Source organism: Streptomyces albofaciens JCM 4342 (assembly GCF_008634025.1).
GTDB classification, from domain to species: Bacteria; Actinomycetota; Actinomycetes; order Streptomycetales; family Streptomycetaceae; genus Streptomyces; species Streptomyces albofaciens.
Window position 1 is genome coordinate 2359726 of the sequence record NZ_PDCM01000002.1, and the last position, 115343, is coordinate 2475068.

Genomic DNA, 115343 nt, shown 5'->3' on the forward strand with positions numbered 1-115343 from the left:
ACCCGGCCCCCGGCGGTCTGCGGCGCACCGAGGAGCGCCGCGGTTTCGGCCGGGTGCCGACCGTCGCGACCTCCTTGATCTGTTCGCCGGTGCGCCGGAAGAGGTGCTGGAAGATCGAGCCACCGGTGGTGGCCACGACACTCACCACACCCGCGCCGATGATGGTCCCGTACACGCCGAGCTGCCCGGCGAGAAACGCGGCGACAGCGGCCGCGAGGGCACTGCCCGCGACCTGAGCCACGCTCAGGTCGAGCCGTTTCTCCTTGTTTTTTGTGTCGGTATCGCTTTTGTTGTCCATCTCCAGCCTTTGATCGCCCCTTCGATCCATCCTGCACGGACAAGTGACCTATGTGCGAAGCCGGTAGTTCCGATTCTGCGGATTCTGTGAACCTCGCCACCCGTCACGCGGTGTAGAGAGATCGACAAGGCGACCAACTCCCTTGGCGCAGGTGAACTTCGGCGGCGCGGCGGTCCACCTCAGTGGCCCGAATGGAGTACTGTGGCGAGCCCTGGCCCCGGAATCCCGTCCGGCTGCCCGCATACGGGGGAAGGGGCCGGCAGGTGGCACTCACCCCCGGGTGCCGCCACCGGGCACGGGTGACTGGGAGCAGGAACAGGACATGGTCACTGAGCGTTGCGAACAGGTAACCGTGTCATAACGGCGTTTCTGGGCCAAGCCTCGACACGCCGGGTAACTCGGCAATGTTGTGGCAGGCTGCACCCGGGCAGGCCACACTCGACTAGCGGAAGCAGCGACGCACGTGACGTCGGCAGGCACCACCCGGGAGGTCCCCATGCCCGAACTGCGTGTCGTGGCCGTCTCCAACGACGGCACACGGCTGGTGCTCAAAGCTGCGGACAGCACCGAGTACACGCTTCCGATCGACGAACGGCTGCGCGCCGCGGTCCGCAACGACCGCGCACGGCTCGGCCAGATCGAGATCGAGGTCGAGAGCCACCTGCGTCCGCGGGACATCCAGGCGCGTATACGGGCCGGTGCGTCCGCCGAGGAGGTCGCCCAGCTCGCGGGCATCCCGGTCGACCGGGTGCGCCGCTTCGAGGGCCCGGTGCTCGCCGAGCGCGCGTTCATGGCCGAGCGGGCCCGCAAGACGCCCGTACGCCGCCCCGGGGAGAACACCGGCCCGCAGCTCGGCGAAGCCGTCGCGGAGCGGCTGCTGCTGCGCGGCGCCGACAAGGACTCGGTGCAGTGGGACTCCTGGCGGCGCGACGACGGCACCTGGGAAGTGCTGCTGGTCTACCGCGTCGCGGCCGAGCCGCACTCGGCAAGCTGGACGTACGACCCGCCCCGGCGGCTCGTCCAGGCCGTCGACGACGAGGCGCGGGCGCTGATCGGCGAGACCGACGACACCCCGGAGCCCAGCTTCCCCTTCGTGCCGCGGATCGCGCGGCTGCCGCGCGACCGGCCGCTGGACCGCGCCCTGGACCGCCAGTCGCAGGACCGCGACCGCGACCGTACGGGCGGCGAGGACGACGAGCAGGTGCGGGCCGCGGACGGTCCGGGCGAGCGCGACTCGCTCACCAGCCTCCTGGAGGCGGTGCCCAGCTTCCGGGGCGACATGGTCGTACCGGAGACGCCGAAGGTGCCGCAGCAGGAGGAGGCGTCCGAGGACGAGGAGCTGGAGGAGCCGGCCGCCCCGGCGGCGAGCGCGGGCGCGGGATCCGCCTATGCCGACGTGCTCATGCCACGGGCGGTGGCCGGTCACCGCGACCGTCTGACGGGCACCACCGACCGCCAGGCCGAGGCCGACGGCGTCCGGCCGGGCCGCCGGGCGGCCGTGCCGAGCTGGGACGAGATCGTCTTCGGGACGCGGCGCAAGAAACCGGAATAAGACCGTCCGGCCGGGCGGCGGAGCCCGGCCGGGACGTCTTCGTGAGGTGTCAGCCCGGCTGGGCCCCGGTGGCCACCGGGCGGGTCGGGTCCGCCGACCATTCGCTCCACGACCCCACGTACAGCGCCGCGGGCACCCCCGCGATGGCGAGGGCCAGCACCTCCTGCGCGGCGGAGACACCCGAACCGCAGTAGACGCCGACCTCGGCGTCCGGGGTGGCCCCGAGGGCGGAGAACCGGTCGGCCAGCTCCGCGGACGGCCGGAACGTACCGTCGGCGGTGAGGTTATCGGTCGTCGGCGCGGACAGCGCGCCCGGGATGTGCCCGGCGACGCGGTCGATGGGCTCCACCTCGCCGCGGTAGCGCTCACCGGCCCGCGCGTCCAGGAGGACACCCCGCCGGGCCAGGGCCGCCGCCTCGTCCGCCGTCAGCAGCGGCAGCGCGCCGGGCACCGCGGCGAAGTCGCCGGGCTCCGGGGACGGTACGTCGGTGCTGAGCGCGCCGCCGGACGCGGTCCAGGCGGCCAGGCCGCCGTCCAGGACGCGTACCGAGGGGTGCCCGGTGTAGCGCAGCATCCACCAGGCGCGCGCCGCCGACCAGCCTCCCCCGGAGCTTCGCCCGGGAGGTGCTTCCAGACCGCCGTCGTACACGACGACCGGGCGGTTCCCGGAGACCCCGGCGCGGCGCATGGTCTCGGCGAAGGCGTCCAGGTCCGGGAGCGGGTGGCGGCCGGCCGGGCCCGCGGGGCCCGCGAGCTCGGCGTCCATGTCCACGTAGACCGCGCCGGGTACGTGCCCGGCCTCGTACTCGGGGCGGCCGGGCGGGCCGCCGAGCCGGTAGCGGACGTCGAGGAGGACCGGCGGCGTCCCGGACGCCAGTTCCTCCGCCAGCTCGGCTGCGGTGATGAGGGGATTCATGCGGGTCATCCTCGCGCAAGGGCGGGCCCGCGCTGAAGGCGGTGTCCGGGCCGGGCGCGGCCGGAACCGCCGGGCTGCCCGCGCGTCCCCGGACGGCAACGTCGCCGAAACGGATGTGAAACATCAAATCGGGCATGTTCCCACGGGAACGCGCCGAAGACGGCGCGGCCGGGGCCCGCACCGGATGAGGGGTGCGAGCATCTGCACGGGACGGCGCACTCGCGCCGGGTCCCCGCACGGCCACCACCCCGATGGTCCGAGGAGAGAGTGACGATGACGACGGAGGCAACGACTCGGCGGACGCCCGGCGCGCCTTGCTGGGTGAGTCTCATGGTGCACGACCTGGCCGCGACCGAGCAGTTCTACGGCGCGCTGTTCGGCTGGGAGTTCAAACCGGGGCCGCAGCACTTCGGTCCGTACGTCCGGGCGTATCTGCAGGGGCGGGAGGTGGCCGGGATCGGGGAACTGGCACCCGAACGTCAGCTTCGGGTCGCCTGGACCACGTATCTCGCGAGTGACGACGCGGACGCGGCGGCCGAGCAGATCCGCTGCTGCGGCGGCACGGTCGCGGTCGGGCCGCTGGACGCGGACGACGAGGCCGGGCGGATGGCGATCGCCTCCGACCCGCAGGGCGCAATCTTCGGGCTGTGGCAAGGCAAGGAGATGGTGGGCGCGGCGCTGGTCGGGGTGCCCGGCACGCCGGTGTGGAACGAGCTGGTGACCCGGGAGACGGATGTCGCCGCCTTCTACCGCGCCGTGTTCGGCTACGAGACCCTCCCGGAAGCGGCGGCCGGTCCCGACTACCTGACGCTGCATCTGAAGGACCGGCCGGTGGCGGGCATCCACGGGGTGGGCGACGCGCTGCCGCGCGAGCCGGGGCCGCACTGGGTGACATACTTCGCCACCGCGGACCTCGATGCCGCGGTGCGTCGGGTGGTGGAGCTGGGCGGCCAGGAGGTCCGGGCGGCCCGGGACAGCGCGTACGGGCGGGTGGCGATGGTGGCCGACCCGGAGGGGGCGGAGTTCGCCCTCCTCCAGCGGAAGGACTGAGCGGGCGTATACGGGGCGGGCCCCGGCGCGCCCCGTGCCCCGGCCCCGGGGGCCGCGCTACTTGGCCGTGTCGACCGGCAGCACGTCCGGGGAGAGCGCCGCCGCGTGGGCCGAGGCGGCGGTCTGGCGGCGCCGGTGATGGCGGCGGCAGAGCACCTCGTATCCGACCTCGGCGGGGGCGCTGTGCACGTCGCCGATGACGACCTGCGCGCCCTCGACGACCATCTGGCCGTCGAGGGTGCGGGCGTTGTGCGTGGCGCGGGCGCCGCACCAGCACAGGGCCTCGACCTGGAGCACCTCTATCCGGTCGGCCAGTTCCACCAGGCGCTGCGAGCCGGGGAAGAGCTTGCTGCGGAAGTCGGTGCTGATGCCGAAGGCGAAGACGTCCAGCTCCAGGTCGTCGACGACGCGCGCGAGCTGGTCGATCTGGTCCGGGGCGAGGAACTGCGCCTCGTCGGCGATGACGTAGTCGACCCGGCCGCCGGAGCTGAGCGTGCCGACGATGTGGGCGTAGAAGTCGGTGTCGTCGGTGGCCTCGACGGCCTCGGTGACCAGGCCGAGGCGGGAGGAGAGCTTGCCGCGGCCGGCCCGGTCGTCGCGCGCGTAGATCATGCCTTGCAGGCCGCGGGCCGAGCGGTTGTGCTCGATCTGCAGAGCGAGGGTGCTCTTTCCGCAGTCCATCGTTCCGGAGAAGAACACCAGCTCGGGCATGGGAGAACGCGGGCCTTTCGGGCTCGTACGGGTGGGGGGACGGGCGGGGCACGCGGCGGCGCGCCCCGCCGTGCGGCGGGGTGGGGGCGGGCCCGGGGCCCGTGGGGTCAGGTGCGTACTTCGAGGAGCGGGACGAGTTGTTCGGCGGGGGTCATCGAGCCGTGCATGCCGACCATCGCGGACTCGCGCGGCTCGGTCTCGCTCGCCACGATCACCATGTCGGCGTGCGCGGCGGCGACGACGTCACCGATCCGGGCCCGGACCCGGTCGTCGACCCGGGGGCCGAACCACCCGGCGGCGATGGCCTCGTCACGGCCCGCCACCCACATGTGTTCCCCGACCACTTCCCGCCATACCGCGAGCACGTCACCGGCCGCGCCGGGATGGGCGTACACATGCCGCGCCCGTCCCTCGCCGCCCAGCAGCCGCACTCCGGCGCGCAGTTCCCAGTCCTCGTCGAAGTCGATACGGGACTCCGGGCCGAACGGAATGTCGATCATGCCGTGGTCGGCGGTGATGTACAGGGCGGAGCGGGGTGGCAGCTGCTCGGCGAGGCGCTGGGCGAGGCGGTCGACGTACATCAGCTGGCCGCGCCAGGCGTCGGAGTCGACGCCGTAGCGGTGCCCGGCGCCGTCCACCTCGGCGTAGTAGGTGTAGACCAGCGACCGGTCGCCGGCGGCGAGCTGCTCGGCCGCCAGGTCCATGCGCTCCTCGCCGGCCAGCCGGCCGTGGAAGGTGCCGCCGCTCAGCGCGACCTCGGTGAGCGGGGTGCGCTCGAAGTTCGGTGAGGAGACCTGGCAGGTGTGGATGCCGGCGGCGTGCGCCTGCTGGAAGACGGTCGGGTACGGCTGCCAGGTGTGCGGGTCGGTCCACGGGTACCAGCGCAGCTGGTTCATCAGCTCGCCGGTGTCCGGGTTCAGGCAGGTGTAGCCGGCCAGGCCGTGGGCGCCCGGCGGCAGACCGGTGCCGACCGAGGCCAGGGAGGCGGCGGTGGTGGCCGGGAAGCCCGCGGTGATCGGGCGGCCGGTGCGGTTGAACGAGCTGTCCAGAAGGGACGTCAGGAACGGTGCCTCGTCCGGGTGGTCGCGCAGCAGCTGCCAGCCGAGGCCGTCGACGAGGAAGACGCAGACGCGGTCGGCCGGGTCCAGGTCCATGCCGGGCGCGTCCGCCTCCGGGGCGCCGGGCCGGGTCAGGCCCTGGCCGGCGGTGACGGTGGGCAGCAGGTCGGCGAGCGAGCCGGTGCCGTACGCGGGCACCGGGGCGCCGGCCAGGTCGAGGGGTTCCGGTTCCGGCCAGGCGGGGACGGCGTGTGCCATCAGCGGGTGGTGGCCGCGGTGGCCTCGGACAGGGCCTGGGCGAAGGCGAGGGTCTGCCGGACGGTGTCCGGGCCGTCGCCGGCCTCGCTGACCCGCAGCGACAGGTCGTCGGCGGTCGAGGAGCCTGTGTAGCCGTGGTCGGCCTCGCAGTTGGGGTCGCCGCAGGTGGCGGGCTCCAGGTCCAGGCGGGCGACGGCGCCCCAGCCGATGGTCAGGACGACCTCGCGGGGCAGCCGGCCCGGGGTGTACGACTCGGGGTTGGCGACCACCCGGCTGAGCACGACGGACGAGATCCGGCCCAGCTTGACCGACTCGGTGGAGGTGGTGGCGTACGGCGAGGGGGAGGTGTCGTCGGCGGACTGCTCGTCGGTGTGGCTGACGATGAAGCGGGTGCCCGTCAGGACCAGGACCGTGACGTGGCGGCGGACCTCGTTGGCGTCGAAGGTCGTCTCCTGGTGGACCAAGTACGACACCACCGGCTCGCCGCCGACCGCGGCCTGCACCGCCTCGGCCACCAGGGCCGGGTAATAGCCGCTGCGCTCGATCGCCGCGCGCAGCCCTTGGGTCGTCGTACCGGTCTTAGCCATGCGGCCATCTTACGGGGCGTACCGGCCGGGGCGGGTCCGTGCGCCGGTGTCCGGGCCGCGACCCGGTGTCCGGGGACCGGGCGCGGGGTCCGGGCGGCGGCCGTCAGTAGGCGGGCATGCGGCGGGGGCCCAGGTCGGTGGTGGCCGGCGGGCGGGCCAGGCGGACCGTGGCGTCCAGGACGGCGAGGCCGTGCGGCGCGACGACGACCGGTTCCAGGTCCACGCCGACGACCTCGGGGTGGTCGTCGACCAGCCGGGAGACCCGCAGCAGCAGGTCCTCCAGGGCCGCGGTGTCCACCGGCTGGCTGCCGCGCCAGCCGAACAGCAGCGGGGCCGTGCGGATGGAGCGTATCTGCTCGGCGACGTCGCGGTCGGTGGCCGGGATGAGGCGGTGCGCGGTGTCGCCGAGGAGCTGCGAGGGGGCGCCGGCCAGGCCGAAGGAGAGGACGGCGCCGGCGGCCGGGTCGATGGCGGCGCGGATGACCGTGTCGACGCCGCGCGGCACCATCGACTGGACGACCGGGCGCAGCTCCGCCGGCTTGCCGAGGAAGTCGGTCAGCTCCGCGTAGGCGCGGCGCAGCTCGGCCTCGCCGGGCAGGTCGAGGCGGACGCCGCCGAGGTCGGGGCGGTGCCGCAGGTGGGGCGCGGTGGTCTTCAGGGCGACGGGGTAGCCCAGGCGGGCGGCGGCCCGTACGGCGGTGTCGGGGTCGGGGGCCGGGTGGGCGGGGTGGACGTGGATGCCGTAGCGGGCCAGGAGGGCGTGGGCGTCGTCGGCGGGGAGCGGGACGGAGCGGGTGATGTCGGCGTGCCGCGCGAGCTCGTCGAGGAGCCGGTCGATGTCTTCGCCCGCGGCGGCTTCCTCGATGTCCTCGTACTCCGGGACGCGGCCCGGGTCGGCGGCGTCCCGGCGCCACTTGGCGTACCGCACGGCCTGGGCGAGGGAGCGGACGGCGCGCTCGGCGGCGGGGTAGACCGGTATCAGCGGGGCGGGCGGGGTGCCGTCGGGCGTGTCGGACGGGGGCTGCGGCGCGTTGCCGGGGGCGGCTGGGGGTCCGGCGCTCGGCGGCGGGGCGGCGAGCGCGTCGGCGAGGGCGTCCATGGCCAGGTGGACGACGGTCACCGGCTTGGCGGGCGACGCCGACGAGATGGCTTCGCGCAGCGCCGCCGCGAGGTCGGCGCCCTCGCCCGGGGAGGCGACGCCTTCCTCCCCCACCCAGGGGATGGCCGTGACGACGACGGCGTCGCAGAGGCCGTTGGCGAGGGCGGCGGACAGGGCCTGGCAGAAGTCCGCCGGGGTGGCCGCGGCGGCGAGGACGTGGGGGCGCAGCGGGCGCAGGCCTTCGGTGAGGCAGGCGTCGTACGTCAGCAGGGCGAGCGCCTCGGAGTTGCCGAGGATGGCGACGCGGGGGCCGCCCGGCAGGGGCTGGGAGGCCAGCAGCAGCCCGGCGTCGGCCATCTCCGTGACCGTGTCCACGCGGATCACGCCGGCCTGGCGCATCAGGGCGGAGACCGTGCTGTCGGGGATGCGGACCGTGGGGACGGTGTGGCCGAGCGGGGCGGTGCCGGTGTGGCGGGCGCCCTTGGCGACGACGACGGGCTTGACGGCGGAGGTCCGGCGGGCCAGGCGCATGAACTTGCGCGGGTCGCCGATCGACTCCAGGTAGAGGATCGCGACGTCGGTGGCGGGGTCGTCGTACCAGTACTGGAGCAGGTCGTTGCCGGAGAGGTCGGCGCGGTTGCCGGCGGACAGGAAGGTGGAGATGCCGGCGATCGAGCCGTCGCCGGGGCCGCGCCGGTGCAGGCCGCTGAGCAGCGCGATGCCGATGGCGCCGGACTGGGTGAACAGGCCGATGCGCCCGGCGCCGGGCAGCTGCGGGGCGAGCGAGGCGTTCAGCCGGACCTCGGGGGCGGTGTTGATCAGCCCGAAGGCGTTCGGGCCGATCAGGCGCATGCCGTACGAGCGGGCCTGGCGCAGCAGGGCGCGCTGCCGCTCGCGGCCCTCGGGCCCGGACTCGGCGTATCCGGACGAGAGGATCACCAGGCCGCGCACGCCGTGCTCGCCGCAGTCCCGGACCACGTCGGGGACCGCGGCGGCGGGCACCGCGAGCACCGCGAGATCGACGGGCTCGGGGATCTCGGACACCGAGCGGTGGCCGGGCACGCCCTCGGGGTCGAGGCGGGTGCCGCCCTCGGGGAAGGCGTGGTTGACCGCGTACACCCGGCCCGTGAAGCCGGAGTTGAGGAGGTTGCGCAGGACGGAGCGCCCGACGCCGCCGGGGGCGCGGCCGGTGCCGACGACGGCGACCGAGCCGGGGGCGAGCAGACGCTGCACGGAGCGGGCCTCGGCGCGCTGCTCGCGGCCGCGCATGACGGCCATGGACTGCTCGGTGGGCTCCAGGTCGAACTCCAGGCGCACCACACCGTCCTCGAAGGTGCGCTGCTGGGTGTACCCGGCGTCCGTGAAGACCTTGATCATTTTGGTGTTGGCGGGCAGCACCTCGGCGGCGAACCGGCGGATGCCGCGCTCGCGGGCGACCGCGGCGATGTGCTCCAGGAGCGCGGAGGCCACGCCGCGGCCCTGGTGGGCGTCCTGCACCAGGAAGGCGACCTCGGCCTGGTCGGCGCCGGGCTCCTTGGCGGGGCGGCCGCGCTCGTCGATGCGGTCGTAGCGGACGGTGGCGATGAACTCGCCGCCGACGGTGGCGGCCAGGCCGACCCGGTCCACGTAGTCGTGGTGGGTGAAGCGGTGCACGTCGCGGTCGGACAGGCGCGGGTAGGGCGCGAAGAAGCGGTAGTACTTCGACTCGTCCGAGACCTGTTCGTAGAAGGAGACCAGGCGCTCGGCGTCGTCGGGGGCGATGGGGCGGATGCGCGCGGTGCCGCCGTCGCGCAGCACGACATCGGCTTCCCAGTGGGCCGGGTAGACGCTGGCGCTGTCCGACGTGCTGTGCATGGGGCACAGCGTACGGCCCGGCACCGACAACCGGCTCGGCGTGCGCCGCCGCGGCGGCCGGGACGGGCGGGGACGCGGCCCCCGGTTCCGGATGGCGGACGCTTCGGCCGTATGCCCGCGACCAGCCGGTAGCGTGCCGACGGCCGGTGGCGCACCCCGCCGCGGGCTGCCGGAGCACTCCCGGCATCATGAGACACTGGTCTAGACAACTTCGACGACTTGAAGGGCAACACCATGGCTGAGCGCCGCGTCAATGTCGGTTGGGCCGAGGGTCTGCACGCCCGCCCCGCCTCGATCTTCGTTCGTGCTGCCACCGCCTCCGGCGTCCCGGTGACGATCGCCAAGGCCGACGGCAACCCGGTCAACGCCGCCTCCATGCTGGCCGTGCTGGGCCTGGGCGCCCAGGGTGGCGAGGAGATCGTGCTGGCCTCCGACGCCGAGGGCGCCGACGCCGCGCTCGACCGTCTCGCCAAGCTGGTCGCCGAGGGCCTTGAGGAGCTCCCGGAGACCGTCTGAACCGCTTCGCGGACCGATGTGCGCGCGGCCCCGCCGCGGTGACCGGGTGGACCGGCGCCGGGCGGGGTCGTTGCTTTTCCGGTTCGCGCGCTCGACACGGCCTCTTCCAGCCCGTTCGGTACGGTTTTTCCCGCGCGTTCGGCACGGCTTCTTCCCGCGCGTTCGGCACGGCCACGGAACTGCCTTACCGGAAGCCGTACGCCGCGATCGGGCGGGCCCGCCCGGATAATTCCGTACGGCAATTCAACGCGGCACGCGATATCCGGCCCAGGCCCGCGCTTTTCTCCCGCGCGTACGCCGCTGTCGCCCTTTTCGGCAATCCGCGTACCACTCTTGTATACGGCCGATGTGTTAATTCCGGTCGCGCGCCGTGTTGACGGGCTGTTTCGGAGTCCTCACGGCCGGGGCGGGAACAGCGGCCCGCAGCGTGTACGCCTCGCGCGAGCGCTCGACATGCGCCGCCATCAGAGCGCGCGCCCGCTCCGCGTCGCCGCGGCTCACCGCGTCCAGCACCGCGCCGTACTCCTCCCAGGAGCGCTCCTCGCGGGCCGGGGGCTCGACCGCGTACATCCAGTCGATCTTGCGCCGGAGCTGGGTGAGGAGCGCCGCCAGGCTCGCGCTGCCGGACGCCTGGGCGAGCGTCTCGTGGAACCAGCCGTCCAGTTGGCGCAGCTCGGCACGCTGTCCGTGCCGGGCGCGCTCGCGCCCCAGCCGGACGATGCCGCGCAGCACCTTCAGGTGCGCGGCGGTGCGGCGGGCGGCGGCGCGGGCGGCGCCCAGCGGCTCCAGCAGGCCGCGGATGTCCAGCAGGTCGGCCGCCTCCCGCTCGGTGGGCGCGGCCACGCAGGCGCCCGCGTGGTGCCGGATGGTGACGAAACCCTCGGACTGGAGCGTGCGCAGCGCCTCGCGCACGGGAACGCGGGAGACCCCGTACCGGCCGGCCAGGAGTTCCTCGATCAGCCGGCTGCCGGGCGCCAGGGCGCCGGATACGATGTCGTCGCGGATCGCCGTGCACACCGCGTGCGCGGAAATATGGCCTCGCATCCGTCCGTGCCTCCGCCGTCATTCCCGGGAAACATTCACCAGCGCCGCCGCGCGGCGGCATTCGACGTGACTCTATTCGACGGGGCCGGGATTTCCGACGGCCGTGGCGCATTCATGGATATTTTTTGGCCAGTCGGCGGACCGGGCGGGAATCCGGGCCGGCGGACGGGATTCCCGGAAACGCCCGTGCCCCGGCCGCGGGGCCGGGGCACGGGTGGGGACGGGGGTGCGCGTCAGACGTTGACGCCGTGCGAGCGCAGGTAGGCGACCGGGTCCATGTCGGAGCCGTACTCGGCCGAGGTGCGGGCCTCGAAGTGCAGGTGCGGTCCGGTGGTGTTGCCGGTGTTGCCCGACAGGGCGATCTGCTGGCCCGGCGTGACGGTCTGGCCGACCGAGACGCTGATGGACGACAGGTGGCCGTACTGGGTGTAGGTGCCGTCGTTCATCTTGATGACGACGTTGTTCCCGTACGCGCCGCCCCAGCCGGCCTCGACGACGGTGCCGGAGCCCACGGCGTGGACGGTGGTCCCGGAGTCGGCGTGGAAGTCAATGCCGGTGTGGCTGCCGGAGGACCACAGGCCGCTGGACGCCTTGTAGCTGGTGGAGACGTAGGAGCCGTCGATGGGGGCGACGTACGTCAGCAGGCGCTTGCGCTCGGCCTCGCGGGCGGCGCGCTCCTCGGCCTCCCGCTTCTTCTTCGCCTCGGCCTCGGCCTTGCGCTTGGCCTCCGCGGCCTGCTGACGCGCCTCGGCCTCGGCCCTGGCCTGCGCGGCGGCCGCGTCGGCGGCCTCCTGCTGCGCGTCGGCCTGCGCCTCGATCTGCTCGGCGAGCTCGTCACCGAGGACGACGGCCTGGTGGAAGCCGGTGTCGTGGGTGTTCGCGTCGTCCGGGTTGCCGGCCGCCAGCGCCGGGGAGGCGACGGTGGCGACGACGCCGGAGGCGGCGAGCGTGGCTATGCCGGCCAGGTTGCGGGTCGCCCGAGCGCTGCGGCTCGGAGCACGGTGCTTCCCGGTGCCACGGGTGAACGCCATGGGCTGGCTGTGTCCTTTCCTTCCCTCTCGCCTACCGGGTTAGCTGACGGGTTCGGAGCAGGAAGGTCTCCTACGGGCCCCTCCGGGAAGGCGCCCGATTCACCCCGGGGGACTTGGGTCCCCGGCTCCCCTGGCTCGCGCCGTACGGGGACTCGGCGATGACTGTCCGTGCCGCGGTTGCGGCGGTGATCCTGCGAACAGCCGGATCGACGCTAAACGGGGCCACTTTCGAACGGCAAACAGAACCCCGCTTTTGTGCCGTACGCCACACGGCCATCACGCAACCACCCCCCTCAATTGGGACATAAAGAAGATCCAGTGGCACTCGCGCACCACTGGATCCCTTCATGACGCCGCGTCACCCGAACGGGTCACGGCCCGTCGGCCGCCGGGGCCGGGGACCGGGGACCGGAGGCCGGGGGCCGGGGACCGGGGACCGGGCGACGCCCGTGACGGGCCGTCAGCCCTTGACCACCGTCACCTCGCCGATGCCGAGCGCCCTGACGGGCTCCTCGATCTCGGCCGCGTCGCCCACCAGGACGGTCACCAGCCGGTCCACCGGGAAGGCGTTGACGGCCGCGGCGGTGGCCTCGACCGTGCCGGTCTGCGCCAGCCGTACGTACAGCTGCGCCTGGTAGTCGTCCGGGAGCTGCTGCTCGACCTGGTCGGCGAGGGTTCCGGCGACGGCCGCCGCGGTCTCGTACTTCAGGGGCGCGACACCGACCAGGTTCTGTACGGCCACGTCCCGCTCGGCGTCCGTCAGGCCCTCCGCCGCGAGGGTGCGCAGCACCTTCCACAGGTCCTCCAGCGCCGGGCCGGTGGAGCCGGTGTCCACCGAGCCGCTGATGGCGAGCATCGCGGCGCCGTCGCCGTCGGCCGAGGAGCGCAGCACCTGGCCGAAGGCGCGCACCCCGTAGGTGTAGCCCTTCTCCTCGCGCAGCACCCGGTCCAGGCGGGAGGTGAGGGTGCCGCCGAGGCAGTACGTGCCGAGGACCTGGGCGGGCCAGACGCGGTCGTGCCGGTCCGGGCCGATGCGGCCGATGAGCAGCTGGGTCTGTACGGCGCCGGGGCGGTCGACGATCACGACGCGGCCGGTGTCGTCGGCGGTGATCGGGCTGGCCTTGACCGGCTCGGCGGGCGAACCCGTCCAGGCGCCGAGGGTCTCCGCCAGAGCCGCGTCCACGTCGACGCCGGCGAAGTCGCCGACGATGACGGCGGTGGCCGTGGCGGGGCGCACATGCGCCTCGTAGAAGGCGCGGACGGCCGCCGCGTCGATGCGGGAGACGGTCTCCTCGGTGCCCTGGCGGGGCCGCGACATCCGGGAGTCGGCCGGGAACAGCTCCTTGGACAGGGCCATCGCGGCGCGCCGGGCCGGGTTGGCCAGCTCGTGCGGGATCTCGTCGAGGCGGTTGCGCACCAGGCGCTCGACCTCGCCGTCCGGGAAGGCGGGGGCGCGCAGGGCGTCGGCGAGCAGGCCGAGCGCCTTGTCCAGCCGGGAGGCCGGGACCTCCAGGGAGACGCGGACGCCGGGGTGGTCGGCGTGCGAGTCCAGGGTGGCGCCGCAGCGCTCCAGCTCGGCGGCGAACTGCTCGGCGTCGTGCTTGTCGGTGCCCTCGGACAGGGCCCGCGCCATGATCGTGGCGACCCCGTCCAGGCCCTCGGGCTCGGCCTCCAGGGGCGCGACGATGTCGATCTCGACGGCGACGACCTGCTGGCCGGGGCGGTGGCTGCGCAGGACCGTCAGGCCGTTGGGCAGCTGCGCGCGCTCGGGGGCGGGGAACGCCCACGGCTTGGGCTCGCCGCCGGCCGGCTGCGGGTGGAAGGTCATCGTGGTGCTGACGGCGTCGCTCACTGGGCCGCCTCCTCGTCGTTGTCCTCGGCGGCGGTCGGCTCGGTCGGCTCGTACACGAGGACCGCGCGGTTGTCGGGGCGCAGCCGGGCCTGGGCGACCTCCTGCACCTCCTGCGGGGTGATGTCCAGGACGCGCCGCACGGCGGTCAGGGCCAGCTGCGGGTCGCCGAACAGGACCGCGTAACGGCACAGTTCGTCGGCGCGCCCGGCGGCCGTGGCGAGCCGGTCCAGCCACTCGCGCTCCAACTGGGCCTGCGCGCGCTCCATCTCCTCGGGGCTCGGGCCCTCGGCGGCGAAGCGGGCCAGCTCCTCGTCCACGGCGCTCTCGATCTCCGGCACCTCGACGCCGCCGGAGGTCTTCACGTCCAGCCAGCCGAGCGAGGGGGCCCCGGCCAGCCGCAGCAGGCCGAAGCCCGCGGCCACGGCCGTGCGGTCGCGGCGCACCAGCCGGTTGTACAGGCGCGAGGACTCGCCGCCGCCGAGCACCGTCAGCGCCAGGTCGGCGGCGTCGGCCTCGCGGGTGCCGTCCTGCGGGAGGCGGTAGGCGGCCATCAGGGCGCGGGAGGGTACGTCCTCCTCGACAACCTCGCGCAGCTCCTTGCCGATGACGTCCGGGAGCGTGCCGTCGCGCGGCGGCTGCTTGCCCTCGTGGCCGGGGATGGAGCCGAAGTACTTCTCCACCCAGGCGAGGGTCTGCTCGGGGTCGATGTCGCCGACGACCGACAGGACCGCGTTGTTGGGCGCGTAGTACGTACGGAAGAAGGCCCGCGCGTCCTCCAGGGAGGCGGCGTCCAGGTCGGCCATCGAACCGATGGGCGTGTGGTGGTACGGGTGGCCCTCCGGGTACGCCATGGCCGTCAGCTTTTCGAAGGCCGTGCCATAGGGGACGTTGTCGTAGCGCTGGCGGCGCTCGTTCTTGACGACGTCGCGCTGGTTCTCCAGGGACTCCTCGTCCAGCGCCGTCAGCAGGGAGCCCATGCGGTCGGCCTCCAGCCACAGCGCGAGCTCCAGCTGGTGGGCGGGCATGGTCTCGAAGTAGTTGGTGCGCTCGAAGCTGGTCGTGCCGTTCAGGGAGCCGCCGGCGCCCTGGACCAGTTCGAAGTGGCCGTTGCCGGCGACCTGGGCGGATCCCTGGAACATCAGGTGCTCGAAGAGGTGGGCCAGGCCCGTGCGGCCCTTGACCTCGTGCCGGGAGCCGACGTCGTACCAGAGGCAGACCGCGGCCACCGGAGTCAGGTGATCTTCGGAGAGCACCACGCGCAGGCCATTGGCCAGCCGGTGCTCGGTCGCTGTCAGGCCGCCGGAGCCGGCTTGTTCTGTGGCCGTGTGACCCATGGGCATGTACGTCCCTTCGATCCGCTTGCGAGGAAGTTCTGTCACTGTATGCAAGCGCGTCGGGCTATGGCGAAGTTCCCGTCCGGGCTGCCTCGTACGAGCGGACTTCGCGGCGGCCTCGTCCGGCGGCCCGGGGAGGGTCGCGGTCGGCGTTGTCAGTGGGGCGGGCCACAATGGTCCGCACACGCCCCGACGTGATCCAGCATCGGCAAGCAGCAGGACGCAAGCGAAGGAGCCGCAGCCGCGATGGCCCGCCGTAGCACGAAGACCCCGCCGCCGGACGACTTCGAGGAGAGGATCCTCGATATCGACGTCGTCGACGAGATGCAGGGCTCCTTCCTTGAGTACGCGTACTCGGTCATCTACTCCCGCGCCCTCCCGGACGCCCGCGACGGCCTCAAGCCCGTGCACCGCCGCATCCTCTACCAGATGAACGAGATGGGGCTGCGCCCCGAGCGCAGCTACGTCAAGTGCGCCCGCGTCGTCGGCGAGGTGATGGGCAAGCTCCACCCGCACGGCGACGCGTCCATCTACGACGCCCTGGTGCGGATGGCGCAGCCCTTCTCCATGCGGCTGCCCCTGGTCGACGGCCACGGCAACTTCGGCTCGCTCGGCAACGACGACCCGCCCGCCGCCATGCGGTACACCGAGTGCAAGATGGCCTCGGCCACGTCCCTGATGACCGAGTCCATCGACGAGGACACGGTCGACTTCGCGCCGAACTACGACGGCCAGGAGCAGGAGCCGGTCGCTCTCCCGGCCGCGTACCCGAACCTGCTGGTCAACGGCGCGTCCGGGATCGCCGTCGGCATGGCGACGAACATGCCGCCGCACAACCTCGGCGAGGTGATCGCCGCGGCCCGCCACCTGATCAAGCACCCGAACGCGGACCTTGAGACGCTGATGCGGTTCGTGCCCGGCCCGGACCTGCCGACCGGCGGCCGGATCGTGGGCCTGGGCGGCATCCGGGACGCGTACGAGACCGGCCGCGGCACGTTCAAGATCCGCGCCACCGTCTCGATCGAGAACGTCACCGCCCGCCGCAAGGGCCTGGTCGTCACGGAGCTGCCGTTCGCGGTCGGCCCCGAGAAGGTCATCTCCAAGATCAAGGACCTGGTGGGCGCGAAGAAGCTCCAGGGCATCGCGGACGTCAAGGACCTCACCGACCGCGAGCACGGCCTGCGCCTGGTCATCGAGATCAAGAACGGCTTCAACCCGGAGGCCGTCCTGGAGCAGCTGTACAAGCTCACGGCCATGGAGGAGTCCTTCGGCATCAACAACGTCGCGCTGGTCGACGGCCAGCCGCTGACGCTGGGCCTGAAGGAGCTGCTGGAGGTCTACGTCGACCACCGCTTCGACGTGGTGCGCCGCCGCAGCGAGTTCCGGCGCGGCAAGAAGCGCGACCGCCTCCACCTGGTCGAGGGCCTGCTGACGGCCCTGGTCGACATCGACGAGGTCATCCGCCTGATCCGCTCCAGCGAGAACAGCGCGCAGGCCAAGGAGCGGCTGATCGACCGCTTCGCGCTCAGCGACGTCCAGACGCAGTACATCCTCGACACCCCGCTGCGCCGGCTGACCAAGTTCGACCGCATCGAGCTGGAATCCGAGCGCGACACCCTGAACGCCGACATCGAGAAGCTCACGAAGATCCTCGATTCGGACGCCGAGCTGCGCAAGCTGGTCTCCGGCGAGCTGGCCGCGGTGGCCAAGAAGTACGGCACGGACCGGCGGACGGTCCTGCTGGAATCGGCGGGCGCCACGGCGGCGGCCGTGCCGCTGGAGGTCGCCGACGACCCGTGCCGGGTGCTGCTGTCCTCGACGGGGCTGCTGGCCCGTACGGCCAACGGCGAGGTGAACTTCGACGCGGAGGCCAAGCGCGTCAAGCACGACGTGATCGTCTCGGCGGTGCCGGCCACCACGCGCGGCGAGGTGGGCGCGGTGACGTCCGCGGGCCGGCTGCTGCGCCTCCAGGTGGTCGACCTGCCGCAGCTGCCGGACACCGTCGCCGCGCCGAACCTGTCCGGTGGCGCGCCGGTCTCGGAATTCCTCTCCCTCCAGGAGGGCGAGGAACTGATCTGCCTGATGACGCTCGACGAGTCCTCGCCGGGCCTGGCGCTCGGCACCCAGCAGGGCATCGTCAAGCGCGTGGTGCCGGACTACCCCTCCAACAAGGAGGAGTTGGAGGTCATCACCCTCAAGGAGGGCGACCGCATCGTGGGCGCCGCGGAGCTGCGTACGGGCGAGGAGGACCTGGTCTTCATCACCGACGAGGCGCAGCTGCTGCGCTATCCGGCGGGGCAGGTGCGGCCGCAGGGCCGGCCCGCGGGCGGCATGACGGGCATCAAGCTGGGCCCGGACGCGAAGGTCATCTTCTTCTCGGCCGTCGACCCGGCCGCCGACGCCATGGTCTTCACGGTCTCCGGCTCGCACGGCACGCTCGACGACTCGGTCTCGACGGCCAAGCTCACGCCGTTCGACCAGTACCCGCGCAAGGGCCGGGCGACCGGTGGCGTGCGCTGCCAGCGGTTCCTCAAGGGCGAGGACTGCCTGTCGCTGGCCTGGGCCGGCTCCGCACCGGTACGGGCCGCGGACGCCAAGGGCTCCCCGGTCCCCCTGCCGGACCCGGACCCGCGGCGCGACGGCTCGGGCGTACCGCTGACGAAGCCGGTCACGGCGCTGGCGGGGCCGGTGTGACGGGCGAGGTGGAGTGAGGGCGGGGGCCCGGCGGCGGCGTGGCCGGGCCGGGCCCCCGCCCTGTGTGGGAGAGCGCTGTCCCGCTGTGCGGGATCGCACGTGCCGCGCGGGCTACAGCTCGTCGTATTCCTCCGGCCGCCCCGGGGCGAAGTCCGCGGGCCCATCGGGGTCCCCGGGTCCTCCTGGCTCGGGGTCCCCGGGCTCCCCCGGCTCGGGGCCCCCGGGCTCGCCCCCGGACGGTACGTACCGCAGCACCCCCCACATGCTCTCCGGCCCGGCGCGCTCCGGCCCGGTCTCCCGGCAGTCCGCCAGCTCCTTGCGCAGCGCCGCCGCGTCGACGCCGCTGCCGATCATGACGAGCTGGGTGCGCCGCTCCTCGTCCGGCTGCCACGGCGACGGGTAGAAGCGCAGGAAGTCGCCGACCGCGTGGACGGCGAACTTCTGCCGGTTCTCCGGTACGTCGAAGTGGACGAAGCCCTTGATCCGGTAGAGCCCGGCGGGCCTGCTGTCGAGGAAGGCCATCAGCCGGCGCGGGTTCATCGGCGCGTCCGAGACGAACTCCACGCTCTCGTAGGCGGCGTGGAGGTGCTGCCCGTGCCCGTGGCCGCACCCGTGCTCGCGGCACTCCGGCCCGTCGCAGACATGCTCCCCGGTCGCCTCCCCGCCCGCCGCGGCCTCCGCGTCCGCCTCCGCCCGGATCAGATCCTCGAAGGAGAGCTGGCGCACCGCCTCGTCCGCCTCGTCGCGCGGCTTGCGGTCGAAGAACAGCTCCGGGTCGATCCGCCCGTACGCGGCCGGCACGACCGGCGTCCCCGGGCTCAGCTCGGCGAGCGTGTCCAGGAGGGCACGCTGCTCCGCCGCCCCGATCCGGTCGGCCTTGTTCAGGACCACGAGGTCGGCGACGGCCACATGCCGGTCGATCTCCGGGTGCCGGGCCCGGGTGGCGGCGAACTCGGCCGCGTCCACGACCTCGGTGAGCCCGCCGTAGACGATCCGGTCGTTCTCGCTGGCCAGGATCATGCGGATGAGTTCCTGGGGCTCGGCCAGCCCGCTGGCCTCGATGACGATGACGTCGATACGGGCCGCCGGGCGGGCCAGGCGCTCCAGGTACTCGTCCAGTTCGCTGGTGTCGACCGCGCAGCACAGGCAGCCGTTGCCCAGCGAGACCATCGAGTCGACCTGTCCCGCCACCGTCATGGCGTCGATCTCGATGGAGCCGAAGTCGTTGACGACCGCGCCCACGCGGCTCCCGCCGCTGCGGCCCAGCAGGTGGTTGAGCAGGGTCGTCTTGCCGGAGCCGAGGAATCCGGCGAGCACGATGACCGGGATCTGTCGCGGGGCCTGCGGGGCCAAGGGGGCGCCTCCATCGTCGTACGTCGGTGCGGCGGCGCGCCGGCGGTCCGGTGCGCCGTCAGTTCAGCGCGGCGGGCACCGGCTGCGGCGGGGGCGGACCCACATAGCGGGCCGCCGGACGGATGATCTTCGAGTCGTCCGCCTGCTCCAGGATATTGGCGCTCCACCCGATCACCCGCGCGGCGCAGAAGGTGGGGGTGAACATCTCCCGGGGCAGGCCGCACAGCTCCATCACCACGCCCGCGTAGAACTCGACGTTGGTGTGCAGTTCCCGGCCGGGCTTCAGTTCGGCGAGAAGCGCCTCGACGCGCTCCTCCACCCGCACCGCGAAGTCCACGAGCGGCCCGCCGAAGCCGCGCGCGATGTCCCGCAGCATCCGCGAGCGGGGGTCCTCGGTGCGGTAGACGGGGTGCCCGAAGCCCATGATCCGCTCGCCCGAGCGGACGCGTTCGCGGATCCAGGGGTCGATGCGGTCCGGGCTGCCGATGGCGTCGAGGGCGTCCAGGGCCCGGCTGGGCGCACCGCCGTGCAACGGTCCGGAGAGCGCGCCGACCGCACCGGCCAGGCAGGCCGCGAGGTCGGCGCCGGTGGAGGCGATGACGCGGGCGGTGAAGGTCGAGGCGTTGAAGCCGTGGTCGACGGTGGAGATCAGGTAGCGCTCGATGGCGCTCGCGCGCTCGGGGTCCGGTTCCTCGCCGGTGAGCATGTAGAGGTAGTTGGCCGCGTACGGAAGATCATCGCGCGGCTCGACCGGTGTCAGGCCCCGGCCGAGGCGGTGGAGCGCGGTGAGGATGGTGGGCACCGCAGCGCTCGCGGTGAGGGCGTCCGCGCCGCGCTGCTTGGCGTCGATGTCGTACAGGGGCCGGAAGCCCGCGGCGGCACCGAGCAGGGAGAGCGCGGTGCGCAGGCCGGCGAGCGGACCGCTGCGGGCGCCCGCGCGGGCGATGCCGGGGAGGGCGTCGCGTACGGCTTCGGGCAGGTGGCGCAGGGGCACGGTCTCCGCCAGGAAGGCGGCGCGCTGCTCCGCGTCCGGCAGGGAACCGCGGAGCATCAGGTGCCAGACGTCCTCGAAGGTACGGCTCTGCGCGAGCTCCACGGCGGAGTACTGGCGGTAGTGGTAGAAGCCCTCCCCGCCCCGTACGTCGCCCAGTTCGGTCTCGGTGACGATCACGCCCGCGAGGCCGCGGGGGACGTCGACGGTGGGGTGTGGCTCGGTGATGGACATGGGGTGCGGCGCCTTTCTGCTTTTGGGGCTCGGTGTGTTGGGGCTGTTCCGTCTGTTAGGGCTGTTCCGGCTGCTGGTGCTGTCCCGTCTATTGGGGCTGTTCCGGCTGTTGGTGCCGTTCCGTCTGTTGGGGCTGTCCCGGCTGTTGGTGCCGTTCCGGCTGTTGGGGCTGTCCCGGCTGTTGTTGCTGCTTCGGTGGCTCTTTCTGCGCTTCCGGTTCCGCGCTCCCGGGTCCGGCTCTCGGCTCCAGCTCTCGGTTTCCGGCTTCCGGCTCCGGTCCCGTTGGCCGGCGAGGCCGTTCCGGGCATCTCCGTATTGATGTGACTGTCCATGCTTGACTCAATGGCTGTCAATATTGATTGAATCAATGCATAGGTCGACGCGAATCGATACGGTGGGAGCCATGGCGGACCAGAAAACACAGGGTGACGACGGGGCCGAGCAGCGGCTGAGCACCCGGGAGGCGGCCGAGCGGCTCGGCGTGAAGCCGGAGACGGTGTACGCGTACGTCAGCCGCGGCCAGCTGACCAGCCGACGCAACCCCGGGGGACGCGGCAGCACCTTCGACGCCGCGGAGGTGGACGCGCTCGCCCGGCGCGGCGGCCGCCGCGAACCGGCCGCTCACGGCGGCGACCTGGCGATCCGTACCGGCATCACCCTCATCGACCAGGACCACTGCTACTTCCGCGGCGTGGACACGTCCGAGCTGGCGGCCCGTTACGGCTATGAAGAGGTCGCCGACTGGCTCTGGACGGGCGTGCTGCGCCCCGGTGTCCGCTTCTCCGCCCCTGAGGACGCGCTCGCCGCCGCGCGCCGGGCCGTCGGCGCGCTGCCCGCGCACAGCGGCCCGATGGACCGGCTGCGCGTCGCGGTGGTGGCGGCGGCCTCCGCCGACCCGCTGCGTTTCGACCTGTCCGAGGACGCCGTCCTGGGTACGGCGCGCGCGCTGATCCCCGTCCTCGTGGACGCGCTGCCACACCTGGGCACCCCGGACGCCCACACATCCGCCCCGGACGCCCACACATCGGCCCCGGACGCCCGCACATCGGCCCCGCTCCCCCACCGCCTGTGGTCGCGCCTCACCCTGGAACGCCCCGACGCCCCGTCACTTCGCGCACTGGACGCGGCACTCACCCTCCTGATCGACCACGACCTCGCCGCCTCCACCCTGGCCGCCCGGGTGGCCGCCTCCGCGCGGGCGCATCCGTACGCCGTTGTGTCGGCCGGATTCGGCGCGCTGGACGGCCCCCTGCACGGCGCCGCGAGCGGGCTCGCGCACCGCATGCTGCTGGAAGTGCTGGAGCGGGGCAGCGCGGCGGCCGTGGTCGCGGACCACCTGCGCGCCGGCCGACGGGTGCCCGGCCTCGGCCACCGCGTCTACCAGGGCGAAGATCCGCGCGCTCGCGCCCTGTTCCGCCTCCTGGAGGACGTGCCGCAGGCCGGACCGGCGCTGGGCGCGGCCCGCGAAGTCGCCGCCACTGCCGCCCGCCACACCACCCTGCACGCCAACGTCGACCTCGCGCTGGCCGTACTGACCGTCTCGGCCGGCATGACTCCCGAAGCCGGGGAAACGGTCTTCGCGGTGGCCCGCACGGCCGGCTGGATCGCCCACGCGCTGGAGGAGTACGAGGAACGCCCGCTGCGCATGCGCCCGAGCGGCCACTACCAAGGACCGCGGCCGCCTCAGCCGATGCCGATGCCGCTGCCGATGCCGATGCCGATGCCGATGCCGATGCCGTGAGCAGGGTAGGGCCGGGATGGGGGTGGGTGGCGGGACAAGGGCGCCAAGTCAGGGGGGTCTCGCGACAGGTTAGGCTTACCTATGTGAGCACGTGCGCGACCGCTTCCCGCGATGCCGCCGAGCCCGTCGCAGGCACCTCGGCAACCGCCCGGACCTGGCTGCTCGTCGAACAGACCGGCCCCTGGGGCACCGAAGCGCTGACCGAGAGCCACCTCGACCCCCGCGTCGGGCGCGCCCTGGAAGCGGCCGCGGACGGCACCGGCGTACGCGTCGCCCTCATCCGCCGACCGGGCCGCCACGCCGACTGCCACGGTTCCACCGCCCGTCGCGCCTTCGTCGCGCACACCGCGCCGGGCCGCTCCTGGATGCGGACCGCCGCGATCACCGATCCCGAAGCGCTGCTGTCCCTCGACTTCGCACGCCTGGGTGCGGGCGAACACGACGGGCTCTGGGCGCCGTACGCCGGAGAACCGCTGGTCTTCGTCTGCACCAACGGCAAGCGTGACCGCTGCTGCGCCCTTCTCGGCCGGCCGCTGGCCGCCGAGTTGGCCGTCAGCGGAACCGAGGCGTGGGAGGTCACCCACATCGGCGGCCACCGCTTCTCCCCCACCCTCTTCGTGCTCCCCTACGGCTACGCCTACGGACGGGCCTCCGCCCCGCTGGTCAAGGACGCCGTGGAGTCGGCGCGCTCGGGACGCATCCTCCTCGACCACTGCCGGGGCCGCTCCGCCTGGGAACGCCCGGCACAGGCCGCCGACCTCGCCGTACGGGAACTGATACGCGAGGACCGGGCGGACGCGCTCGATGTCGTACGCACGGAAGCGGTACCGCCCTCCGGCGCCGACCGGGGAGAGGCGGGCGCGGGGCCGGAAGGCCCGAACGGTAAGCGCGCAGCCGACAAGGGCACAGCCCCGGCAACCGCCCCCGACCCTCCCGATTCACCTGCCTCCCCGGCGTGGGTCGTCACACTCGCGCACCGGGACGGCCGGTCCTGGCAGGTCACGGTGGAACAGCGCGCCGATGGCGCGCCCGCGCCGGCCAGTTGCGGATCCCCGCTCGGGCGTCCGGCCCGCATGGCCGTGGTATCCGTACGGGCCCTCCCCCACCAGTGCTTGACGCTCAGTCGGCGTTCGTGAACGATTCCGAACCGTGACGACGAGTACCGACCACAACGAACGTGCCTATGAACGCCGTTGAGCAAGGTTCTCCGGCCCGCCGTCCGCTCGCCTTGATCACCGGCGTGGGGCGCACCGTCGGTATCGGCGCGGGCATCGCCCGCCGGCTGGCCGCTTCGGGATGGGACATCGCCTTCACCTACTGGGCCCCCTATGACGACCGTATGAGCTGGGGCAGAGAGCCCGGCGCGACCGAAGTGATCAGCCAGGCCCTCGTCGACCAGGGTGCGTCCACCCTCGCGATCGAGGCGGACCTCGCCGACCCCGCTGCCTCGGCACGCGTCTTCGACGAGGTCGAACAGCGGATGGGCGGTGTCACCGCGCTGGTGATGTGCCACTGCGAGTCCGTCGACTCCGGGCTGCTCGACACGACCGTCGAGAGTTTCGACCGGCACTTCGCCGTCAACGCGCGCGCCACCTGGCTGCTCATCCGCGAGTTCGGACGCCGTTTCGCCGCGGAACGGGGAACCGGCCGCATCATCAGCCTCACCAGTGACCACACTGTCGGCAACCTGCCCTACGGGGCGAGCAAGGGAGCCTTGGACCGCATCACCCTGGCCGCCGCTCATGAACTCGCCCACCTCGGCGTGACCGCCAACGTGATCAATCCCGGCCCGGTCGACACCGGTTGGATGCCCGAGGAGGTCCGCGAGTACTGCATCCGCAACAGTCCGCTCGGCCGGCTGGGCACTCCGCAGGACACCGCGCACCTGGTGGACTTCCTGTGCTCCAGGAAGGGCGAGTGGATCAACGGTCAGCTGCTGACGAGCAACGGTGGCCTCACGTAGGCGCCGCAGACGGCAGTGGCTCCTCGGACACCCCCGGCCCCCACTCCCCCGCCGTAAATCAGCGGCACGGCCACCGCCTGAGTACGGCCTGCCGAGCGCCGGACCGGCGCTCCAGTCCCACCACCTCATCGATCCACCCCCTGAAGAGATCCTCACGGACGGAAGCCCCGCCGTCACGATGTGAGACTAAGCAGTCACTCTCGGCTCCCGAAACCCCTGTGGACAACCGCCGCACCCCTTGTCCACAGGGCTTGCCGAGCGCCGGTCGCCGTGCTGCCTCTCCGGACCCCGACCAAGCCCCGAACCGTGCTCTCACCTGCCCGGTCTCAGCCTTCGCTTACTGTTCGTTCGTATGGGTGCCAAGGACGAGATCAACGCGCGGCCGGGCGCGGGCCGGGCCGCCGGTGGCGGGCCCCGCGCCGCGCTGTCGCGCCTGCGCGCCCGTCTGGGCTGGCCGCGCCGGGTCTTCGCGCAGGTGCTGCTGATGCAGCTGGCCATCGCCACCGGCGTCACCGCGCTCGCCACCGGTCTCTTCCTCGCCCCGCTCGGTGCGCAGCTCGACGACCAGGCGATGCGCCGCGCTCTGGCCATTGCCCAGACCACCGCCGCCGAGTCCCGCCTCGACGACGCGCTGGAGAGCTCCCGGCCCGGGCGCACCGGGCCCGTGCAGAACGAGGCGGAGCGGATCCGCCGGGCGACCGGGGCGGAGTACGTCGTGATCATGGACGTACACGGAGTGCGCTGGTCCCACACCGACCCGGGCCAGATCGGGCGGCATGTCTCCACCGACCCCGGCGACGTCCTGGCGGGCCATGAGGTCATGGAGATCGACGAGGGCACCCTCGGCCGTTCCGCGCGCGGCAAGGTCCCGCTGCGGGACGACCAGGGGCGGATCGTCGGCGCCGTGTCGGTCGGCATCGCCTACGAGAACGTGCAGCAACTCCTGCTGGCCACCGTGCCGCAGCTGCTCGCGTACGCGGGCGGGGCGCTCGCCGTCGGCGCGCTGGCCGCCTATCTGGTCGCCCGGCGGCTCCAGCGCCGCACCCATGACCTGGCCTTCTCCGACATCTCCGCGCTGCTCGCCGAGCGGGAGGCGATGCTGCACGGCATCCGGGAGGGGTTCGTGGCGCTCGACCGGCACGGTCGCATCCGGCTGCTGAACGACGAGGCGCAGCGGCTGCTCGACCTGCGCGCCGAGGACACCGGCCGGCCGCTGGAGGAAGCGCTGCCGCCCGGCCGTACCGCGGAGGTCCTGTCCGGCCGGGTGCGCGGCGCCGACCTGCTCACCGTCAGCGGACAGCGCGTCCTGGTGGCCAACCGGATGCCGACCGACGACGGCGGGGCCGTGGTGACGCTGCGGGACCGTACCGAGCTGGAGCGGCTGGGCCGCGAGCTGGACGGCACCCGCGGTCTCATCGACGCGCTGCGCGCCCAGGACCATGAGCACGCCAACCGCCTCCACACGCTGCTCGGCCTCCTGGAGCTGGGACTGCACGAGGAGGCCGTGGAGTTCGTGACCCAGGCCGTGGGCGTCCACCGGGCGACCGCCGAGCAGGTCACCGAGCGGGTGCACGATCCGCTGCTGGCGTCCCTCCTGGTCGGCAAGGCGACCGTCGCCACCGAGCGCGGCGTCTCGCTGGGCATCGCGCCCGACAGCCGCCTGCCGGATCGCGTGGTGGACCCGCGCGGCCTGGTCACCGTCCTGGGCAACCTGGTCGACAACGCCCTGGACGCCACGGCCGGCCGCCCGGGAGCGCGCGTCGAGGTGGAGCTTCGCGCCGAGGGGCGCACCGCCGTGGTGCGCGTCCGCGACAACGGGCCAGGGGTGCCCGCACCCCGGCGGGCGGAGATCTTCACCGAGGGCTGGACGACCAAGGAGCCCCCGGCCCACGGGCAGCGCGGCATCGGTCTGGCACTCGTACGCCGTCTGGCCGAGCGGTACGGAGGTACCGCCGAAGTGGGCGACCGCCCCGGAGGAGGCGCGGAATTCACCGTCACCCTCCCGGACGCGCTGTCCGACGCGCTCTCCACCGGCCCGGAAGCCGCCGATGCCACCCACGCCGCAGGAGTCACGGACGACACAGGAGCCCCCCGATGATCGACGTACTGGTCGTGGACGACGACACCCGGGTCGCCGAGATCAACGCCGCGTACGTCGCGAAGGTCCCGGGCTTCCGCGTCAGCCGCCTCGCCCACTCCGCCGCCGAGGCACTGGCCGCCCTGGAGACGGCGCCCGTCGATCTCGTCCTGCTGGACCACTACCTCCCCGACGAGACCGGCCTCCAGCTCGTGTCCCGGCTGCGGCAGCGCGGCGTCCAGACCGACGTGATCATGGTGACCGCGGCCCGTGACATCGCGACCGTCCAGGCCGCCATGCGCCAGGGCGCGCTGCAGTACCTGGTCAAGCCGTTCACGTTCGCGGGGCTTCGGCACAAGCTGGAGGGATACGCGGCGCTCCACCGCGCCTTCGAGGGCGGCGGCCAGGCCGAACAGTCCGAGGTCGACCGGATCTTCGGGGCGCTGGGGTCCGCCGGCGCCGGGCCCGCCGAGCTGCCCAAGGGACATTCGACGGCGACCGCCGACCGCGTACGGTCCGTCCTGCGCACGGCCGACGCACCGCTGTCCGCCCAGGACGTGGCCCGCCAGGCGGGGCTCAGCCGGCAGACCGCGCAGCGCTACCTCAAGCTCCTCGAACGCGCCGGGCGGGTCCGTCTCAGCCTCAGATACGGCGAGACCGGGCGCCCCGAGCACCGCTACCTCTGGGTCTGACCCGATCTGGGACTGACCCACTCAGGGCCTGACCCACTCAGGGCCTGCCCCGATCAGGTTCCGACCCGATCAGGTGATGGACGATTCGGGCGGTTGTGCGAGACCGTTGCGGTAGGCGTAGTGGATCGCCTGGGCCCGGTCCCGCAGCCCGGCCTTGGCGAAGAGGTTGTTGATGTGGGTCTTCACGGTCGCGTTCGAGACGTGCAGCGTCCGGGCGATCTCCGGGTTGGACAGTCCCTCGGCGACCAGCCGCAGCACCTCCACCTCGCGTGCGGTCAGGCCGTCCGGGGCCGCGGACGGTGTCACCGCGGCGGCGGGCCGTTTGGTCTCGGCGAACCGCTCCAGCAGCCGCCGCTGCACCTTCGGCGACAGTCCCGCCTCGCCCGACAGGACGTCCTCGACGGCCCGTACGATCTCGTCGCCGTCCGCGTCCTTGGTCAGGTAGCCGCGGGCGCCGGCCTCCAGCGCGGGGAAGAGGTGGTCGTCGTCGGCGTAGGTCGTCAGCACCACGACCTCGGTGCCCGGGTGTTCCGTACGGATGCGCCGGGTGGCCTCGACGCCGTCGCAGCGGGGCATCCTGAGGTCCATCAGGACGACGTCGGGGGCCAGTTCGGCGGTGAGCCGTACGGCCTCCTCGCCGTCCCCGGCCGAACCGACGACCTCGATGCCCGGCAACAGCCCCAGCAGCATCACGATTCCCTCGCGCACCACGGTCTGGTCGTCCGCGACCACCACCCGCGCCGTCATGCCGGCACCCGCAACCGCACCACGAAACCCTCCTCTTCGGGGCCGGAGACCAGCGTTCCGCCGAGGAGTTCGGCGCGCTCCCGCATCCCCAGCAGACCGTACCCGGAACCGGTCGAGCCGAGATCATCCGGGGCACCCGGCCCGCCGCCGCGCGGCTTCCTGCGCGCCCCGGAGTTCCGCACCTCCAGCTCGACTTCGCTCTCCGTGTAGTCGAGGCGTACGGTCACCCGCGCGCCCGGCGCGTGCTTCCGTACGTTCGTGAGCGCCTCCTGCGCCACCCTGCGCAGCGCCAGAGCGGCCTCGGGGGAAAGCTGGCGCCGCTCCCCCGTCACCTCCAGGCGGGCGCCCTCGGCAGCCGTCAGGTTGTGCAGGTAGTCCTCCGTCGGAGCCATCTCGCCGCGCAGTGCCGACAGGGCCTGCCGCGTGCCGTCCAGCCCCTCCCTCGCCATGCCGCGCGCGGCCACCACCCGCTCCAGGATCTGCTGCCGCTCCGCCTCCAGGTCGTCGCTGCGCTGGATCAGCAGCCGCGCCGCTTCCAAGTGCACCAACTGCGCACTCAGACTGTGCGCCAGTACGTCATGGATCTCGCGGGCGATACGGCTCCGCTCGGCCAGCGCCGCCGTCTCGGCCTCGGCCTTGCGGGCGGCCCGCTCCTGGGTCAGCAGCCGCTGGGCGTTCCCCCGCGCCTCCGAGTCCAGCCGCAGCACGTACCCGGCCAGTCCGAGCCCGATGACGGTCGTCGCGGTCGACAGCCAGTCGTCGGGGCTGCGCAGGGTGTACGCACCGAGGGACACGGCCATGGCCGGCAGCGCGGCCGCCAGCGGCAGCCGCTCCATCGAGATGACGGCGGTGGCGCCCCACACCACGGCGGCCGGCGCCCTCGCGCCCTCCAGGTGGAACCAGAGAGCGCCGGCCTCCAGCAGGGCCAGCAGCCCGAGCGCGGGCCACAGCCGGTGCTGGAGCGTCGTACGGAAGAAGCCCCACAGAGCCAGGCCGCACAGCGCGACCGTGGCCAGCCCCAGGGCCACGCCCGCACCCCGGAACTCCCGGTTCGACAGGGCGCTCCACAGCAGGGCGGCCATCACCAGGACGCGGATGCCCCGGCCGATCCAGAGCCGGGTCGTGCTGAACCCGGCTCGGGACAGTGCCTCCCGCAAGGGCCAGCTCGTCCAGATACTCAGCGGCACAAACGATCCTTCCGGCGTGGGGCTCCCGGGGCCCGGCCGCCGGTGCGTGCGGCCGGAGCGCGGGCACGTGGCCTCAGCCACTGGCAGCGACACGGTACGACGGCCGCTGCGTTTGTGCCCGCCAGGCCATGGTGCCCGTCCGGGCCAGCAGCGTGGCGGCCACGGTCAGCATCGTGGCCTGGCTGCCCAGGTGGATCCCGGCCAGCAACCCCACTCCGTACAGACCGAACCGCAGGGCCGCGCCGAGTACCCAGGCGACCGCGGTCGCCGGACGGCCCGCCGCCCAAAGCGCGCCGTCCTCACCGGTCCAAACGCGCATCGTCCACGCCCAGGCCGCGCCGGTGAGCAGTCCGAGGACGACCCCGAGGACCAGCAGGACGACGGACCCGACGGGGTGCGCGCTGTCGAGCAGGCCCGGTTCGCGCACCGCCAGCACCGCGAGGATGCCGGGGAGCAGCCACCAGCGCCGGCCGTCCGTCTCCAGCCGCTGCGGTTTCAGCTGCCGTACGACCACCAGCGCGATGATCGCGACGATGACGAGAACGTTGAGCGAGCCGCTCATGACCTGGGCCTCCGTGGCACGGGAACAACAACGGTCCCGACGCTACGGAGCGCGGCCCACCGCCCGGATCGGCGCACGGGTGGGTCCCGGGTGGAAACGGCGGCGGGCGCCTCTCCACCCGTGGGTGGACAGGCGCCCGTACCGGCGTGTGCCGCGCTTCTTCCCGTCAGGTGTCGATGCGCGAGCGGTCGAGGGTGGCGGCGGAGCTGGTGATGAATTCGCGGCGGGGGGCGACTTCATTGCCCATGAGCAGGTCGAAGACCTTCTCGGCGGCTTCCAGCTCGCCGATGTTGATCCGGCGCAGGGTGCGGTGGCGGGGATCCATGGTGGTCTCGGCCAGCTGGTCGGCGTCCATCTCGCCCAGACCCTTGTAGCGCTGGATGCTGTCCTTGTAGCGGATGTTCTTGCGCTGCAGCTCCAGCAGGGTCTGGCGCAGCTCGTTGTCGGAGTAGGTGTACACGTACTTGTCCTGGCCCTTCTTGGGCTGGATCAGCTCGACGCGGTGCAGCGGCGGCACGGCGGAGAAGACCCGGCCCTGTTCGACCATGGGGCGCATGTAGCGCTGGAAGAGGGTCAGCAGCAGGGTGCGGATGTGGGCGCCGTCGACATCGGCGTCCGCCAGGAAGATGACCTTGCCGTAGCGGGCCGCGTCGATGTCGAAGGTACGGCCCGAGCCGGCCCCTATCACCTGGATGATCGCCCCGCACTCGGCGTTCTTGAGCATGTCGGAGACCGAGGCCTTCTGCACGTTCAGGATCTTGCCGCGGATCGGCAGCAGGGCCTGGAACTCCGAATTGCGCGCCAGTTTGGCGGTGCCCAGCGCCGAGTCGCCCTCGACGATGAACAGCTCGCTGCGCTCGACGTCGTCGCTGCGGCAGTCGGCCAGCTTCGCCGGCAGCGAGGACGACTCCAGCGCCGTCTTGCGGCGCTGCGCCTCCTTGTGCTGCCGCGCCGCGATCCGGGTACGGGCCGCCGCCACGACCTTGTCCAGCACCGCCCGGGCCTGCTGCTTGGCGTCCCGCTTGGTGGAGGTCAGGAACGCCTTGAGCTCCTTGGCGACAACCTGGGCGACGATGCGGGAGGCGGCCGAGGTGCCCAGCACCTCCTTGGTCTGCCCCTCGAACTGCGGCTCCGCCAGGCGCACGGTGACGACCGCGGTCAGGCCCTCCATGGCGTCGTCCTTGACGACATCGTCCTCGGCCACCCGCAGCAGCTTGGCCGCGCGCAGCGCCTCGTTGACCGTCTTGGTCACCGAGCGCTCGAAGCCGGAGACGTGGGTGCCGCCCTTGGGGGTGGCGATGATGTTGACGAAGGAGCGGACGGTGGTGTCGTAGCCGGTGCCCCAGCGCAGCGCGACGTCCACGCCCAGTTCCCGGGTGACCTCGGTGGGCGTCATGTGTCCGCGCTCGTCGAGGACCGGCACGGTCTCCTTGAAGGTGCCCTGCCCGGACAGGCGCAGCACGTCGCACACGGCCTTGTCCTGGGCCAGGTACTCGCAGAACTCGCTGATGCCGCCGTCGTAGCGGAAGGTCTCCTCCACCGGGCCCTCGCCCTCCAGGCCGCGCTCGTCGCGCACGACGAGGGTCAGGCCGGGCACCAGGAAGGCGGTCTGGCGGGCGCGGGCGTGCAGCGTCTCCAGGGAGAGCTTGGCGTCCTTGAGGAAGATCTGGCGATCCGCCCAGTACCGCACTCGCGTACCCGTACGGGTCTTGGGGATGCGCTTGCCCTTGAGCAGGCCGTTGGCCGGATCGAAGGGGGCGTCGGGGCCGGACTCGGTGAAGATGCCGGGCACGCCGCGCCGGAAGCTGATCGAATGGGTCTTGCTGTTGCGGTCCACCTCGACGTCCAGCCGGGCGGACAGGGCGTTGACCACGGAGGCGCCGACGCCGTGCAGACCGCCGGAGGCGGCGTACGAGCCGCCGCCGAACTTGCCGCCGGCGTGCAGCTTGGTCATCACGACCTCGACGCCGGACAGGCCGGTCTTGGGCTCCACGTCCACCGGGATGCCGCGGCCGTTGTCGCGGACCTCCACCGAGCCGTCGTCGTGGAGGATCACCTCGATACGGTCACAGTAGCCGCCCAGGGCCTCGTCGACGGAGTTGTCGATGATCTCCCACAGGCAGTGCATCAGACCGCGGCTGTCCGTCGAGCCGATGTACATGCCCGGGCGCTTGCGGACGGCTTCCAGTCCTTCCAGGACGAGCAGGTGCCGCGCGGTGTAGTTGGAACCGTCCCGGTCTGCCCCGGTCAGCACTGCGGTGGACGGCACGGACATCTCGGCGGTCACGCGGTTCGCTCCTCGCTGAATTACTGGCGGCCCGCATTCCGCGGACCCGGTCGTGGCGGTGTCGCCGGTCAGAGCGTACCGAGGCCCGGTAGAGCCGAAGTGACGCCACCCGTGACGACGGCCATGGTAGTAGACTTTCGCTCACGTGTTCGATCCCTCGAAGGGGTGAGAGCGCGGTGACGCGCACATCACGTTCCCTTCGAGGCATGAACCATTTAGGCTCCGGGCACGTCCTCTTGAACAACCGGCAAGCCAGCCGGGAGGACAAAGCCCAGCAACCAACGTGAATCAGACCACCACGCAATACGGCTCATTCGCCGCCACCCGGCAACACCCGGCGTCCTTGGAAAAATTTTTTCAGGGAATAGGCACGAGCGGGAACGTTTTCGGCCTGGTTGGATGTTGACCCTGGTACGACAGCTCGTCGAGCTAGAGAAGAGGCGACGTGACTACTGTTCTGACCCCCGCGAGCCCGCTGACGGCCGCTGACCGCTGCGACCGCTGCGGCGCCCAGGCATACCTGCGCGTCGTTCTGATGTCCGGCGGCGAACTGCTCTTCTGCGCCCACCACGGCCGCAAGTTCGAGCCAGAACTCAAGAAGATCGCCGCGGAAATACAGGACGAGACGGAGCGGCTGACCGCCTCTCCCGCGTCTGCTTCCGATGAGGAACGCTGACACATCGCATCCGACGACGAGCGACAGCGGCCTAGGGCCGTGTGGCGGGCGGCTTCCCGGAACCACCGGGAGGCCGCCCGCACTCGTCTGCCCCCGCGGCCCCGGCAGTGACGGGACGGGACACACCCTTGGGCGCCGCCTGTGGCGTCCTGAGGCCCCGCGACCGGCCACCCCGGCTTCCCGCCCGGCCCGCCCGCGCCACGGCGCTCAGCCGCCACCATGGGCGGCCACATGCTTCATCATCGCCGAGATGCGCGTATAGACGCCCGGCTTCGCCGCCTTCCCGCATCCGGTTCCCCAGGACACCAGCCCGATCAGCCGTCCCCGCGCCACCAGCGGTCCGCCACTGTCACCCTGGCAGGCGTCCCGGCCACCCTGCGGCGTCCCCGCACACAGCATGGAATCAGCCAAATACTTCCCGTCCGCGTTGCCCGGGTATGCCCTGCTACAGGCCGCGTTCGAGTACACCTGCACCTGCGCCGACCGGAGCGTGGCCGCGTACGTCCCGTTACCGGTCGTATCGCCCCAGCCGTACACATCCGCCTTCGTGCCGGCCCGGTACGCGGCGTCGCCGGCCTTGGCCATCGGCAGGGCCCGGCCCTTCGGCTGCTGCCGGCCGAGCGTGAGCACGGCGATGTCACCGGCGTTGCTGTAACTGTCGTACGTCGGGTTCACCCACACCCGCTGCGGTACGAACTCCTGCCCGCCGCGGCCTCGCATGTCCTCGCGTCCCGTGATGATCCGCAGGTCCCTGACCCGCTGCCACTCCACGCCCAGCACCGCACGGCTCAGACAGTGCGCCGCCGTCACGACCGTCGCGCGACCGACCAGAACACCGCCGCAGAACTGGCCCGACCGGTCGTTCCCGAAGCGTGAGCGGGAGCTGATCGCGACCATCCACGGGTGGTCGGAGACCTTCACCGGCCGGCCTCCCACCACCGACTCGTCCGCCCGCGCGGTGGTGACCGGCACGGCGAGGACGAGGGCGAGCGCCCCGAGGGCGGCCCGGACGAAAGCACGCATACACGCTCCTGACTGTGCGGAAGTGTTCGCACACCCAGGGTGAGTCAGTCGGACGCATCGCGCACCCGGACACACCGCGGGCCCGGCCCTCCCGAGGGAGGACCGGGCCCGCGGTGCACTCGGACGGCCGTTAGGAGCGTGAGCCCCCGAATCAGTCCAGGTAGTCGCGCAGGACCTGCGAGCGCGACGGGTGGCGCAGCTTCGACATCGTCTTGGACTCGATCTGGCGGATGCGCTCACGCGTGACGCCGTAGACCTTGCCGATCTCGTCCAGCGTCTTGGGCTGGCCGTCGGTGAGGCCGAAGCGCATGGAGACCACGCCGGCCTCGCGCTCGCTGAGCGTGTCCAGGACCGAGTGCAGCTGCTCCTGCAGAAGCGTGAAGCTGACCGCGTCGGCCGGCACGACCGCCTCGGAGTCCTCGATCAGGTCACCGAACTCGCTGTCGCCGTCCTCGCCCAGCGGGGTGTGCAGCGAGATCGGCTCGCGGCCGTACTTCTGGACCTCGATGACCTTCTCGGGGGTCATGTCCAGTTCCTTGGCCAGCTCCTCCGGGGTGGGCTCGCGGCCCAGGTCCTGGAGCATCTGGCGCTGCACACGGGCCAGCTTGTTGATGACCTCGACCATGTGGACGGGGATACGGATCGTCCGGGCCTGGTCGGCCATGGCGCGGGTGATGGCCTGGCGGATCCACCACGTCGCGTACGTGGAGAACTTGTAACCCTTGGTGTAGTCGAACTTCTCGACCGCACGGATCAGACCGAGGTTGCCCTCCTGGATCAGGTCCAGGAAGAGCATGCCGCGGCCGGTGTAGCGCTTGGCCAGCGAGACCACCAGACGGAGGTTGGCCTCCAGGAGGTGGTTCTTGGCGCGGCGGCCGTCCTCGGCGATGATCTCCAGCTCACGCTTGAGCTTCGGCGCCAGCTTGTCGGAGTTGGCCAGCTTGTCCTCGGCGAACAGGCCCGCCTCGATGCGCTTGGCGAGTTCGACCTCCTGCTCGGCGTTGAGCAGCGGGACCTTGCCGATCTGCTTGAGGTAGTCCTTGACCGGGTCGGCGGTGGCACCGGCCGCGGCGACCTGCTGCGCGGGGGCGTCGTCCTCGTCGTCGTCGGACAGCACGAAGCCGGCGTTCTCGGCGCCCTCGGGCACCTCGGCGGCCTCGCCCTTGCCCGCGGGCGCCGCTTCCTCGATCGGCTCGTCCTCGAGAAGGTCGTCGACGTCCTTCTTGGCGGCGGTCTTCTTCGCCACGGTCTTCTTGGCGGCGGTCTTCTTCGCGACCGTCTTCTTGGCCGCGGCCTTCTTGGCGACCGTCTTCTTCTCGGGACCGCCCTCGGCCTCGCCGTACGACGTGTCGCCCAGCGGGGCGGCCGCGGTGGTGGTGGCCTTCTTCACCGTGGCGGTCTTGGCCGCGACGGTCTTGGTGGCGGTGCGCTTCGCCGGACTCTTCGCTGCGACGCTCTTGCGGGTGCGCTTGGGCGCCTCTGCGGCACTGACCATCAGCGTCACACCCTCCTCGTCGAGGATCTGGTTGAGGCTGCGCAGAACGTTCTTCCACTGGGTTGGCGGAATCTGGTCAGCCTCGAAGGCCCGACGCACGTCATCGCCGGCGATCTGCCCATCAGCCTTTCCCCGCTCGATGAGCGCCATCACTGACTCGGACTCGGCGATCTCCGGCGGGAGCGTACGGGATGTGCTGGCCGACACGAACAACCTCTCGGAACGATGGGAACGGCTTCCGACCCCGTCCACGGTGGATCGGAGCCGACGACCGCCGGCGGGGATGGACCGACGGCGCAGGGGAAGCCGGGGAGTTGAACAGCGCCGAAAGCGCCGCTCGCATTCCCTCCTCGGCTATCACCTCTTAAGTCATCGCGCCTCCCCGGCGAGCGTTACGCCCAATCTGCGTGGCCCGAGTCACACCGCATAACGGAACATTCCCCCCTCTACGGGGCGCAATCCTCCCAAGCAAACGCCGGGCCCGGATCGCGCTTCCGGGCCCGGCGGCCTGACGTACTTCGGCTCACGCCGCACCGCTCGCTCGCGGCGGCGCACTGTCGCGGGCCACACCCGCGCCGGCACGCTCCGGCGGCGTCCGCACGCCCTGTGCGCCCCCATGCACTCCGCGCGCCTGGCGTCCGCTCCCCGCGCCTCGGGCGGACCGAACGTTTTCAGACGTTCCGTCCCGCGCGGACGCGCCTCCCGTCCTGTACGGGCGCGCGCTCCTCAGCCGGCCCTCCCCGGCCGGTACGGGCCCTCCAGCGGGCACCGGTCCTCGGTGGCGCGGGCCCTCAGTGCTCGCGGGGCGGCGGGACGGTGTGGTCCCCGGCGCCGCCGGCACCCTGGCCGCCGGCCTCGCCGTGGGCCGTCAGGAGGGTCCGCATCGCGGCCTCGGCGCCCGGGGCGTCACCGGCGCCGATCGCGTCGACGATCCGCATGTGCTGGCCGACGGACTTCTCCGCGGGGCGCTCGCAGCCGCCGGACGGACCGCCCGAGACGTGCAGGGCGGAGGTGACGATGCCGGAGAGGTGCTCCAGCATGCGGTTCCCGGCGAGCTGGAGCAGCAGGGTGTGGAACTCTGAGTCGGCGCGGGCGAAGGTCAGCCCGTCGCCCTGGGCCGCGGCGTGCCCCATGATCTCGACCATGTCGGCGAGGCGCTGCTGGATGTCGTCGCGGCCGTGGCCGGCGGCGAGCCGGGCGGCGAGGGGCTCGATCGTCCAACGCAACTCGGACAGCTCCCGGCGCTGGTCGTCGCGCTGCGGGCCGTACGCCCGCCACTCGATGATGTCGGGGTCGAGCAGATTCCAGTCGCTGACCGGGCGTACTCGGGTGCCTACGTTCGGGCGGGCGCTGACCAGGCCCTTGGCCTCCAGGACGCGCAGGGACTCGCGGACGACGGTGCGGGAGACCTCGAAGCGCTGGCCGATCTCCTCGGGCACGAGCGGACGGTCGGCGCCCAGATCGCCGGAGACGATCATCTGGCCGAGCTGCTGGACGAGTTGGCCGTGCAGTCCACGGCCGCGGTTGCCCGCCGCGCGGCGGCCGGCCCGAGCCATGTCCGCATCGGTTCCGTCCCAGACGGGCGGCACGCGGTCGGCCCGCTCGGCGCCCGGCGCGTGGGCGACCCCGCCGGGGCCGGGTGCGCCCGCGGCGTTGGCGTAGGAGTAGCGGTCAAGCTCGCCCGGACCGGCGAGGCCGGAGTCGGCGGGGCGAGCCGCGGTCATCATGGTGTGCGCAAGGGTACTCACGCATCATTTGTCGGCGACGCCCCCGGACCCCTTGAGGTCTTTGGTGAAAAGCACACGAAAGGGTGATCGCCCATCCTTCCCCAATTGACGCTTTATCGGAAAGAAAGGTGCTCCCCTCGGGAGGGCTTCGACCGAGGCCGCAGCGGCCGCGCCGGCCGTGGTCAGCGGGCCCGCTTCCGCAGCGCGGTCAGGGCGTAGGCGAAGACCAGTGCGGTGAGCGACAACGTGAGCGCCCCGCCCACCGGTTGGGCCGTCAGCCGCAGCACCGTACCGACCGCCTGGTCGAAACCGGACGGCCACTGCACGAACGCCGCCGACCGCAGCCGCGCCGGGACACCGACCAGCGACCGGGCTGCCGGCACCTCCAACGCCCGCTGTACGAGCGGGAGGACGAGCACCGGTACGGCGAGCACCGCCGCCAGCCCCATCGCGGTGGACCGGAAGACACCGGCTGCCAGGACGCCCGCCCACGCGCAGCCGGCCATGAGGGCCGACCACGTGACGACCAGGACCTTCCCGTCACCGCCCGGCGGCAGCCCCGCGGCACCGAACAGGCCACGCACCAGCACGCCGTCGAGCAGCAGCGTCCCGATCGCGAGCAGCACCGCCGCGGCCCCGCTGACCAGCAGCTTGGCGGCGAGCAGGCCGAGGCGGCGGGGCACGGTGCCCTGCTCGGGCGCGAGGGCCGGGTAGCGGAACTCCTGGCCGAAGGAGAGCGCCCCGATCAGCCCGGCGGCGAGCGCGGCCGGAGGAAACGGAAGTTGACGCGGCCAGCCGGTGAGGACGTGCACCCGGGAGGTGTCTCCGGCGCGGGCCAGGACCAGCGCGAAGACCAGGGCGACGGCCAGGGAAAGGACGGCGACGACCAGACCCGCCGGATCGGTCGAGGCCCGGCGCAGCTCGTACCGCAGCGGCCACTCCGGCCCACGACCGGCCAGCCGCAGACTCACGAGCTGCCGGGCGGCGACTTCCGGGGAGGCGGGGGCTGGGGTGGGGGCGCCAGGGGGGAGGGAGGTGCGGAGGGGTTTCAGGGGTTTGAAGGTTGAGGTGCGGGTGGGGGTGGAGCGGCTCGTGAGGGCAGGTCTGTCTGTAGGGGTGGGAGAGTTTGTGGGGGCGGGAGAGTTTGTGGGGGTGGGGGTTTGGGTGGGCGGTTGAGTGGCGGCGGGGGGTGGGGCGAGGTTGACGGGTTGGGGTGGGGTGGTCGGGGTGTGGTCGGTGGTTGCCGTGGCCTCAAGCTCAGGCGTCGACGAGACGTTCGGGGCGAGGAGGGTCTCGGCGGCGTCGGGGCCCGTTGCTGAGGGGAGCGCGGCGGTCTCGCCGAGGGTGCTGCTGAGGGCAACGGTCGTGTCGGGAGTGACGGCTTCGCCGAGGTTTCCACTGAGGGCAACGGCCGTTTCGGGAGCGGCGGTCTCGGGTGCGGGAATCACGGACACGGCGGTCGCGTCGCCCGCGCTTGCGCCGTGCTCCGCGGTGTCCTGCTCTGCGTGGGCGGCGGCGCTCCGGGCGCGGCCGTCGGCGCGGGTGAGCGGGGTGACCGGCCCGGTGTCCCCCACCTCGTCGGCGAGCCGGTGCACGAGGATGCCGTGCCGGAACGCCGCGTCCCCCACGGCCGCGCAGGTGCTCCCGTAGACGGCGATACGGCTGCCGCTCTCCCGTACGATCTCGACCGCGCGGCCGGCGTTCGGATCCACGCCCGGACGGGCCCGCTGCGACTCGTCCACGAGCAGCGACGCGAGCCGGTCGGCGTGCGGCGAGCGGACGACGACACGGGGACGCAGCCGGGTACGGGCGAAGTCGGCCGCACTCTGGTCCGCCACCAGCCTGCCCTCCTCGATGGTGACGACCCGGTGGCCGAGCCGGGCGGCCGCCCGCGCGTCGTTCGAGGTGACCAGCACGGTTCCGCCCTGCGCCGCGTAACCCCGCAGCAGGCCGTGCAGCCACGCCGCCTCACGTGGGGAGACGTCGCGGGAGGGCTCGTCGAGGAGAAGGGTGTGCGGGTCGCCGAGCAGGGCCGCGGCCAGGCCGAGCCTGCGGTCCATGCCCCGCGAGAACGCGCCGAGTCTCTCATCGGCCAGGCCGCTGAGGCCGACGACGTCCAGCACGTCGTCGGCGCGCGACGCCGGTACCCCGGCCGCGGCGGTGAGCATGCGCAGGTGGCCACGCGCCGTACGGGCCGGGTGGCCGGGCACGTCTCCGAAGACCACGCCGATCTCACGGGCCGGATTCGGTACGCGGTACAGCGGGCGGCCGCGGAAGAGCGCGACACCACGGCCGCCCTCCAACTGGAGCATGAGCCGCAGGGCGGTGGTCTTGCCGGCTCCTTCGGCGCCGAGCAGGACGGTGATCCGGCCGGCGGGGGCCTCGAAGCTCAGATCGTCGACAGCGGGGCGCCGTCCTTCACGGGAGCCGCCGGTCAGCCCGATGGCCTGGATCATCTCGCCCCCCACGGGGTGCGGGACCTTACGGAAACGGCGCGGAGCAGGAGGTCGGGACTCACCTGGCCACGGTAACGCCGAGTGTCCGATTTGCCGGTAATGCCCTTCGGTTGGCTGGCATGCGTGTCACGTGTGGGCGGGGGGTGTGGGGGCTGGGGTCGGATGTTGGGGTTGAGATCGGATGTTGGGGTTGAGGTCCGGTGTCGGGGTTGAGGTCGGGTGTTGCGGTTGAGATCGGGTGCTCAGCCGTACTCCCCCGCCCGACCATGCCCCCTCGGCCGAAATCCCCGCTCGGCCGTTCTCCCCCGCTCGGCCGTACCCCCCTCGGCCGAACCCGAACACTCCCCCGCTCAGACCTCCGGGCGCAGCATCGGCGGGTTGAGCAGGGTGGCGCCGCCCGCTCTGAACAGCTGGGCGGGACGGCCTCCCTGACGGGTCGTCGTTCCTCCTGTGGGTACCAGGAAGCCCGGCGTGCCGGTCACCTTGCGGTGGAAGTTACGGGGATCCAGCGCCACGCCCCACACCGCTTCGTAGACCCGGCGCAGCTCCCCGACGGTGAACTCCTGCGGGCAGAAGGCGGTGGCGAGCGAGGAGTACTCGATCTTCGAGCGGGCCCGCTCCACGCCGTCCGCGAGGATGCGCGCGTGGTCGAAGGCGAGCGGGGCGGACTGCTCGCCCTCGCGGCCGAGGCCGCCGTCCTGCTCCAGCAGTGTCTCCACCGGGGCCCAGCGCGCGCTGTGGGCGTCGCCGCCCGCCGTCGGGGCGGGGAGGTCCGGCGCGAGCACCAGGTGGGCGACGCTGACCACGCGCATCCGGGGATCGCGCTTGGGGTCGCCGTATGTGGCGAGCTGTTCCAGATGCGCCCCGTAGGGCGGCGGCGGACCCGCCGGGCAGTGGGCGTGCAGTCCGGTCTCCTCGGCGAGTTCCCGGGCCGCGGCCGCCTCCAGGTCCTCGTCGGCCCGTACGAACCCGCCCGGCAGGGCCCAGCGTCCCTGGAACGGCGGCTCGCCCCGGCGCACGGCCAACGCGCACAGCGCGTGCTTGCGCACGGTGAGCACCACCAGATCGACGGTAACGGCGAACGGGGGGAAGGCCGACGGGTCGTAGGGAGGCATGGCGCGATCATAGTCGTCCGCCTGACGATAATCAGGCCCCGGCGCACCTCACGCCCCCAGTTGCAAGCCATTCGCGGCCTCCTCCACCAGCCCCAGGCCGAGCCTGCTGATCCGTACGGCGAACGGCTGCCCCGCGACGCTGAGCCCGGTGAACTGCATCGCGCCGAGCGGCGCGCCGCCCACCGGCCGGACCGCCACGGTCCCCGCGGGCACATCGGGGCGCACTCCGGCCAGGGCGGTCAGCGCGTGGACCGCGCCCGCGGCGGCCACGGCCGCCGGGTGACATGCGGCGGGGTGCGGCACGGGGGCCCCGTCGCGGGTGCGGTGTTCGCCCGCGTACATCTCCGGTAGCCGGTAGTCGAAGGTCTGTGCCGCGTCGAGCAGCCCGCGGACCAGGGAGCCGGCTTCCTTCTCATGACCGGCGGTGGCCAGGCCGACGGCGGCGACGGCCGTCTCGTGGATCCGCACGGCACCGCTGCGATGGCCGAACGGGTTGTAGCCGCTCTCCTTGGCCCCGAGGCCCCGCAGACCCCAGCCCGAGTCCATGGCGGGGCTGCCCAGCAGCCGGGCGAGCCGTTCCGTACGCACCGGATCGAGCAGGCCCACGGCCGACCGGCCGCCGCCGAGCAGACCGGTGTCCAGGAGGTGGGCGGCGGTGGAGCCGAGATGTGGCAGCAGGCGCCCGCCGGATGTGCGCAGCGCGGCCGGGCTGCCGCCGCTGCGGCTCTCCACCCAGAACTCCTCCCGGAACCTCGCCCGCAGCCCCGCCGCCCACTCGCGCAGCTCCGACGCGCCGGGTCTCCCGTAGCTGTCGAGGAGGTCGGCGCCGAGGAGCGCGGCCCGGTGCGCGTGTGCCTGTGTGGCGCAGCGGTACGGCCCTCCCGGGGCGGGGTCGGGGACGTAGCCGCTGCCTCCGTTCAGGGCTCCGTCACCCGACGCGTCGCCGTCGCCGACGATGGTGTGCAGCCATCTCAGGCAGCGCTCCGCCGCCGGGAGCAACTGCTCGGTCTCGCGCTCGGGCAGCCCCCAGCGGCGGGCTTCGGCGAGGACCGTGGGGAACAGCAGTGTCGCCTCGACGCCCGTGCAGCTGGGTGGTGCGTACGGTCCCGCGTCCCGCAGGCCGCCTGGAATTCGGCCGGAATCCGCCCCTGGCCCGTCGAGTTGGAGGTGCGCGAGTGTGCGCAGGGTGTGCCCCGCGAGCCGGGTGCCCAGGGGCAGCAACATGCGGGCTGCCCAGAGCGCCTCGGCCGGTGAGAGACCGCAGCGCCATGGGACTCCACCCGCGAGGTACATGTCCGTGGGGGCGCTGGGGCCGCGCATCAGCAGCCCGTGCAGATCGTCGAGACAGGTGGCCAGCAGTACGTCGGCTCGTGGGTCGTCGCACTGGAGCCGCGCCGCCGACCAGGGGCGTGGCGGCTGCTCAGCGCCGCGCGTGGCCGGGAGCGGCGGGACCGGCCCGCCGGCGAGATGCCCCACGGTCGCGTGCTCCAGCCGGACACGCACCTCGATGGTGTGGTGGCCGCCCGGCGGCAGGTCCAGTTCCCAGCGCAGGAGCCCGGCCGAGGCCATGACGTCGGAGGGCGCCGGGGTGGCGGCGACGACCGCGTACGCCCCCGCGGCGGACCACCGCAGTCCCGAGCCGTGGACGCTGGCGGGCAGTTCGGGGCCCGCGACTCCGACGGCGATCGCGCCCAGCTCGGCGAGGTCCGTGCCCAGCCGCAGCTCCACGGGCAGTCGCACCCTGCGTGGTGCGCTGCTGTGGAACGTGATCCGCTCGACGCCGTCGGCGCTCCGCACCCGTTCGAAACGGACCTCCGGGTCCGGGCCTCGATCGATGGCCGTACGGACCGTTCCGACGAACCGTGCGCGGTCCGCGGCCACGAGTCTGCCCTGTACCACGACGGGTTCGGCGCCGCCCGCGCGCAGCTCGCACCGGGACAGGACGCGGCGCCCGACGCGGTAGAAGCCATCCGTGCCCCGGCCGGTGAGCTGGCCCTGCTCGGAGGAGATGGCCAGGGCCGGCAGGGCGACGCAGATCAGGGTCCCGTGGACGGGCTGCGGTTCCGGGGGCCGGGGCGGCACCTTGGGCCGGTGATCTCCGGATGCCCGGCGGGCCGGCTGAGCGGTGGGGACCATGCCTGACACTCTCTGCGCTCCCTGCTGGGGTCTGGGCTCCAAACGGACTGCGCCACAGAGGTGAACGGCGCGGCCGGCGCCCAGGTCACGCCGGCACCGCGGTACCGGCGGGCTCACGGCCGGCTCCGGTCACCGTTGCGGCTCGTACGGCGCCTGGTCCGGCCGGTGCCCGGACGGGAGGCCGGACGCGTGGTGCCGCGCGGCCCACCCGGGCGGTCGGCGCCGCCGCAACGACCGCTCCCTCCGGGGCGACCGCTCTCGCCGAAACCGTCCGCAGCAGCGGGCCGCTCCGGTGCGACGGCGCGGTCGGCCTCCCCCGACCGGCCTGCCCCGGGCCGGGTCCCGGGCACCTGGACGGGGCCGTCCACAACCACCGGTACGGAGTTACCGCCGGACGCCAGTGCGACCTTCCCTACTGGTTCCGCGTCCGCTCGGGCGGCGCGCTCGGCGCGCTCCTCGCGCAGGCAGTGTCGCAGCGTCTCCGGGTCCAGCCCTTGGTTGATGCCGCTGTGCAGCAACTGGGCGAAGAGGCACTCGGGGTCGAGGGTCAGCGCCCTGCCGAGTGCCACGCGGGCGGACGGCTGGTCACCCGTGGCCCAGGCGACCCAGCCCGCCAGCGACAACGGTGCCACGGCGTACTCGGCGTAGCCGCCCACACAGCGGCGGGACAGTGCCTGCCACAGGCGCAGTGCGGGTTCGGCGTCGGGTCCCTCCATCCACTCCGCCGCACGGTCACGGGCGACGCGGTCCTGGAGACCGACGATGAGGCGGGCGGCCTCGCCGTCGGTCAGGAGCGCGTCGTCACAGGCGTCCCTGGCCCGCCGGCTGCCCGTGGGCGGGTCCTCGCGGAACCGGCGGACCAGCTCCCGTGCGTGCTCCACGGTCTCCGCCCGCACGGAGGCCGCCGTCCCCTCCTGAAGCATGCGCGGGACGAGCCGGTGCGCCACGGCGTCCAACGCGGACGTCTGCGCCACCGCGCGCGGGCCCGTACGCGCGGCGAGCCGGGCCTCCATCTCCCTCAAAGAACCACGGACTTGGACGCCCGCGTAAGCGGCCGCGGCGGCCATCACCGACGTGCCGGGCGGGGTCAGGGGCGTCCCGGTGGTGGGGCAACAGCGCTCGTCGGGGCAGCAGTAGGACCAGAACCGGCCGTTGGAGATGCACAGCGCGTCGAGCACCGGCACGTCCAGGGCTCCGCAGGCGATCCGCAGCCGCTGCGCGAGCGGGCGGAGGCGTTCCATGACATCCCGGCCGTTCTCGCCCTCCGCCGGCTCTTGGCAGAGGTAGACGATGATCCCTTCGGGGCGGGAGCGCCGCTCCTCACCGAGGGCGACGAGCGCGTCGGCGAGCTGGTCGGAGGCGTACCGCCACTGTGTCCGGTCGGTCGGGATGCCGAGCCGGGCCCGGCTGCCGAAGCGGCCCCGCTCGCCGTGCAGACCGACGAGGACGATGCTGTCGTCCGGGAAGAAGCCCAGAAGATACGGCAGCGCATCGGCCAGCTCGGCCGGCCCGCGCAGGGTGACCCTGGCCTCTTCGGCCCCGCCGGCCTCCCCCGTCACTCCAGTGGACTCGCACTCGGGCGTGGGCTCAGGCGGGGAAGGCGGAGCGGGCGGCGTGGGCGGACGAGATGCGGCGGCCGGGTGAGACGCGGCGGCCGGGTCGGACGAGGTGGCCGGGTGAGACGCGGCGGCCGGGTGGGACGAGGTGGTGGGGTTGGTCGGTACGGGCGGGCGGGAGTGGGCGCGGCCGTCGAGCTGAGCGGGTCGGTCGGACAGGAGCGGTCGGTCGGGCCGGTCGGACCGGTCGTGTCGAGCGGGCTGGTCCGGCTGAGCGAGCCGGCCGGGCCGGGCGAGCTGGTCGGATCGGCCGGTGCTCCGGCCGGGCCGCCGGGCGGACTCGCCGGAGCGGCGGGGCGGTTCGGGCTGGCTGGGCTGTTCGCTGTGCTGGTTCATGGCTCGAAGATCCCGCGAACCACCACACCGCCGCGACCCCTGTGGATAACTCAGGGTGACGGAAGTTGTCCACAGGCTCGGGCGGCGGTTCGCGCGTTGTCAGTGGCATCGGGTTGCATGGAGCCATGAGCAACGAAGACCTGCGTGCCGCGGCCGATGCCGTCCTCTCCCGCCTCGTCGGCGACCCCGGCGGCACGGCGCGGCTGCGCGAGGACCAGTGGCGGGCGATCGAGGCGCTGGTCGCCGAGCAGCGCCGCGCGCTGGTGGTGCAGCGCACGGGCTGGGGCAAGTCGGCGGTCTATTTCGTCGCGACCGCGCTGCTGCGCCGGCGCGGCGCCGGACCGACCGTGATCGTCTCCCCGCTGCTCGCGCTGATGCGCAACCAGGTCGAGGCGGCGGCCCGTGCCGGGATCCACGCGCGCACGATCAACTCGTCCAACACCGAGGACTGGGACACCATCCAGGCCGAGGTGGCGGCGGGCGAGGTCGACGTGCTGCTCGTCAGTCCCGAGCGGCTGAACAACCCCGATTTCCGCGACCAGGTGCTCCCCAAGCTGGCCGCGGCCACCGGTCTGCTCGTGGTCGACGAGGCCCACTGCATCTCCGACTGGGGCCACGACTTCCGGCCCGACTACCGGCGGCTGCGCACGATGCTCGCCGACCTCCCACCCGGTGTGCCCGTGCTCGCCACGACGGCGACGGCCAACGCGCGGGTCACGGCCGACGTGGCCGAGCAGCTCGGTACGGGCGAGGGCACCGCCGAGGCGCTCGTCCTGCGCGGCCCGCTGGACCGGGAGAGCCTGAGCCTGGGCGTGCTCCCGCTGCCGGACGCCGCGCACCGGCTGGCCTGGCTGGCCGACCATCTGCACGAGCTGCCGGGCTCGGGGATCATCTATACGCTCACGGTCGCCGCGGCCGAGGAGGTCACCGCCTTCCTGCGGCAGCGCGGTCACACGGTGGCCTCGTACACCGGCAAGACCGAGAACGCGGACCGCCAGCAGGCCGAGGACGATCTGCTCGGCAACCGCGTCAAGGCGCTGGTCGCCACCTCCGCGCTCGGCATGGGCTTCGACAAGCCCGACCTCGGATTCGTGGTGCACCTCGGCTCGCCGTCCTCCCCCATCGCGTACTACCAGCAGGTCGGGCGTGCCGGCCGCGGTGTCGAGCACGCCGAGGTGCTGCTGCTCCCCGGCCGTGAGGACGAGGCGATCTGGAAGTACTTCGCGTCCCTGGCCTTCCCGCCCGAGGAGCAGGTGCGCCGGACCCTGGACGTCCTGGCGGGCGCGGACCGGCCGCTGTCACTGCCGGCGCTGGAGCCGCTGGTCGAGCTGCGCCGCTCGCGCCTGGAGACCATGCTGAAGGTGCTCGACGTGGACGGCGCGGTGCACCGGGTCAAGGGCGGCTGGACCGCCACCGGCCGTCCGTGGACGTACGACGCCGAGCGTTACGCCTGGGTGGCGCGGCAGCGCGAGGCCGAGCAGCAGGCCATGCGGGACTACGCCACGACGACCGGCTGCCGCATGGAATTCCTGCGGCGGCAGTTGGACGACGAGGCCGCGACGCCCTGTGGTCGCTGCGACAACTGCGCGGGCGCGCGCTTCACCACCGAGGTGTCCGCCGCTTCGCTGGACGCGGCGCGCGGTGAGCTGGGGCGGCCGGGCGTGGAGGTGGAGCCGCGGCGCATGTGGCCGACGGGCCTGCCCGCCATCGGCGTCGATCTCAAGGGGCGCATTCCGGCGGGTGAGCAGTCGGCCACCGGGCGGGCGCTGGGCCGGCTCTCCGACATCGGCTGGGGCAACCGGCTGCGTCCGATGCTCGCCGCGCAGGCCCCGGACGGGCCGATTCCGGACGATGTCGCGTCCGCGGTCGTCACGGTCCTCGCGGACTGGGCGAAGGGCCCCGGCGGCTGGGCGTCGGGGGCGCCGGACGCCCCGGCGCGACCCGTGGGCGTGGTGGTTCTCGATTCCCGTACCCGCCCTCAGCTGGTGCGTTCCCTGGGAGAGCGCATTGCCGCCGTCGGGCGGATGCCGTTCCTGGGGACGGTGACCTACGCGGATCACGAGGCGGATCCCCGGATTCCGCGGAGCAACAGCGCCCAGCGACTGCGTGCTTTGCACGGATCGTTGAGCGTGCCGCCGGAGTTGGCTCAGGCTCTGGCCTCGGCCGATGGACCGGTGCTGCTCGTGGACGACTACGCGGACACCGGATGGACCTTGGCCGTGGCCGCGCGGCTGCTGCGCAAGGCGGGCGCCGCCGGAGTGTTTCCGCTGGTCCTTGCCGTGCAGGGGTGAGGTGAGGGAGGTGGTCGGGCGTCAGGGGCCGGTGCGGCGGGCAGGAATACCACAAGCGCGGTGCCCGATTCCGGCTGTGCGCGCGTCCGCTTCATTGCCGCATGCCTGTACGAACGCGAGAATTGGCCCCGCTTCCCCGTACCGGCCGTCCGCGGCCGGGTGCGGCGGTACCGAGCCGTGCCCGCGCGGCCGGCCGCCGTCCGGCGCGTGGACGCGTAGACGAAGGGAGGACCGTGACCTTCGGCTTCGCCCAGCCCCCGGACGTGTCCCTGGCCACCTCAGCCGATTCCGCCGCCCGGCTCAGCCGCATGCTGGAGCCCTCCGAGTGGGCGTCGGCCGGGATCCCCCTGCTGCGCAACCCGCGCGAGGTCGTCACCGGCTTGCACGACCGCCACCTGCCGGGTCTCTGGACGGCTGTCGTGGCGGTGCTCGGCCCCGAGGAACGGATCATCGCCAGCGCGTCGTTCGTCCAGCACGCCTCGGCCCCGGACGGCTGGGAGTTCCGCAACGCGCTCCTGGCCCAGCTGCGCCGGGTCGTCCCGCACGACCTGCGGCTGCGGGTGCCGGTCCGTACGGCCGTACTGCTCTACTGCCGTGAGGGTGAGCCCCGTTGGACGGAGACGGACGGCGCCTGGATGTGGGGATTGCGCGACGCGTGCACCCTGCACGGCCTGCGCTGCGGCGCGTACATCACGCTGACGCACCGAGGCTGGCAGGTGCTGGGGGAAGGGCGCGGAGGCCGGCGCCCGCGCTCGGTCGCGCGTACCGGACGCCTTGACGGCAAGGAACACCTGCCGCGTCGGTACGCACCGGCACAGCCCGGTCCGGACGAGCGGCGTGAGGCCTCAGGACCTGTCGGGCAGGCCGAATCGGGACCGGTCGGGCAGGCCGAGCCGGGACGGATCCGGCAGGCCGAGCCGGCACCGCTTCGGCGGGATGCCTCGGGGCCTGTCCGAGGGGACGCCTCGGGCCTTGTCCGCGGGGACGGGCCCGGACCGGCTCAGGGAGACGTCTGCGGGCAGGCCGAGAACACCGGGCAGCCGGAGGCGTCCGAGCTCGTCAGCAGATCGCGGCGGCCCGTGCCGTCGCCACCGCCCGGGTCACCGGAACGGTGCGCTCCGGTGGAGCGGTCCCCCGCCGTGGAACGGACGCGTACGGCCGCACCGCAGCCGTACCCCGCGCAGTCGTGCCCCTCCTCGGAGCAGCCGTGCGGCGACGGCCGACCAGCAGCGCACCGTGGCGCGGGCGGCGCGGCGGAGTTCCGGCGGCGCACCGCGGCCCGCTGACCGCGCGCACGCGGCGCGAGACGCCCGGTCGGCCCGTGGCCGCCGGGCCCCCCGTCGGTGCCTCTCAGGCGCTGACGCCCAGGAGGGTGTTGATGCGCTGCGGGTCGCCGCAGACGACCAGGAGTGCACCGGCCCTGGTCAGCGCGGCGGGCAGGGCACGGGCGATGGTCTCCTCCGCGCCGCCGTTCACCGCGACGACCACGACGGGGCGCCCGGTCGCGCGCTCGGCGGTGGCGTCCGCGTAGAACACGTCGTCCGCGGCGTCGTGCTGCGCCCAGTAGGACGCCTCACCGAAGGACAGCTCGTGCGCGGCCCAGGGATGCATTTCGCCGGTGGTGAGCACCAGGATCTCGCCCGGCGCACGCCCGGAGTCCAGCAGCAGGTCGACGGCCTCCTCGGCGGCGTCGAGCGCGCCGGACTGCGGGGCCGGGATCAGCTGGAGCTGCGCTCCGGAAGCGGCGTCGGCGGGACCGGAGGTCGCGGCGGGCTGCTTGGGCCCCGGGCGCTGCGCCGGAGGCGCGCCGGCCGGTCCACGGGACGGCGCGGCGGGTCCGGGCTTGCCGGGGCGGGCGCTGGCCGCGGGAGCGCCGCGCGGAGGCGCGGGGCGGGGACCGGGGCCAGGAACAGGACGAGGGGTCGACGCGGTACGGCCGGCGGCCGGAGTTGCGCGGGGACCCGGGACACTCTCGTGAATCTGAGGCTCCTCGGGGATGAGAGGCATAAAAGGATGTCTATCAAACGTAGGTGCGGAACACGTCATCGGGTACCGAATTGATGCCCGCACCGCTCAGAAGTCGAAGCCGAGTTGGCCACCGGCCTCCAGAGCGGCTGCTTCGGGGGTGCTGCGCACCTTCTTCAGGTGCCGCCAGCGGGGCAGGGCGTCCATGTAGGACCACGACACCCGGTGGTACGCCGTGGGGCCGTACTCCTCCAGCGCCGCACGGTGCGCCGGCGACGGGTAGCCGGCGTTCTCCGCGAAGGCGAAGTCGGCGTGCACGTCGGCCAGTTCACCCATCATCGCGTCGCGCCGGACCTTGGCGAGCACGGAGGCCGCGGCCACCGCGATGCAGGACTGGTCGCCCTTGATGACCGTACGGACCTTCCAGGGACCGCCCAGGTAGTCGTGCTTGCCGTCGAGGATCACCGCGTCCGGACGGACCGGCAGCGCCTCCAGGGCCCGCACGGCCGCGAGCCGGAGCGCCGCGGTCATGCCCAGGTCGTCGATCTCCTCCGGAGAGGCGTGCCCCAGGGCGTGCGCCGTGACCCAGCCGTCGAGCACCCCGGCGAGTTCGACGCGCCGTTTGGGTGTCAGCAGCTTGGAATCGGTGAGTCCGGCCGGCGGGCGGCGCAGTCCGGTGACGGCTGCGCAGACGCTGACCGGGCCGGCCCAGGCGCCGCGCCCGACTTCGTCCACCCCGGCGATGATCTTGGCGCCCGTGGTGGCGCGAAGCGATCGCTCGACGGTGTGGGTTGGGGGCTCGTACGGCATGGCGCCAGCCAGCGTACGCCTAAACGCGGCGGGCGTGCGCACCGGGTACCGCGTGACCGTGGCGCTGCGGGGGCGAGGGCGCCGGAGGTCGCGGGCTGTGCTTTTGCGTGTGCGGGGTGCGACGGGGGGAGGGCTGGGGGTTCCGACGCGTTTCCACGGGCATCAAGGGGTCCGGACCCACCGGGGATACTCGTGCGCCCGGGACCTCCGCGGTAGATCAACTACGGGCGCGGAGGGGTCGCTTGGCGACCTCGCCGGGGCGGGGTCGGATGTTCCGCGCCGCATCCATCCCCCTGACCGCGGCACCGGCACCGGCACTTCCGGATGGCCGGTCGCCCGGTCGCCCGGGTTGCCGCGAGCCTTGGCTTGGCGCCGGGTCTTCCGGATGCCTGCTTGCCCGGCTGGCGCCCCCGCCCGTAACCCCTCAGCCGGATGGCTGCGGCATCCAGCTGGGGAACGCTTCCGTACGGTCCAGCCAGTCCTGGGGCGGAGTGGCACCGCCCGCCGCAACGATTCCGCCGACGATGGCGCAGGTCGTGTCCACGTCGCCGCCGGCCTGAGCGGTGGCCCAGAAGGCCTGCTCGAAGTCGCCGAGGTGGCGGGCGGCGGCCCACAGCGTGAAGGGGACGGTGTCGTGGGCGCTGGTCCGGCGGCCGCAGCCCAGCACCGCGGCGACCGTGCCCGCGTCGGCGTAGTCGAGCATGTCCCGGGCACGCCGCAGGCCCGCCTGTACGGCGCTGCGCGGGATCAGCTCCAGTACACCGTCCAGCAGCGCTTCGGGGCCGGTCGTACGGTCGGGGGCGGCGGCCAGGGCGGCCGCGGCGGCCACCGCCATCGCCCCGACCACCGCTTCCCGGTGCTGGTGGGTGGTGTGCGCCGAGATCTCGGCCTGGTGCGTCGCCTGCTCGGGATCGTCCGCGTACCAGGCTCCGAGCGGGGCAATGCGCATGGCCGCGCCGTTGCCCCAGGAGCCCTGCCCGTTGAAGAGCGCCGAGGCCAGCTCCCGCCAGTCGCCGCCCTCCCGGATCAGCCGGAGCATGCGGTTCACCGCCGGGCCGTAGCCGCGGTCGAAGTCGTGGTGATCGGCGAAGGAGCGGGCCAGCGCGTCCTGGTCGATGCGCCCGTGGGTCGAGAGCACGGCCACGACCGAGCAGGCCATCTCCGTGTCGTCGGTCCACTGCCACGGTGACGGCGGCAGCTCACGGCGCTTGAGGTGGGGGTAGTTGGCGGGAACGAAGAACTGGGAGCCGAGGGCATCGCCCAGGGAAAGTCCGCGCAGGCTCGTAAGGGCCCGCTCGAAGCGGTCTGCGTCACGGTGGTCGGCGCTCATCGGTGTGCACTCTAACCGGTGATGCCGTACGACTCCGGTTCACACCAGCGTTCGAAGGGCCGGTCCAGTGCATACCGGCCGTCCGGACCCAGGAGGAGCGAGCGCCACTCCGCGTTCCCCGGATTGGTCAGGGACTCGAACTCCGCCACGGTCCAGTGGAACCACCGCATACAGAAGAGCCGCATGGTCAGACCGTGCGTGACGATCAGAACGTTCGGCGGGTGGTCCGGGTGCTCGAAACTGCGCCAGAGGCTCTCCAGGAACGCGCCGACCCGGTCGTACACATCGGCGCCGGACTCGCCCTGTGCGAAGCGGTAGAAGAAGTGTCCGTAGGCGTCGCGGTACACCTTCTGCAGGCGTACGTCCTCGCGGTCCTGCCAGTTCCCCCAGTCCTGCTCGCGCAGCCGCGGCTCCTCACGGACCCGGACCCGGTCCATGTCGAGCCCGAGCGCCTGGAAGGTCTGGTGCGTGCGGCGGTACGGCGATACGTACGCGGAGATCCGCTCGTCGCCGAACATCGCCCGCAGCGATTCCCCGGCCTCCTCGGCCTGCCGCAGGCCGTTCTTGGTCAGGCTCAGCGCGTGGTCGGGCTCCCGCTCGTAGACCGTGTCGTCGGTGTTCCCCTCCGATTCTCCGTGGCGAATGAGGACGATGCGTCGGGGCCGTGCCATGCCGTCACCCTAAAACGGTTGCTCTGTACATGCCTCATGCCCCAGCCCACGCCGCCGTCGCTTCGCGGATGCGGTTACTGTGCGCGTGCCTGCACTGGCGGTGCGTGTGCTTGGAGAGGGCGTGGGGACACGTGGGTGAGGCGCGTGTGCGTGGGGCGTGGGGCGCGTGTGCATGGGGCGCGTGCTGGTTGGGGCGCGTGCTGGTTGGGTTGCCGTGTTCGAGGGGCGCCTCGGCTGGCGCGGCCAGCTCCTTCCTTCCCCCCGGGGCCCCTCCCCCCACCCACCCCACCCCGCCCCACTCCCGGTCAGCGCGCAGCCTCAACCGTGCCGGTCAGCACGTCGCCCCAGCTCACACGGCCGACGTCACGTCGCCCCAGCTCACACGGCCGACCCGTGTCGCCCCGGCTCACAGGCCGACCCGTGTCACTCCGGCTCTCACGGACAGCACCCGCCTCAGCCGTCTCCCGCCCCGGCCATCTCGCGCTCCGACCGCCTCCGGATCCAGGTACCTACCGCACTGGCCACCTGTCCGGCCACCTTCCGACCCGGCCGCCTTCCGACCCGACCGTCTACCACCCCGGCCACTCCCCCGGCCCAGGCCAGCGCCCCAGCCCGGGATACCGACCGACCCAAGGCAGCCCCGGGCTACGCCGGAACTCATTCGCGACCAAGACCACCTTTCACACTCAGACCACTGGACCGCGCGCGCCTCGCCGACCGCGCGCACCCCGACACCCTGCGCACCCGACCGCCTCCTCGCTCCGCCCCACCCCCTCCCGCCCACAGACCAATCCGCCCAAAGACCACCCCGATCACAGCCCAGCCCAGCCGCCACCCGTCATCCGTCACCCGTCGCCCACCACCCGCATTCATCACCCGTCCTCCACCACCCGCCCGGACCGCACCTCGCAGCGTCGGCCGCCGAAACGTCGGGCGAGCAGTCGGTCGTGGGAGACGACGACCAGGGCGCCGGGCCAGGCGGCGAGGGCTGTGTCCAGCTCTTCGACGACGGGAAGCGCCAGGTGGTTGGTCGGTTCGTCCAGGAGCAGGAGGTCGGCGGGGCGGGCCAGTAGACGGGCCAGGGACAGCCGGCGGCGCTGGCCTGCCGAGAGGGAGCCCACTGGTATCTGGAGATCGCGCTCTCGGAACAGGCCGAACGAGAGGAGAAGTTCGGCGAGCTCTTCCGGGCCTCCGGGCAGGTCCCGGCCGAAAGCCGACAGCAGCCGTTCCTGTGGGCGGGCCACCGGTATCTCCTGGGCCAGGTAGCCGATGTGCCCGCGGCGCGTGATCGTGCCCGCGTCGGGTCGCTGGACCCCCGCCATGAGCCGTAGCAGCGTGCTCTTGCCTGCTCCGTTGGCGCCGTGGATCAGCAGCCGCTCCCCCGCGGCGACGGAGAAGGCGTCCACGGCCAGGCGGTCCCCCACTCGTATACCGGCCAGCTCGATGAGTGTGCCCTCAGCGTCACCGGCGGTCGGCCCGGCATGGAAGCGGAGTGGCTCCGGCGGCCGGGGGACCGGGGTCGCGTGGAGCCGCCGCAGTCGTTCCTGTGCGTTGCGCACCCGGCCGGCCACCGAGGCCTGGACCCGTCCTCCGGCGCGGTCGTACGCCATTTTGTTGTTGTCCTTGATGGAGCGCCCCTGCGCGACACTGCGGGCGGCGCCGGCCGCGAACTCGGCGAGCCGCCGGGTCTCGGCGCACCACTGCTCGTACTCCTGCTCCCAGCGTCGGCGGGCCGCGGCCTTGGCGGCGACGAAGGTGCCGTACCCACCGCCGTACCGGACGACGGTCCGGCGGTCGGCGTCCACCTCGACGATCGCGTCGGCCACGCGCTGCAGGAAGAGGCGGTCGTGCGATACCGCGAGCACCGTGCCGCGATGGGCCGCCAGCGCGGACTCCAGCCAGTCCAGCGCCTCCACGTCGAGGTGGTTGGTCGGTTCGTCGAGCAGCATCACCTCGGGCGACGCGGCTATCAGGCAGGCGATGCCCAGCCTTGCCTGTTCCCCGCCGGACAGGCTGCCGAACGGGCGACTCCGCTCCACATGGCCCAGCCCCACGCCGTACAGCGCCTTGTCGACGCGGACGTCTGCCTCGTAGCCGCCGCGCAGTTCGTAGACGCCGAGCAGCCGGCCGTACTCCTCCAGATCTTCCGGTCGTCCGTCGCCGAGCCGTGCCTCCAGTGCTCGCAGGCGGTGCTCCATCTTCCGCAACTCCACGAGCGCGGCGTCCACCGCCTGCTGGATCGTGCAGTCGTCCGGCAGGTCGGGCACCTGGCCGAGGTGACCGACGCCTCCGTCGGCGGTGACCACGACCCGGCCCTCGTCCGGCCGCTCCATCCCCGCGGCGAGGCGCAGCAGCGTCGACTTGCCGGCGCCGTTCTCCCCCACGACTCCGACCCGGTCGCCGGGGCGTATCGACAGGGAGACACCGTCCAGCAGAAGCCGGTCGCCGTAGGACTGGGACACCTCGTGGAACGAAATCTGCGTGGTCATACGCACCCCCCGGCTCCACGGCACCACATCGCGGACTCAAACGCTACGCTTGTTGCGTTACGACGATGATGGCACACGCCGCCGCACTAACGCAACAGGAGTAGCACTTGCGTGAGGAAAACGCACCGGAGGCCCCCGCGCCGAGCCCCGGCACCCGTCGGCCGGGCGGGCGCACCGCCCGCACTCGCGCGGCCGTCCGCGACGCCGTGCTGGCGGGCCTGGCCGAACACGGCTATCCCGGCCTGACCGTCGAATACGTCGCGGAGCACTCGGGCGTGCACAAGACCACGCTCTACCGCCGGTGGGGCGACCTCGAGGGACTGCTGGCCGACACTCTCGACCTGGCGGGCGAGGACAGCTGGACGCCGCCCGACACCGGGTCCCTCGCGGGTGATCTGCGCGCGCTCGCCCGCGAGGTGGTGGAGTCGTTCACCGATCCGGTCACGGCGGCCTCCGGCTCCGCGATCATCGCGGCCGCGTTCCAGTCGGAGCGGGCCGCGGACGCGCTGCACGCCTTCTACGCCGAACGCTTCCAACGCTGCGAGCTCATGGTTCAGCGCGCCGTCGAACGCGGCGAGCTGCCGTCACCCGCGGAGAACGAGGTTGACGCGGGCGCGCTCGCGCGGGCCGCGTGCGCCCCGCTCTTCCTGCGGCTCTTCATCACGCGTGAGCCGGTCGACGCGCACACCGCCGACCAGAGCGCCGCGGCGGCCCTGGCCGCCGCACAAGCGGGGGTGTTCACCCCAATGGGAACGGAGGCAGGGACCGGGGCCGGCGGGCCCACCCCGCCCAAGTAACAGTACAGACACCACCGGCGGAGGGGCCGAGACCAGCCAGCCACGCGACACGGCCGCACCGGCCCCTACCGCGCAACCTGAGCCTCACCCCACGAGCATCCCGACAAACGACACCCCCACCAACCCGCATCGCGTCACCCCCCACCGCAACAAAACATCCAAACCCCACCACTCCCCTACCCCTGCCCCGCCCCCTCACACCGTCCAAGCAGGCTCAAGATCAGCCACATCTCCCGTCACAGCCCGCACATCAGCCTCCGTCTGCGCCCGGAACCCCAGCCGCTCGACGCGCTCGGGACGGTACTTGCCCCGTTCGGCCGCCGACTCCCACATCGACAGGATCAGGAACTCCTCCCCCGGCGCGCGCCCCACCAGGCCGCGCAGCATGCCCGGGGAGCCGGCCATGGCCGGATTCCACACCTTCTCCTGCATCAGCATGAAGTGCTCGACCCGGTCGGCACGCACCTGGCAGTGCGCTATGCGCAGGACGTCGGCGTCCGCGAAGACGGGCCGGAAGCCCACCTTCACGTCGAGTTCGTACTCGAACAGGCGCACCCGGGAGTCCTTGAACGTGCCCACCTGCGCCGCCGCCAGCCGGTCGTGCGAGCGCGCCATGAAGGAGTCGTAGAACGCCCTGCTCTCCCAGAAGGCGACCAGATGCGCGACCGACGGACGCGTCCGGCTCCATCCGCCGCCCTGGCCCCGGAATCCCGGTTCGCCGAGCAGCCCCGCCCACTTCCGCTGCCCCCGTTCGAATCCCCGGCGGTCCACGACCGTGCATCTAATCCACTTGACCAGCACCGCGCCATCGTACGGCCCTGGCAGGCCCGGCATCACCGCGCGTCACGGACCCGCCACACCGAACTTCCCTACGGGCGCGGGTCGATCGGGGTGAGCACCCCGCATCGCCGTTCCACCGCTTCGGCCGCCTCCAGGCACAGGTCCTCCCGATAGGCGCGCCCGATGAGCTGCACGCCGTACGGGAGGCCCCGCGCGACCCCGGTCGGTACGGCCACCGCGGGCACGCCCACGAGACTCGTGGCCGTGCACAGGCGCATCGCCCGCTGGACACGTGCGTGGGACTCCCGGTCCCGGATCTCCAGCCCCGGCTCGAAGGGCGGCTCGGTGAAGACCGGTGCCAGCAGCAACGGGTAGGTGTGCAGGAATTCGGCCCACGCCCTGCGGATGCCGAGCAGGGCGCTCGTCAGGCGCAGGTAGGCGGGCACATCCATCGGCAGGGCGTCCCGGATGTCCATCGACATCTCTATGTAGCGGTGGCCGTCCTCGCCCAGGAGGGTCCGCACCACCGGCCACGTGGGGGCGAATTCGGCCATGGTCATACGGCCGTACACCTCCAGCGCCTCGTCCAGGCGGGGCACGTCCGGCACCTCGCACACCTCGTGGCCCGCGTCGCGCAGCGCGTCCGCCGCGTCCTCCACGGCCTTGCGCACCAAGGGGTGCACTCCCTTGCCGCCCGGGTCGGTGACCATCGCGATCTTGAGGGGCCGCGGTACGGGCTCGCCATACAGGGGCGCCGGTACGGCCCTCGGGTCACGGGGATCGGTGCCCGCCAGCGCCTCGTACGCCAGCCGGAGGTCGCCGACCGTACGGGCCAGCGGTCCGTCGACCACCAAGAGCTGGGTGGCCAGCGCCGGATCGTCCGCGCCGAGCCGGTGATCGGCGGGGAAGCGTCCGTATGTGGGCTTCAGGGCCGCCACGCCGCAGAAGGACGCGGGGATGCGCACCGACCCGCCGGAGTCGTTGCCGAGCCCGATCGCGGCCATCCCACTGGCCACCGCGGCGCCGTCGCCCCCGCTGGTGCCGCCCGGCGTCACCTCCGGCGACCAGGGGTTGCGGGTGTCCCCGTACAGCTCGCTGCGGCTGTGGATGCCCGCGAGGACGAGGGTGGGCATGTTGCTGTGCCCGATCGGGACGGCACCCGCGGCGCGCAACCGCGCCACCGGGGGCGCATCGGAGTGCGCGACGTGGTGACGGAAGCGTTCGGCGCCGTACGTGGTCGGCACGCCCTCCACATCGGTGGTCTCCTTGACCGTGAAGGGCACTCCGGCGAGCGGGCCCGGGTCCTGCCCCGCGGCGCGCCGCCGGTCCACCTCGGCCGCGTCCGCACGGGCCCGGTCGGCGAGAAGCTGTGTGACGGCGTTGACGGTCGGATTGACCTCGGCGATGCGTTCCAGGTGGCGTTCGACCATGTCCACGGCGGTCACCTCGCCGCTTCGTACAGCGGCCGCCTGTGCCCCGGCGGACATCTCCCACAGCGCCTGCTCGGCTTCCACCATTCGCTCCTTCACATTCGTACGCACATGTCCTTCACGTTCGTACGCATTCGTTCTTCGCGTTCGCCCTTGCCGCACTCGGGTGATCCGAGGGGCGGCCCCTGCCCGACGAGCGCGGACGCACCGCACACCCGTTCCGATGCAAGCGCATCACATCGTACCCTTGTCACGATACACACGCATCGCCATACCGGGAGCGCCCCATGCCCAAGCAGGTGGACCACGAGAGCCGCCGTCGGCAGATCGCCGACGCCGTCTGTCACCTCGCCGACGAACACGGCCTGGAAGGCGTCACCCTGCGGGACGTGGCGGCGCGCGCCGAGGTGTCCATGGGGGCGGTCCAGCGCTGCTTCCGCACCAAGGAGGAGATGCTGATCTTCGCGCTCGGCCACATCGGGGCGCGGATCTCGGCGCGGGTGGCGGCGCGGCTCGCCGAGTCGCCGGCGCAGTCGGCCCGTACCGCGCTCGGGCACGCGACCACCGAGATCTCCCTGCTGCGCCCCGAGCACCGCGCCGAGGCCCGCGTCTGGCTCGCCTTCGTCGCGCAGGCCGCGGTCAGCCCGCCGCTCGCCGAGATCCTGCGGGGCAACTACACCGCCACCCACGACCTGTTCACGCGTCTGATCACCGAGGCCACCGGGAGTCCGGACGCGGAGCGCGAGGCGCGCACCCTGCTCGCCCTCACCGACGGCCTGACGACCCACGTCCTCATCGGCCACCTCTCCCCCGACACCGCGCTGGACACCCTGGACAGCCATCTGACGCGCCTCTGGGGCGACGAGGACGCCTGAACCCTGGCCTTGGCCCGGGGTTAATCTGCGGATCATGGACGCTCTCTATCCGCGCCTCCTGGTGGAGGACTTCGAAACCGCCGCCCGCTTCTGGGAAGGCGCCCTGCGCGACCTCCTGGGCATCGAGCCCGTCAAGGTCATCCCGCAGGCCGGGTACGCCAATTGGGACCTCGACGGACAGGCCGTTCTGGTCCTCTTCTCGCGCGAGGCCATGGCACGGGCGGTCGGTACACACGCGCTGCCGCCCCGTCCCGCGGCCCAGGACACGTCCATGCTGGTGCTGCGCGTTCCCGTGGTGGACGAGGCGGCCCGGCGATTCGCCGCCCACGGCGCCGACATCGTGGCGGCTCCTCAGGACCGCCCCGACTGGGGGCCGAATCTCCGTACCGCCCATCTGCGCACCCCCGACGGGACGTTGGTGGAACTCCAGTCCTACTGATTACGTCGGAGTGGCAGTACGCGTACCAGTCCTGCCGACCGGGACGGCGTCGCCCCGGCCCCGGGGCAGGGCTTGCGGAGCGTGACACGATGGTGGTCCGCCTTGCACAGCCCGTGAGTTGCAACACCGGAAGGGATCTCTGTGAGCAGCCTCAACAAAGGGATCGGCAAAGTCGAAGTGACCCTCAAGTGGGACCCCAGCCCCGCGGGCACTTCAGCGCATGACCTGGACATCATCGCCGCGACCTACACGAAGGACGCACTGCACGGCGCACCGGACTACCTGGTGCACTTCGACAGCCGTTCCCCCGACGGCACCATCACCCTCAGCAGGGACAGCCGGACCGGTCTCGGTTTCGGCACCGACGAGGCGATGGTGCTGGAACTGAACCGGCTGGCCGAGCGGTACGGGCGGGTCGTCGTCGGGGTGGCCATCCAACAGCGCGGTGGACGCAAGACGTTCGGTGACATCGCGAACACCGCCGTCCGCATCAACGAGGGATACGACGAATTGGCCGTGAACGATTTCTCGGCGGTCGCCGGCTCGACCGCGGCGGTGATAGCGGAATTCGACCGCGACGCGTCGGGAGAATGGCGGTTCCACCCGAACGTACGGGGCTTCGACGCCGACCCGGAAACCTTCGTGACCGTCATGGGCAGCTGACGGTGTAACAGAGCGGGAAAATGCCGTGGAAACCTTCCCGGTGCGGCACTTTCCCGTTCTCCCAAACGGCGGAGGCGGAGCCGACATATCGGCTCCGCCTCCTTTCAGCTATCCGTTCCGCGCCTGTTCGGCGCCGGAGATCAGCTGCAACCGCTGGTCGATCCGCAGCCCTCGCACAGGTAGCAGCTGCCCGCGCGCTGCATCTTCGTACCGCAGGAGAAGCACAGCGGAGCGTCGGCGTTGATGCCGAGCTGCATCTCCACCAGTTCCGCGTTGGTGTGGGCCTGCTTGGGAGCCGGGGCCGCGGTCTCCTTGACGACCTCGGCCGTCGAGGCGGGGGCCTCCTTCACCGACTCCTGGCGCGGCGCCGACTGGGCCAGGCCCTCGACGTCCAGCTCGTCGTCGGTGGGCTCGTACGAACCGGTCTCCAGGTGGCGCTGGCGCTCCTCGACGGAGTGGATGCCGAGCGCGGAGCGGGTCTCGAAGGGCAGGAAGTCCAGCGCGAGACGGCGGAAGATGTAGTCGACGATCGACTGCGCCATCCGCACGTCCGGGTCGTCCGTCATGCCGGCCGGCTCGAAGCGCATGTTGGTGAACTTCGAGACGTACGTCTCCAGCGGCACGCCGTACTGGAGGCCCACCGAGACGGCGATGGAGAAGGCGTCCATCATGCCCGCGAGGGTCGAACCCTGCTTGGACATCTTCAGGAAGACCTCGCCCAGACCGTCGTCCGGGTAGGAGTTGGCGGTCATGTAGCCCTCGGCGCCGCCGACCGTGAAGGAGGTGGTGATCCCGGGACGGCCCTTGGGCAGGCGCTTGCGGACCGGACGGTACTCGACGACCTTCTCGGCCGGCTTCTCCTCGGCCTTCTTCTCCTCCTCCTTCTTCTTGGCGGAGAGCGGCTGGCCGACCTTGCAGTTGTCGCGGTAGATCGCCAGCGCCTTCAGGCCCAGCTTCCAGCCCTCGAAGTAGACCTCCTCGACCTCCTCGACGGTGGCCGACTCGGGCAGGTTGACGGTCTTGGAGATCGCGCCGGACAGGAACGGCTGGGCCGCCGCCATCATCCGTACGTGACCCATGGCCGAGATGGAGCGCTCGCCCATGGCGCAGTCGAAGACCTCGTAGTGGGCCGGGTCCAGACCGGGGGCGTCGATCACGTTGCCGTTCTCGGCGATGTGGGCGACGATCGCCTCGACCTGCTCCGGCTGGTAGCCGAGCCGCTTGAGCGCCTTGGGGACCGTGTTGTTCACGATCTGCATGGAGCCGCCGCCGACCAGCTTCTTGAACTTGACCAGGGCCAGGTCCGGCTCGACGCCCGTGGTGTCGCAGTCCATCATCAGGCCGATGGTGCCGGTCGGGGCCAGCACGGAGGCCTGCGCGTTGCGGAAGCCGTTCTTCTCGCCGAGGCGGATGACGTCCTGCCACGCCTCGGTGGCCGCGGCCCAGACCGGGGTGTCCAGGTCGTCCATGCGCTTGGCGGCGCCGTTGGCGTCCGAGTGCTGCTTCATGACGCGCTTGTGGGCGTCGGCGTTGCGGGCGTAGCCGTCGTACGGGCCGACGACCGCGGCCAGCTCGGCGGAGCGCTTGTAGGAGGTGCCGGTCATCAGGGAGGTGATGGCACCGGCGAGGGCGCGGCCGCCGTCCGAGTCGTACGCGTGGCCGGTGGCCATCAGCAGGGCGCCGAGGTTGGCGTAGCCGATGCCCAGCTGGCGGAAGGCGCGGGTGGTCTCACCGATCTTCTCGGTGGGGAAGTCCGCGAAGCAGATGGAGATGTCCATCGCGGTGATGACCAGCTCGACGACCTTCGCGAAGCGCTCGGCGTCGAACGACTGGTTGCCCTTGTCGTCGTCGCGCAGGAACTTCATCAGGTTCAGCGACGCCAGGTTGCACGAGGAGTTGTCCAGGTGCATGTACTCGCTGCACGGGTTCGAGGCGGTGATCCGGCCCGACTCCGGCGAGGTGTGCCAGTGGTTGATGGTGTCGTCGTACTGGATGCCGGGGTCGGCGCACGCCCAGGCGGCCTCCGCCATCTTGCGGAACAGCGCCTTGGCGTCGACCTCCTCGATGACCTCGCCGTTCAGCCGGCCGCGCAGGCCGAACTTGGAGCCGGTCTCGACGGCCTTCATGAACTCGTCGTTGACGCGGACCGAGTTGTTCGCGTTCTGGTACTGGACGGACGTGATGTCGTCGCCGCCCAGGTCCATGTCGAAGCCCGCGTCGCGCAGCGCGCGGACCTTCTCCTCCTCCTTCACCTTGGTGTCGATGAAGGCCTCGACGTCCGGGTGGTCCACGTCCAGGACGACCATCTTGGCCGCGCGGCGGGTGGCGCCGCCCGACTTGATCGTTCCGGCGGACGCGTCGGCGCCGCGCATGAAGGAGACCGGGCCGGAGGCGTTGCCGCCGGAGGACAGCAGTTCCTTGGAGGAGCGGATGCGGGAGAGGTTCAGGCCGGCGCCGGAGCCGCCCTTGAAGATCATCCCCTCTTCCTTGTACCAGTCCAGGATCGAGTCCATGGAGTCGTCGACGGAGAGGATGAAGCACGCGCTGACCTGCTGCGGCTGCTTCGTGCCGACGTTGAACCACACCGGGGAGTTGAAGCTGAAGACCTGGTGGAGCAGCGCGTACGCCAGCTCGTGCTCGAAGATCTCGGCGTCCGCCGGGGAGGCGAAGTAGCCGTTGTCCTCGCCGGCCTTCGTGTACGTCTTCACGACCCGGTCGATGAGCTGCTTCAGGCTCGATTCCCGGGTGTCGGAGCCCACCGCGCCGCGGAAGTACTTGCTCGTGACGATGTTGACCGCGTTCACCGACCAGAACTCGGGGAACTCGACGCCACGCTGCTCGAAGTTGACCGAGCCGTCGCGCCAGTTGGTCATGACGACGTCACGGCGCTCCCACGTCACCTCGTCGTACGGATGCACGCCGGGGGTGGTGTGGATGCGCTCGATGCGCAGCCCCTTGCTCGCCTTGCTGCCCTTGGCGCGGGAGCCTCGTGCCGGGCCGCTCGTCGTCTCTGTCATTCCGCCTCCCTGTACGGGCAAACGCCCATATGTGCGCACATTCTTCCCGTGGCACGGTGTGTGTCTGTCTGGAACCGGGGCGCCTGCACTGCCCCGGTCAGGTCTGTGGTGCGCCGATCTCAGTCGGCGGCGGTGGCGGGCACCGGGACCGCCGGCTGCCCGGCACCCCCTTCGCCCCCGTGCTCCCGCGCGGGCGGCTGCTGCTCGCGCTGCTCCCGCAGCTCGGCGATGGCCGCCTCGAAGTCCTCCAGCGAGTCGAAGGCCCGGTAGACGCTCGCGAAGCGCAGGTACGCGACGAGGTCGAGCTCCTGCAGCGGGCCCAGTATGGCCAGCCCCACGTCGTGGGTGGACAGCTCGGCGCTGCCGGTGGCGCGCACCGCTTCCTCGACCCGCTGTCCCAGCTTGGCGAGGGCGTCCTCGGTGACCGGCCGGCCCTGGCACGCCTTGCGCACGCCGGCGATGACCTTGTTGCGGCTGAAGGGTTCGGTGACCCCGCTCCGCTTGATCACCATCAAAGACGCGGTCTCGATGGTGGTGAAGCGGCGGGAGCAGTCCGGGCACTGGCGGCGCCGGCGGATCGAGGTGCCGTCGTCGGTGGTGCGGCTGTCGACCACCCGGCTGTCGGGGTGCCTGCAGAAGGGGCAATGCATGAATTCACCCTCCTCACCCTCGAAAATTACGGTCGTACGCCCATGGTCCCGGCGTACGGCTGATGACCTCCGGCGACCCTCACGGGCCCCTCGGGGCGACCCCAAGCATAGGCGATCCCCGGAGCCCCGAAAGCCACCGGCACCACAACTTGTAGGCCGTTGTAGTCATCAAAGCACTAGATGTGGTGTCCGGAGGTCATCGACACCCCAGGCGTGTCGCGGCGGGGCGGAGTCTCGGCGGCCGCTCGCGGGGCCGCCGTCGAGCGTACGGGACGGGACCCGGGGGCGGCCGGGGCGGGGCGGGGATGACAGAATCGGGCAGGTCGCGGCGCCCGCCCGTAACCCCGTGGGCCGGTACGCGCGCCCGGCCGCACGCCCAGGGCGAAGACTATCGAAATGGCCCGAATGACCCGAATTACCTTTTGGCTATACACCTAAGCCCGTGATCAGGTCAGCTAATCCGGAAATTTTCACTCGAACGTGTGTTTGGCGCAACCTTTCGAAAGCAACTACCGTTGGCTAACTAGGGAGCACATTCCGAGAGGGGCCGACGTGACCACCACCGCAGACAGCGCCACCATCACCGCCCAGAGCCACTCCCAGAGCCGATTCGAGCCGACCCGGAAACCGCCGATGGACGACGCAATGAATCCCGAGGGGCAGAAGCCGGCCCGCTCACTGCCCGGCCGCCCTCCAGGCATCCGCGCCGACAGTTCGGGACTCACCGACCGGCAGCGCAGGGTCATCGAGGTCATCCGGGATTCCGTCCAGCGCCGCGGCTATCCGCCGTCCATGCGCGAGATCGGTCAGGCGGTCGGGCTGTCCAGCACCTCGTCCGTCGCCCACCAGCTCATGGCGCTGGAGCGCAAGGGCTTCCTGCGCCGCGACCCGCACCGCCCCCGGGCGTACGAGGTCCGCGGCTCCGACCAGCCCAGCAGCGCCCCCACCGACACCACGGGCAAGCCCGCGGCGTCGTACGTCCCGCTGGTCGGCCGGATCGCCGCCGGCGGCCCCATCCTCGCCGAGGAGTCCGTCGAGGACGTCTTCCCGCTGCCCCGGCAGCTGGTCGGCGACGGTGAGCTGTTCGTGCTGAAGGTCGTCGGTGACTCCATGGTGGAGGCCGCGATCTGCGACGGCGACTGGGTCACGGTGCGTCGCCAGCCCGTCGCGGAGAACGGCGACATCGTCGCCGCCATGCTGGACGGCGAGGCGACGGTCAAGCGCTTCAAGCGCGAGGACGGTCACGTCTGGCTGCTGCCGCACAACTCCGCGTACCAGCCCATCCCCGGTGACGAGGCCACGATCCTCGGCAAGGTGGTGGCGGTGCTCCGGCGCGTCTGACCCACCCCACGACCGAACCCCGGGACCACTGCGCCGGTCCCGGGGTTTGGACTGTCCGGGGCCGTTACGCCCCCTCTGCCGCCTTGGCGGCCGCGTCGATGGCGGCCAGCGAGCGGCGGACCTGGTTGCGGTCGGTGGTGTACCAAAACTCGGGCATGGACTTGCGCAGGAACGAGCCGTAGCGGGCCCGCTCCACGCGGGGGTCCAGGACGGCGACGACACCGCGGTCGCCCGTGGCCCGTACGAGACGGCCCGCTCCCTGGGCCATGAGCAGGGCGGCGTGGGTCGCCGCGACCGCCATGAAGCCGTTGCCGCCGGCCTCCTCCACGGCCTTCTGGCGGGCGCTCATCAGGGGGTCGTCGGGACGCGGGAACGGGACCCGGTCCATGACCACCAGCTGGCAGTTCGGGCCCGGCACATCGACGCCCTGCCACAGGGACAGCGTCCCGAACAGGCATGTACGGGCGTCCGCCGCGAAGGTGCGGATCAGCTCGCCGAGGGTCTCCTCGCCCTGGAGGAGGATCGGCATGTCCAGGCGCCCCCGCAGGTTCTCGGCGGCGGCCTGGGCCGCGCGCATGGAGGAGAACAGGCCCAGCGTGCGGCCGCCCGCGGCCTCGATCAGCTCGGCCAGCTCGTCGAGCATGTCCGTACGGCTGCCCTCGCGGCCGGGCTGGGCGAGGTGCTTGGCGACATACAGGATGCCCTGCTTGCCGTAGTCGAACGGGGAGCCGACGTCCAGGCCCTTCCACTGGGGGACGTCCTCGCCTTCGGTGCCCTCCGGGGCGAGGCCCAGGGAGGCGCCGACGCCGTTGAAGTCGCCGCCCAGCTTGAGGGTGGCGGACGTGAGGACGACGGAGCGGTCCGCGAAGAGCTTCTCGCGCAGCAGGCCGGAGACGGACAGCGGCGCGACGCGCAGGGAGGCGCCGAAGCGGTCGTGGCGCTCGTACCAGACGACGTCGTACTCGGAACCGTTGGCGATGCGCTCGGCGACCGCGTGGACGTTCTCCACGGAGGCGAGGGCCTGCTTGCGGACGGCGTCCTCGTCCTGGACGGACTTGTCCCGGGTCGTGCCGAGGGCGGAGATCACCGTACGCGCGGCGTCACGCAGCGCCATCAGGCAGTAGCCGAGGTCCTCGGGGATCTCTTCGAGGCGGCCCGGCAGCGCCAGCTCCATCAGCCGCTCGAAGGTCTCCGAGGCGGTCTGGAGCTGGTCGGCGGCCTTCTCGTTGACCAGCTTGGCCGCACGCTTGACAGCCCGGTTGACCTGGCCGGGGGTGAGCTCCCCGGTGGCCACGCCGGTGACGCGGGAGACCAGCTCGTGGGCCTCGTCCACGATCAGCACGTCGTGCTGCGGCAGGACCGGGGCGCCCTCGATGGCGTCGATCGCCAGCAGGGCGTGATTGGTGACGATCACATCGGCGAGCTTGGCGCGCTCGCGGGCCGCCTCGGCGAAGCACTCCGCGCCGTACGCGCACTTGGAGGCGCCCAGGCACTCCCGCGAGGAGACCGAAACCTGCCCCCAGGCGCGGTCCGAGACGCCGGGGGTCAGATCGTCGCGGTCGCCGGTCTCGGTCTCGTCCGCCCAGTCGCGCAGGCGCAGCAGGTCCTTGCCCAGCTTGCTGGTCGGCGTCGCGTGCTCGAAGGGGTCGAAGAGGCCCTCCTCCTCTTCCTGCGGCACCCCCTCGTGCAGGCGGTGGAGGCACACGTAATTGGAGCGGCCCTTGAGCATGGCGAACTGCGGACGGCGGCGCAGCTGCGGATGCAGGGCCTCGACCGTACGCGGCAGGTCGCGCTCGACCAGCTGGCGCTGGAGCGCGAGGGTGGCCGTGGCCACCACCACACGGTCGCCGTGGGCCAGCGCCGGCACCAGATAGCCGAGCGACTTTCCGGTGCCGGTGCCGGCCTGGACGAGCAGATGGGAATGGTCTTCCACTGCTTCGGCGACGGCTTCGGCCATGGCGATCTGGCCGGGGCGCTCGGTGCCGCCGACAGCGGTGACGGCGGCGTGCAGCAGGTCGGGGAGGGAGGGCTTCGTCATAGCGCTGCCACCCTACGCGGGCCCACTGACAATCTGCTCGGTCACGGGTGGTGGAGGGGATTGGGCACGGTCCCGTGCACGGCGGCGTGCGGGCGCTGCGCGCGGTCGCGGTATCCGTCGAGGTGGAGACGGTTGCGGTTCAGGCACAGCCGGGCGATGCGGGGGGTGAGCAGGTCGAAGGTCTCATGGCGTTTCTTCAGGTGCGGGAAGCGCCCCTGGTGGCGCCCGATCTCCGCCCGTACGAGGGACCAGAACTCGGCCTCCGGGACCGCGAGTTGCTGCTCGCACAGGGGCGCCAGATAGCGGAAGACGCCGACGAAGAGCCCGGAATGGATGAACTGGGTGAGGAAGTCGGGCGGTTCGGTGAGCAGCACCGCGCGCACGTCCGCGGGCATGGTGGCGTGTTCCGGCAGCGGTTCGGCGCTGGTGTTGACGTCGTCCACGAAGTCCTTGACCGCGAGGCGGGTGGGGATGTCGTGCTGGTCGAAGACGACGATGGCGTTCTCGCCGTGCGGGGAGAAGACCGTGCCGTACTGGTAGAGGAAGTGCAGCAGCGGCGGCAGCAGAGCGGCGAAGAGGTGGCGCAGCCAGACGCGGGGGGCCAGGCCGGAGCGGCGCACCAGCTCCGCCGTCAAGGCGCGCCCGTGCGGGTCGGTCTGCAGGAGAGCGGCCAGGGTGCGGGCCCGCTCCCCCGGGTCCAGGTGGCGGCTGACCGGCTCGCGCCAGATGCAGCCCAGCAGCTCCTTGTACTGGTACGGGACGCCGGGCAGCCGGTCGTACAGGGGGTGTTCGACGGTGACGGACGCGGTCTCGCCGAGCAGGATCACCCGGGTCTCGTCACGCAGGTACGGGTCGGCGTCGCGCAGCCCCTGGACCCAGGCGGTGACGGCGGGGGCGGCGATGGTGCGCTCGGTCGGCAGGCCGCGCCAGACCAGGGTGTTGAGGACGGAGAGCGGCAGCTTGACCGTGCGGGCCCGGGGGCGGCTGAGGTTGAGGAAGGTGCGGATGGACTGCTGCGGCAGGCGCAGGTCGTTGTCAGTGGTGAGTGGGACGATGGATTTGTCGGCGAGTTGGGGGGCGAAGAGGGGCGCGATGGTCTCGTCCCACTGCCAGGGGTGGACGGGGAGGTAGAGGTAGTCGGCGGGGTCGAGGCCCTGCCCGGAGAGGGTGCCGGCGAAGGCGGCGCGGATTTCGGGGGTGAGTTCATCGGCGTAGAGACGATCGGGCGTGGCCAGGGCGGGGACGCCCCGGTAGACGGCCAGCCGGCGGTGTGCGGCGATCCAGGGCAGCCGCTGCGGGGTACGGGCCTCGGGTGACCAGAGGGCGGCGTCGGCCGCCGAGAATCCCAGTCGGCCCTTGTTGGCGACGAGCCAGGGGTGGCCGGTCTGGTGCCCTTCCAGGGCTGCGTAGTCGAGGTCGGCGAGCTGCGCGGCGCTCAGGGCCGTGGCGTCGAGGCGGGTGTCGGCGGCGAGGGTGGCGGTCAGCTCGCGGATGAGGTGGCCGGTGGTGTCGCCGGACAGGCCCAGGACGGTGTCGTGGGCGTGGAAGAGGAAGTGGAGGGGGTCGCCCGTGGGGGTGATGGAGTCGGGATCGACGCGCCAGTGTCCGTACGCGCCGCGCCGGGCCCGGAAGCGGTAGACGACGTCGTCGGTCAGGCGCAGGCGGTAGGCGCGGGAGCCGTCGGTGGTGCGGGCGTGCGGTGGGTGCGACGGGTGCGGTGCGCCCGGGTCTCCGGGGACGGCGGTGCCGGTGCGGGCCTCGGAGCGGGGGCCGGGGACGGCCGGGGTGTGGAGGCCGGGGACGGCCGGCATGTGCGGAACAGCTTCCGGCTCGGGTCCGGGATCGGATTCGGATTCCGGCTCGGGACCGGGTTCGGAGTCGGGATCGGGATCGGAGTCGTGATCGGGTTCGGGGGTGATGATCTCTTCGTACGCGAACTCCGCCAGCGTTTTGGCGAGCAGCCGCCGAGCGGCCCGCTGCCAGGCCCGGCCGCTGCCGTTCGCGTCGTCGGGGATGCCGTCGGGGGTGCTTCCGGTGGTGCCGTCGGGGGGCGCGCCGGTGCCGGGGAAGGCGTGGCCGGGGACGGTGATGCCGTTGGCGCGCGGCCCGGCGTCGGCGGGGCCGGACGCGGGGCTATGGAGAGGTTCGGAGGAAGGACGCAAGGCGGGACTCCTGGGGACGAGACCTGAGCTTCACGGACAGTGCCTTGGGAAAGGACAGCGCCTTGGGAAAGGCGACCAGGTGCGCGGACACGTGCGGTGCGGGAGGAGCGTGCGAAGCGGCCGGTGCGACGGCGCGGACCGGTGGGAGTGACGGGCAGGCCGGAGCCGCCGGCGGGTGGGCGACGGCGGCGGGCGCAGGCGGGGGACGTGGTCACAGGAGGTTTCGGTGGGCGCGGTCGCGGATCATGAGGGCGGCGCGTTTGGCCGGCAGGTCGAGCTCGGCGGCGTAGCGGAACCCGGCGCCGAGGAAGGCGGCGACGGACGGGATGTTGCGCAGGTCGGGTTCGGCGACGACCCGGCCGCACTGCGGGCGGTGGTCCAGGACGAGGTCGGCGGTGGCGCGCAGCAGCGCGGTGCCGATGCCGCGGCCCCGGTCGGCGACGCCTCCGATCAGCAGGTGCAGCCCCGTGTCGTGCGGCCGGGCCGGGTAGTAGCGGGCGACCGGGTCCAGGTCGGCGCGGTAGATCTCCCAGTAGCTCATGGGCACGCCGCCCAGTACGCCGAGGCAGGGCACGCTGCGCCCGTCGCCGTCGAGCTGGGCGCGCAGGTGGGCGGCGGTGATCTCCTCGGGCCCGGCCAGTTCCCAGAAGGCCGCGACGGCCGGGTCGTTCATCCAGGCGGAGATCAGCGGCAGGTCGCGCTCGATGCGTACGGGTACGAGCTGGAACGGCCCCGCGGTGGTGGCGGTCGGGCCCCAGTCGTTGATGTGGTCGAGCAGCAGGCCGCCGCGCGGGCTGTCGGCCGGATCGGCGGACAGCGGCGCGTCGCTGAAGAGGGCGGTGATGTCGGAGGGCAGATGCAGGTCGAGGGTGTCGTCGAGCGCGTCGTCCGGGGGGCCTTCGAGGGGGTGGTCGAAGGCCTTCTCGGAGCCTGGGTCGATGCCGGATTCGGTGGGGGGCACGGCGGCGCTCTCTCCTTTCCGGGCCTCCTCACGAGGTCACGGGGCGGGTGGGCGGGAATCGGAGGTGCAGGGGGCGCGGACGGCAGGGTCAGGGGTGGAGGGGACAGAGGTTGAGGACACAGAGGTTGAGGGGGCAGGGGTGGAGAGGACAGGGACGGTGGGTCAGGGGTGGAGGGGGTTGGGGATGGTGACGTAGACGGACTGGGTGTCGACGGGGCCGACGAGTTCGTCGAGGCCGCGCAGCCGGGTCAGCAGGTTGGCCTTGCAGCGCAGGGTGCGGGCTTCCAGGAGCCTGCCGGGCAGGGGTGAGCGGTGTGCCGCGGGCCCGGCGGCGGCGTCGGTGAGGAAGCGCCGGAAGGCGGCGAGGAGCACGTTCTCGGCGGCCAGGCCCTGGGAGCCGAAGGCTCCGATGAGGCCGAAGACGTTGTTGATGCCGAGGTAGTAGGCGAAGCGCTCGTCGGTGACCTCGTCGGAGACGAAGGTGTCGCTGGCGCTGCCGATGCCGGGCAGCCGCCGCTCCAGGTCCGTACGGCGCGATGCGCGGAAGTAGTAGCCCTGGTTGTCGCGGTAGCGGCCGCCGGCGGGCCAGCCGTCGCGGTCCAGGAGGACGAGGGTGTTCTGCTGGTGGGCTTCCAGGGCGACGCCGGCGGTGCCGTCGAGCCAGAGGACGGGGCGTACCACCGCTTCGAGGTAGCGCAGGAACCACTCGGTGGCGACGGCGCCCGTGGGCCGGCCGGTGCGGGCGGTGAGGCCGCTGATGACGTCGGCGAGCCGGGAACGCAGGCCGGTGCGGCCGGGCCAGGGGCGCGGCGAGGTGAGCGCCGCGATGCACACGGCGTCGTCGGAGTCGGCGAACGGGTTGTGCCGGACGACCACGTCCAGCCCGTGCACCGGCTCGCCGTCGGCTCCGGTGACGCCGAGCCACGCGGGGTCGCGGACGATGTCGAAGCCCGGCGCGCCGGGGAAGGCGGCCCGCCACCGGGCGGCGAGTCCGGTGCGGAGCAGCCGGTGCACTTCGACGCCGCGGCGCAGTTCCTTGCGGAGGTTGTCGCGGCGGGAGTTGGTGATGCGCACGCCCAGGGAGAGCTTGAGCATGGCGTCGCGGCCGGGCTGGAAGACGGTACGGACGGAGGAGGTCGGGTGCCAGACGGGGCCGCCGGGGCCCAGGTCGCGGAGGTGGCCCGACGCGTACAGCGCGGCGATGTCCGGGCGGTGGCCGAGCTGGCGGGCCTGCCAGGGGTGCATCGGCAGCGGCACGGTGCCGGCGGGGACCGGGGGCGCGCCTTCGGCGAGCCGGGCGGCCAGCCGTTCGGCGGGTACGGTCCGGCCGCGCTCGGTCCAGGCCGAGTCGGCGGCGAACACGTCGCGGTGGACGGCCATCCAGTGCAGGCGGAACGCGCCGCGCAGTTCCGGCGAGTAGGCGCGCGTCTCGGCCTCGGTCAGGCCCTCCCGGCTCTTGGGGGTGGGGTGCATGGGGTGGCCGAAGAGCAGGGCCTGTTCGGCGGCGAGGAAGCGGGAGCCGCCGGGGCCGTCGGCCGGGGCGGCACGCCGGTCCGCGAGGAAGGCGGCGGTGTGCCGTACGGAGTCGGCGACGCGGCCGACGAGGTCGGCGCTCTCGCTGTCCGTACCAGCGGGTCCGCCGCCGGTGTCGCCGCCCGCGCCACCGTGTACGGCCTCGCGGCGCAGCAGGGCGGCGAGGGTCACCGCGTCCAGGGGCGCGGCGTCGGCGGGGGCGCCTTCCCATACGGGGGCACCGAGGCGGTGCCAGCCGGTGTCCGACCAGTACAGGACGGGGACGCGCAGGGCCGTCGCACCGGCGGCGAGCGGGATGCGCAGCCGGTCGCCGGCCGGGCGGGGCGTGCCGCTCTCGCGAATCCAGCAGCGCAGCAGGTTCTCCGCGCCGGCGGCGTCGGCGGCGACGGCCGGGTCCGCGTGCTCCAGGCGGTCGTGCACGGGAATGTGCTCGTGCACGGGGATGTGCTCGTGCACGGGGGGTCGCAGGGCTGTCTCCTGGTGGGCGGTTTCCTGCGGGCCGGATTCCTGCGGATCGGATTCCTGCTCAGCGCCAGGCCCGGCGTCGGCCCCGACGGCGGCCCCGACGGCGGCCCCGGCCGCGGCGTCGGGTTCGCCGGGCTCGTCGTCGGAGTAGACGGTGACGACCCGGGTCGCTCCGAGCCCGTGGCAGTCCTCGTGACCGTGCCGCTCGTAGTGTCCGAGCCGTACCGCGCAGCCGGTGTGGCCGCTGTGCTCGCCGTTCTCCGCGGTGTCGTGGGCCCCGGCGCGCCGGTTCTGGCGCGGCACGGCCGGCTCCCGCAGCCGGGCCAGGGGCTCACGGGGCAGACGTCGCTCGTCGGCCGGGGTCCCGTCGGGGCCGGGGCGTTCGTTCATCGGGGTGTGCCTCGCAGGGTCGGCGCGGTCGACGCGGTCTGGACGGTGGTGGGGCGGTAGGGACTCGTGGGGTGGCGGAGAGCTGTGGGGCGGGGCGGCGGGTGGTGACGCGTACGCCCGGCACAGGGACACCCGGCACTCCAGCACTCGGCACAGGGGCACCCGGCACTCCAGCACTCGGCACAGGAACACCCGGCACTCGTACGCCCGAAGCGAAGCCGCGCCCCCGTCATGAGGGCACCTCAGAGGACGGCGCCTGTGCACCCACCGTCGCGGGCACCGCACCCGCACTCCCTGCACTTCCCGCGCTCTTCGCGCCCGACGCCCCCGCGCGCACCGCCGCCGTCAGCGCGTCGGCGAGGCGGTCGAGGACCGCGTCCGCCTGTTCGTCGGTGACAGTGAGCGGGGGCAGCAGCCGGAGCACCGCGTCGTGGCGGCCGCCCAGCTCGATGATCAGGCCCCTGGTCAGGCACTCCTGCTGGACGGCCGCGGCCAGCGCGGGGGCGGCCGGGCGGGCGCCCGCCGGGTCGGGGGCGGCGTCCGGGTCGACCAGTTCCAGGCCGAGCATCAGGCCGCGGCCCCGTACGTCGCCGACGCAGTCGTGCTCGGCGGCGAGCCCGCCCAGCCGGGACAGCATGCGGGCGCCCAGGTCGGCGGCGCGCCGCGCCAGGTCGTTCTCCCGGACGTACGCGAGGGTGGCGGCGCCCGCCGCCATCGCGAGCTGGTTGCCGCGGAAGGTGCCGGCGTGCGCGCCGGGGCACCAGGCGTCCAGCTCCTCGCGGTAGACGATGACCGCGAGCGGCAGGCTGCCCCCGATGGCCTTGGACAGCACGAGCACGTCGGGCACCACGCCGCTGTGCTCGACGGCCCAGAAGGCACCGGTGCGGCCCACGCCGGTCTGTACCTCGTCCACGATGAGGGGGATGTCCCGGGCGGCCGTGATCTCGCGCATCCGGCGCAGCCAGCCGTCCGGCGCGGGGATCACCCCGCCCTCGCCCTGGACCGGTTCGAGGATCATTCCGGCCGGTCTGGCGATTCCGCTCTTGTCGTCGTCGAGTGCGTTCTGCGTCCAGCGCGCGGCCAGTTCGGCGCCGCGCTCGCCGCCCGTACCGAAGGGGCAGCGGTAGTCGTACGGATACGGGAAGCGGCTCACGGAGACGTCCCGCGCGCCCCCGGACGCCGCGAGCGCCCCTGCCGTCATGCCGTGGTAGGCGCCGGTGAATGCGGCGATCCCGTCCCGGCCGGTGGCGGTGCGGACGAGTTTGAAGGCGGCCTCGACGGCGTCCGTGCCGGCCGGGCCGCAGAACTGGATGCGGCCGTGCCGGGCCAGTTCGGCGGGCAGGGTGGCGAACAGTTCGGTGACGAAGGCGTCCTTGACCGGGGTCGCCAGGTCGAGGACGTGCAGCGGGGCGCCGGAGTCGAGGACGGCGCGGACGGCCTCCAGGACGACGGGGTGGTTGTGCCCGAGGGCCAGGGTGCCCGCCCCGGAGAGGCAGTCCAGATAGCGGCGGCCGTCGGCGCCTTCGATCGTCAGTCCGCGGGCGCGCACCGGGACGATGGGCAGCGAACGCGCGTACGTACGGGCGGCGGACTCGCGGAGCGACTGCCGCCGCAGGATGCCCTCGTGGGCGGGAGGGGGTGACGTCGGCAGAGGCTGGGTCAAGGCCACGGCGGTTCGGTCCTCCTGCTGCTGAGTCTTCTGTTGAACTGCGGGTGGGCCCGCCGCGCGCCGAGGGCCCCACTGGGCCGTCACTTCGCACACCGGGCCTGGTCCGTCGGCGGCGGGCGCCGGGCCGGGTCTTCCTGGCGGACCGCTGCCGCCTGCCTCCGGCCACGGCTCAGCCGTCCCCCGTACGTGTCAACGACGCGCCGGGCGGGAGAACACGGCCTGCCGGAAGATCCTTGCCGCGGACGCCCCCGGGACGACCCCGGGACGACCTCGGGACGCCCCCGGAACGGCGTCCGGACCCGGCGCGGGAAACCCCGTACGGCCGTACGGGACGCATCGCGCGCCCTCCCCCCGCCCCCTCTTTCCCAGAGATCCATCCGATCCGGAACCGGGGACCCGCCCGCCGCCGTCCCCAACGGCACCGGCATAGTGGGGACCTGCCCCGGCTTTCCGGTGCATGACAAAACAGCAGATCCAGGCACGTCCGGAGCGCGCCGGAGCAAGACCGGCACAACCGGCCGAGGTGCGGCAGGACCGCCCGGGCCGGACAAGTTCACACGGCAAGCCTGAACAGACCAGGGGGAGTTCACCCATGCGATCCATACGTCGGCCGGTCCTGGCCGCGGCCGCTCTCACCGCGGTGGTGGCGCTGACCGCCACCGGCTGCGGCCCGGAGGGCAACCAGGCGGACGGCAAGCCCAGCCAGTCCGCCGATCAGGGCAGCGCGGGCGGGGGTGGCTTCACGATCCCCAAGGACATCCAGGACAAGCTCAAGGAACACGGCGTCGACCTGGACAAGTGGAAGAACGGCGAGTGGAAGAACTGGGACAAGGACAAGTGGCTCCGCGAGGCCAGTGACTTCATCAACCCGATCATCAAGGGCCTGTGGGACCCGGACCGGGCGAGCAAGGCCAAGCCGCCGAAGGAGCCGACGCCCAAGGACATCTCCGGTGACCAGGGGCGGACCGACCCGGAGCCGCGGCCGGTGCAGGCCAAGGCGGTCAAGCCGCCGTTCGGCCAGAGCGCGCCCGGCCTCGGCAAGATCTTCTTCGACACGCCCGAGGGCCACGCGGTCTGCTCCGGCGCGGTCGTCAAGGACCCCGCACACCCGGGCAAGTCGAACCTGGTGTGGACCGCGGGCCACTGCGTGCACGCCGGCAAGAGCGGCGGCTGGTACCGCAACATGATCTTCGCCCCGTCGTTCAACGACAGCGGCAAGCCCGCGGCCCAGCTGGAGCGCGCCACGCGTGAGGAGATGTTCCCCAAGGGCGTGTGGTGGGCCGACGGCGCGTCGACCTCCAACCAGTGGATCAGCCAGGGCGGTCCGCAGGGCAACAGCGTGCCGATGGCGCCGTACGACTTCGCGATCATGCACGTGACGCCGGAGAAGGGCGCCGGCAGCAAGTCCCTCGAAGAGGTCGCCGGCGGCGCGTACTCGGTGGACTTCAACGCCTCGGCGATCCCGGACATCGCGAGCATCACCGCGCAGGGCTACCCGGCCGAGGCGCCGTTCGACGGCGCGACACTTCAGCAGTGCACCGACAAGCCGGGCCGGCTGTCGCTGGCCGCGCAGAAGCCGACGATGTACCGCATCGGCTGCCTGATGACCGCCGGTTCCTCCGGTGGCCCCTGGTTCGCCAAGGGCGCGGACGGCAAGCCGACCCTGGTGTCCAACACCTCGATCGGCCCGCGTCCGGCCGGCTGGCTGGCGGGTCCGCACCTCGGCCCCGAGGCCAAGAGCATGTACGGCGCGATGAGCAAGAAGTTCGCGTCGCAGTAGTCACGGCGGACGAGGGCCCGCTCCCGGTTCCCGGGGGCGGGCCCTCGTCACAGGCCGTGGGCGCGGCCGTTTCCGTCATATGAGAAGGCCCGCCTTCAGGGGCGGGCCTTCGTACTGCTTACGGCGTCGTCCTTGCGGCGCTCCGCCTACCGCCGCGTCACGCAGCCGGTACGTACGGCTGGAACTCGGCGGCCAGTTCCTCGTGGACGCGCGCCTTGAGGACGGTGCCCTCCGCCACGTGCTCCTCGGAGATCACCTCGCCCTCGGCGTGTGCCCGCGAGACCAGCGCGCCCTGGGTGTACGGCACCAGTGCCTCGATCTCGACCTGCGGGCGCGGCAGCTCCTCGTCGATCAGGGCGAGCAGTTCGTCGATGCCCTGGCCCGTACGGGCCGAGACCGCGATCGCGTGCTTCTCCCGGCGCAGCAGCCGCTGGAGGACCAGCGGGTCGGCGGCGTCCGCCTTGTTGACGACCACGATCTCCGGGACGTCGGTGGCGCCCACGTCGCGGATCACCTCGCGCACGGCGGCGAGCTGCTCCTCGGGCACCGGGTGCGAGCCGTCGACCACGTGGAGGATGAGGTCGGAGTCGCCGACCTCCTCCATCGTGGAGCGGAACGCCTCGACGAGGTGGTGCGGCAGGTGACGGACGAAGCCGACGGTGTCGGCGAGGGTGTAGAGCCGCCCGCCGGGCGTCTCCGCCCGGCGCACGGTCGGGTCCAGGGTGGCGAACAGCGCGTTCTCCACCAGGACGCCGGCCCCGGTCAGACGGTTGAGCAGGGAGGACTTGCCCGCGTTGGTGTAGCCCGCGATGGCGACCGAGGGGACCTTGTGGCGGCGGCGTTCCTGCCGCTTGATGTCCCGGCCGGTCTTCATCTCCGCGATCTCCCGGCGCATCTTCGCCATCTTCTCGCGGATCCGCCGCCGGTCCGTCTCGATCTTGGTCTCACCGGGACCACGGGTGGCCATGCCGCCGCCCGCCGAGCCGGAGCCACCGCCACCCATCTGCCGGGACAGCGACTGGCCCCAGCCGCGCAGCCTGGGGAGCATGTACTGCATCTGCGCCAGCGAGACCTGCGCCTTGCCCTCCCGGGACTTGGCGTGCTGGGCGAAGATGTCCAGAATCAGGGCCGTGCGGTCGACGACCTTGACCTTGACGACGTCTTCGAGGTGGATCAGCTGGCCGGGGCTCAGCTCACCGTCGCAGACCACCGTGTCCGCGCCGGACTCCAGGACGATGTCGCGCAGCTCCAGGGCCTTGCCGGAGCCGATGTAGGTGGCCGGGTCGGGCTTGTCGCGGCGCTGGATGACGCCGTCGAGCACCAGCGCGCCGGCCGTCTCGGCCAGCGCCGCCAGCTCGGCGAGGCTGTTCTCCGCGTCCTGCACCGTGCCGGAGGTCCAGACACCGACCAGCACCACGCGCTCCAGGCGGAGCTGGCGGTACTCGACCTCGGTGACGTCTTCGAGCTCGGTGGACAGTCCGGCCACGCGGCGCAGCGCGGCGCGCTCCGTACGGTCGTACTGCTCGCCGTCACGCTCTCCGTCGATCTCGTAACTCCAGGCGACGTCCTCTTCCATCAGGGCGTCGGCCCGCAGGCTCTCGGAGAGGCGCTGTCGGTCCTGTGGAAGGGAAGAAGAGGAGGTCATTTGATCCTTTGCATCGTTGGAACGTTCCCGGACCGCGTCGGCCCCGGAACCTGCGTTCGTGACAACGTCCGGAGGGCCCGGGAAGATTCCCGGCCGCCCCGTCGTCGGCCAGACGATGGTCGCACGGCCGGTGGGAGCCGTCACGCGGGTTTTCCGTGCGCGGCCGCGGGCGGCGTCTTCGCGGGCCCGGCGGCCCGGGTCCCGCCGGGCTTCGCGGGCTTGGCGGCGGGCCTGCCCGCGGGCTTCGCGCCGGGCTTCGCTTCGGGTTTCCGCGCGGGTGGGTGCGGGGTTTTGTAGGTGCTCTTCCAGTCCGGGTGGCCCGGCATCGGCGGGGTCTTCGTGTCGTACAGCCAGCTGTGGAAGAAGCCGGTGAGGTCCTGGCCCGAGACGCGGGAGGCCAGCGCGACGAAGTCGGCGGTGCCCGCGACGCCGTCCCGGTGCCGGGTCACCCAGGCGCGTTCCAGCCGGTCGAACGCGGCGTGCCCGATCTTGGCGCGCAGCGCGTACAGGACGAGCGCGCTGCCGTCGTACATCACGGGCCGGAAGATGCCGGTCTTGTTGCCGGGGGCCGGCGGCTTCGGCGCGCCGGGCGGGCCGCCCTCGCGCCGCATCCGGTCCGAGACGCTGTAGGCGCGGCGCGTGCGCTCGTCCATGGACCTCCTGGCGTGCTCGTGCGCGTACAGCTCCTCGTACCAGGTGGCGTGCGCCTCGTTGAGCCAGGCGTCCGACCAGGTGCGCGGGGAGACGCTGTCGCCGAACCACTGGTGCGCCAGTTCGTGCACCATGATCGCTTCGATGTACCAGCGGGGGTACTGGCCGCCCGTGAACAGCCGCTCCTCGAAGAGGGAGAGGGTCTGGGTCTCCAGCTCGAAGCCGGTCTCGGCCTGCGCGAGCAGCACGCCGTACGCCTCGAAGGGGTAGCGGCCGACCTTCTTCTCCATCCAGGAGAGCTGGCCGGGCGTCTTGGCCAGCCACGGCTCCAGGCGCTTGCGGTCCGCGGCCGGTACGACGTCGCGCAGCGGCAGGCCGTGCGGCCCGGTGCGGCGGACGACCGCGGAGCGTCCGATGGAGACCTGGGCGACCTCGGTGGCCATGGGGTGGGCGGAGCGGTAGACCCAGGTGGTGGCGGGGACCGCCCGCGCCTGCCGGGCGTCGCGCCCGGTCCGCTTCCCGCCCGCGTCCGGCTCGGTCCGTACGGTGGCCGGGTGGCGCCCCGCCGGCAGCCCGCCGGCGACGACCGTCAGGCCCTTGGGCGCGGTGACGCGGAAGGTGTAGAGGGCCTTGTCCGACGGGTGGTCGTTGCACGGGAAGATCCGGTGCGCGGCGTCGACCTGGTTGGCCATGACCAGCCCGTCCCTCGTCCGCAGCCAGCCGTCCTCGCGGCCCTCGGCGCCCTTGCGGGGGCGCGGGTCGCTGGTGTGATGGACGACGATGCGCAGCGGGGTGCCGGGGCGGACGGTCCGGTGCGGCGTGACGATCAGGTCCTCGCCGCGCATGACGTGGGCCGCGCGCCGCCCGTCGACCTCGACGGAGCGGACGGTGCCGTGCGCGAAGTCGAGGTTGATGCGCTTCAGGCGGGCGGTGGCGCGTGCGGTGATCTTCGTGACGGCGTCCAGCGGCCGGTCGTTGCGGCCGGGGTAGGTCAGGGCGATGTCGTACGCGCGCACGTCGTAGCCGGGGTTGCCGAGGTGCGGGTAGAGCCGGTCGCCGACGCCGAGCGGCGCGGCGTCGGGCAGTCCCGCGGCGACCAGGGTGGCGGCGGCGAGCAGGCCGAGCGCGGCCCGGCGGCGGGCGGCCCCCGGGCGGGGGCGGGACGGGGTGCCTCCGGGGCCCCGGCCGGGGGTGGAGACGGGTCCGCCGGGGCCGGGGGCGGGGTGGTACGGGGAAAGCGGCATGACCCACCGCTACCAGCGCGGTGCCCCGGCCCGTGGCCGACGCGACAGTACGGCACCCGAACGAGGGCGGGCCGTACGTCCGTCGAGGCCGGAGGAGAACGGGTGTGCCGACCGCGCGCGGGACCGCGCGGGGCGGGCGCCTCGGAAACGCGCCGCCGTCGTCACCCGTACGCCGGGGCGAGCGCCCCTCAGGCGCGCCGCCGTCTCACCCGCATGCCGGGGCGGACGCCCCACAAGTACGCGCCGCCACCAACCACACGCCGGAGCGGACATCTCTCAGGCGCGCCGCCACCTTCAACCACACGCCGGAGCCGACGCCTCTCAAGTACGCGCCGCCACCATCACCCACCCACCACGGCGGACGCCCCTCAGGCACACCGCCACCATCAACCACATGACCGAGCGGACTCCTCTCAAGTACGCACCGCCACCGTCAACCACCCACCCCGCAGCGCCCCCTCAAGAACGCGCCGCCATCGTCGACCGCGCGCGGCCCGCCCGCAGCACGTCGAAGACGCCCGGAACCTGCCGCATCGCCCGCATCAGGGACGGCAGCTTGGCCGCGTCCGGCAGGTGGAGGGTGTACGTGTGGCGCACCCGCTGTTCGCGGGGCGGCTCCACGGCCGCGGCCACCACGGCGGCGCCCTCGGCGGCGATGACCTCCGTGAGGTCGGCGAGCAGGTGCGGCCGGGTGAAGGCTTCGGCGAGGAGGGTGACCCGGCAGCCTTGCGCGCGGTTGCCCGCGCCGCGCCAGCGGGCGCCGACCGGCTTCCGCCCGGAGGCGGCCATCCGGGCCACCACGGGGCACAGCACGCGGTGCACGGTCACGATGCCACCCCGTACGGCGAAGCCGGTGACGTGGTCGGGCGGTACGGGGGTGCAGCAGCCCGCGAGCCGTACGGTCGCGTCGGGGAGGTCGGTGGACAGCCCGGCGGTGTCCGTTCCCCCGGGGCGGCCGGACGGCACGGCGGCCCCGGCGCCGCGCGCCCCACCGGCGCCACTCGGCGCGCCCGCCCCCACCGCGCTCTCGCCCGCCCCCGTTTCCGCCCCCGGGTGGGCGGCCAGCCAGCGCGAGATGGCGAGCCGGGCGGCCGGTGTACGGGTGTGGTCGAGCCAGTCCGGTGAGGGGCCGGCGGTGGAGTCCGAGGCCATGAGCAGGTGCAGGCTGTCGCCGTCGCACAGGACCGTGGAGAGGGTCGCGAGGCGGCCGTTGACGCGCGCGCCGATGCAGCTGTGCGCCCCTTCGCCGTACAGCGCGTACGCGGCGTCCACGCAGCTCGCGCCGGCGGGCAGGCCGACGGTGGCGGTGCCGTCCGTGCCCGTACGGGCGGCCCCCTGACCTGCCGGGCCGTCGTCGCCGAAGCCCCCTTCCGTACAGAAGACCGTGATCTCCCGGTCCTGGGCGAGGTCGGCGCGCAGCGAGGTCCAGAACGTGTCCGGGTCGGGGGTGGCGCGCTGCCACTCCAGGAGGCGGCACAGCCAGCCGGGCTGGGTCGGGTCCACCCGTTCCCCGTCCTCGGCGTCGCGGTCGCCCTCCGTGCCGCTCCCGGCCGGGCGCTCGGCCGCGGGGTCGGAGCCGTCCGCGGGGGCGTACGGGTTGCCCAGCGCGACCACCCCGGCCTCGGCGACGCGGTGCATGCGGTGCGTACGGATGAGCGTTTCCGCAATGGCGCCGTCCTCGTCCGTGACGGCGGTGTGCAGCGACTGGTACAGGTTGAACTTCGGCGCGGCGATGAAATCCTTGAACTCCGAGACCACCGGCGTGAAGCAGGTGTGCAGCTCGCCCAGGACCGCGTAGCAGTCGGCGTCCTCGGCGACGAGCACCAGCAGGCGGCCGAGGTCGGTGCCGGTGACCGTGCCGCGCGCGAGGCGCACGCGGTGCACGGATACCAAGTGCCGGGGCCGGACCAGGACTTCGGCGTCGATGTCGGCCTCGTCCAGGACGGCGCGCACCCGCTCGGCGATCGCGGCGAGGGGGTCCGGGCGGGTCGCGTGGGCGTGGACGAGGGCGCGGGTGGTGGCGTACTCCTCCGGGTGCAGGATCGCGAAGACCAGGTCCTCCAGCTCGCTCTTGAGGGCCTGCACGCCCAGCCGTTCGGCCAGCGGGATGAGCACGTCGCGGGTGACCTTGGCGATCCGGACCTGCTTCTCGGGGCGCATCACGCCGAGGGTGCGCATGTTGTGCAGCCGGTCGGCCAGCTTGATGGACATCACGCGGACGTCGTTGCCGGTGGCGACCAGCATCTTGCGGAAGGTCTCGGGCTCGGCGGCGGCGCCGTAGTCGACCTTCTCCAGCTTGGTCACGCCGTCGACCAGGTAGCAGACCTCCTTGCCGAACTCCGCGCCCACCTGATCGAGCGTCACATCGGTGTCCTCGACGGTGTCGTGGAGCAGGGAGGCGGTCAAGGTCGTGGTCTCGGCGCCCAGTTCGGCCAGGATCAGGGTCACCGCGAGCGGGTGGGTGATGTACGGCTCGCCGCTCTTGCGCAGTTGGCCGCGGTGCGAGGACTCGGCGAGCGCGTAGGCCCTGCTCAGGGTGTCCAGGTCGGCGTCCGGGTGGTGGGCGCGGTGCACCTTGGCGACGTGCTCCAGGGCGTCCGGCAGGCCGTCGCGGGGGGCCGGTCCCAGGAGCGCGGCCCGGCCGATCCGGCGCAGGCCGCGCAGCTCCAGACGGGGGCGGCCGCGCTTGCGGTGCGAGGCTTCGCCCAGATCGGGCGGGCCGGCCTGGACCGGCGCGACGGGATTACCAGGGTTCGTGGCCTCTGCGCTCATGGGCACCTCCGGCGGCGTCGACCGGCGGTCGGGCGCCCGCAGTCGGTCGCCCCGGGCCGGTGCTTGATGCTACCGAGCCCATCACGCAGCGCTGTCCCGCTCTCGCCCAGCGTGAACCGGATCACCCATTCGAGCGAAGTCTCAGTCGAGGGCCGTGACCAGCCACGCAGGGTCCAGCGTGCCGTGCGCGACGATCACCGCGGGGCCGGTCATCTCGACCGTGCCGTCCGGCAGCTCGGTGATCGACAGGCTGCCGCCGGGCAGGTCCACCCGGTAGGTGACGGGGCTGCCGGTGGCCGCGGGGTCGACGCCGTCCCGGCGGGCGGCGGCGACCGCGACGGCGCAGGCGCCGGTGCCGCAGGAGCGGGTCTCGCCGGCGCCGCGCTCGTGGACCCGCATCGCGACATGGCGGGGGCCGCGGTCGGCGACGAATTCGATGTTCACGCCGTGCGGGTATACGGAGGCTGGGCTGAACGGCGGGACGCCGTACAGGTCCCCGGCGTGGTCGAGGTCCTCGACGAAGGCGACGGCGTGGGGATTGCCCATGTTCACGTTGCGGGCGGGCCAGCTGCGGTCGCCGACCGTGACCGTCACGCCGTCGGGGAGCAGGGCGGCGCGGCCCATGGAGACCGTGACGTCGCCGTTGGCGGCCAGCCGCACCCGCTTGACGCCGGCCCGGGTGGCGATGGCGAACTCGCCCGCGCCGACCAGGCCGGCGTGCTGGAGGTAGCGGGCGAAGACGCGGACGCCGTTGCCGCACATCTCGGCCACGGAGCCGTCGCCGTTGCGGTAGTCCATGAACCACTCGGCCTCGGCGGCCTGGGCGCGGGCCGCCGGGTCGGCGGCGGAGCGCACCACGCGCAGCAGGCCGTCGCCGCCGACGCCGGCCCGGCGGTCGCAGATCCGCGCCACCGCTTCGGCGGACAGCTCCAGCACGCCGTCCGGGTCGGGGACGATCACGAAGTCGTTCTCCGTGCCGTGGCCCTTGAGGAAGGCGATGCCGCGGCCGGGACCGCCCGCGGCGGCCGACGCGGTGTCCACTGCGGTCCCCGTGGCCTGGGCGGTTCCCTGTGCGTTGGTCATGTCTGCATCGTACGGCCCGGCAGTGACAGCCTGCTTCCCAGCCCCGGCCGGGCACCGGCACCGGTGCCGGCACCGGCACCGGCAGTCAGTGCAGCCGGGCGACCCGCCATACGGCCAGCAGGGCGAGGACGGCCACGACCGCGGCGTACGCGAGGACGACCCGCCAGTCCGGGCGGCGGCCGGAGCCGCGGGCGGGCAGGCCGGGCCAGGTGTGGCCGACCCGGCGGGCGGCCATCATGCCCCAGCCGGCGGCGCAGCCGAACAGCAGCAGGCCGAGCATGGAGATCACCGCGCCGCCGTCGCCGCCGAACTCGAAGGCCAGCGGGAAGGCGAACATCAGCGAGCCGAGGGCGGCGAGGCCCACGATGGGCGCCAGCTGCCAGATGCGCAGCCGGCGCGGCGGACGCAGCTCACGGAAGGACTCGCCGCCCTCCACGGCCTGCTCGGGGGCGTCCGTGCCGTCCAGGGACGCCGGGCGTACCGGTTCGCCCAGCGGGTCGGGCCCGCCGGCGGACCGCTCCGCGGCGGCCCCGTCGGGACCGAAGGGCCCGGGTCCGCCGTGGGTGGGCGACTCCGTCGCGTCCCGCTGTCCGTCGCCCCGACCGTCCGGTTGCTGCGGTCTGTTGCGAGGGCCGGCCTCCATCGCCACGCGCCCTCCCCACTGCTGACTGCACGCCTCGATCGAAGGTCGATGATGACACGCTCCCGGGGGCCCGGATGACGGGCGGAGCGTCCCGATGCCATGACGTGATCAGGCTGTGACCGGGGGCGCGACCAACGCCAGCGCCCGTTCCGGGAGTTCCGCCCGGTCCGCGGCGGCACCGCTGAGCCAGTGGACCCGGGGGTCCCGGCGGAACCAGGAGTCCTGGCGGCGCGCGAAGCGCTTGGTGGCCCGGACCGTTTCGTCCCGTGCCTCCTGTTCCGTGCACTCCCCCGCGAGCTGGGCGAGCACCTGCTGGTAGCCGAGGGCCCGGGAGGCGGTACGGCCCTCGCGCAGCCCCTCGCCCTCCAGCCGCCGCACCTCGTCCACCAGGCCCTCCTCCCACATCCGGTCCACCCGGCGGGCGATGCGCTCGTCCAGCTCGGGGCGGGCCACGTCGACGCCGATCTGGACGGTGTCGTAGACCGCCTCGTGTCCCGGGAGGTTGGCGGTGAAGGGGCGTCCGGTGATCTCGATGACCTCCAGGGCGCGCACGATGCGGCGCCCGTTGCTCGCCAGGATGGCGCGGGCGGCCTCGGGGTCGGCGGCGGCGAGCCGGGCGTGCAGGGCGCCGCTGCCCTGCTCGGCCAGCTCGGCCTCCAGGCGGGCCCGCACCTCGGGGTCGGTCCCGGGGAAGTCGAGGGCGTCGATGGCACCGCGTACGTACAGGCCGGAGCCGCCCACGAGGACGGGCGTGCGGCCCTCGGCGAGCAGCCGGTCGATCTCGGCGCGAGCCAGCCGCTGGTACTCGGCGACGTTCGCCGCGCGGGTGACGTCCCAGATGTCCAGGAGGTGGTGCGGGACGCCCTGGCGCTCGGGCACCGTCAGCTTGGCGGTGCCGATGTCCATTCCGCGGTAGAGCTGCATGGAGTCGGCGTTGACGACCTCGCCGCCGAGGTGGCGGGCGAGGGCTACGCCCAGATCGGACTTTCCGGCCGCGGTGGGACCGACGACGGCGATGACCCGGGGTGCGGGAACTGCGGTGTTCACCGGCCCAGTCTCGCAAACCCGCGGGCCTGATCTCGAACGAGCGACGTGACGGCTCGCCTCCGTGTTCGTTGCCTGATGCGAGGTTCCGGCCGCCGGTTCACGGACCGGAGCCCGCGGGCGGCGCAATGGGACGCTCCGGGCGCCCCGGGATTTCGCCCGCACGAGTAACGTATGGAGTGGAGAAATGGGCGTGTTTTCACGGTTTCGTCGCCGTAAGGACGAAGCGTCGACGGAGGAGGCCGCCGCCACGACGGTGACGGCGGAGGGCGACGAGTCGGCGGGCCGCTCCACCGAGGCCGCCGCGCAGGCGGAGCAGGAGGGGGCGGGTACGGACGCGACCCCGTCCGCGGAAGAGGCCGGTGAGGCCGCTGCCGCCGAGGGTGTCGAGATCCCCAAGCAGCAGTCGGCCGAGGAGGCCGCCGACAGCGAGGCCGGGGAAGGCGCCCGCAAGTAGGACGCGGTGGGCGGGGAAGGTGGCCCATGGGCCTGCTGGACAACCTCAAGAGCACGTCCGGTCCGCTCAGGGACCGGGCCGGTGATCTCGCGCAGCAGCACGGGGACCGGATCGAGCAGGGCCTCGACAGGGCCGCACGGGCGGTCGACGAGAAGACCGGGGGCAGGCACAGCCGTCAGGCCGGGACCGGCGCCGGCAAGGCGAAGGACGCCCTGGGCCGGACGGCCGGGGAACCCCGCCGGCCCGACGGCGGCGGCCCCGGCTCGCGGGGCCCGGCTTCCTGAGGCTGCCACCGGATCCTGGGCCGGACGGCCCGCACGGCGCACGACGGCCGCGGAGCGACGCGCTCCGCGGCCGTCGGCGTGTACCCGGGCGCCCGTGCGCGGATCACGCTCCACGGCGCTTCCGTACGCCCTACGACAGCGCAGCTCCTACCGCCGGGGCGCCCGTGTGCGGACGACGCCCCACAGCGCTTTCGTACCCCTACGACAGCGCCGCTCCTACGGTTGAGCCGCTACCGAACCGCTCCGGCACCGAACCGCTCCCACAACCGAACCGCTACCGCCGCCCCCCGGCAACCGAGCCGCCCTCACGACCAGGCCGCCACGAAATACCCCACCCCGTAGGGAGCCTCCTCGCGCAGCAGCTCGCCGCGCAGCCCGGCGCCCTCCGCGGCGCCCGCCAGGACCTGCCAGCAAACCCGCCCCGACGCCTTCAGCTCGCTCGCCAGCTCCGCGTCCAGACCGGCCAGGGCCTCGGTGTCCGCGGCCCCCAGAGCGCGCGCCACGGCCGCGTCGAAGGCCTCGGCCCGCTCGTCGTAGTAACCCGGCGCCTTCACCGTCCGGCAAGCGCTGCCGTCGCCCATGACCAGCAGGGCGACCCGCTCCGCCGACGCCGCGATCTCCCGGCCGACCTGCGCGCAGCGGTCGCCGGCCAGCGGCTCCCCGACGCCCAGCCCCTCGACCGGCGCGTCCGCCCAGTCCGTACGGGCCAGCAGCCAGGCGCCGACCGACAGCGACGGCGGCAGCGGCCGCTCCGGGGGTGTCTCGGCGGCACCCAGGCTCACGTCCAGGTCCACGCCGAAGCCGCGGAAGGAGCCCACCGCGCCCTGTCCGTGCGGTCCGCGGCCCGCCTGTTCGGCGGGGCCGACGACGACCAGCCGGTCCGGCCGGGCCGCGGCGAGCACGCCGACCGCGTCGAGCGCGGCGGCCCGCAGGCCGTCCAGCTCGGGTGCGGCTCCGGAGGCGACTTCCGGGACGAGGACCGGCGGACACGGGCAGACGGCGGCGGCGACAAGCATGGCTGGAACCCTAGCAAGGCGGCCGTACGGGACCCGGCAGCTCGTGCCGGGCACAATACGGCCGCCTGCCCGGGAGCCCGTGCCGGGCGCGTACGGGCGCCTTCCGGACGGCCCGTGGCTGCCCGCGTCCGCCGCCCCGCCCGGTCCGTCAGTCGCAGCCGCAGCCCGCGGCCGGGGCCGGGCTAGGCGCCGGGGCGCCGATCGTCGGCAGGCCCAGCATGACGCCCGCCGGCTTGGCGGCCGGGGCGGCGTTGCGCTTCTCCCAGGCGTCGCCCGCGCGCGTACGGCGGACGGCCTGGACGGGGCCCTCGGCGAGCAGGTGGTGCGGGGCGGCGTAGGTGATCTCGACGGTCACCATGTCGCCGGGGCGCACCGGCTCCTCGGGGCGGGTGAAGTGCACCAGGCGGTTGTCGGGCGCGCGGCCGGACAGGCGGCGCGTGGCGTCGTCCTTGCGCCCCTCGCCCTCGGCGACCATGACCTCCAGGGTGCGGCCGACCTGCTTCTTGTTCTCCTCCCAGGAGATCTCCTCCTGGAGGGCGACCAGCCGCTCGTAGCGCGCCTGGACGACCTCCTTGGGGATCTGGCCGTCCATCTCGGCGGCCGGGGTGCCCGGGCGCTTGGAGTACTGGAAGGTGAAGGCCTGCGCGAAGCGGGACTCGCGGACGACGTGGAGAGTCTGCTCGAAGTCCTCCTCGGTCTCGCCGGGGAAGCCGACGATGATGTCCGTGGAGATGGCGGCGTCCGGCATCGCGGCGCGCACCTTCTCGATGATGCCGAGGAAGCGCTCCTGGCGGTACGAGCGGCGCATCGCCTTCAGGACGGTGTCCGAGCCGGACTGCAGCGGCATGTGGAGCTGCGGCATCACGTTGGGCGTCTCGGCCATGGCGGCGATCACGTCGTCGGTGAAGTCGCGGGGGTGCGGCGAGGTGAAGCGGACCCGCTCCAGGCCCTCGATCTTCCCGCAGGCGCGCAGCAGCTTGCTGAACGCCTCGCGGTCGCCGATGTCGGAGCCGTAGGCGTTGACGTTCTGGCCGAGCAGGGTGATCTCGGAGACGCCCTCGTCGACCAGTGCCTCGATCTCGGCGAGGATGTCGCCGGGGCGGCGGTCCTTCTCCTTGCCGCGCAGGGCGGGCACGATGCAGAAGGTGCAGGTGTTGTTGCAGCCGACCGAGATGGAGACCCACGCCGCGTAGGCGCTCTCGCGGCGGGTGGGCAGGGTGGAGGGGAACGCCTCCAGCGACTCGGCGATCTCCACCTGGGCCTCTTCCTGGACGCGGGCGCGCTCCAGGAGGACCGGCAGTTTGCCGATGTTGTGCGTCCCGAAGACCACGTCGACCCAGGGGGCCTTCTTGACGATGGTGTCGCGGTCCTTCTGGGCCAGGCAGCCGCCGACGGCGATCTGCATGCCCGGGCGCGCGGCCTTCTTGGGCGCGAGCTGGCCGAGGTTGCCGTAGAGCCGGTTGTCGGCGTTCTCCCGCACCGCGCAGGTGTTGAAGACGACGACATCGGCCCCTTCGGCGTCCTTGGGCGCAGGGACGTATCCGGCGTCCTCCAGCAGGCCCGAGAGCCGCTCGGAGTCGTGGACGTTCATCTGGCACCCGTAGGTGCGCACCTCGTATGTCTTCGCACTCATCTCAATCGACCAGGGTACGTGTTCCCACCGACACCTCGCCCCTCCCGTTCCGGGTACGGGACTGGCAGGATCCCGCCATGGTTTCCGTACTCCCCCGCACCGGCGGCCGCCGGGCGCTGCTCGCGGCCGCCGCCGCGCTGGTCGCGCTGGGTCTGCTGCTGTGGTGGCTGCTGCCGCTGGGCGGCCCGCCCACGCCGTCCGGGCAGGTGACGCTGACGACCGGGGTGCGGTCCGGGGTGTACGCGCGGTACGGCGAGCTGCTCAAGCAGGATCTGGGCCGGGACCTGCCGCGGGTCGACGTACGGCTGGTGAACAGCGCGGGATCGCTGGACAACCTGGACCAACTGGCGAACGGCCACGCCCAGTTCGGGATAGCGACCGCGGACGCGGTGGCCGAGCAGCAGCGCCTCCACCCGGGGGCGGGAGCCCGGCTGCGGGCCTGCGCGCGGCTGTACGACGACTACATCGCGCTGGTGGTACCGGCCGGCTCCCCCGTCCGCTCGGCCCGGGACCTGCGAGGGCTACGGGTCGGCGTGGGCGGGGACGGCTCGGGCGTCCAGCTGGTCACCCGGCATCTGCTGAAGGCGGCCGGGGTGGATTTCGGCCAGGACATCGAGGCGGTGCGGGTCGGCATCGACCGGATGCCGAAGCTGCTGGAGGAGAAGGAGCTGGACGCCTTCTTCTGGTCGGGCGGGCTGCCCACCTCGGCCGTGCAGCAGGTGGCCCGGCGGATGCCGGTACGGCTCGTCCAGCTCGGCGACCTGGTCCCGGCGCTGCACCGGCAGGGCGAGACGTCCCGCCACTACCGGGCGGCCGTGATGCCGGCCGACGCCTATCCGCAGGTGCAGAACGGGCAGGCGATCAAGACGGTCGCGGTCGCGAATCTGCTGGTGACCACCGACCGCGAGGACCCGGTTCTGGTCGAGGCGATCACCCGGACCGTCATAAGGAGCCGGGACCGGATCGGCACGGAGGTGCACGCCGCGCAGAAGGTGGATCTGCGGACCGCGGTGTTCACCGATCCGCTGCCGCTGCACGAGGGCGCGCGGCGGTACTACGTGTCGGAGAAGCCGTAGGGACGCGTACGGACGCCCGCCGGACGAGCCGTACGGAACGGTAACGCCGGACGAGCCGTGCGGAATACCCGGAGCCGTACGGACGCCCGCCGGACAAGCCGTACGGACGCGCCGTGCAGACCGGCGCGGGGCACGTGCAGGCGCGGGGCACGTGCAGGCGCGCGCCGCACAAGCCGTGCGGACCGGCGCCGCTGCGGGTGGCGTACGGACGCCGGCAAAACCCATGACCGCCCGGCGCGGGGCGCGTACGGGCAGCCCGTGCGCGCCCCGGCGCGCGTCAGGACTGGGGCGTCCGCGGGGTGCGCGGTCCCTTCGGGCCGCGGGCGGGGCGCCGGGCCGGGCGGGCGCCGTTCGCGGCGCCCGCCGCGCTGCCCGCCGAGCCGCCGGAGCCACCGGAGCCGCCCCGGCGCGGACGCCGCCGCCGTCCGCCGCCACCGCCGGCGCCCGTCGTCTTCGGCCGCTCCTGCTGCGCGGGCACGTCGAGCACCACCGGCTGTCCGGACGGGCTCCGCGCGCCCGTGATGCGTATCAGTTCGCTGTCGCCCGGCCGGACCCGTGCCGTACCGGGGGTGATCTTCGCGCGGGCCATCAGCCGGCTCATGTCCCGGCGCTGGCCGGGCGTGACCAGGGTGACGACGGTGCCGGACTCGCCGGCCCGCGCGGTCCGGCCGCCGCGGTGCAGATAGTCCTTGGCCTCGGTCGGCGGGTCGACGTTGACCACCAGGTCGAGGCCGTCGATGTGGATGCCGCGGGCGGCGACGTTGGTGGCGATCAGCGCGGTGGCCCGGCCGGTGCGGAACTGCTCCAGGGTGCGGGTGCGCTGCGGCTGGGACTTGCCGCCGTGCAGCGCCGCGGCCCGTACACCCTGGGACAGCAGGTGCTTGGTGAGCCGGTCGGCGCCGCGCTTGGTGTCCACGAACATGATCACGCGGCCGTCGCGGGCGGCGATCTCGGTCGCGGCGGCACGCTTGTCGGTGTCCTCCACGTACAGCACGTGGTGCTCCATGGTGGTGACCGTCGCGGCCGACGGGTCCACGGAGTGGGTGACGGGGTCGGTCAGGAACCGGCGGACGAGCTTGTCGACGTTGCGGTCCAGCGTCGCGGAGAACAGCATCCGCTGGCCGTCCGGGTCGACCTTCTCCATCAGGCGGGTGACCTGCGGCAGAAAGCCCATGTCGGTCATCTGGTCGGCCTCGTCCAGGACCGTGACGGCGACCTGGGCGAGGGTGCAGGCGCGGCGGTCCAGCAGGTCGGCGAGCCGGCCCGGGGTGGCGACCAGGATCTCGGCGCCCTTGCGCAGCGCGGCGATCTGGCGGTTGATCGAGGTGCCGCCGACGACCGTGGTGGTACGCAGGCCCACCGCCGCGGCGTACGGGGCGAGCGCCTCGGTGACCTGGGTGGCCAGTTCGCGGGTGGGCACCAGTACCAGCGCCAGCGGGCTCTTGCTCTCGGCGCGGCGTCCGGCCGTACGGCTGAGCATCGCCAGCCCGAAGGCGAGGGTCTTGCCGGAGCCGGTCCGGCCGCGGCCCAGGACGTCCCGGCCCGCGAGGGTGGCGGGCAGCGTCGCGGCCTGGATGGGGAACGGCTCGGTGACGCCCTGCGCGCGCAGCGCGGTCTGGAGGGCCGGTGCCAGCGGCAGCTCGTCGAAGGAGACGGCGGGCGGCTGGGGTGACGTCCGCGCGGACGTCTTCGGTGCGGCGCTCTGTCGCGGTGCGGTCGCTCGGGTCACTGAAAGCCCTTCTGTGGCGGGGAGGGTGCCGTGCGGTCTCGGGACCGCGGGTACGGGTGTGCGCCCGCGGGCCGTACGGCCGACGGCGCGTACGGACGCGTACGCATACGGACGGGGCCCGCACCGGCCGGTGCGGGCCCCGTCCGCGGACGCGCGCGTCAGGCGGGGATGATGTTCTCCGCCTGCGGGCCCTTCGGGCCCTGGGTCACGTCGAAGTTGACCTTCTGGCCTTCCAGGAGCTCACGGAAGCCCTGGGCCTGAATGTTCGAGTAGTGGGCGAAGACGTCGGGGCCGCCGCCGTCCTGCTCGATGAAGCCGAAGCCCTTTTCCGAGTTGAACCACTTCACGGTGCCGGTGGCCATGTTTTTCTCCTTCTGGAGGCGCAAACCGGAGACCGCACTGCGCGGCCTCCACGTCGCCGAGATGATCGCCACACACCGGATGAAGGTCCGGAAAACAAGGAACGCCCGGGGCTTCAGCCTCCGGGCGCGCACAAAGTTCATGGGTACCACAACTGCAACGTCTTCAACGGTAGCACACGTCCGCGCCGGCGGCCGGTGGCGCGGGACGGCGCCCGGCGCGGGCGGTCAGGGCGCGGTGCGCGGCAGGTCCACGGTCACCTCCAGCCCGTGCGGCCGGTGGGGCGCGAAGGAGAGGGTGGCGCCCCCGGCGGCCAGCAACGCGCGGGTGATCGACAGGCCCAGGCCGGAACCGGAGACGTTCTGGTGGCGTCCGCTGCGCCAGAAGCGGTCGCCGATACGGGCCAGTTCGTCCTCGGTGAGGCCGGGCCCGTGGTCGCGGACGGTGATCCGTACGCGTTCGCCGTCCGGTGCCACGCCGACGGTGACCCGCTCCCCGGCGGGCGTGAACTTCAGGGCGTTGTCGACCAGTGCGTCCAGGGCGCTGGAGAGGGCGACCGGGTCCGCCCAGCCCGTGACGGCCCGCTGCCCCTCGTAGGACAGCAGCACCCCCTTGTCGTCGGCCAGCGGGCGCCAGGAGTCGACGCGTTCGGCGGCCAGCGCGGCGACGTCGGTGAGCTGGAGGTCGGCGGCGGCGTGTTCGGCGAGCGCCAGGTCCAGCAGGTCGTCCAGGACCCGGGCGAGGCGCTTGCCCTCCGTACGGACGGAGGCGATCTCCGGGTTGCCGTCGGGGAGCTCCAGGGCGAGCAGCTCGATGCGCAGCAGCAGCGCGGAGAGCGGGTTGCGCAGCTGGTGGGAGGCGTCGGCGACGAAGGCGCGCTGCTGCTCCAGCACGTCTTCGACGTTGTCGGCCATCTCGTTGAACGAGCGGGCCAGGCGGCGCAGTTCCGGCGGTCCGGAGGCCGGGGCGACCCGGGAGTTCATCCGGCCGGTCGCGATGTCGTGGCTCACCGCGTCCAGGATGCGCACCGGGCGCAGCACCCAGCCGGTGAGCCGGAAGGCGGCGGCCACCGCGACGAGCATGGCCAGGAACTCCCCGGCCGCGATCAGCAGCCAGCCGTGCAGGATGCGCGAGCGCATCCGCCCGGTGGGCGAGTCGGTGAAGACCACGGCCACCACGTCGCCGTCCCGGATGACGGGCGAGGCGACGGGGATGCGGCCGCCGCTCTCCCAGGGCAGGATCTGGCGGGGGTCGTGGCTGCGGCGGCCCGCCAGCGCTTCGCTGAAGGCCCGCGCGCCCTCCCCCTCCTCCGGTACGCGCCAGCCGGCGGGAGCCGCCGCCATGGGCGTCCCGTCGCGGAAGAAGACGCCCGCGCGGATGCCGTACAGCTCGTGGTAGCGCCGCAGCTCGGCGCCGAGCATGGACTGCCGCTCGTCCTCCTCGTCGGGGGTTCCGCGGCCGGCGCCGGGGCGGGCGGTGACGTACTGCGCCAGGGAGGCGAAGCGCGCCGCGTCGTCGATCCGGTCGACGACCACCCGCTGCTGTTCGACGGTGGCGGTGATGCCGGCGAGCGGGAAGCCGAGCGCGAGCAGCACGCCGGCCAGCAGGACGATCAGGAGCGGGAGGAGTCGGGTGCGCACGGTGCGGTGCCGGGGCCGTCAGGAGGCGGGGCCGGCCGGTGACACGGCGGCGGGCGGCGCCACGAGCCGGTAGCCGACCCCGCGCACCGTCTCGATCAGCGCGGGCATGCCCAGCTTCGCGCGCAGCGAGGCGATGTGCACCTCCAGCGTCCGGCCGGTCCCCTCCCAGCTGGTGCGCCACACCTCGCTGATGATCTGCTCCCGCCGGAAGACCACGCCGGGCCGCTGCGCGAGCAGGGCGAGCAGGTCGAACTCCTTGCGGGTGAGCGGTACGGCGGCGCCGCCCACGGCCACCTGGCGGGTGGGCAGTTCGATGGTGACGGCGCCCAGCCGCAGCGCCTCGCGCGGCGTGCCCTCGGTGGCGGGCGGCTCGCCGCCGGGGGACGGCGCGGAGGTGCGGCGCCGGCTGACGGCGTGGATACGGGCGAGCAGTTCGCCGGTGTCGTACGGCTTGACCACGTAGTCGTCCGCACCGAGGTTCAGGCCGTGGATCCGCGAGCGTACGTCCGCCCGCGCGGTCACCATGATCACCGGGGTGGCGCTGATGCGCCGGATCCGGCCACAGACCTCGAAGCCGTCCTGGTCGGGCAGGCCGAGGTCGAGCAGGACCACCCCGAAGGGGTCCCGGTCGCCGGGGAGCAGGGCCTGCAGCGCCTCCTCGCCGCTGCGCGCGTGGCTGACGTCGAAGCCGTGCCGGGACAGCACCGCGGACAGGGCGGCCGCGACATGGTCGTCGTCCTCCACGAGCAGCAGCCGCACCGGCCCCCTCCTCACGCTTGTCCGCCCCGGCAGCGCATATCTGGACGTGCGGGCGCATAGGTGTACGTCCGCACGCGGGCGCGTACGGGGTCGGGCCGCCCGCGGGGCGGCCAAAAGGCATCTACGGCGATGGACGGCACGCGCGTCAAGGGGGTATTCCCGGAGGGGCGGTTCCGTTATGCAGCCGGTACACCGGGCGCCGGGGCCGCGCGCCCCGTTCACGCCGCGTGTCGCACCGCGGCCGTATCGTTATGCTCAAATCCCGCTCAGATGTGATGACGCTGGTCGCGGGGCGTCATTAGGGTCCTCCCCAACCGAGGAGGACGGAGCTGTACGCCGATGAGCGAAGTATCGGTGACCAAGAGCGACAAGGGTCCCGCACCGGCGGGTGACCCGCTGGTCGTGCTGGACAACGTGAACAAGCACTTCGGCGCGCTGCACGTGCTCCAGGACATCGACCTGACCATCCGGCGCGGTGAGGTGGTCGTGGTGATCGGACCCTCCGGGTCCGGCAAATCGACCCTGTGCCGCACGATCAACCGGCTGGAGACCGTCGACTCCGGTTCCATAGCGATCGACGGCAAGCCGCTGCCGCAGGAGGGGCGCGAGCTGGCCCGGCTCCGCGCCGACGTGGGCATGGTCTTCCAGTCCTTCAACCTCTTCGCGCACAAGACGGTGCTGGAGAACGTGATGCTGGGCCAGACCAAGGTCCGCCGCACGGACAAGAAGGCGGCCGAGGAGAAGGCCCGGGCCCTGCTGGACCGGGTGGGGGTCGGCACCCAGGCGGACAAGTACCCCGCCCAGCTGTCCGGTGGGCAGCAGCAGCGGGTGGCGATCGCCCGGGCCCTGGCGATGGACCCGAAGGTCATGCTTTTCGACGAGCCGACCTCCGCCCTCGACCCGGAGATGATCAACGAGGTGCTGGAGGTCATGCAGCAGCTCGCCCGGGACGGCATGACGATGGTCGTGGTCACCCACGAGATGGGCTTCGCCCGCTCGGCGGCCAACCGCGTCGTCTTCATGGCGGACGGCCGGATCGTCGAAGAGGCCGAGCCGAACCAGTTCTTCAACAACCCGCGCAGCGACCGGGCCAAGGACTTCCTCTCGAAGATCCTCCACCACTGACCCCGCGGCCGGTCATCATGATTGCCAACTTCCGCTGAACCGAAGGATGTTCACCATGAGGATTCGTAAGACGGCCGCGGCGGGTGCGGTGGTGCTCGCGCTGGCGGCGACGGCGACCGCATGCGGCGGCGAGTCGGGCACGGCCGGCGACAAGGCGTCCGGCGGCGAGGTCTACAGCGGGACGTACCCGGTCAACGACAAGGCGAAGGTCGACTCGCCGGCCTGGAAGGAAGCCAAGAAGGCCGGGAAGATCACCATCGGCGCCAAGGCCGACCAGCCCTACCTCGGCTTCCAGGACACCACCGGCAAGCGCACCGGCTTCGACATCGAGATCGCCAAGATGATCGCCGCCGAACTGGGCTTCTCCGAGAAGCAGATCGAGTTCAAGACGGTCGACTCCAACGTCCGTGAGACCGCGATCTCCAAGGGCCAGGTCGACTACTACGTCGGCACGTACACGATCAACGACGAGCGCAAGAAGCAGATCGACTTCGCGGGCCCGTACTACACCGCGGGCGCGGACCTCCTGGTGCGCAGGGACGACAAGTCCATCACCGGGCCGGACACCGTCAAGGGCAAGAAGGTCTGCTCGATCGTCGGCTCCACCCCGCTCCAGGAGATCAAGAAGCCGAAGTACGGGGCGACCACCACCGAACTGGCCAAGTACTCGCTGTGCGTCAAGCAGCTCCTCGACGGCCAGGTGGACGCGGTCACCACGGACGACGCGATCCTCAAGGGCTACGCGGCCGAGCGGCCCTCGAAGCTGCGGGTCGTCGGCAAGCCGTTCACCAAGGAGCCGTACGGCGTCGGCCTGCGGAAGGGTGACAAGGCCCTGCGGGACGCGATCACCGACGCGCTGGAGAAGCACATCAAGAACGGCGACTACAAGAAGGCGTACGAAGGCACCCTCGGCAAGTCCGGGACCAGCTTCGTCGCGCCGTCGACGCCGCTGCCGCGCGACTGATCCAGGTCGCATCACACCGGTCCGCCGCCGCACGCCCCGTACGCCGCCTCGGCGGGCGTACGGGGCGTGGGTGCCTGAGGAACCGCGCGCCGGGGCGCCCGTGCGCACGCGGGCGCGGGCCTTCCCCGCGCCCCCGGGCAGCCACCTCTACGCGGCGTACGGAAGCGTCCGCGGGCCGGACCGTTCCCGTACCCGCGCGCCGGGCCCGCCCCGCGCCGGGCCGTCCACCCGTCCGCCGCTGACCCCGACCGCTACCGCGGAGAACCCATGAACGTACTCCTCGACTACCTACCCGAGTTCCGCAAGGGGTTCCTCGGAACCGTGTCGCTGACCGCGGCCAGCGCGGCGCTCGCCATCCTGCTGGGCCTCCTCATAGCCGGTTTCCGGGTCTCGCCCGTGCCCCCGCTGCGCGCCTTCGGGACGGCCTGGGTGACGCTGCTGCGCAACACCCCGCTCACCCTGCTGTTCCTGGTCGCCTTCTTCGTCGTCCCGCAGGTCCTCTTCCCGGGCACCAGCCCGTTCGTCCTGGCCACCCTGGCGCTCGGCTTCTACACGTCCTCGTTCGTCTGCGAGGCCGTGCGCTCCGGCATCAACACGGTGCCACTGGGCCAGGCGGAGGCGGCGCGCAGCATCGGCATGACCTTCATCCAGACGCTGCGCCTGATCGTCCTCCCGCAGGCCACCCGCACCGTGCTGCCGCCGCTGAGCAGCATCCTGATCGCGCTCACCAAGAACTCGGCCATCGCGGGCGCCTTCAGCAACACCGAGCTGTTCAACGTCTCCAAGCTGCTCAACGACCAGGGCCGGCCGATCGGCTGGATCTTCCTCTGGATCGCCCTCGCCTACCTGATCATCACGTTCGCCATCAGCGGCATCTTCCGGCTGCTGGAGCGCCGCCTGGAGGTGGCCCGATGACCAGCGTCCTCTACGACGCCCCGGGGCCCAAGGCCAAGATCCGCAACCGCGTCTACACGGTCGTGGGCGCGCTCGCCGTCGTCGGCCTGCTCGTCTTCGTCGCGCTGCGGCTGGCCGGCAAGGGCCAGTTCGAGCCGGAGATGTGGAACATCTTCAACAACGCGGGCGTACGGACCAACATCCGCAACGGCGTCCTGACGACCCTCCAGGTCTTCGCGGTGGCCGCGGTGCTCTCCCTCGCGCTCGGCGTGCTGCTCGCGGTCGCCCGGCTCTCCGACCACAAGCCGGTGCGCTGGCTGGCGACCGGCTTCATCGAGGTGTTCCGGGCCGTCCCGCTGCTGATCACGATCTACGCCCTGTGGGTGATCCTGCTCTCCTACAAGGAGGAGCTGGGGCTGACCGGTGACACCCCGCAGTTCTGGGCACTGGTCGTGGGCCTGACCGTCTACAACGGCGCGGTGCAGGCGGAGGTGCTGCGCGCCGGCATCAACGCGGTGCCCCGGGGGCAGCGCGAGGCGGCGTACGCGCTCGGCATGAGCAAGACGCAGGTCATGACGACGGTGCTGATGCCGCAGGCCATCCGGGCGATGCTGCCGACGATCATCAGCCAGCTGGTGGTGACCCTCAAGGACACCTCGCTCGGCTACGTGATCACCTTCGAGGAGCTGCTGTACACGATCCAGCAGATGGCCAGCACCATCGTCGTCAACGACGAGAACCCGTACGTGCCGATGATCATCGTCGCCGGCGCGATCTACGTGGCGATGTGTCTGGCGCTGTCCGCGCTGGCCACCTGGATCGAGCGGCGCGGCCGGCGGGCCAAGACCGGCATCGCGGTGGCCGGGGCGGGCGAGCCGGTCACCGCGTCGGACGCGCTGGAAGGCGCCGACGGCACGCCCGGCGGCCCGGTCGACACCCGGCGGCCGCCGGACGTCATCTCGGGCGGGGGCGGCGCCGGTACCTGACGGCGTGACACCTCGGACGGGGGCAGTGCCGCGCGCGCCGCTGCCCCCGTCACTTGACGCGGGCGCCCGCAGTGGGTTGCATACGCTGTGTGATCGCGCACCGGGCTCCAACTGCCAGTTCCCGTACGTCCCGTAAGTATCCGCGCACCGGGGTGGCCACGCCGTGGACCCGGTGATCGTCGTCGGGGCCGGCCCGGTCGGCCTCGCGCTCTCCCTCTCCCTCGCCCGCCTCGGCGTACCGTGCGTCGTCCTGGACGAGGCCCCCGGCGCCGCCGATCCGCGGCCCGCCCGCACGGTCGTCCTGCGCCCCGACACCACCGCGTTCCTGACCCGGCTGGGCTGCGGCCCCGCCCTGGAGTCGGCGGGCGCCCGCTGGACGGCCTGGCGCGCGGTGCGCCGACGGCGCCTGCTGGAACGGGTCGAGTTCGGCCCCGAGAACCCTTCCCCCCTGCACGTGCCGCAGCACGCGCTGACCCGGGCGCTGCGCACCGCGCTCGCGGGTGAGCCCCTGGCGCGGATCGTCGCGGGCAGCCGGCTCGACGAACTGAAGCAGGACGCGTACGGCGTCAGCGCCCACACCCGCGGGCCCAACGGTGCCTGGTGGCGGGCCAGTTACCTGGTCGGTTGCGACGGTCCGCGCTCGACGGTCCGCAAGCTGCTGGAGGTGCGCTTCCCCGGCCGCACGGCGGTCGAGCGGCATGCGGTGGCGGCGCTGCGTACGGAACTCCCCTGGCCCGGCGAGGCGTTGCTGCACCGCTCGCCCGCGCGGCAGGGCGGCGGCGGGTCCGGCGGCGAGGTGACGGCCCGGCCGCTGCCCGGCGGGCTGTGGCGGCTGGACTGGCTGCTGCCGCCCGGCCGGGACCTGGTCACCCCGGACGCGCTGGTGGCCCGGATCCGCGACTCGCTGGCGGTGTGGACCGCCGAAGCGGCGGCGGGGAACGGGCCGTGGGCCGGGTCCGGGGCCCAGGCGGGTTCGCGCGCCCCCGCGGGCCCCGGCGATCCGCGCGTGCCGGCCGTACCGCCGTACGAACTCCTCGACACCGGCGTGCACACGGTGCACCACCGCCTGGCGCGGCGCTGGCGGCGCGGGCGGGCCTTCCTCGCGGGGGACGCCGCGCACCTGCTCGGCGCGCTCGGCACACAGGGCCTGGACGAGGGGCTGCGGGACGCCGAGAACCTCGCGTGGAAGCTGGCGCTGGCCTGGCACCAGGGCGCTTCGGAGGCCCTCCTGGACAGCTACCAGACAGAGCGCCGGGGCGCGGTGACGGCCCGGCTGCGCGCGGCCGACCGGGCGCTGCCGCTGCTGCGCGACGGCGAGCGGGGCGGCCGGTGGCGAGCGGTGCTCCCGGGAGCGGCCCGCGGCCACACGGCGATGCTCACCGACGGCCACTTGGGGCGCGGCCCGCTCGGCGCGCCCCCGGCGTACGCCCGCTCTCCCCTGGCCCCGGTCACCGACCCGGCGGGGACGCTGCCGGTGGCCACACCGGTCGGCGCGCCGGTCGTGGACGTACCGGTGACGGCACCGGACGGGGCCGAGGTACCGCTGCGCTCGCGGCTGGGCCGGGGGCTGCTGGTGGTGCTGGTCGCGCCGGGCACGGGCGTGTGGGAGCGGCGGCACTGGAAGTCGGCGGGCCTGATGCCCCGGCTGTCGAAGGCGGCGGAGGCCCTGCCGATGCGCGCCGAGGTGCTGGTCGCCGAGGCCTATCCGGGCGCGGTGGCACACACCGTCCTGGTCGTACGCCCCGACGGGCACCTGGTCGCGGCGATGGGCGGCGTACGCCCGGCGGAGCTCTACGCGTGCGCGGACGCGGTGCGGGGCGGGGAGCCCGGTGCGGGCGCGCCGGGTTCGGCCGGAGCGGGTGCGGGTGTGGGTCCGGGTGTGGGTGTGGGTCCGGGTCCGGGTGTGGGTCCGGGTCCGGGTGTGGGTCCGGGTCCGGGTGTGGATGCGGGTGCGGGTGCGGGTGGGAGCGATACCGGGGAGCGGTCTCGTACGGACGATGAAAGGGTGCGTCCGGGTACGCGCCAGGAGGCCGCTCCGGATGCGCGTCCGGAGCCGTACCTGGAGCGGCAACCGGAACCGTATCCGGAACAGCGACCGGAGCCGTATCAGGAGCGGCGACCGGACCCCTATCCGGAGCGGCGACCGGAGTCATGTCCGGATGCACGGTCGGAATCCCACCCGGTACCGCGCCTGGAACCGCACTCGGCCCGGCGGCCGGAATCCCGCCCCTCCGGCGGGCCGCACCCCGTCGACGGCCCGTTTCCCCAGGCGGGCGGGGAGGTCCCGGGGGGCGCGCCGGGCGACGTGCCGAGCGACGTGCCGCAGGAAGTACCCGGCGATGTGCCGGAGGGCGTGTCCGAGGCCCAGGTCCGTTCGGCCGGCGGTTGACCCTGTGGGAAACGCCGTGCTTGACTCCGGAACGTGACGGAGAGCGGTTCGCGATTCTGGCGGAGGGTCCACCTGGACCTGGTCCGCTACGCGGGCTGCGTGTGTCGTCCGTCCTGTTGATCCGCATCCATGCCCCCGCGCGCCGCCGCGTTCCCGCTGACCGCGCGCGTCTCTTCGCGATCACTCAGGACGGTTCCTGTGCCCGATGTACGCACCCCTGCGCGCCCGCGCCCGCGCCCTGCCGCCACCGGCGGCCCCGGCCCCGGCCCCGCCGAACTCCTCGACTTCGTCCGCCGTACCGCCGCCGACGCCCCGCTCGTCGCCTCCCTCCCGCTCGACCCCGAAGGCCGCACCTGGATCCGCCTGGAAGGGCCCGGTGGCAGCGAGGCGTGGCTGATCGGCTGGCCGCCCGGTACGGGTACCGGCTGGCACGACCACGGCGGCTCGCACGGCGCGTTCGCCGCCGCCACCGGCGAGCTGACCGAGCAGTCGCTCGCCGCCCAACTGCCCACGGAGGGCTGGAGGACGCTGGAACTGGCGGACGGCGTGGACCGGCAGCGGACGCTGGCCGACGGCCGCGGCCGCGCCTTCGGCCCGCACCACGTCCACCAGGTGCTCAACCTCTCCCCCGACGCCCACGCCGTCTCGGTGCACGCCTACTACCCGCCGCTGCCGCTGATGCGCCGCTACAGCCGCACCGGTCCGGTCCTGCGCCTCGAAGAGGTCGAGCACCCGGAGGACTGGCGGTGAGCGCCGTCGACGCGCTTCTGGAGGCGGCGCGCGCCGGGCTCGACCGGGTGACGCCGCACCGGGCCGCGGAGGTCCAGCGGGACGGCGGGCTCCTGGTGGACATCCGTTACGCGGAACTGCGCGAACGCGACGGCACCATCCCGGGCGCGCTGATCGTCGAGCGCAACGAACTGGAATGGCGCCTGGACCCCACGGGCGCCCACCGCGCCCCGGAAGCCACCGGTCACGACCTGCCGGTCGTGGTCGTCTGCAACGAGGGCTACGCGTCGAGCCTCGCGGCCGTGTCCCTGCGGCAGCTGGGCCTGTACCGGGCCACTGATCTGGTGGGCGGCTTCCAGGCGTGGCGAGCGGCCGGGCTGCCGGTGCGGGAGTGAGGGAGCACCGGAGTGCGGGGTCGGCGGGTCCGCCTGGGGGCGGGCCCGCCGGCCCGGCGCAGTCGTCCGGCCCGGCGCAGTCGTCCGGTCCGGGGTGGTCGTCCGGTCTACCGCAGTCGTCCAGCCCCGCCCAGTCGTCCGTTCCAGCGCAGTCGTCCGGTCCCCCGCTTAGGGCCGAACGGTGTCGAACTGCCGCACCACCAGGGGCAGTGCCGCGCGAACCGTCCCGTTGTGGTCGAGGTCCCCGACGTCCGTGAGCCGGTTCACGGCTCCGTTGGCGGTCAGCCGGCGCTGACAGTACCGGGCGTTCTCGAAGGCCACGTCCTTGTCGCCCGTGGCGTGGTACAGGTGCACCGGTACGTCCGGGTGCCAGTCGCAGGTGGTGTCCAGGGCGTTCAGCCGCTGCCGCAGCTCCCCCGTGGGGTTGCGGATGGTGTCGAGGAATTCCGGGGTGAACAGTTCCTTGGAGGTCGTCGGCAGGGCGGCGGCTATCTCGGACGCCTTGTGGTCGCCGTCGAAGAGGGCTTCCACCGTCTGGTCGTACGGGGCGCGGAACGCCTGCCCCGGTGTGTCGTACAGGCCGTACAGCCGGTTCCACGCGGTCGCGAAGTACGCCAGGTAGAGCGACGACCGGACCACCTTGTCGTCCGCCGCGGCGGCCTCGAAGGCGCTCAGGTCGAAGGGCCCGGCGACCGGCGCGAGCGCACCCAGGCGGAAGTACGGGTCGGCGCCCTGCTGAAGGGCCCGCCCGACCATCATGGTGGCGGGCCCGCCCTGGGAGAAACCGCTGACCAGGACATGTCTGTCCAGGGTGCGGCGGTCCTGCCGGGCGAACGCGCGGGCCGCACGCAGCGCGTCGACCGAGGCCGTGACGGTCGCCTTCGGGTCGCCGTACGGATGAGGGCCGGGGCCCACGCCGAGGCCGAGGTAGTCCGGCGCGGACACGGCCCGGCCGGTGGAGGCGAAGAGCAGGGCCGCGGCCCGGTCGGTGGACGCGCCGTGTACCGAGGCCACGTCGCCCCGGTACACGGTCGTGCCGTGCAGCCAGGACACGACCTGGAGATCACGCTTGCCGTGCGTGGGCACGGCGAACAGCTGGCTGGCCGTGGTGGGCCGGCCGTCGACACCGCGGGTGCGGTAGACGACGCGGTGGGCCCGTACGCCGTAGCGGACCTGGGCCGCGTCGATGCCGGCCTTCTCCAGACGGGCCGCGACCTGCTTCGCGTCCAGGTCGGCGACGAGGGTGGCCGAAACGACGGAACCCGCGCCCGGGCGCCGCCCGGGCGCGGCCGGGGTGGGGTGGGTGGAATGAGAGGTCGGCTGGGAGGCGGAGTGAGAGGTGGGCTGGTAGGCGGAATGGGAGGTGGCGTACCAGGGGCCGGACAGGGCATCAGGTCCGTCCGCCCGCGCCGTCACGGCTGTCGTGGTGGCTGCCGTGGCGGCTGCCGTGGCGGCTGTCAGCGTTGCCGGACGCATCGCTGCCGAAGCCGGAGCTGCTGCCAAGGCCGGCGCCGTTGCCGTGACCAGTACGACCGCGGCGCAGCCCGACGCGAGGGCGGCGGTGCCCGGCGGGATGGACCGGCCACGGAATCGGTGAAAGATCATGGCCTGAACTCTGCCGCGCACGACAGGTACGGCACATTGCGGCCAACCTCCGTCCCGGCAGGGGGTTTTCCCCCGGGCGGAGCCTCCGCTTCCCCCCGGTACAGACGGCCGTCCCGGTCCGGAGCCCCCGCTTCCCCCCGGATACAGACGTCCGCCCGGTCCCGAGTCTCCGCTTGCCCCGGATACAGACATCTTCCCGGTACGGGCGGACACGCATCTCCCCGCTGCGGGTGGACACGCCTCTGCCCTCTACCCCCTTACACCTCCGGCAGCTGATACCCCAACAGCTCCGGGTCCTCGCCCTCCTCCTCCAGTGCCTGTCGGACCACACGCAGGGCCAGCCCTTCGGCATAGCCCTTACGGGCCAGCATGCCCGCGAGGCGGCGGATGCGCTTTCCCCGGTCCAGGCCGCGGGTCGTCCGGAGCTTGCGGTCGACCAGTTCGCGGGCCGTGCGCTCCTCCTGCTCGGAGTCCAGCTGCCCGAGGGCCTCGTCGACCGTCGCCGCGTCGACGCCTTTCGTACGGAGCTCGCGGGCGAGCGCGCGGCGGGCCAGGCCGCGGCTGTGGTGCCGGGACTCCACCCAGGCGTCCGCGAACTTCGCGTCGTCGATCAGCCCCACCTCCTCGAAGCGGGACAGCACCTCCTGCGCCGCCTCCTCGGGGATGCCCCGCTCGCGCAGGGCGTCCTCCAGCTGCTTGCGTGTGCGCGCGGACCCGGTGAGCAGGCGCAGGCAGATGGCCCGCGCCTGCTCCTCGGGCGTACGCGGCGGTCCCGCCTCGGCCCTCGACGAGGAGGGACCACCGCCGTCCTTGCGTTTCCCACGGTTGTCGGCACCGACGGCGGTGCCGCCGCCGTTCCGGCCGGCGTCGTCACGTCCCCCGCCGTGAGCGACGCCGTCACCATGGCCGTAGCCGCGGTCCTCGGGCCATTCCGTTCGCCGCGTCACGATGGACTAGCTCTTGGCCGCGGCGGCCTTGGAGCCCTTGGCGCTCTTGGCGGCCGGTGCCGGTACGGACTTGGCCGGGGCCTCCGCGCCGGCCGCCGCACCCGCCGCGTCCGCGCCGGGCTCCGCCGTCAGGTCCTCCGGCTTCACGCCGACGCCCAGCTTCTCCTTGATCTTCTTCTCCACCTCGTTGGCGAGGTCGGGGTTGTCCTTGAGGAAGTTGCGGGCGTTCTCCTTGCCCTGGCCGAGCTGGTCGCCCTCGTAGGTGTACCAAGCGCCCGACTTGCGGATGAAGCCGTGCTCGACGCCCATGTCGATCAGGCCGCCCTCGCGGCTGATGCCCTGGCCGTACAGGATGTCGAACTCGGCCTGCTTGAAGGGCGGGGCGACCTTGTTCTTGACGACCTTGCAGCGGGTGCGGTTGCCGACCGCTTCGGTGCCGTCCTTGAGGGTCTCGATACGGCGGATGTCGATGCGCACCGAGGCGTAGAACTTCAGGGCGCGGCCGCCGGTCGTGGTCTCCGGCGAGCCGAACATCACACCGATCTTCTCGCGGAGCTGGTTGATGAAGATCGCGGTGGTCTTGGACTGGTTGAGCGCGCTGGTGATCTTCCGCAGCGCCTGGCTCATCAGACGGGCCTGGAGACCCACGTGGGAGTCGCCCATCTCACCCTCGATCTCGGCCCGGGGCACCAGCGCGGCGACCGAGTCGATCACGATGAGGTCGAGCGCGCCGGAGCGGACCAGCATGTCCACGATCTCCAGGGCCTGCTCGCCGTTGTCCGGCTGGGACAGGATCAGCGCGTCCGTGTCCACGCCCAGCTTCTTGGCGTACTCGGGGTCGAGGGCGTGCTCGGCGTCGATGAAGGCGACGGAGCCGCCGGCCTTCTGCGCGTTCGCCACCGCGTGCAGGGTCAGGGTCGTCTTGCCGGAGGACTCCGGCCCGTAGATCTCCACCACACGGCCGCGGGGGATGCCGCCGACGCCGAGGGCGACGTCCAGAGCGGTCGACCCGGTGGGGATGACCTCGATGGGCTCCTTCGAGCGCTCTCCCATCCGCATCACGGCGCCCTTGCCGAATTGCCGTTCAATCTGTGCGAGCGCGGCGTCCAGCGCCTTCTCGCGGTCCGTGCCTGCCATGGCTTCCACCCGGTTTGCTTGAGTCGATCGCTTCACGTCCATGACGCTAACGCCTGCCACTGACAATGCGCCCGGACCCGGCTCCGGCCTGTGGATAACTCCCGGGAACTCGGGCAGAAACACGGGTCGGACGTCTCATAAGAATAGACGTTCGATTTTGGTGTCAAGCGCACCCCGCGCGACTCGCCGCCCTGCCCCTGGCCCGGCTGCTGCCGAAGGCGGCACTGGAGGGGCGGTAAGCGGCGGCAGGAAGCGGCAGGAGGCGGCAGGGGCGGCAGGGGCGGCAGGGGCGGCAAGGGGCGGCAAGGGCACCGTAAGGAGCGGCGAGGGCGGCAAGAGGCCGTAAGGGACCGTAAGGACGTGCGCGGCTGAGGGCAGCCGGGCGGAGCCGACGGCAGGTGGCCTGCTCCGCCCGCTCTCCCACTCGTCCTTGCTCGCCTTACTCGCCCTTGCCGCCCGTGCCCCGCTCATCCCCGTCTCCGCCGTCCCCGCCGCGGCCACCGGCGCTCCCGCCTTCCCCGTCCCCGTCCCCGTCTCCGCGCCCCTCCAACGGCGCGGTCGGCGGGTCGTCGTGCAGGGACCGGCGCAGCCGGCGCAGGGCCGAGGAGGCGCGCCGGCGCCGGCCGCCGCCCATCACCCGTACCTCGTCCGTGACGTCGTACCGCTTCACGTACGCCCCGAGGAACGCCTGCAGCGTCGCGGTCGCCGGGATGGCGATCAGCGCGCCGACCGCGCCCATCAGCGCCGTGCCGGCGATCACCGAGCCGAAGGCGACGGCCGGGTGGATGTCCACGGTCCTGGCGGTGATGCGCGGCTGGAGCAGGTAGTTCTCGAACTGCTGGTAGATCACGACGAAGGCGAAGACCCACAGCGCGTACCAGGGGTCGACGGTGAAGGCGAGCAGGATCGGCAGCGCGCCCGCGAGGTAGGTGCCGATGGTCGGGATGAACTGGGAGACCAGCCCGACCCACATGCCGAGCGCGGGGGCGTACGGGACGCCCAGGATCTCCAGCAGGACGTAGTGCGCGATGCCCGAGATGAGCGCCATCAGGCCGCGCGAGTACAGATAGCCGCCGGTCTTGGCGACCGCGATCTCCCAGGCGCGCAGCACCTCGGTCTGCCGGGACGGCGGCAGGACCGAGCACAGGGCGCGGCGCAGCCGGGGGCCGTCGGCGGCGAAGTAGAAGGAGAACAGCGCGACCGTCAGCAGGTTGAACAGGCTGCCCAGGACGGTCGCGGAGACGGCGAGCACATTGTTGGCGCTGTCCTGGACGTACTTCTGCAGCCAGTCCGATCTGAGCAGGTTGTTCTGTACCTCGACCCGCGAGAGGTGGCTGTGGAAGGTGCTGTTGATCCAGCTGATCACCGAGTCCAGGTACTGCGGGAACTCCTGGACCATGGTGGCGATCTGGCCCGCGAGCATCGACCCGAGGAGCGCGAAGAACCCCGCGGCCCCGACGAGTATGCCGAGGAAGACCAGGCCGGTCGCGGCCCCGCGCCGCATGCCCCGGGCCGCCATCCAGTCCACGGCCGGCTCGACGGCCAGGGCGAGGAAGAAGGCGATGAGCACGTTCAGCAGCAGCGCGATGAGCTGGTGGAACGCCCAGCTGGCAAGCTGGAAACAGGCCACGAGGGCGAGCGCCAGCACCATGGCGCGGGGCAGCCACCGCGGCATCCGCGCGGCCGGGCCGTCGGGTCTCGGGTCGTCGTGGCTGGTGGGATTCTCGGTCGCTGGCACGGCCCAAGTGTCGCGCACGGCTCTGACAAGTCCCGCTCTGCCCCGCGCGGCACGGCTGTCCGCCCCCGCCCGGCTCGTCCGTGCGGGTCCCTCCCGTCCCGCCGCCCCGTGGGCCGTCCGTGTCAGCGCTTGTCGTACGGGACGTCCATGGTCGTGCAGACGACCCGCCAGACGTCCTTCGCCTCCCACCCCGCGGCCAGCGCCTCGTGGACGGTCCGCCCGCCGAGCCCGGACATCACATGATCACGCGCGAAGGAGTCGGCGTAGGACGCGCCGAAGTGCTCCGCCATCCGCTCCCAGAAGACCGTCAACCGCATGCCTCCAGTATCCCGCCCCTGAGAGTGCAGCCGTGCCCGCGTCGGTGCCGGGCCGCCGCTTCGGCCCTACCGTCGGTCCATGGCGGAAAACGGAGCACCACAGCCGACCTCACTGGCGCGTGCCGAGCGCTTCATCTGGCTCACTGCCCGGGTGCTCGAACAGCGCCGCTTCGCGTACCACTTCCTGGGCGGGAGTGCGGACGGCGTCGAGGCCGCGCTCGCCGCGTACGCCAATCCGGACGGTGGTTACGGGCACGCCCTGGAGCCCGACCTGCGCGGCCCGGTCAGCCAGCCGCTGCACACCGCGCACGCCTTGTACGTCCTCGACCGCATCGGGCGCTGCGGCGGTCAGCGGGCCGAACGGATCTGCCGCTATCTGACCGAGGTGTCCACCGTGCAGGGGGCGCTGCCCGCGCTGCACCCCTCGTTGCGCGGCTATCCGGCCGCCCCCTGGCTGCCGGTGCTCGACGACCCGCCGAGCGCTCTGCTGGCCACCGGGCCCGTCGTGGGTCTGCTGCACCGCAACGAGGTGTGGCACGCCTGGCTGTTCCGGGCCACGGACTTCTGCTGGCAGGCGGTGGAGTCCCTGGAGAGGACCCATCCGTACGAGGTCGAGGCGGCCCTCGCGTTCCTGGAGGGCGCGCCGGACCGGCCGCGCGCCGAGGCCGCCGCGCGGCGCCTGGGGTCCCTGGTGCGCGCGCAGCGGCTGGTCCTCCTGGAGCCGGAGCAGGCGGCCCGTACACCGGTGCCGGCCGGTTACGCGCCCGGTGAGCACCACTTCGCGTACGACTACGCGGCCGCGCCGGACTCGCTCGCCCGCCGCTGGTTCACGGACGCCGAGACGGACCGGGCGCTGGACCACCTCGCCGCCCTCCAGCGGGAGGACGGCGGCTGGCCCGTGAACTGGCGCACGTGGGCCCCGGGCACCGCACTGGAATGCCGCCCGATGGTGACGCTCAAGGCGCTGCTGACGCTGCGCGCCTACGGGCGCCTCACCGGCCGGCAGTGACCGCGGCCGGACGCCCGGTCACGCCCCGCCGTCACCCGCCCAGCGCTCGCACGCCCGCCGTCACCACCACCGCGACCGCCACGACCAGCAGGAACGGTGCGCGCAGCAGCAGGGCGACCACCGCCGCGCCGACGCCCGCCACCTTGGCGTCCAGCAGCAGGTGGTGTCCGTCGCTGAAGGTCTCCTGCGCGGTGAGCGCGGCGAGCAGGGCCACCGGCAGCAGGGCGGCCAGACGCTGGACGAGCGGCCGTTCCAGGGCGCCCGCGGGCACCAGGAGGCCGAGGTACTTCACCAGGTAGCAGCCGACGGCGGTGACGCCGATCGCGATCCAGACGTTCATCGTGCGTCCGCCTCTCGTGTGCTCTTGTCCGTCTCCGGGGTGCTCGCTTCGCCGCCGGTACGTGAACGGGCCCGGCGGCCCTCCGCCCAGAGGACGGCCGGTGCGGCCAGCGCCGCCACGAGGACCGGTGCGCCCGCCGGCAGCAGCGGCAGCGTGACCAGGAGGAGTACGGCCCCGAGACCCGCCGCCGCCCGTTCCGCCGCCGTCTTGAGCATGGGTCCGAGCAGCGCCACGAAGACCGCGGGCCCGGCCGCGTCCAGTCCCCAGGCGGCCGTGTCGCCCATGGCCTCGGCTCCCATGGCTCCGGCGAGGGTGGTGAGGTTCCACAGGGCGTACAGGCTCAGTCCGGTGACCGTGAAGCCCAGGCGCGCGCTGCGCCGGTCGGGCTGGGCCAGGGCGACGGCCGAGGTCTCGTCGATGACCCAGTGGGCGGCGAACGGTCTGACCGCCGCCCGGTAGCCGAGGAGGCCGGACAGGCGCAGCCCGTAGAAGGCGTTGCGGGTGCCGAGGAAGAACGCCCCGGCCGCCGCGGTGAACGGGTTGCCGCCCGCGGCCAGCGCGCCGACCAGCGCGAACTGCGAGGCGCCGGTGAAGACCAGCAGGCTCAGGGCGCACGCCTGGAACACCGTGAGCCCCGCGCCGGACGCGGTCACCCCGAAGGCGAAACCGGACAGCCCGACGGCGACACCGACGCCGAGCGCGTCCCTGACGACCGCGGAACGGGGTCTGGTTCCGGCGGGGGGCGCCGGGCTCGGTATGTGTTCCGTGCGCGGTACCGGCTCGGCTCGCGGTATCGGCTGGTCGGGTTCTGCGTGTCCTGATGGCCGTGTCGTTTCCGGATGTTCCGTTTGCTGTGCCACGTTCGGGACCTTAGGAAGGCACCGTCCCGGCGGTCTTGTACGTTCTTGCGCCGCCCGCCCGCTCGCGCCGGTACGCGCCCGGCGGTACGCCCACGATGCGGGTGAAGTGCCGGTTCAGGTGCGGCTGGTCGGTGAAGCCGACGGCGACGGCGGCCTCGGCGGGCGCCGTACCGGCCTCCAGGAGCCGGCGCGCGCGGCGTACGCGGGCGTCGGTGAGCCAGGCGTGCGGCGGCATTCCGTACGCGTTCTTGAAGGCCCGCAGCAGGGCGAACGGGCTGGTGCCCAGTTCCCGTGCCAGGTGCTCCAGGGAGGGCGGCGATATGAGCCGGGATTCCAGGAGGGCTCTGGCGTGTTCGGCGGTGCGCGCCCCGGCCGCGGCGGGAATACGGGCCGGCAGCGGGCCGCCGTGGCGCCGCAGCAGCCGGGCGATCACGACGCGCAGCAGGCTGTCGGCGGCCAGCGCGTTGCCCTCCTCGGCGGCACGGTGCACGCCGTTGACCAGGCGTACGGCTTCCGGGTCGGCCACGAAGGCCTCGGTGAAACCGGCGGTGCCGGCCAGGCCGGTCGTCTCGGCGGCGATGTCGGCGACGAGCTGCCGGGCGGGGTAGAGCGTGGAATAGGCCCAGCCCTCGGGTGCGCCGGCCTGCGCGGTGTGCGGCACCTCCGGGTTGATCATGATGATGCCGCCGTGCCCGGCGTCCACGGCGCCGTCCGGCAGTCCGACCCGCTCGACACCGCCGGTGACGGCGCCCAGGACGTAGCCCTCGTGGGAGTGGCGGGGGAAGGCGTGCCGGACATAGCGGGCGCGCAGCAGGTCCAGGCCGGGCAGCCCGGCGTACTGCCAGTGCCGGGCCCACTCACCGCCCTTCCGGGCCGAGGGAGTCGTCGTCGGGTCCCCGCCGGCCCGGGCCTCCGTGTCCGGCGCCGCCGCGCCGTCCGGGCCGCGCGCGTCCCCCGTCCCGCTGCCGATCATGGCGCCATTGTGCTCCGGCGTGGCCCGCCACCGCCCGGGCGTCCGGGTCGTGGACGGTGCGGCCGCCGACATCACCGCTGGTGAGAGGCGGGACGCCGCCGATTGTCAGTGGTCCGTTGCACGATGGGGGACATGGCCACGGCAGCGCTCGACTCGTTCTCCCCCGCGACCCGCGACTGGTTCACGGGGGCGTTCCGCGCGCCCACCGCCGCGCAGGAGGGCGCCTGGCGGGCCATCGGCGCGGGGTCGGACGTGCTGGTGGTCGCGCCGACCGGCTCCGGCAAGACCCTGGCCGCCTTCCTCGCCTCGCTCGACCGGCTCGCGAGCGTCCCGCCGCCCGCCGAGCCGAAGAAGCGCTGCCGCGTGCTGTACGTCTCCCCGCTGAAGGCCCTCGCGGTCGACGTCGAGCGCAACCTGCGCAGCCCGCTCACCGGCATCCGCCAGGAATCCGTCCGCCAGGGGCTGCCCGAGCCCGACATCCGGGTGGGCATCCGCTCCGGCGACACCCCGGCCGCCGAGCGCCGCGCGATCGCCACCCGGCCGCCGGACATCCTCATCACCACCCCCGAGTCGCTGTTCCTCATGCTCACCTCCTCGGCCCGGGAGGCACTCGAAGGCGTCGAGACGGTGATCGTGGACGAGGTGCACGCCGTCGCGGGCACGAAGCGCGGCGCCCACCTCGCGCTCTCCCTGGAGCGGCTGGACCACCTGCTGGAGCGCCCGGCCCGCCGTATCGGACTGTCGGCGACGGTGCGCCCGGTGGAGGAGGTCGCCCGGTATCTGTCACCGCAGCGCCGGGTGGAGATCGTCCAGCCGCCGTCCGGCAAGGAGTTCGACCTGTCGGTCGTGGTTCCCGTGGAAGACCTGGGCGAGCTGGGCGGCTCCCCCGTCCAGGAGGGCGACACCGGCGAGAAGCCCTCCATCTGGCCGCATGTCGAGGAGAAGATCGCCGACCTGGTGCAGGCCCACCGCTCGACGATCGTCTTCGCCAACTCCCGCCGTCTCGCCGAGCGCCTGTGCAACCGGCTGAACGAGATCGCCTACGAACGCGCCACCGGCGAGGCGCTGCCCGAGGACCACTCCCCCGCCGAGCTGATGGCCGAGTCGGGCGCCGCCAAGGGGGCGCCCGCGCTGCTGGCCCGCGCCCACCACGGCTCGGTGTCCAAGGAGCAGCGCGCCCAGGTGGAGGAGGACCTGAAGGCGGGCCGGCTGCCGGCCGTGGTCGCCACGTCCAGCCTGGAGCTGGGTATCGACATGGGCGCGGTCGACCTGGTCGTGCAGGTCGAGTCCCCGCCGTCGGTCGCCTCCGGCCTCCAGCGGGTCGGCCGCGCGGGCCACCAGGTCGGCGCGGTGTCCCGGGGCGTGGTCTTCCCCAAGTACCGCGGCGACCTGGTGCAGGCCGCGGTCGTCACGGAACGGATGCGGGCGGGCTCCATCGAGTCGCTGCGCGTCCCGGCCAACCCGCTGGACGTGCTGGCCCAGCAGCTGGTCGCGATGGTGTCGATGGACACCTGGGACGTGACGGAGCTGCTGGCCCTGGTCCGCCGCTCCGCCTCCTTCGCGTCGCTGCCCGAGTCGGCGTTCAACGGCGTCCTGGACATGCTCGCGGGCCGCTATCCGTCCGACGCCTTCGCCGAGCTGCGCCCCCGGGTCGTGTGGGACCGGGTGGCGCAGACGGTCACCGGCCGCCCCGGCGCGCAGCGGCTGGCCGTCACGTCCGGCGGCACGATCCCCGACCGGGGCCTCTTCGGTGTCTTCCTCGCCGGTGCCGACCCGAAGAAGGGAGGCGGCCGGGTCGGGGAGCTGGACGAGGAGATGGTCTACGAGTCCCGCGTCGGCGATGTCTTCACGCTCGGTACGACCTCCTGGCGCATCGAGGACATCACCCGCGACCGGGTGCTGGTCTCCCCCGCCCCCGGGGTCCCCGGCCGGCTGCCCTTCTGGAAGGGCGACCAGCTCGGCCGCCCCCTCGAACTGGGCCGCGCCCTGGGCGCGTTCCTCCGCGAGATCGGCTCGCTCGACCCGGAGGCCGCCCGCGCGCGGCTGGCCGCCGCCGGACTGGACGACTGGGCGACGGGCAACGTCCTGTCGTACCTCGCCGAGCAGAAGCAGAGCTGCGGCCATGTGCCGGACGACCGCACGATCGTCGTCGAGCGCTTCCGCGACGAGCTGGGCGACTGGCGGGTGGTGGTGCACTCCCCGTTCGGCGCGCAGGTGCACGCCCCCTGGGCGCTGGCCCTCGGCGCCCGCCTCGCCGAGCGCTACGGCATGGACGCGCAGGTCATGCACGCCGACGACGGCATCGTGCTGCGCCTGCCGGACGCCGACCTGATGGGCCTGGACCTGCTCGACAGCGACACCGGCGACTTCGACCCGGCGGCCCGCGGCATGGAGTACGACCCCGAGCAGTCCCCGGTGGGCGCCGCCGACGTGGTCTTCGACAAGGGCGAGGTCGACCAGGTCGTCACGGACCAGGTGGGCGGCTCGGCCCTGTTCGCCTCCCGGTTCCGCGAGTGCGCGGCCCGCGCCCTGCTGCTGCCCCGCCGCAACCCCGGCAAGCGCACGCCCCTGTGGCAGCAGCGCCAGCGCGCCTCCCAGCTCCTCCAGGTGGCGGGCGAGTTCGGGTCGTTCCCGATCGTGCTGGAGGCCGTCCGCGAATGCCTCCAGGACGTCTTCGACGTACCGGGCCTGACGGAGCTGATGGGCGACATCGAGGCCCGCCGGGTCCGCCTCGTCGAGGTCACCACGCCCGAGCCGTCCCCCTTCGCCCGCTCCCTGCTGTTCGGCTATGTGGCCCAGTTCCTGTACGAGGGCGACTCCCCGCTCGCCGAGCGCCGGGCCGCCGCCCTCTCCCTGGACTCCCGGCTGCTGGCCGAGCTGCTCGGCCAGGCCGAGCTGCGCGAACTGCTCGACGCCGATGTCCTGGCCGAGCTGGAGAGCGAGCTGCAGTGGCGGACGGAGGACCGCCGGGTCAAGGACGCCGAGGGCGTCGCCGACCTGCTGCGGATGCTCGGCCCGCTCACCGACGCCGAGTTGTCCGAGCGCGGCGCCGATCCCGCGTGGGTACGGGAGCTGGCGTCGGCCCGCCGGGCCATCACCGTCCGCATCGCGGGCCAGGACCACTGGGCCGCCGTCGAGGACGCGGGCCGACTGCGCGACGCCCTGGGCACGGCTCTGCCCGTGGGTGTCCCCGAGTCCTTCACCGAGCCCGTCAAGGACCCCCTCGGCGACCTCCTGTCCCGATATGCCCGTACGCACGGTCCGTTCACCTCCGACCAGGCCGCCGCCCGCTTCGGCCTCGGCACGGCCGTCACGGACGGCGCACTGCAACGGCTGGCCTCAGCAGGCCGCGTGGTCCAGGGCGAATTCCACCCCTCCGGAATCGGCCAGGAATGGTGCGACGCCCAAGTCCTCCGCCGCCTGCGCCGCCGCTCCCTGGCCGCGCTCCGGCACGAGCTGGAGCCCGTACCGCCCGCCGCCCTGGCGTCCTTCCTCCCGCAGTGGCAGCAGGTCGGGCCCCTGACGCCCAAGGCGCCGTACGGAGCGGGGGCACAGCGCGGCGGGTCGTACGGTCTGCGCGGCATCGACGGCGTGGTCCGCGCCGTCGAGCAGTTGCAGGGCGCGGCCGTGCCCGCCTCCGCCCTCGAAAAGCTGGTGCTGCCCTCCCGCGTCGGCGACTACGCCCCGGCGCTCCTTGACGAGCTGACCTCCACCGGCGAGGTGCTGTGGGCCGGCGCGGGCGCGCTCCCCGGCAAGGACGGCTGGATCTCCCTCTACCTCGCCGACACCGCTCCGCTGCTCCTGCCGCCACCGCACCCGCTGGAGCTGTCCCCCCTGCACCAGTCCGTCCTCCAGGCCCTCGCCCCCGGCTACGGCCTCTTCTTCCGCCAGCTCGCCGACCAGGTCCGCGCCACCACCCACCCCGAGTGCACCGACCCGCAACTCGCCGACGTCCTGTGGGACCTGGCCTGGTCCGGCCGGCTCACCAACGACACCCTCGCCCCGCTGCGCGCGCTCCTCGGCTCCGGGCGTACGTCCGGTTCCACCGCCCACCGGGCCAAGCGCGCAGTCCCCCGCGGCCGGTACGGCACCCTGACCGCGGCCACCGGCCGCACCGGCCGCCCCACCGCCTCCCGGTCCGGGCCGCCGACCGTCGCCGGCCGCTGGTCCCTGCTCCCCGCCCCCGAACCGGAGCCCACCCACCGCGCCCACGCCCTGGCACGCACGCTCCTGGACCGGCACGGCGTCGTCACCCGCGGCGCCGTCGCCGCCGAGGGGGTCGAGGGCGGCTTCTCGGCCGCGTACCGGGTCCTGGCCGCCTTCGAGGAGACCGGCCAGGCCCGGCGCGGCTATGTGGTCGAGGGGCTGGGCGCCGCGCAGTTCGCCATGGACGGCGCGGTCGACCGGCTGCGCGCGGTCAACACCAGCCGGGAGCGCACCGCCGACGAGTATCCCCAGGAGGCCCCGGGCGGCCGCCGTACGACCGGGCCGCAGCGGGCGCTGGTCCTCGCCGCCGCCGACCCGGCGAACGCGTACGGAGCCGCCCTGTCCTGGCCCGAGCCGCCGGACGGCTCGACCCACAAGCCGGGCCGCAAGGCGGGCTCCCTCGTCGTCCTCGTCGACGGCGAGCTGACGCTTTACATGGAGCGCGGCGGCAAAACCCTGCTGGCATGGGCGCAGTCCGGTGAAGCGGGCACCTCCGACCCCGGCTCCCCCGCAGGTACGCGCCTGCGGCTCGCCCTCGAAGCGCTCGCCGACGCCGCGCGGGCCGGCGCCCTCGGCACGATCACCGTGGAGCGCGTCAACGGAGCCGCGGCCCTCACCGCCCCGCTCGCCCCTGCCCTGGAGGCAGCCGGCTTCCATCCCACGCCAAGGGGGTTCCGACTGCGTCCTTGAGGAGCGGCCGACCGGCGGGCTTCGGCCCGCCCCCGGCACAATGGCCCCATGCCCGAAGGCGACACCGTCTGGCGCACCGCCCGCCGCCTCCACGAAGCGCTGGCCGGCAAGCAGCTGACCCGGACCGACCTGCGCGTGCCCAAGCTCGCCACCACCGATCTGGCCGGCCGTACGGTCCTGGAGGTGGTCCCGCGCGGCAAGCACCTCCTCACCCGGGTCGAGGGCGGCCTGACCCTCCACTCACACCTGCGCATGGACGGCGCCTGGAAGATCTACACCCCGGCCGAGCGCTGGCGCGGCGGCCCCGGCCACCAGATCCGCGCGGTCCTCGCCACGGCCGACCGCACCGCCGTCGGCTACCGCCTGCCCGTACTGGAACTCCTGCGCACCGCCGACGAGAGCGACGCCGTGGGCCACCTGGGCCCGGACCTGCTGGGCCCCGACTGGGACGCGGACGAGGCGCTGCGGCGCCTGCTCGCCGACCCCGCCCGCCCGCTCGGCGAGGCGCTGCTCGACCAGCGGAACCTGGCCGGCATCGGCAATGTCTTCAAGTGCGAGCTGTGCTTCCTGCTGCGGGCGTCCCCGTGGCTGCCCATCGGCCGGCTGCCCGCTCCGGAGCGCGCGACCACCCTCGCGAAGAAGCTCCTGGAGGCCAACAAGGACCGCCTCGCCCGCGTCACGACACCGAGTGCCCGCCCGGACCGCCGCCAGTGGGTGTACGGCCGCGGCGGCCGCCCGTGCTTCCGCTGCGGCACACCGATCCGTACGGGAGAACAAGGCCCGGCTACCCAGGAACGCGTCACCTACTGGTGCCCCGCCTGCCAGCCGGAGGACGCGGACACGCCAACGCCCACTGCGCCGACCGGGTGACTGCGAGACCCCACCGCCCCCGCTCCGTCGCTCCCATTCCACCGCCCCCGTTCCATCGCTCCCCCTCACCGCCCCGCCTCACCCCACCATCACCTGCGCCACCGCCGCGCAGCCCTGGCGGCCGACTTGCTCAGCAGCCCCCTGGCGCGTCCGATCCCCCGGCCGCCCCCTTCACCGCTGCCCCTCCGCCCCGACTCCGCCCATGGCACGCAGTGCACCGGCAGCAGGCTCAGCCCCCAGCCCCCCGCCGCCACCGTCCCCTCGACGATCCCCGCCGTGCCCGGCCACAGCGTCAGCCTCAGCACGGCCCACCACCACA

88 protein-coding genes, 2 pseudogenes and 1 riboswitch (2 of these 91 only partly in view) are annotated in these 115343 nt (G+C 73.0%); of the genes and pseudogenes, 32 read left to right on the top strand and 58 right to left on the bottom strand.

Annotation, left to right across the window (positions count from 1 at the left end):
- Positions 1-298, bottom strand: partial view of a hypothetical protein gene (locus CP973_RS30245; RefSeq protein WP_150247049.1) — the 5' end (the start) only. The gene continues 839 nt to the left of window position 1, outside the view; the window shows 298 of its 1137 coding nt (coding positions 1-298); its start codon is at positions 296-298; its stop codon lies beyond the left edge, outside the window.
- A 496-nt stretch (positions 299-794) separates the two neighbouring features.
- Between CP973_RS30245 and sepH the strand changes: the two genes are divergently transcribed.
- Positions 795-1850 (top strand): septation protein SepH, encoded by a 1056-nt coding sequence (gene sepH, locus CP973_RS30250; protein WP_150247050.1) that lies wholly within the window; start codon positions 795-797, stop codon positions 1848-1850.
- A gap of 49 nt (positions 1851-1899) precedes the next feature.
- Here the strand turns inward: sepH and CP973_RS30255 are convergent, their stop codons facing one another.
- Positions 1900-2766 (bottom strand): sulfurtransferase, encoded by an 867-nt coding sequence (locus CP973_RS30255; RefSeq protein WP_150247051.1) that lies wholly within the window; start codon positions 2764-2766, stop codon positions 1900-1902.
- Between the two features lie 273 nt (positions 2767-3039).
- Here CP973_RS30255 and CP973_RS30260 point away from each other — a divergent pair, with 273 nt between their 5' ends.
- Complete coding sequence (locus tag CP973_RS30260) at positions 3040-3816, top strand: VOC family protein (RefSeq protein WP_150247052.1); 777 nt, start codon at positions 3040-3042, stop codon at positions 3814-3816.
- A gap of 57 nt (positions 3817-3873) precedes the next feature.
- Here the strand turns inward: CP973_RS30260 and CP973_RS30265 are convergent, their stop codons facing one another.
- The 4 genes from CP973_RS30265 to CP973_RS30280 form a co-directional block, all read right to left on the bottom strand.
- On the bottom strand, positions 3874-4527 hold the full coding sequence (locus CP973_RS30265; RefSeq protein ID WP_150247053.1) for a thymidine kinase: 654 nt from the start codon (positions 4525-4527) through the stop codon (positions 3874-3876).
- Between the two features lie 107 nt (positions 4528-4634).
- Complete coding sequence (locus CP973_RS30270) at positions 4635-5843, bottom strand: alkaline phosphatase family protein (RefSeq protein WP_150247054.1); 1209 nt, start codon at positions 5841-5843, stop codon at positions 4635-4637.
- Positions 5843-6430 (bottom strand): DUF5998 family protein, encoded by a 588-nt coding sequence (locus CP973_RS30275; protein ID WP_003981824.1) that lies wholly within the window; start codon positions 6428-6430, stop codon positions 5843-5845. Before CP973_RS30275 ends, CP973_RS30270 begins: the two co-directional genes overlap by 1 nt.
- A gap of 103 nt (positions 6431-6533) precedes the next feature.
- Positions 6534-9383, bottom strand: a complete 2850-nt coding sequence (locus CP973_RS30280) for a bifunctional acetate--CoA ligase family protein/GNAT family N-acetyltransferase (RefSeq protein WP_150247055.1) — start codon at positions 9381-9383, stop codon at positions 6534-6536.
- Positions 9384-9617: 234 nt separating this feature from the next.
- Between CP973_RS30280 and CP973_RS30285 the strand changes: the two genes are divergently transcribed.
- Positions 9618-9899 carry an HPr family phosphocarrier protein gene (locus CP973_RS30285; RefSeq protein WP_003981826.1) on the top strand — a complete coding sequence of 94 codons (282 nt, stop codon included), beginning with the start codon at positions 9618-9620 and terminating at the stop codon, positions 9897-9899.
- A gap of 351 nt (positions 9900-10250) precedes the next feature.
- Here the strand turns inward: CP973_RS30285 and CP973_RS30290 are convergent, their stop codons facing one another.
- From CP973_RS30290 to CP973_RS30305, 4 genes are all read right to left on the bottom strand, one after another.
- Complete coding sequence (locus CP973_RS30290) at positions 10251-10943, bottom strand: GntR family transcriptional regulator (RefSeq protein WP_208853334.1); 693 nt, start codon at positions 10941-10943, stop codon at positions 10251-10253.
- Positions 10944-11176: 233 nt separating this feature from the next.
- Entirely contained in the window at positions 11177-11974 is a 798-nt protein-coding gene (locus CP973_RS30295; RefSeq protein ID WP_150247056.1) for a M23 family metallopeptidase, read from the bottom strand.
- Positions 11975-11987: 13 nt separating this feature from the next.
- Positions 11988-12142: riboswitch (cyclic di-AMP (ydaO/yuaA leader) on the bottom strand.
- Positions 12143-12434: 292 nt separating this feature from the next.
- A complete protein-coding gene (locus CP973_RS30300) occupies positions 12435-13802 on the bottom strand; it encodes a M16 family metallopeptidase (protein ID WP_150250496.1) in 1368 nt (455 codons plus the stop codon).
- 20 nt (positions 13803-13822) lie between these two features.
- Positions 13823-15160 carry a M16 family metallopeptidase gene (locus CP973_RS30305; RefSeq protein WP_150250499.1) on the bottom strand — a complete coding sequence of 446 codons (1338 nt, stop codon included), beginning with the start codon at positions 15158-15160 and terminating at the stop codon, positions 13823-13825.
- A gap of 246 nt (positions 15161-15406) precedes the next feature.
- On the opposite strand from CP973_RS30305, the gene CP973_RS30310 reads away from it, so the two are divergent.
- Positions 15407-17854, top strand: a complete 2448-nt coding sequence (locus tag CP973_RS30310; RefSeq protein WP_150247057.1) for a DNA gyrase/topoisomerase IV subunit A — start codon at positions 15407-15409, stop codon at positions 17852-17854.
- A 111-nt stretch (positions 17855-17965) separates the two neighbouring features.
- Here CP973_RS30310 and CP973_RS30315 read toward each other — a convergent pair whose 3' ends face one another.
- Both CP973_RS30315 and CP973_RS30320 read right to left on the bottom strand, forming a co-directional pair.
- Positions 17966-19207, bottom strand: a complete 1242-nt coding sequence (locus CP973_RS30315) for a CobW family GTP-binding protein (protein ID WP_150247058.1) — start codon at positions 19205-19207, stop codon at positions 17966-17968.
- A 58-nt stretch (positions 19208-19265) separates the two neighbouring features.
- Complete coding sequence (locus CP973_RS30320; protein ID WP_150247059.1) at positions 19266-20432, bottom strand: citrate synthase/methylcitrate synthase; 1167 nt, start codon at positions 20430-20432, stop codon at positions 19266-19268.
- Between the two features lie 403 nt (positions 20433-20835).
- On the opposite strand from CP973_RS30320, the gene CP973_RS30330 reads away from it, so the two are divergent.
- From CP973_RS30330 to CP973_RS30350, 5 genes are all read left to right on the top strand, one after another.
- A complete protein-coding gene (locus CP973_RS30330; protein WP_150247061.1) occupies positions 20836-22173 on the top strand; it encodes a citrate/2-methylcitrate synthase in 1338 nt (445 codons plus the stop codon).
- Between the two features lie 83 nt (positions 22174-22256).
- Positions 22257-23309, top strand: coding sequence for a sucrase ferredoxin (locus tag CP973_RS30335; protein ID WP_150247062.1), 1053 nt, complete (start codon positions 22257-22259; stop codon positions 23307-23309).
- Positions 23310-23356: 47 nt separating this feature from the next.
- The gene (locus CP973_RS30340; RefSeq protein WP_150247063.1) at positions 23357-24136 is read left to right on the top strand and encodes an SDR family oxidoreductase; all 780 of its coding nucleotides are present in this window, start codon (positions 23357-23359) and stop codon (positions 24134-24136) included.
- Positions 24137-24488: 352 nt separating this feature from the next.
- Positions 24489-26234, top strand: a complete 1746-nt coding sequence (locus tag CP973_RS30345; protein ID WP_150247064.1) for an ATP-binding protein — start codon at positions 24489-24491, stop codon at positions 26232-26234.
- Complete coding sequence (locus CP973_RS30350) at positions 26231-26905, top strand: DUF7342 family protein (RefSeq protein ID WP_150247065.1); 675 nt, start codon at positions 26231-26233, stop codon at positions 26903-26905. Before CP973_RS30345 ends, CP973_RS30350 begins: the two co-directional genes overlap by 4 nt.
- A 69-nt stretch (positions 26906-26974) precedes the next feature.
- Here CP973_RS30350 and CP973_RS30355 read toward each other — a convergent pair whose 3' ends face one another.
- From CP973_RS30355 to CP973_RS30370, 4 genes are all read right to left on the bottom strand, one after another.
- On the bottom strand, positions 26975-27652 hold the full coding sequence (locus tag CP973_RS30355; RefSeq protein WP_150247066.1) for a response regulator transcription factor: 678 nt from the start codon (positions 27650-27652) through the stop codon (positions 26975-26977).
- Positions 27649-28839, bottom strand: coding sequence for a sensor histidine kinase (locus CP973_RS30360; RefSeq protein WP_150247067.1), 1191 nt, complete (start codon positions 28837-28839; stop codon positions 27649-27651). Before CP973_RS30360 ends, CP973_RS30355 begins: the two co-directional genes overlap by 4 nt.
- A gap of 73 nt (positions 28840-28912) precedes the next feature.
- Positions 28913-29401, bottom strand: coding sequence for a DUF1453 domain-containing protein (locus tag CP973_RS30365; protein ID WP_150247068.1), 489 nt, complete (start codon positions 29399-29401; stop codon positions 28913-28915).
- A 166-nt stretch (positions 29402-29567) separates the two neighbouring features.
- Positions 29568-31688, bottom strand: a complete 2121-nt coding sequence (locus CP973_RS30370; RefSeq protein WP_150247069.1) for a DNA gyrase/topoisomerase IV subunit B — start codon at positions 31686-31688, stop codon at positions 29568-29570.
- A 445-nt stretch (positions 31689-32133) separates the two neighbouring features.
- Here CP973_RS30370 and CP973_RS30375 point away from each other — a divergent pair, with 445 nt between their 5' ends.
- Complete coding sequence (locus CP973_RS30375; protein WP_003981845.1) at positions 32134-32364, top strand: DUF7455 domain-containing protein; 231 nt, start codon at positions 32134-32136, stop codon at positions 32362-32364.
- Between the two features lie 207 nt (positions 32365-32571).
- Here CP973_RS30375 and CP973_RS30380 read toward each other — a convergent pair whose 3' ends face one another.
- From CP973_RS30380 to CP973_RS30410, 7 genes are all read right to left on the bottom strand, one after another.
- The gene (locus CP973_RS30380) at positions 32572-33387 is read right to left on the bottom strand and encodes a S1 family peptidase (protein ID WP_150247070.1); all 816 of its coding nucleotides are present in this window, start codon (positions 33385-33387) and stop codon (positions 32572-32574) included.
- Between the two features lie 151 nt (positions 33388-33538).
- A complete protein-coding gene (locus CP973_RS30385) occupies positions 33539-35089 on the bottom strand; it encodes an RNA polymerase sigma factor (RefSeq protein WP_150247071.1) in 1551 nt (516 codons plus the stop codon).
- 584 nt (positions 35090-35673) lie between these two features.
- A complete protein-coding gene (locus tag CP973_RS30390) occupies positions 35674-36630 on the bottom strand; it encodes a FadR/GntR family transcriptional regulator (protein ID WP_244410112.1) in 957 nt (318 codons plus the stop codon).
- Positions 36631-36791: 161 nt separating this feature from the next.
- Entirely contained in the window at positions 36792-39077 is a 2286-nt protein-coding gene (locus tag CP973_RS30395; protein WP_341874866.1) for an ABC transporter ATP-binding protein, read from the bottom strand.
- Between the two features lie 338 nt (positions 39078-39415).
- Positions 39416-40180, bottom strand: coding sequence for an NUDIX hydrolase (locus CP973_RS30400; RefSeq protein WP_150247072.1), 765 nt, complete (start codon positions 40178-40180; stop codon positions 39416-39418).
- Positions 40181-40228: 48 nt separating this feature from the next.
- Positions 40229-42316 carry a glycogen debranching N-terminal domain-containing protein gene (locus CP973_RS30405; protein ID WP_244410114.1) on the bottom strand — a complete coding sequence of 696 codons (2088 nt, stop codon included), beginning with the start codon at positions 42314-42316 and terminating at the stop codon, positions 40229-40231.
- A 113-nt stretch (positions 42317-42429) separates the two neighbouring features.
- Positions 42430-44268: a DUF4192 domain-containing protein gene (locus CP973_RS30410; RefSeq protein ID WP_425282035.1), complete on the bottom strand. Its 1839-nt coding sequence runs from the start codon at positions 44266-44268 to the stop codon at positions 42430-42432.
- A 125-nt stretch (positions 44269-44393) separates the two neighbouring features.
- Here CP973_RS30410 and CP973_RS30420 point away from each other — a divergent pair, with 125 nt between their 5' ends.
- Positions 44394-46559 (top strand): RecQ family ATP-dependent DNA helicase, encoded by a 2166-nt coding sequence (locus CP973_RS30420; protein ID WP_150247074.1) that lies wholly within the window; start codon positions 44394-44396, stop codon positions 46557-46559.
- Between the two features lie 233 nt (positions 46560-46792).
- A pseudogene (locus CP973_RS41180) lies at positions 46793-47321 on the top strand (hypothetical protein); the annotation flags it as partial.
- A 588-nt stretch (positions 47322-47909) separates the two neighbouring features.
- On the opposite strand, the gene CP973_RS30430 reads toward CP973_RS41180, so the two are convergent.
- From CP973_RS30430 to abc-f, 5 genes are all read right to left on the bottom strand, one after another.
- Positions 47910-48566, bottom strand: coding sequence for a hypothetical protein (locus tag CP973_RS30430; protein WP_150247076.1), 657 nt, complete (start codon positions 48564-48566; stop codon positions 47910-47912).
- 66 nt (positions 48567-48632) lie between these two features.
- The gene (locus CP973_RS30435) at positions 48633-49334 is read right to left on the bottom strand and encodes a ribonuclease HII (protein ID WP_150247077.1); all 702 of its coding nucleotides are present in this window, start codon (positions 49332-49334) and stop codon (positions 48633-48635) included.
- A gap of 424 nt (positions 49335-49758) precedes the next feature.
- Positions 49759-50664 (bottom strand): ADP-ribosylglycohydrolase family protein, encoded by a 906-nt coding sequence (locus tag CP973_RS30440; protein ID WP_150247078.1) that lies wholly within the window; start codon positions 50662-50664, stop codon positions 49759-49761.
- Between the two features lie 11 nt (positions 50665-50675).
- Positions 50676-51335 (bottom strand): histidine phosphatase family protein, encoded by a 660-nt coding sequence (locus tag CP973_RS30445; protein ID WP_150247079.1) that lies wholly within the window; start codon positions 51333-51335, stop codon positions 50676-50678.
- A gap of 872 nt (positions 51336-52207) precedes the next feature.
- Positions 52208-53824: a ribosomal protection-like ABC-F family protein gene (abc-f, locus tag CP973_RS30450; RefSeq protein WP_150247080.1), complete on the bottom strand. Its 1617-nt coding sequence runs from the start codon at positions 53822-53824 to the stop codon at positions 52208-52210.
- Between the two features lie 107 nt (positions 53825-53931).
- Here abc-f and CP973_RS30455 point away from each other — a divergent pair, with 107 nt between their 5' ends.
- On the top strand, positions 53932-54621 hold the full coding sequence (locus CP973_RS30455; RefSeq protein WP_150247081.1) for a TetR/AcrR family transcriptional regulator: 690 nt from the start codon (positions 53932-53934) through the stop codon (positions 54619-54621).
- A gap of 195 nt (positions 54622-54816) precedes the next feature.
- On the opposite strand, the gene CP973_RS30460 is transcribed toward CP973_RS30455, so the two are convergent.
- The gene (locus CP973_RS30460; protein WP_150247082.1) at positions 54817-55422 is read right to left on the bottom strand and encodes a YdbC family protein; all 606 of its coding nucleotides are present in this window, start codon (positions 55420-55422) and stop codon (positions 54817-54819) included.
- 68 nt (positions 55423-55490) lie between these two features.
- On the bottom strand, positions 55491-56918 hold the full coding sequence (locus CP973_RS30465; protein ID WP_150247083.1) for an amidase: 1428 nt from the start codon (positions 56916-56918) through the stop codon (positions 55491-55493).
- 200 nt (positions 56919-57118) lie between these two features.
- Here CP973_RS30465 and CP973_RS30470 point away from each other — a divergent pair, with 200 nt between their 5' ends.
- From CP973_RS30470 to CP973_RS30480, 3 genes are all read left to right on the top strand, one after another.
- Entirely contained in the window at positions 57119-57706 is a 588-nt protein-coding gene (locus CP973_RS30470; protein ID WP_150247084.1) for a TetR/AcrR family transcriptional regulator, read from the top strand.
- Between the two features lie 34 nt (positions 57707-57740).
- Complete coding sequence (locus tag CP973_RS30475) at positions 57741-58145, top strand: VOC family protein (protein ID WP_150247085.1); 405 nt, start codon at positions 57741-57743, stop codon at positions 58143-58145.
- A gap of 141 nt (positions 58146-58286) precedes the next feature.
- Entirely contained in the window at positions 58287-58808 is a 522-nt protein-coding gene (locus CP973_RS30480) for a TerD family protein (RefSeq protein WP_150247086.1), read from the top strand.
- A 140-nt stretch (positions 58809-58948) separates the two neighbouring features.
- Here CP973_RS30480 and CP973_RS30485 read toward each other — a convergent pair whose 3' ends face one another.
- Together CP973_RS30485 and nrdR are read right to left on the bottom strand one after the other, a co-directional pair.
- Positions 58949-61825: a vitamin B12-dependent ribonucleotide reductase gene (locus CP973_RS30485; protein WP_150247087.1), complete on the bottom strand. Its 2877-nt coding sequence runs from the start codon at positions 61823-61825 to the stop codon at positions 58949-58951.
- A 119-nt stretch (positions 61826-61944) separates the two neighbouring features.
- Positions 61945-62475, bottom strand: coding sequence for a transcriptional regulator NrdR (gene nrdR / locus CP973_RS30490; protein ID WP_150247088.1), 531 nt, complete (start codon positions 62473-62475; stop codon positions 61945-61947).
- A 552-nt stretch (positions 62476-63027) separates the two neighbouring features.
- Here nrdR and lexA point away from each other — a divergent pair.
- Positions 63028-63816: a transcriptional repressor LexA gene (gene lexA, locus CP973_RS30495; RefSeq protein ID WP_150247089.1), complete on the top strand. Its 789-nt coding sequence runs from the start codon at positions 63028-63030 to the stop codon at positions 63814-63816.
- Positions 63817-63880: 64 nt separating this feature from the next.
- On the opposite strand, the gene CP973_RS30500 is transcribed toward lexA, so the two are convergent.
- The 5 genes from CP973_RS30500 to CP973_RS30520 form a co-directional block, all read right to left on the bottom strand.
- The gene (locus CP973_RS30500; RefSeq protein ID WP_030603685.1) at positions 63881-65854 is read right to left on the bottom strand and encodes an ATP-dependent DNA helicase; all 1974 of its coding nucleotides are present in this window, start codon (positions 65852-65854) and stop codon (positions 63881-63883) included.
- A 41-nt stretch (positions 65855-65895) separates the two neighbouring features.
- Positions 65896-67869 (bottom strand): IucA/IucC family protein, encoded by a 1974-nt coding sequence (locus CP973_RS30505; RefSeq protein ID WP_425282076.1) that lies wholly within the window; start codon positions 67867-67869, stop codon positions 65896-65898.
- Positions 67870-68227: 358 nt separating this feature from the next.
- Positions 68228-68977, bottom strand: coding sequence for a GNAT family N-acetyltransferase (locus CP973_RS30510; protein WP_208853335.1), 750 nt, complete (start codon positions 68975-68977; stop codon positions 68228-68230).
- A 162-nt stretch (positions 68978-69139) separates the two neighbouring features.
- Positions 69140-71365: an IucA/IucC family protein gene (locus CP973_RS30515; protein ID WP_150247090.1), complete on the bottom strand. Its 2226-nt coding sequence runs from the start codon at positions 71363-71365 to the stop codon at positions 69140-69142.
- Positions 71366-71594: 229 nt separating this feature from the next.
- The gene (locus tag CP973_RS30520) at positions 71595-73034 is read right to left on the bottom strand and encodes a diaminobutyrate--2-oxoglutarate transaminase family protein (RefSeq protein ID WP_150247091.1); all 1440 of its coding nucleotides are present in this window, start codon (positions 73032-73034) and stop codon (positions 71595-71597) included.
- A gap of 592 nt (positions 73035-73626) precedes the next feature.
- Between CP973_RS30520 and CP973_RS30525 the strand changes: the two genes are divergently transcribed.
- Positions 73627-74814, top strand: a complete 1188-nt coding sequence (locus CP973_RS30525) for a trypsin-like serine peptidase (RefSeq protein WP_150247092.1) — start codon at positions 73627-73629, stop codon at positions 74812-74814.
- Between the two features lie 157 nt (positions 74815-74971).
- Here CP973_RS30525 and hflX read toward each other — a convergent pair whose 3' ends face one another.
- From hflX to miaA, 6 genes are all read right to left on the bottom strand, one after another.
- Positions 74972-76459 (bottom strand): GTPase HflX, encoded by a 1488-nt coding sequence (gene hflX / locus CP973_RS30530; protein ID WP_150247093.1) that lies wholly within the window; start codon positions 76457-76459, stop codon positions 74972-74974.
- Positions 76460-76599: 140 nt separating this feature from the next.
- On the bottom strand, positions 76600-78354 hold the full coding sequence (locus CP973_RS30535; protein WP_244410116.1) for a M1 family metallopeptidase: 1755 nt from the start codon (positions 78352-78354) through the stop codon (positions 76600-76602).
- A 459-nt stretch (positions 78355-78813) separates the two neighbouring features.
- Positions 78814-81126, bottom strand: a complete 2313-nt coding sequence (locus CP973_RS30540) for a RelA/SpoT family protein (RefSeq protein ID WP_150247094.1) — start codon at positions 81124-81126, stop codon at positions 78814-78816.
- Positions 81127-81267: 141 nt separating this feature from the next.
- Positions 81268-82209: a diaminopimelate epimerase gene (gene dapF, locus CP973_RS30545; RefSeq protein WP_244410118.1), complete on the bottom strand. Its 942-nt coding sequence runs from the start codon at positions 82207-82209 to the stop codon at positions 81268-81270.
- Between the two features lie 85 nt (positions 82210-82294).
- Positions 82295-82852: a hypothetical protein gene (locus CP973_RS30550; RefSeq protein WP_150250516.1), complete on the bottom strand. Its 558-nt coding sequence runs from the start codon at positions 82850-82852 to the stop codon at positions 82295-82297.
- Positions 82853-82960: 108 nt separating this feature from the next.
- Positions 82961-83899, bottom strand: coding sequence for a tRNA (adenosine(37)-N6)-dimethylallyltransferase MiaA (miaA, locus tag CP973_RS30555; protein ID WP_150247095.1), 939 nt, complete (start codon positions 83897-83899; stop codon positions 82961-82963).
- A gap of 184 nt (positions 83900-84083) precedes the next feature.
- Between miaA and CP973_RS30560 the strand changes: the two genes are divergently transcribed.
- Both CP973_RS30560 and CP973_RS30565 read left to right on the top strand, forming a co-directional pair.
- Positions 84084-84353: a gliding motility protein gene (locus CP973_RS30560; RefSeq protein ID WP_150247096.1), complete on the top strand. Its 270-nt coding sequence runs from the start codon at positions 84084-84086 to the stop codon at positions 84351-84353.
- A 26-nt stretch (positions 84354-84379) separates the two neighbouring features.
- Positions 84380-84637: an antitoxin gene (locus CP973_RS30565; protein ID WP_150247097.1), complete on the top strand. Its 258-nt coding sequence runs from the start codon at positions 84380-84382 to the stop codon at positions 84635-84637.
- 305 nt (positions 84638-84942) lie between these two features.
- Here CP973_RS30565 and CP973_RS30570 read toward each other — a convergent pair whose 3' ends face one another.
- Complete coding sequence (locus CP973_RS30570) at positions 84943-85653, bottom strand: class III extradiol dioxygenase subunit B-like domain-containing protein (protein WP_150247098.1); 711 nt, start codon at positions 85651-85653, stop codon at positions 84943-84945.
- Between the two features lie 148 nt (positions 85654-85801).
- Complete coding sequence (gene miaB / locus CP973_RS30575; protein WP_150247099.1) at positions 85802-87286, bottom strand: tRNA (N6-isopentenyl adenosine(37)-C2)-methylthiotransferase MiaB; 1485 nt, start codon at positions 87284-87286, stop codon at positions 85802-85804.
- Positions 87287-87363: 77 nt separating this feature from the next.
- On the opposite strand from miaB, the gene CP973_RS30580 reads away from it, so the two are divergent.
- Positions 87364-88362, top strand: coding sequence for a TAXI family TRAP transporter solute-binding subunit (locus CP973_RS30580; RefSeq protein WP_150247100.1), 999 nt, complete (start codon positions 87364-87366; stop codon positions 88360-88362).
- 277 nt (positions 88363-88639) lie between these two features.
- On the opposite strand, the gene CP973_RS30585 is transcribed toward CP973_RS30580, so the two are convergent.
- The 4 genes from CP973_RS30585 to CP973_RS30600 form a co-directional block, all read right to left on the bottom strand.
- Positions 88640-90253, bottom strand: coding sequence for a DEAD/DEAH box helicase (locus CP973_RS30585; protein ID WP_150247101.1), 1614 nt, complete (start codon positions 90251-90253; stop codon positions 88640-88642).
- Positions 90250-90453 (bottom strand): cold-shock protein, encoded by a 204-nt coding sequence (locus CP973_RS30590; protein ID WP_030603384.1) that lies wholly within the window; start codon positions 90451-90453, stop codon positions 90250-90252. The genes CP973_RS30585 and CP973_RS30590 overlap by 4 nt, the downstream gene beginning before the upstream one ends.
- A gap of 225 nt (positions 90454-90678) precedes the next feature.
- Positions 90679-92091 (bottom strand): sensor histidine kinase, encoded by a 1413-nt coding sequence (locus CP973_RS30595; RefSeq protein ID WP_150247102.1) that lies wholly within the window; start codon positions 92089-92091, stop codon positions 90679-90681.
- An 18-nt stretch (positions 92092-92109) separates the two neighbouring features.
- The gene (locus CP973_RS30600; RefSeq protein WP_150247103.1) at positions 92110-92850 is read right to left on the bottom strand and encodes a response regulator transcription factor; all 741 of its coding nucleotides are present in this window, start codon (positions 92848-92850) and stop codon (positions 92110-92112) included.
- Between the two features lie 339 nt (positions 92851-93189).
- On the opposite strand from CP973_RS30600, the gene CP973_RS30605 reads away from it, so the two are divergent.
- From CP973_RS30605 to CP973_RS30635, 8 genes and pseudogenes are all read left to right on the top strand, one after another.
- Positions 93190-93975 carry an amino acid ABC transporter ATP-binding protein gene (locus tag CP973_RS30605; protein ID WP_150247104.1) on the top strand — a complete coding sequence of 262 codons (786 nt, stop codon included), beginning with the start codon at positions 93190-93192 and terminating at the stop codon, positions 93973-93975.
- Positions 93976-94030: 55 nt separating this feature from the next.
- Complete coding sequence (locus CP973_RS30610; protein WP_150247105.1) at positions 94031-94939, top strand: glutamate ABC transporter substrate-binding protein; 909 nt, start codon at positions 94031-94033, stop codon at positions 94937-94939.
- A 267-nt stretch (positions 94940-95206) separates the two neighbouring features.
- Positions 95207-95854, top strand: a complete 648-nt coding sequence (locus CP973_RS30615; RefSeq protein ID WP_150247106.1) for an amino acid ABC transporter permease — start codon at positions 95207-95209, stop codon at positions 95852-95854.
- Complete coding sequence (locus CP973_RS30620) at positions 95851-96819, top strand: amino acid ABC transporter permease (protein WP_150247107.1); 969 nt, start codon at positions 95851-95853, stop codon at positions 96817-96819. Before CP973_RS30615 ends, CP973_RS30620 begins: the two co-directional genes overlap by 4 nt.
- A gap of 163 nt (positions 96820-96982) precedes the next feature.
- A pseudogene (locus CP973_RS30625) lies at positions 96983-98695 on the top strand (FAD-dependent monooxygenase); the annotation flags it as partial.
- Between the two features lie 546 nt (positions 98696-99241).
- Positions 99242-99328: a putative leader peptide gene (locus CP973_RS41680; protein WP_312024649.1), complete on the top strand. Its 87-nt coding sequence runs from the start codon at positions 99242-99244 to the stop codon at positions 99326-99328.
- 78 nt (positions 99329-99406) lie between these two features.
- Positions 99407-99958 carry a cupin domain-containing protein gene (locus CP973_RS30630; RefSeq protein WP_150247109.1) on the top strand — a complete coding sequence of 184 codons (552 nt, stop codon included), beginning with the start codon at positions 99407-99409 and terminating at the stop codon, positions 99956-99958.
- The gene (locus CP973_RS30635; protein WP_150247110.1) at positions 99955-100332 is read left to right on the top strand and encodes a rhodanese-like domain-containing protein; all 378 of its coding nucleotides are present in this window, start codon (positions 99955-99957) and stop codon (positions 100330-100332) included. Before CP973_RS30630 ends, CP973_RS30635 begins: the two co-directional genes overlap by 4 nt.
- A gap of 168 nt (positions 100333-100500) precedes the next feature.
- On the opposite strand, the gene CP973_RS30640 is transcribed toward CP973_RS30635, so the two are convergent.
- The 5 genes from CP973_RS30640 to CP973_RS30670 all read right to left on the bottom strand — a co-directional run bounded on the left by CP973_RS30640 (position 100501) and on the right by CP973_RS30670 (position 106076).
- Positions 100501-101937: a hypothetical protein gene (locus tag CP973_RS30640; protein WP_244410120.1), complete on the bottom strand. Its 1437-nt coding sequence runs from the start codon at positions 101935-101937 to the stop codon at positions 100501-100503.
- 257 nt (positions 101938-102194) lie between these two features.
- Positions 102195-102884 (bottom strand): recombination regulator RecX, encoded by a 690-nt coding sequence (recX, locus tag CP973_RS30650; protein ID WP_150247112.1) that lies wholly within the window; start codon positions 102882-102884, stop codon positions 102195-102197.
- A 6-nt stretch (positions 102885-102890) separates the two neighbouring features.
- On the bottom strand, positions 102891-104021 hold the full coding sequence (recA, locus tag CP973_RS30655) for a recombinase RecA (protein WP_030601762.1): 1131 nt from the start codon (positions 104019-104021) through the stop codon (positions 102891-102893).
- Positions 104022-104460: 439 nt separating this feature from the next.
- Positions 104461-105759, bottom strand: coding sequence for an AI-2E family transporter (locus CP973_RS30665; protein WP_244410121.1), 1299 nt, complete (start codon positions 105757-105759; stop codon positions 104461-104463).
- A gap of 122 nt (positions 105760-105881) precedes the next feature.
- Positions 105882-106076: a DUF3046 domain-containing protein gene (locus CP973_RS30670; protein ID WP_150247113.1), complete on the bottom strand. Its 195-nt coding sequence runs from the start codon at positions 106074-106076 to the stop codon at positions 105882-105884.
- Between the two features lie 79 nt (positions 106077-106155).
- On the opposite strand from CP973_RS30670, the gene CP973_RS30675 reads away from it, so the two are divergent.
- On the top strand, positions 106156-107085 hold the full coding sequence (locus tag CP973_RS30675) for a hypothetical protein (RefSeq protein WP_150247114.1): 930 nt from the start codon (positions 106156-106158) through the stop codon (positions 107083-107085).
- Positions 107086-107116: 31 nt separating this feature from the next.
- Here the strand turns inward: CP973_RS30675 and CP973_RS30680 are convergent, their stop codons facing one another.
- Genes CP973_RS30680 through CP973_RS30690 form a run of 3 tightly spaced genes read right to left on the bottom strand, consistent with a single transcriptional unit; the run spans position 107117 to position 109258 of the window.
- On the bottom strand, positions 107117-107425 hold the full coding sequence (locus CP973_RS30680; RefSeq protein ID WP_150247115.1) for an AzlD domain-containing protein: 309 nt from the start codon (positions 107423-107425) through the stop codon (positions 107117-107119).
- Positions 107422-108285: an AzlC family ABC transporter permease gene (locus CP973_RS30685; RefSeq protein WP_167538545.1), complete on the bottom strand. Its 864-nt coding sequence runs from the start codon at positions 108283-108285 to the stop codon at positions 107422-107424. The genes CP973_RS30680 and CP973_RS30685 overlap by 4 nt, the downstream gene beginning before the upstream one ends.
- A 10-nt stretch (positions 108286-108295) precedes the next feature.
- The gene (locus CP973_RS30690; protein WP_150247116.1) at positions 108296-109258 is read right to left on the bottom strand and encodes an AraC family transcriptional regulator; all 963 of its coding nucleotides are present in this window, start codon (positions 109256-109258) and stop codon (positions 108296-108298) included.
- 132 nt (positions 109259-109390) lie between these two features.
- Between CP973_RS30690 and CP973_RS30695 the strand changes: the two genes are divergently transcribed.
- Together CP973_RS30695 and CP973_RS30700 are read left to right on the top strand one after the other, a co-directional pair.
- Positions 109391-114154, top strand: a complete 4764-nt coding sequence (locus CP973_RS30695; RefSeq protein WP_150247117.1) for an ATP-dependent helicase — start codon at positions 109391-109393, stop codon at positions 114152-114154.
- 48 nt (positions 114155-114202) lie between these two features.
- Positions 114203-115024: an Fpg/Nei family DNA glycosylase gene (locus tag CP973_RS30700; protein ID WP_150247118.1), complete on the top strand. Its 822-nt coding sequence runs from the start codon at positions 114203-114205 to the stop codon at positions 115022-115024.
- 89 nt (positions 115025-115113) lie between these two features.
- Here CP973_RS30700 and CP973_RS30705 read toward each other — a convergent pair whose 3' ends face one another.
- Positions 115114-115343, bottom strand: partial view of a hypothetical protein gene (locus CP973_RS30705; protein WP_150247119.1) — the 3' portion only. It continues 76 nt past the right edge of the window; only the last 230 of its 306 coding nucleotides appear in the window; the start codon falls outside the window, past its right edge — the gene reads right to left on this strand; it ends in the stop codon at positions 115114-115116.

What these genes read in the sequence shown, in the direction of transcription:
- CP973_RS30350 (WP_150247065.1), top strand. Translation starts at nt 26,231, where the DNA reads ATGATCGACGTACTGGTCGTGGACGACGACACCCGGGTCGCCGAGATC.
- CP973_RS30410 (WP_425282035.1), bottom strand. Translation starts at nt 44,268, where the DNA reads ATGAACCAGCACAGCGAACAGCCCAGCCAGCCCGAACCGCCCCGCCGC.
- CP973_RS30590 (WP_030603384.1), bottom strand. Translation starts at nt 90,453, where the DNA reads ATGGCCACCGGCACCGTGAAGTGGTTCAACTCGGAAAAGGGCTTCGGC.
- CP973_RS30550 (WP_150250516.1), bottom strand. Translation starts at nt 82,852, where the DNA reads ATGGAGGCCGGCCCTCGCAACAGACCGCAGCAACCGGACGGTCGGGGC.
- CP973_RS30675 (WP_150247114.1), top strand. Translation starts at nt 106,156, where the DNA reads ATGGCGGAAAACGGAGCACCACAGCCGACCTCACTGGCGCGTGCCGAG.
- CP973_RS30285 (WP_003981826.1), top strand. Translation starts at nt 9,618, where the DNA reads ATGGCTGAGCGCCGCGTCAATGTCGGTTGGGCCGAGGGTCTGCACGCC.
- CP973_RS30620 (WP_150247107.1), top strand. Translation starts at nt 95,851, where the DNA reads ATGACCAGCGTCCTCTACGACGCCCCGGGGCCCAAGGCCAAGATCCGC.
- CP973_RS30640 (WP_244410120.1), bottom strand. Translation starts at nt 101,937, where the DNA reads ATGATCTTTCACCGATTCCGTGGCCGGTCCATCCCGCCGGGCACCGCC.
- CP973_RS30700 (WP_150247118.1), top strand. Translation starts at nt 114,203, where the DNA reads ATGCCCGAAGGCGACACCGTCTGGCGCACCGCCCGCCGCCTCCACGAA.
- CP973_RS30515 (WP_150247090.1), bottom strand. Translation starts at nt 71,365, where the DNA reads ATGAACGAACGCCCCGGCCCCGACGGGACCCCGGCCGACGAGCGACGT.
- hflX (WP_150247093.1), bottom strand. Translation starts at nt 76,459, where the DNA reads ATGACCTCCTCTTCTTCCCTTCCACAGGACCGACAGCGCCTCTCCGAG.
- CP973_RS30275 (WP_003981824.1), bottom strand. Translation starts at nt 6,430, where the DNA reads ATGGCTAAGACCGGTACGACGACCCAAGGGCTGCGCGCGGCGATCGAG.
- CP973_RS30265 (WP_150247053.1), bottom strand. Translation starts at nt 4,527, where the DNA reads ATGCCCGAGCTGGTGTTCTTCTCCGGAACGATGGACTGCGGAAAGAGC.
- CP973_RS30310 (WP_150247057.1), top strand. Translation starts at nt 15,407, where the DNA reads ATGGCCCGCCGTAGCACGAAGACCCCGCCGCCGGACGACTTCGAGGAG.
- CP973_RS30485 (WP_150247087.1), bottom strand. Translation starts at nt 61,825, where the DNA reads ATGACAGAGACGACGAGCGGCCCGGCACGAGGCTCCCGCGCCAAGGGC.
- CP973_RS30420 (WP_150247074.1), top strand. Translation starts at nt 44,394, where the DNA reads ATGAGCAACGAAGACCTGCGTGCCGCGGCCGATGCCGTCCTCTCCCGC.
- miaB (WP_150247099.1), bottom strand. Translation starts at nt 87,286, where the DNA reads ATGAGTGCGAAGACATACGAGGTGCGCACCTACGGGTGCCAGATGAAC.
- CP973_RS30380 (WP_150247070.1), bottom strand. Translation starts at nt 33,387, where the DNA reads ATGCGTGCTTTCGTCCGGGCCGCCCTCGGGGCGCTCGCCCTCGTCCTC.
- nrdR (WP_150247088.1), bottom strand. Translation starts at nt 62,475, where the DNA reads ATGCATTGCCCCTTCTGCAGGCACCCCGACAGCCGGGTGGTCGACAGC.
- sepH (WP_150247050.1), top strand. Translation starts at nt 795, where the DNA reads ATGCCCGAACTGCGTGTCGTGGCCGTCTCCAACGACGGCACACGGCTG.
- CP973_RS30430 (WP_150247076.1), bottom strand. Translation starts at nt 48,566, where the DNA reads ATGCCTCTCATCCCCGAGGAGCCTCAGATTCACGAGAGTGTCCCGGGT.
- recA (WP_030601762.1), bottom strand. Translation starts at nt 104,021, where the DNA reads ATGGCAGGCACGGACCGCGAGAAGGCGCTGGACGCCGCGCTCGCACAG.
- CP973_RS30295 (WP_150247056.1), bottom strand. Translation starts at nt 11,974, where the DNA reads ATGGCGTTCACCCGTGGCACCGGGAAGCACCGTGCTCCGAGCCGCAGC.
- CP973_RS30440 (WP_150247078.1), bottom strand. Translation starts at nt 50,664, where the DNA reads ATGAGCGCCGACCACCGTGACGCAGACCGCTTCGAGCGGGCCCTTACG.
- CP973_RS30540 (WP_150247094.1), bottom strand. Translation starts at nt 81,126, where the DNA reads ATGAGCGCAGAGGCCACGAACCCTGGTAATCCCGTCGCGCCGGTCCAG.
- CP973_RS30365 (WP_150247068.1), bottom strand. Translation starts at nt 29,401, where the DNA reads ATGAGCGGCTCGCTCAACGTTCTCGTCATCGTCGCGATCATCGCGCTG.
- CP973_RS30470 (WP_150247084.1), top strand. Translation starts at nt 57,119, where the DNA reads ATGCCCAAGCAGGTGGACCACGAGAGCCGCCGTCGGCAGATCGCCGAC.
- dapF (WP_244410118.1), bottom strand. Translation starts at nt 82,209, where the DNA reads ATGACCAACGCACAGGGAACCGCCCAGGCCACGGGGACCGCAGTGGAC.
- abc-f (WP_150247080.1), bottom strand. Translation starts at nt 53,824, where the DNA reads ATGACCACGCAGATTTCGTTCCACGAGGTGTCCCAGTCCTACGGCGAC.
- CP973_RS30260 (WP_150247052.1), top strand. Translation starts at nt 3,040, where the DNA reads ATGACGACGGAGGCAACGACTCGGCGGACGCCCGGCGCGCCTTGCTGG.
- CP973_RS30560 (WP_150247096.1), top strand. Translation starts at nt 84,084, where the DNA reads ATGGGCGTGTTTTCACGGTTTCGTCGCCGTAAGGACGAAGCGTCGACG.
- CP973_RS30305 (WP_150250499.1), bottom strand. Translation starts at nt 15,160, where the DNA reads ATGGGTCACACGGCCACAGAACAAGCCGGCTCCGGCGGCCTGACAGCG.
- CP973_RS30280 (WP_150247055.1), bottom strand. Translation starts at nt 9,383, where the DNA reads ATGCACAGCACGTCGGACAGCGCCAGCGTCTACCCGGCCCACTGGGAA.
- CP973_RS30320 (WP_150247059.1), bottom strand. Translation starts at nt 20,432, where the DNA reads ATGTCCATCACCGAGCCACACCCCACCGTCGACGTCCCCCGCGGCCTC.
- CP973_RS30610 (WP_150247105.1), top strand. Translation starts at nt 94,031, where the DNA reads ATGAGGATTCGTAAGACGGCCGCGGCGGGTGCGGTGGTGCTCGCGCTG.
- CP973_RS30270 (WP_150247054.1), bottom strand. Translation starts at nt 5,843, where the DNA reads ATGGCACACGCCGTCCCCGCCTGGCCGGAACCGGAACCCCTCGACCTG.
- CP973_RS30445 (WP_150247079.1), bottom strand. Translation starts at nt 51,335, where the DNA reads ATGGCACGGCCCCGACGCATCGTCCTCATTCGCCACGGAGAATCGGAG.
- CP973_RS30500 (WP_030603685.1), bottom strand. Translation starts at nt 65,854, where the DNA reads ATGACGAAGCCCTCCCTCCCCGACCTGCTGCACGCCGCCGTCACCGCT.
- CP973_RS30400 (WP_150247072.1), bottom strand. Translation starts at nt 40,180, where the DNA reads ATGCCTCCCTACGACCCGTCGGCCTTCCCCCCGTTCGCCGTTACCGTC.
- CP973_RS30670 (WP_150247113.1), bottom strand. Translation starts at nt 106,076, where the DNA reads ATGCGGTTGACGGTCTTCTGGGAGCGGATGGCGGAGCACTTCGGCGCG.
- CP973_RS30435 (WP_150247077.1), bottom strand. Translation starts at nt 49,334, where the DNA reads ATGCCGTACGAGCCCCCAACCCACACCGTCGAGCGATCGCTTCGCGCC.
- CP973_RS30405 (WP_244410114.1), bottom strand. Translation starts at nt 42,316, where the DNA reads ATGGTCCCCACCGCTCAGCCGGCCCGCCGGGCATCCGGAGATCACCGG.
- CP973_RS30330 (WP_150247061.1), top strand. Translation starts at nt 20,836, where the DNA reads ATGGCGGACCAGAAAACACAGGGTGACGACGGGGCCGAGCAGCGGCTG.
- CP973_RS30695 (WP_150247117.1), top strand. Translation starts at nt 109,391, where the DNA reads ATGGCCACGGCAGCGCTCGACTCGTTCTCCCCCGCGACCCGCGACTGG.
- CP973_RS30690 (WP_150247116.1), bottom strand. Translation starts at nt 109,258, where the DNA reads ATGATCGGCAGCGGGACGGGGGACGCGCGCGGCCCGGACGGCGCGGCG.
- CP973_RS30300 (WP_150250496.1), bottom strand. Translation starts at nt 13,802, where the DNA reads ATGACCTTCCACCCGCAGCCGGCCGGCGGCGAGCCCAAGCCGTGGGCG.
- CP973_RS30355 (WP_150247066.1), bottom strand. Translation starts at nt 27,652, where the DNA reads ATGACGGCGCGGGTGGTGGTCGCGGACGACCAGACCGTGGTGCGCGAG.
- CP973_RS30475 (WP_150247085.1), top strand. Translation starts at nt 57,741, where the DNA reads ATGGACGCTCTCTATCCGCGCCTCCTGGTGGAGGACTTCGAAACCGCC.
- CP973_RS30565 (WP_150247097.1), top strand. Translation starts at nt 84,380, where the DNA reads ATGGGCCTGCTGGACAACCTCAAGAGCACGTCCGGTCCGCTCAGGGAC.
- CP973_RS30615 (WP_150247106.1), top strand. Translation starts at nt 95,207, where the DNA reads ATGAACGTACTCCTCGACTACCTACCCGAGTTCCGCAAGGGGTTCCTC.
- CP973_RS30605 (WP_150247104.1), top strand. Translation starts at nt 93,190, where the DNA reads ATGAGCGAAGTATCGGTGACCAAGAGCGACAAGGGTCCCGCACCGGCG.
- CP973_RS30340 (WP_150247063.1), top strand. Translation starts at nt 23,357, where the DNA reads ATGAACGCCGTTGAGCAAGGTTCTCCGGCCCGCCGTCCGCTCGCCTTG.
- CP973_RS30570 (WP_150247098.1), bottom strand. Translation starts at nt 85,653, where the DNA reads ATGCTTGTCGCCGCCGCCGTCTGCCCGTGTCCGCCGGTCCTCGTCCCG.
- CP973_RS30465 (WP_150247083.1), bottom strand. Translation starts at nt 56,918, where the DNA reads ATGGTGGAAGCCGAGCAGGCGCTGTGGGAGATGTCCGCCGGGGCACAG.
- CP973_RS30525 (WP_150247092.1), top strand. Translation starts at nt 73,627, where the DNA reads ATGCGATCCATACGTCGGCCGGTCCTGGCCGCGGCCGCTCTCACCGCG.
- CP973_RS30255 (WP_150247051.1), bottom strand. Translation starts at nt 2,766, where the DNA reads ATGAATCCCCTCATCACCGCAGCCGAGCTGGCGGAGGAACTGGCGTCC.
- CP973_RS30580 (WP_150247100.1), top strand. Translation starts at nt 87,364, where the DNA reads ATGGTTTCCGTACTCCCCCGCACCGGCGGCCGCCGGGCGCTGCTCGCG.
- CP973_RS30680 (WP_150247115.1), bottom strand. Translation starts at nt 107,425, where the DNA reads ATGAACGTCTGGATCGCGATCGGCGTCACCGCCGTCGGCTGCTACCTG.
- CP973_RS30535 (WP_244410116.1), bottom strand. Translation starts at nt 78,354, where the DNA reads ATGCCGCTTTCCCCGTACCACCCCGCCCCCGGCCCCGGCGGACCCGTC.
- CP973_RS30290 (WP_208853334.1), bottom strand. Translation starts at nt 10,943, where the DNA reads ATGCGAGGCCATATTTCCGCGCACGCGGTGTGCACGGCGATCCGCGAC.
- CP973_RS30345 (WP_150247064.1), top strand. Translation starts at nt 24,489, where the DNA reads ATGGGTGCCAAGGACGAGATCAACGCGCGGCCGGGCGCGGGCCGGGCC.